This window comes from Halobacillus litoralis, assembly GCF_020171725.1.
GTDB classification, from domain to species: Bacteria; Bacillota; Bacilli; order Bacillales; family Halobacillaceae; genus Halobacillus; species Halobacillus litoralis_F.
On record NZ_JAIVAJ010000005.1, the window covers coordinates 288,358 to 403,700 of the forward strand.

Genomic DNA, 115,343 nt, shown 5'->3' on the forward strand with positions numbered 1-115,343 from the left:
ATCCGGAATGGAATGTTGCTTTTGTTCACGAATATGCAGAATGATTCTTGCATAAGACATGTATTGATCGATACATTCATCTATAAAGGACGTTAACGCTTCTTTAGAAAAAGTTTTCAAAAACCGCTTCTTCTCTTTAGACTGCTTCTGAACATACGTCAGTTGAACTTGAATCTCCTCCAGGTCTTCACGATCCGCATAGATAAAGGCGTAGCCCTTCGCCTGAGCCCAGTAGACTGGATCACTGTCCTCATCCAGTTCATCCAAATCCCTGGCCGTGGACTTGATTTCATCAATGACAGGTCCATGATCCGACTGAAGAAGGCCGTCACAGCGCCCTTGTAAGCGGAGTGTCAACTGTTCACGGGTAAAGGTATGTTCAAGTGCAACTTCTTTCTCATCGCCCTCTTCATACATTTTTTGTACGTCCTGATGAATGGCTGTCCCTTCGACTAAGGTTGTATTGGAACGAAACCGATTATCAATATGACCGGCTCGGTAGATGTAGCTCATCAAGTCTCGAACAGAAATCGTCATCGTGCTGTCCATCAACTGCCCCTCCTTCACAAAAAAAATTGACTGTTACCCTCAAGTTACCGTATCGATAAGCGTATGTCTATATAAGGAAAATGATAGAATAACGATAACACGTTTTTATTTTCCCAATGCGTGGAACCATCATATACTATTAGTAAGCGGAATTATAACAATCAGGGGTGACCCAAATGAAAGCATGGAGATGGATCGCTTCTGTCTTATTAACCATAACCATCGGATTCTTTATAACGGCGGCCTTTATCTATTCGCCTGATGATACAACTCAGCCTTCCTCTGAGAATCAGGAAGAGCCGGAGCCACTTTTCCCTGCTGAGGAGTCTGAGGAAACCCGGGAACCTTCTGAGGACGAGACGGTTATAGATGGACCTCCTGAAGAAGGAGAACCCTCTATCGGGGACGGCATTCGTGATGTGTTTACAAGTGTGATTGAGAGCGCAAAGGACCTTTTCATCCGGGAAGACCTTCAAATTACAGCTCTCGGAGACTCTCTGACAGAAGGAATCGGTGATGGAACCGGACAAGGCGGTTATTTAGGTATTTTGCAACAAACGTTTGAGAGCAACCCAAACTCCGGTGATGTGGAAATCGATAACTTCGGTAAAAACGGACATCGAAGCGATCAATTGTTAAGAAGACTGAAAAATGAGGAAGAAATGACGGAATCGATTAAACAGGCGGACCTCGTCTTGATTACAATCGGAGCGAATGACGTCATGGAAGTGGTAGAGAACAATATAACGGACTTGAATTACCAAGCCTTTGTTAATGCCCAGCAAGGTTACGAGGAGCGTCTAAGAGAAATTCTTCAAATCGTAAATGAGACCAATCCAGACGCCTCCATCTATTTAATCGGCTTGTACAACCCTTTCGAGGATTATTTCCAGAACATTCCTGAACTCGGAAGGATTACAAGTGACTGGAACCAAATCAGCAGACGGGTGGTCGACGACTTCAACCGAACAAGTTTCATTCCCATCCGTGATGTATTCTCTAACAACGCAGAGGATTTACTCTGGCAACAGGATCGCTTTCATCCAAATGAGAGAGGGTATAAACGAATTGCCGAGCGCGTGTTACAATATATAAAAGAAGAGATTGAACGATAAGGCGGAATGCAGAAAATGAAACGACTCTTTTTGGAGAACAAATGGCGTACATCGTTTTTTATCCTGGCTTTAGTAAATCTGGGCATTGTAATCTGGCTGCTGACTCTTATTTTCCTCCCTTCCTCCTACACGTTAGTGAATGTTGATAAGGAGAAAAACACGTCGGACGCCGAGTTTACCATCGTCTCAACGAAAGAAAACTTAGAGCAACTGACAAACGAATATTTGAGAGAGCTCTCCAGTCAGACCATTTTCGATTATTCCATCACGCTCGAAAATAATGTCATGTTAACGGGAAACATCCGGGCATTCGATCAGGAAATTCCGATCAAAGTCGAGCTGAACCCTGTGGTACAGGACAATGGTGACTTGGTTCTTGAACAAGAGCGTATTTCGTTAGGTCAGCTGCCTTTACCGAATAAAAAGGTACTTGAATTCGTAGAAGATAATTATAATTTCCCGGAGTGGGTCATCGTGAACCCGAACGAAGAAACCATCTATGTCGCAGTCACTCAGATGGACACACCTAACCAGTTTGATGTCAGGGTCGATCGGTTCAACTTAAATGCCAACCAACTTGCCTTTAAAGTTTCCGTACCGAAAGACTCTTTCCACTTAGCTCAAAAAGTCGTACAGAAGAACTTCTAACTTTTAAAGAGGCTGGGACAGTAAAGTTTCAGCCTCTACAAAATCGAACGCGTGATGCGTTCGGTTTTTTTGTGTTCGTAATTATGCGTGAGCCTGATCAGTACCCCAATCACGCATTCCCTTCCTAAGCCCCTAAGGTGAAATAGGCAAGGCTGCTGTGATAAAATAACACTATGAATGAAAGTAAAGGATGTGAGATCATGCGTGTTGTCGATAACATTGCCGATCTAATCGGAGACACCCCACTTGTGAAATTGAACCGAATCGCCCCAGAAGGCGGAGCGGATATTTATATGAAATTGGAAAAATACAATCCAAGCGGTAGTGTGAAAGACCGAGCGGCCTATAATATGATGGTCCAGGCAGAAAAGGACGGAAAGCTGAAAGAAGGATCAACCATTATCGAGCCGACGAGCGGAAACACAGGAATTGGTATTGCCATGAATGCCGCAGCACGAGGCTATCGGGCGATTCTCGTCATGCCGGATACGATGACCCAAGAGCGAATCAATCTCCTAAAAGCCTATGGAGCTGAAATCGAATTGACACCAGGAGATGAGAAAATGCCTGGAGCAATCGCCAGAGCGAAAGAGCTCGTGAAGGAAATCGACGGCGCATTTATGCCGATGCAGTTTGAGAACGAGGCGAATCCTGACTCCCACCGGTACACGACAGCCACAGAAATCATCGAAGCTATGGATGAGATCGGTAAGCCCCTTTCCGCTTTTGTAGCCACTGCTGGAACAGGAGGAACCGTCACAGGTACGGGTGAAGAATTGAAGAAGCATTACAAAGACGTAACCGTACATGTCGCAGAGCCTGCAGGTTCTCCTGTCCTGTCCGGTGGAAAGCCTGGGAAGCACAAGCTTGTGGGAACGAGCCCGGGTTTCATTCCCGATATTTTGAATCAGGAAGTCTATGATGAGATTTTCCAAGTGACAGACGAAGATGCCTATGACATTACCCGCCGACTTGCGAGAGAAGAAGGTTTGCTGTTAGGTACATCCTGCGGCGCATCCTGCTGGGCAGCTATCCAAGTAGCCAAGCAGAAGAAGCCAGGTGAAGTTGTAGTATGCATCGCACCAGACACAGGAGAGCGTTATTTGTCCGGTGACTTGTTCAGATTCTAAAAAACATCCCTGCTCCTTTTGGAGCGGGATGTTTTTTTATAACCTGTACATATCTCGAAAACGCAAATGCCATCCTAAATGGTACGAAAGCACACGACATGCTACAATACCAACAAATAGGACATACGTTTGAATAACGTGATCAAGGTCAATGATACCAAGACCTGTAAGCAATCCTACGACGAGCGCCCATACTGCGTAAATTTCCTGATGCAATACCATCGGCCTTCTTTGCGCCAACACATCTCGGGTGACTCCGCCCCCAACGCCTGTAAGTATACTTGCAAAGATGATTCCACCTAATGGGAATTCACTATCAATCGCAAAAGCCGCTCCCTGAAGGGCAAATGCAGATAACCCAATCGCATCCAGATAAATGTTCCATCGATCCCAGGACATGACCCAGCTTTTCGGAAAAAAATAGACGATGCTGATTGTAATGAAAGCTACATAAAGTAGGTATCCTTGCTCCCAAACGTGCACAACTGGCACATCCAATGCAATATTTCGGATAATTCCTCCGGCAAAAGGAGTAGCTATCCCCAAAATAAATGTGCCAAATATATCATACCTCTCATTTAATGCGACAATAGCCCCACTAAATGCGAATGCACTGACAGCTAGTATATTTAATAGTTCCCATGCCACTCTCTATCACCTTCCATTCATTTTAAGCCCTTCAATTCCTTACTAAAAATATCAGACGTAACGATCATTGGGAAGACCTTTTCTTTTTTTCTCGATCTTTGATAGAATGCACCTGTCAGGAAGCCCACCATGGCAACGTTCAGACACTATATTGGAATAATAATAAACTTTTTATAATAAATGATGATAATGTTGCAATGTGCCACAAGGAATTGTTCGAACTAGGACGAATTTATTAATTTACAGCACTGTTTTTTTAGTCAAAACCGAAACACCATTAGTAGGAGATGTGAAGAAAGTTGAGAAGATGGCTCGTTAAACTACGAAAAGAACAAAATTACACACAACAGCAGATCGCAGCCGGGGCTCATATTGATCGAGCCTATTACGCCCAAATAGAAAATGGTACCAGGAATCCCAGTATGGCCGTCGCCACTCAGATTGCATCGTTCTTACACATTAATCCGTCTCTATTTTTTTCTGATCACTTGAGCGAACCGTTTGAATCCGCGTTGATGAATTCACCCATCGTCGTCGCTCATTGTGACATGAACTTGCGTTATACTTGGATGTTCAACCCTCATCCGGACTTCAAAATGGGTCCTGTAATCGGAAAAAGGGATGACGAGCTGGATGAAAACTCCGGTACTTTGGCATTAGTCGCCATTAAGAGAAAAGTCATCGAAGAAGAAATGATCCTAAGGGAATACATTTCCTTCCCCCTTTCTCAAGGACTCATTCAATATGATGTATTCGCTCAGCCTTTGTATGACCCGAACGGAAAAATTATAGGAGCGGCAACCGCTGCGACCCAGCTAAGAGATTAGCTTTCAAAGGAGGGCTTCCTGATGATCCTGCACGAGTTAAACGATAACCTTCTCGTGGTATCCCTGTATAGAGCACGAGAGTTGCAACTGGACTATGAATTTATTGAATTGCTGGAAAAGGAAATGATGAATAGAGAACAAAGAGAGCCCACTACAGCTCAAGACTAACCTCCTCACACCTACGCCACATCTCCCTGCATGTTTTCTTGAAAATATGGGTAGAACACTCTTATAAAGGAGTGTCACTATGAAGCCCGAGAAATGGATTATGCACCAGACATGGGAAGAACTCGTATTTATGCACTGGCCGGTTCCGGAAGAGATGTTACGCCCCCATATACCCAAAGCCTTCGAACTCGACCTTTACGATGGACAAGCGTGGATTGCGGTTGTTCCGTTCAGAATGAATCACATCCACTTCAAAGGAATGCCACCCGTTCAATTCGGAAATCATCTCCTTGAGTTAAATGTGCGGACGTATGTCACATTTAAAGGAGAACCTGGTGTCTATTTTGTAACGCTGGATGCCAACCACCCTCTTGGTGTCTTTCTAGCCCGCACACTGTTCGGACTCCCCTATGTACATGCAAGTATTCAGTTGAAACAAACTCCCAGTCGCTTTAGTTATGTAAGCAGGCGTACTCATAAAGGCTATCCTACTGCCCACTTCCATGCAAGCTTTCTTACAACCTCTCCCCCCATACCATCTGAGCCCGGCTCATTGATTTACTGGCTCACTGAGCGGTATTGCCTATGGGTGACCCGGGGGAATTCGGTCTATAAAGGCCCTATTTATCATAAGAACTGGTCCTTACAGAAAGCAGAGGCCGACATATATACCAATCAATTGATGGATTTCCTACCCTCCAGGCTATTTAAGAAGCCGCCCATGACTTACTACTCAAAGTCCTTAGAGACGTTTATTTTTCCATTCGAGAAAAAGGGAGAATGGGTGTAAAGCCAAGGAATTGACAATATGGTTCCAACACCATATAATTATCTTGAATTCAAGATAATATAACAGGAGGTAATAATGATGAACCTCAAAGGTATCCACCACGTATCTGCCATAACAGCTGATGCAGAACGAAATTATAAATTCTATACGGATTTTTTAGGTATGAGATTAGTAAAGAAAACCGTTAACCAGGACGCACCATCGATGTATCACCTTTTCTATGCAGATGAAAAGGGGAACCCGGGCACAGACTTGACCTTCTTTGAGATCGATCGCGCGGGTCATACGTATTATGGAAATCAGAGCATCTCTACGACTTCACTACGTGTCAAAGATGATCAAGCTCTGGATTATTGGAAGAAGCGTTTCGAAGACAATGACATTGCCCACGATTCCATTCAATTACGTATGGGTCGAAAAACGATTGCTTTCCGCGACCACGAAGAGCAGCGTCTGATGCTCGTATCCGATGAAACCAATTCCGGCGTAGCATCAGGAACTCCTTGGAATCGTTCCTCTGTTCCTGTTGAATACGGCATTCAGGGGCTGGGTCCTGTTTATTTATCTGTTCAGGATTTGCCTGCAACTGAGAAAGTGCTGACGGAGGTACTCGGTTTTTCCGAAGCTGGATCATATGATCAATTCAAAGTGTTCTCCACTGGAGAAGGCGGAACAGGAGCTGAAGTTCATCTCGAAGAGCTTCCTGATGCCCCTCGTGAAAAACCCGGTCGAGGCAGCGTCCACCATGTCGCTTTCAGGGTAGAGGATGAAGAAGAATTGAAGAAGTGGCACGAGAAGATTCAGGCAGCCGGATTCCCGAATTCCGGACTAGTCGATCGTTATTACTTCAAGTCCCTTTATTTCAGAGAATCCAACCACATTCTATTCGAACTTGCGACAGACGGCCCCGGGTTTGCAACCGATGAAGATGTCGAGAGTCTGGGAGAAACATTAGCTCTTCCCCCATTCCTTGAAGATAAAAGAGAAGAGATTGAACAGGACCTGAAACCATTAAATACGAAGAAATAAACAAAAGAACCGTCTCACAGCAGACGGTTCTTTTCTATGCTTCAGTCATTTAAACGGTTCTTGACCCAGTTAATCAAACCACCCATTTGCATAATTTCAATCTGACGCTCTGACATCGCATGTTCGAATGTCAATGTCTTGTCTTTCCCTTTCACTTCAGCTTTCACAGTATTGGACTGTTTAATGCTTTCTCTTAAGCCATGGAAGACAAGCACGTCTCCCTGCTCCAGCTGATCTAAATCAGATTCGTTCGTGAATGTTAATGGCAGTACGCCGAAGTTAGCGAGGTTCTGCCAGTGAATACGAGCGAAGTCTTTCACAATAGCCACACGCAGACCAAGGTATTTCGGAGCTAGAGCGGCGTGCTCACGACTCGATCCCTGCCCATAGTTGGTTCCCGCGACAACGGCGTGACCTCCTTCGTCACGAATATCCATGGCCCGATCATAGTACGTATCGTCAACAATTTCGAATGTGAATTTACTGATTTCAGGTAGATTACTTCGGTATGGAAGCACACGTGCACCACCGGCCAGAATTTCATCTGTCGATATGTCATCTCCCATTTTCAGCAAAATAGGGACTTCCAATTCATCAGGAAGCTCATCCATCTCAGGAATCGAGGCCACGTTCGGCCCTTTTACAAGATCAACCTGTTTCGCTTCCTCTTCTGGAAGAGGAGCATCCAACAGCTTCGTATCCACAGTCGGCTGATCTAATTCCTGCACCTCCGGATAATCGAAACCGGCTTTTCTCGGATCGGTGATTTTTCCGTGCAGCGCACTGACAGCCGCTGTTTCCGGACTGCATAGAAATACGCTGTCTTCTTTCGTTCCTGAACGACCCGGGAAGTTACGTGGAGTCGTACGCAGACTGTTCCGTCCGGTTGCCGGTGCCTGCCCCATTCCGATACATCCGTTACACCCTGCTTGGTGAAGCCTTCCTCCTGCCTGTAGGAAGTTCGCGATGTGTCCTTCCTGCGATAGGTCGATCAGCATCTGCCTGGATGTCGGGTTCAAGTCAAACGAGACTCCGTCCGCAATGTGTTGCCCCTCCACAATCTTCGATGCGATGGCAAAATCACGGTACCCTGGGTTTGCTGATGAGCCGATGTAAGACTGATAAATCGACTCGCCTTCCACTTCCTCCACTGGAACGACATTTCCCGGGCTGGAAGGCTTGGCGACCATTGGTCCTACAGTGGATAAGTCCAACTCATCATGTACATCGTACTGGGCACCATCATCTGCCTTCAATTCAATCCATTCATCTTCTCGCCCTTGCAACTTCATAAAACGCTTCGTCTCATCATCAGATGGGAAAACGGTCCCCGTTGCGCCAAGCTCAGCTCCCATGTTCGCAATGACGTGACGGTCCATGGCGGTTAAGTTGTCGAGACCTGGCCCGTAATATTCAAAGATGTGATTGACTCCACCTTTGACACCATGACGTTTCAACATCTCCAAAATGGCATCCTTGGCACTGACCCAGTCTGGAAGTTTGCCTGTTACTTTAACGCCCCAGACTTTCGGCATTTTCACATAAAAAGGCTCCCCTGCGATGGCCATGGCGACATCGATCCCACCTGCTCCCATCGCGAGCATTCCCATACACCCATTCGCACAGGTGTGACTATCTGAACCTAATAGTGTTTTGCCAGGTCTTGCAAGTCGCTGCATGTGTACAGGGTGGCTCACACCGTTCCCCGGGCGGCTGAAGTATAATCCGAATCGATTGGCGGCGCTTTCAAGAAACAGGTGATCATCTGGGTTTTTGCTGTCTTCCTGAATCAAGTTGTGGTCGACATACTGAGCAGAAGCTTCTGTCTTCGCACGAGAAATCCCCATCGCTTCCAACTCCAGCATCACCATCGTACCGGTCGCGTCCTGAGTGAGTGTCTGGTCAATCTTCAACCCAATCTCCGAGCCGGGCTTCATTTCCCCTTCTACTAAGTGATCTTTGATTAACTTTTGTGTGACGTTAAGACTCACACATAACTCCTCCTTCATAACCAATGTAAGATGCCAATCTTGGTAGTCGTAACTTTTCCTATACCTTTTATACCCTGAATTGTCATTCTTTACTCGGTTATGATTACAAAAAAAGAGAAGAGACCATTGTCTCTCCTCCCTGTTCAGCTTAATTAATAAACCCCAACGTTGTTCCACGCCTGTGTCACAGCACTTGCTGCAGAAGATCCGTAAAGGTCCTGCGCAGATTGCTCAAGCGCCGCTTTGGCACTTGTAAAGTTACTGCTAGGTGTTAGATAAACGGTTAAAGCACGGTAATAGATTTGTTCGGATTGAGCCATTCCAAGACTGTTGATCGTGTAGTATGCGGCTTTGTTAGGAATTCCACTGTTGATGTGAACCCCGCCCCAGTCACCAGCTTCAGTGTTCGGAAGGTTCTGGTACTCATCCATATGATCAGGTTGGTTGTAAGCATTTGGGTTGGATAGGGAGCGTAAGGCATCTCCACTCACTCCAGGAGTATAAACATCTTCGCCCATCAACCAGTCTTCAGAGTCGACAAAGTAGCCGAATACATCTGAGAACGATTCATTCAATGCACCAGACTGGTTCTCATAAATCAACTCAGCCGTCGTATCTGTTACAGCGTGCGTCAATTCATGGGCTACGATATCATCCGCTCCTGATAAGTAGGTGAATGTTGACCCATCGCCGTCTCCGTAAATCATCTGATTGCCTGTCCATGCTGCATTGTTGTAATTCGATCCATAGTGTACGGTCGAACGAATGTCGGCACCATTTCCGTCATAGCTTTCACGGCCAAACGTATCGTAGAAGTAATCAAACACTTCTCCTGCATAGTAATGGGCATCAACAGCCGCTTTTTGGCGCTCGCTGTAGAAGGTATTTCCTGTGTCGGTTACATAATATCCAGGTAGGCTGCTGTATTGACCACCGTAGTTATCGAATGTTTCGATGACACCACTCATCGGTTTTGTCGTATCAAATAAATAGTACGTATTGTTATAAGCATACGTATTTAAGGTTTTCGTATCACCTAAGACGCCTGTCCCTGTACCCGTCGCCTCATGAAGCACATTTGCTGCTTTCAGCACTTCGCCCGTTTCGGCGTTGATGTACAGCTGCCAGTTGGCTGGGTAAGGCTGTGAAAATTGGAGCTCTACGTGATATGCAAGTGTATATTCCCCGTCTTCATGATAAACGACGAGGTCCGAGTTCTCCGTCAATGTATGAAAGTCTTCTCCTAGTTCACTCTTCTGAACTTTATCAGCTTCTACTCTGTCGACATCAATATGATCCCAAGCGTAGTCAACCGCCTGATGTTTATTGAAGTCTTTCAACTGACGCACCTTCTCAGGAGCTTCACTATGGAACTCTCCATTGACTGCCGTAACATTTCCACTTTTATCTGTATGTACGACAATTTTTGAATTAGCGACCGGAACGTTTTGAATCACACGGTGGAATACATAGTGTGTCATTCCAAGTTCATCTGTTTCAGAACTTAATAGTTTAAGGTCTCTGCCATATTTAAGGTTAAGTAAGTCTTCGTTCGTTTTAAAGAACTGCTTAACCCCTTTTTCTGACATGACATTCTTCGCTTCAAGATGATTCTTAATAAAATGTGAAGTACCTTTGTCCAGGTCGACATTCAGCGAGGTATCCGCGCTCGCCGCTGTTCCACCTGATACTAGACTAGTTCCTAGTACAAAAGTCGCCACAACTGTTTTCCATTTCATCTAATCCCTCCCAATTTTTTAACGCATATTTAACGTATCACAATTTTCTGAATACGTGTCTGGGAAAGTTGGGGTTGAAAATGCCCCTTAAAGAGGAAAAAAAGAGGCAACTTGGGAAACCTGTCAATCTAGTTGAAATTTACTAGACGAACATGTATTCTAAAAATAGATTTGCTAGAGCAAGTCGCTGGCAATTCATAGTTGATCGACTAGGTGTGTTAAAAAATGGAATATGGCAAAGTACTTCGATTTCACCGGGTTAAGCAAGGTCTGACACAAAATCAGCTTGCCGATGGAATCATCTCACCCGCGTACCTTTCTAAGATCGAAAACGATCAAACGGTTCCAACGTTCGAGGTGCTTGAACTCCTTTATGAACGTCTTGGACTCGACTTTCATGACTCCTCCAACAGTCATCCTTCTAAGGAAAAGCTGAAGGAATGGTATGAAGCGATCGTTTTTAAAGACAAAGAAAAAGCCCGTACGTTAAAAGACGAGCTTCTTCAGCAGAAGGAAACGCACGATAATCATCATTTGTATATCTTTTTCGAGCTTTTCCGCATTCGCTACTTGCTTTTAGAAAGTGAGATAGAGGAGGCTTATAAGGCATGGAAAGATGTCAAGCAGTTTAGAGATACGTTCGATAATAAAATGGCTTTTTATTATCACTTATGTACTGGACTATTAAAGTATTATCGTGGGGATTTTGATGAGTCTTACCAAGAGCTGATGCAATCAAAGCACATCAGCAATTCTATTAACCCAGAAAACTGGGAATTTAGTGATTTGTATTACTTACTTGCCTTAAGCACTAGCCAGGCAAACCATATTTCAGCTTCAGTTTTCTATGTGAATCAAGCTTTAGAGATTTACCAATCTCATTATGATTTAGCCAAGAGTGCTGATTGTCACATCTTACAAGGAATCAACTATAGCAGGCTAAAAAACTATGCCAAAGCTCTTGAAAACTTACATTTAGCTAAAAAAATTGCTTTACAAACAAGAGACAAAAATCAATTAAGATTGGTATTTATAAACATTGGCACACTTGAATCGAGAATAGAGAATCACGAGGCTGCGATAGAAAACTACGAGAAAAGCCTAGAATACTATGATTCAAATTCAAAATATCAGAACCTTGATTTTCTAACTACCATCTTGGGGTTAATAGTAGAGCACTACAGGATGAAAGATACAACAGGTTGCCTTAAATGGATTAATGAGGGGAAGAATATATTATATGATTACCCTCATAAAGAATTTGAATTACACTTTGAAGTCTTTTCTAAACTTATCAGAAAAGATTCAGAACTTGAGAGTTACTTGGAAAATGAAGCTATTCCGTTTTTCCAAGATAAGAAAGAACATATATATGTGATAAGATACTCTATGTTTTTAGCCGACATTCTAGAAGAGCAAAGAATGTACAAGAAGTCATCTTTTTACCTAAGGTTAGCAATTGAATTATTGAATAAACATTCTCATTTAGGAGGGATCTTATTATGAAAAAGTTCTTAGCTATTATTGCAGTTGTTGCATTCTTATCATCAGTAGCTGCACCAGCTGTTCAGGATAATGCAGTTGATGCTTACCCTAGACCACTAATTGCACAAGACTTCTAAAATCAATTTTTCATTTGAATTTCTAAGCAATTCCCCTAATCCTATACTAATCCAAACTATTTACCTCTACCCAACCTGTGGTAGAGGTCTTTTTTTAATGAGGTGAATCTATGTATTTTATTGGAATCGATTTATCAGGACCGTCCAATCATAAAGATACCGTTGTGACTTCTCTTATCGAACAAAAGCAGAGCCTCTCCTGGGATGATTCTGTCGTCGGAGCTTCAGACGCGGATCTTCTATCATTTATTTCGGAACGGGCGGAAATAGGTCGAGTCGTAGTTGCGATGGATTCTCCTCTTTCCTATCAGGATGGTGGCGGTGACCGATCGTATGACCGGGCATTAAGAAGATACGCTAAGGACTTAGGGATGAAATCAGGGTCAATCATGCCTCCTACCCTCACGCGAATGATTTATCTTACGGCGAGAGGCATTCATCTGGCCCATGCCTTATCTAAGATAGACAACGTCTCTGTCCTTGAGGTCCACCCTGGTGCTGCACTGGCTTCCCGTGTACCTCAGGAACATTTCGGTCACGCTCTACACTACAAGAAAGAGGCTGACAGCTTAGCTTGGGTCAGAGGATGGTTGGCTCAGACTTTCATTGATGGGGACATTCCTGAGATGAGTTCTTCCCATGAAGTGGATGCTGTACTGGCTGCGATTACCGGCTGGCATTGGGGAAGTGAAAGCAGTCCGTCCCCTTTATGGACAATGGACGCTGCCCCTCCCCATCATCCTTTCCCCATCTCCATTTAATAAAAGCTCGACACCGTATGGGTGTCGAGCTTTGTTGCATCTTATTAAGGTCTTACGGGTTGGTATTCCTTTTGGTAAGCGTTGAATCCACCTGTTAAGTTCAAGACGTCTTTGAATCCGTGTGCCTGCAGAATGCTCGCCGCGATAGCGGAACGCTTTCCTGACTGGCAATGTACGATCGGCGTCTTGCCGGCAGGAACTTTATCCAGATTGTCCTGAAGTTCACCTAATAGAATCCGCTGTGCGTCTTCAATGTGCCCTTCATTCCACTCATTCTCATTTCTGACGTCGACAATGACATAATCGTCCTGGTCTCGATACTGGGCTTCGAGTTGACGTGGGGTGATGTTTTCGTACGTTTCCAAAGAAGTTTGTCGCTCTACTTCATCTGCATCTACTACAGCAATGACATCATCCAGCCCAATCGATTCCAGCATCTTCTTCACATCATGGACCTCTTCCATTCGGCTGATTAAGATGATGGACTGATCATACCCTATGACCCATCCTGCCCAGTTAGGCAATGATTTGTCATAAGAGATGTTGATGGTGCCCGGGATGTGCCCTTCTTTGAAAGCTTCTTTAGAACGAGTGTCCAGAATGACATAATCGTCAAGTTGATAGCCTTCAAGCTGCTCAGGTGATAGGTTCTCCAAGTCACGTTCTTTCTCTAGAGAAGGACCCTGCTTATTCAGCTTTTTCATCATCGCAAAATACTTAGGCGGTTCTGGCTGCCCGTCCAACAGCTCTGCTGTAAAGGCCTCTTCATCCTCATGTCGTAACGCCCAGTTGTTGATTTTTTCGTATCCGACTGTGGAGGATGGTACGGCTCCTAGCGCCTTTCCGCAGGCACTACCCGCTCCGTGCCCCGGCCAGACTTGGATATAATCGTCCAACTCCTTGAAGCGCTGAAGGGACGCAAACATCTGCTTCGCACCTTTGGCAGAGGTCCCTTCTTCTCCAGCCGCTTTTTCAAGAAGGTCTGGACGGCCTACATCTCCGACAAAAACAAAATCTCCAGTGAAGATGCCCATCGGAACATTGGAACCGCCTCCTTCATCTGTCAGAAGGAAAGATATACTCTCCGGCGTATGCCCCGGTGTGTGTAGAACGTCAAGACGAACATTGCCTACATAGAACTGGTCACCATCTTTTAAAAGTTGATGCTTCGTTTCATCGAGGTATTGGTATGACCAATCTTCTCCTCCTTCACCAGATACGAGCAGTTCGACCGGCTCACGCTGGGATAACTCACGAGCTCCGGAAAGGAAATCTGCATGGATGTGTGTCTCTGCTGCTTTCGTAATCGTAAAACCTTCTTTTTTCGCTGTCTCGATATACGGCGTCAGGTCGCGCGCCGGGTCGATGACCAGCGCCTCCCCTGTCCGTTGACACCCGACCATATAAGACATTTGTGCTAAATTTTCATCAAAGAACGATTTAAAAAACATATACAGACCCTCCATGAATTTGAATGTAACACGATTATAATACCCCTACAGGTATATGTAAAACATTTTGCTTTTCTTCTTTCAGTATAAACAAAAAAAGCAGCGCATGGTATTATGCGCTGCTTTCTTCAAAATATTTTACAAACGTTTCAGCCGGGTATGAGTGCTTAAGGGCGTTAAACAACATGGACTGGTTTAGAAATTGATTCAGTTCGACCGCATCAATCTCTTCATAGCTCAGATCTTCGGTTTTTGCCTCAATCATGAACTTCATTTCGTTCATCATTCCGAGTATTTGACGGCTGGTTGTTTTCGTATAATGAATCTCCGTAGACTGCTCTTCCATCTTCTTGATAATAGATGGGTCAACCTCAAGGGTTTGAAGCAGCTGTCTGAGTGAACCTTTGATGACACTGTCCAAGTGGTCAAACTGCTGTTTCCTGAGGCCAAGCAACGTCAAGTTGAGACCTGTCTCATTATTCATCAGTACCAGGCACTGTTTCCGTTTCAATGTAAAGAGGTTCGCATGCCATTGATAAATGGCGGGTACCTCTTTGTAGGACTCTGCATCCTGTATCTCATAATTCAATTTATCCTGAACTTTTTTTGTTGCACCGATTACGAACAAAACATTCACCTCGTGTTCATAGACTGACTTCATTATAACATTAACGACGTAAGTAAAAAAAAGAAAGCCTAAGGACTTGCCTTAAGCTTTCGTTCTTCTTGCGAAATCAACAAATTGGAATTTATCCGGTCGGTGTCTGGATTCTGTGAATTGGAACAAAGTAGCGTCTGCTAAATAGACATAACTGCGAATGACGACAACTTGTTCGTGACCAAGCAGATCCAAATACTGACGGTCCTCTTCCGTTACGTTCTCTACAACAATCTCTTTCTTGGCAAAGCTGATATCGAGACCGATTTCACCTTCGATATAGGCATAAATCGATTCCTCAGCAATGGATTTGGAGAGCTCTGGAACAAGGTCTTCACGGATAAAGTCCTTATCAAGAATGATCTTCTCTCCACCGATTTCCCTCGCACGCACGATTTTCCACAGCTTCTGATCCGCGCGGCATTGCAGATGCTGCTTCACCCCATCCTTCGGGTACTCGAGTGAAAGTTCGTGAACGATGGTTTTGAAGTCCTGTCCCAGCTGATCGGAGAGTTCTTTGAAACTCGTTAAGCCCGACACTGGGAACTCGAACTTCCCATGATCAAGGACGACAGACCCTTTCCCACGTACCTTTTGAATGTATCCATTCTGCGAAAGGAGATTCAAAGCTTTCCGCACGGTTTCGCGGGAGGTATCATATTCATTCGTCAAATCATGCTCTGAGGGCAGCGTTTCGCCTGGTTGGACTTTCCCTCGCTGAATTTGACGGACTAGTTCATTGTATATGAACAAAAATTTATTTTTCATGTCTATCACCAACTAAAGTATATCAGGAACGCGGAATAGAATAAACGACCGACTCATAAGGGCGGAGCGTCAGCTGCTTCTGTAGAGGCTGTTCCTCGTAGTTGCTGATCAGCACGTCAGCTGTGTTCTCTACATGGACATTGTCTGGAACGTTGAATGTTGCTTCTTCTCCGTAGAAGTTGTTGACGACAAGCAATTGTTCTTCTTCCGTTTCACGAAGATAAGCAAATACATGCTGGTCCTCAGGTGTGAGGTGCTGATAGTCCCCGAATGTGATGACGTCTTGCTCTTTACGAAGCTGAATCAGCTTTTGGTAGTGCGTAAAAACAGAGTCTTCTTCTTTCATGACTTTCTCTGCGTTCACTTCTTTATAATTATCTGCCACATCGATCCACGGTGTACCCTCTGTGAAACCGGCATGCTCAGAGTCGTTCCATTGAACAGGTGTACGGGAGTTATCGCGGGACTTCTGCTTCAGGATCGCAATGATTTCTTCCTCACTGTGCCCTTTTGCCTTGAACTCTTTGTACATATTCAGGGACTCTACGTCACGATAACGATCAATCGATTCGAAGCCCGGGTTCGTCATGCCGAATTCTTCACCTTGATAAATGTAAGGCGTGCCCTGCAGCATATGGACGGTTGTCGCAAGCATTTTTGCAGATTCCACCGGATAGTTCACGTCGTCTCCAAACCGCGAAAGAACGCGTGGCTGATCGTGGTTACACCAAAATAGAGCATTCCAGCCGCCGCCTTCGTTCATTTCCTTCTGCCAAGTAGACAGGATATTCTTCAATTCAATAAAGTCAAAGTCAGCAACGGTCCATTTCTGCCCATTCGGATAATCTACTTTAAGGTGATGGAAGTTAAAGGTCATGCTGAGCTCGTTGCGCTCTGGCGCCGTGTACTTAATGCAGTGGTCGATCGTCGTTGAAGACATCTCCCCTACTGTCATCAAGTCGTGGGGACCAAACACTTCATCGTGCATTTCCTTCATGAACTCGTGTACGCGCGGTCCGTCCGTATAGAACTTACGCCCGTCTCCTGGGGCTGTGCGTCCATCATCGTTCGGGAAGTCCTGATTTTTTGAAATCAAGTTAATGACGTCGAGACGGAATCCATCTACGCCTTTGTCAGCCCAGAAACGCATCATCTCATAAATATCAGAACGCATTTGTTCGTTTTCCCAGTTCAAATCCGCTTGTGTCACATCGAATAGGTGAAGGTAATATTGTCCTGTAGCTTCATCGTACTTCCATGCGTTTCCACCGAATTTAGACTGCCAGTTGGTCGGCTCTTCGCCATCAACCGGGTCTTTCCAAATATAATAATCACGGAATGGGTTGTCTTTCGACTTTTGCGCTTCTTGGAACCACTCATGCTCTGTAGAGGTATGGTTCACAACGATATCCATGATGAGTTTCATACCACGCTTGTGGGTTTCTTCCAAGAGGCGTTCAAAGTCCTTCATCGTTCCGTATTCATCATGAATGTCGTAATAGTCACTGATGTCATACCCGTTATCATTCTGCGGGGACTTGTACATCGGTGTCAGCCAAAGGACATCCACTCCTAATGCGTTCAAGTAATCTAGCTTCTCGATAATTCCTTGAATATCTCCGACGCCATTTCCAGTCGTGTCATTGAAGCTTTTCGGATAGATTTGATAGACCACCGCTTTTTTCCACCATGGTTGATTTGTCATGATCGCACCACCATTCTTAAAATTGATTGTTTTCTAAAAAAATTCTCTGATTACTGAAGATTCCGTGGGAAGCCCACGGAATCTGTTTGTTCTTATTACACGTCTTTTTTACGTTTTGCATATAGGAACGTACCGACTAATGGCAGGATGATGACAATAGCCATTCCGACTAAGAAATCAATCCAGAAGCCAGGTACAATGGAGAAGATGCCGGGTACGCCTCCTACACCAATCGAGCTTGCTACAACACCTTGTGAAGCAATATATAATCCTGCGATTGCAGAAGAAGCAATGGCAAATACGAATGGATATTTGAATCTAAGGTTCACACCGAACAGGGCCGGTTCTGTTACACCAAGCCATGCTGAAATACCAGTTGAGAACCCTAGCCCTTTCAGCTTGTCATCACGTGATGCCAGCCAGATGGCGAAAGCAGCAGAACCTTGAGCAATGTTAGAGAGTGCAAGCATTGGCCATAAGAACGTTGTAGCATTTTCAGCTTGTCCAAGTAATTGAATATCTACTGCCAGGAAGGTGTGGTGCATACCTGTAATAACAAGTAACCCATACACACCGCCGTAAATAAGCCCGCCTAGCCATGCAAATGACTCAAAAATAGATACAATGCCGTCTGTGATCCAGTTTCCGATTGCGAATGTTATAGGACCAAGAATAATAAAGGTCAGAATTCCAGTAACAAGCAAGGCAACAGGACCTACAACTAAAAGTTGGATGTTATCTGGAACTCGTTTACGCAGAAACAGTTCAATCTTCGTCAGTAAATAAGATGCTACAAGAACAGGTAGAACTTGTCCTTGGTAACCGATCTTTTCAACATCTAAACCGAATAAATTCCATGTTGGAACCGTGCCTTCTTCTACGGCATTTCCGTAGCTCCAGGCGCTCAACAATTCAGGGTGTACTAAGGCCAGTCCAATCACGATACCGAGAATCGGACTACCACCGAATTTCTTAACCGCAGACCAACCTATTAGACCTGGAAGGAATGCGAAGGCCGTATTGGCGATGATGAAGATCATGTTCGCAATACCGGACCACGATGGATAAACATCGATGATCGACTGCTCATCCCAGAAGATTCCGGTTGCTGTCAGAATGTTGTTGATACCAAGTAACAAACCAGCTGTTACGATAGCCGGTAGAATCGGGATAAAGATGTCAGCCAGCGTCTTGATGGCCCGTTGAAGCGGGTTCATCTTTTCTGCTGAAGCGTCTTTGACATCTTCCTTCGTCTGGTCCTCACTGATTCCTGCAAGAGGGGCAAACTCTTTAAATACTTTATCAACTGTCCCTTGTCCAATAACGACCTGGAACTGACCGTTCGTCGAATAAGAGCCTTTGACGGCATCGATATTGTTCAATCGTTCCTGGTCGACAATACCTTCATCCACCAATGCAAGTCTTAGGCGAGTGACACAGTGTGTGGCAGCTGAGATGTTCTCTTTACCTCCGACGGCTTCGAGAATTTCTTCAGCTGATTTTTTTAAATTCATATTTAATCCTCCTTGATGGAATTACTTCTGATTGACCGTCATCAAGTTCGAACTTCCTGCAGTCAACTGTTCATCAGCCGTCACGTTTACGTCATGCTCATCGCTGTTCGTTACGATGATTGGCGTAATTGTGCTTTTCGCTTTTTCTTTCACAAGGTCCATGTCGAATGTAATTAGCTTGTCTCCAACACTTACTTTATCTCCTTGGGAAACAAATGCTTCAAAGCCTTCACCTTCCATGCTTACCGTTTCAAGTCCGATGTGGATCAAGATTTCAGCTCCGCTGTTTGTCTTCAACCCTACAGCGTGTTTCGTCGGGAATACTTGAACGATTTCACCTTCCACTGGGCTTACGACAGTGCCTTCTGTTGGTTCAATCGCAATTCCCTCTCCCATCATCTTCTGAGCAAATACCGGATCCGGAACTTCCTCCAACGCTACTTTGTTACCTGTGACAGGTGCAAATACCTCTGCAGATGTTTCTTTCTTACCGAATAATTTTTTGAACATTCTTACTCCTCCTTAAACGCTTACATTTTTTATGTGACTCATTCATTAACATGTATATACATGATTCGCTTTAAATTATAATTTGTATATACATGTTTTGCAACCGTTAACACTCAGATCTTTTTATATCCGTTCACCGCGAAGAGCATTCAATCGTCCTTTTCTAAGTTTCTTCCCTGAAAGAGCCTAAAAATATCCATTTCCAGACCATTTTCTTTTCATCAATTGGAAATTGTGATATATAGTTAGAGTGTCGAAATAAATGAGGAAGAAGGGATTTCTATCCTTACGCAAGAGCAGAGAGCTCGAAAAAATCTATGGATTATGTGGTTTGCCAATTTCTTTATCGCAGGCAGTATTACAATGGTATTGCCTTTTTTGTCTTTATATATTGAAGGACTTGGGGACTTTTCATCGTCCTTTGTCCAAACCTGGTCAGGCTGGGTGTTCGGTATCACGTTTGTGACTGCCTTCATCTTTTCACCGATCTGGGGAAGAATCGGAGATCAATATGGAAGAAAGAAAATATTAATTTTCTCTGCGACAGGACTTGCCGTGTCCGTCCTACTCATGGGATTCGTAACGTCGGTCTGGCAGTTGTTCCTATTGCGTCTGTTCATGGGAATCTTCACCGGATTCATCCCGATGTCTCAAGCGCTCATTTCAACGCAGACACCGAAGCATATCGCGGGACAGGTCCTCGGAACGCTTCAGACCGGCAGCATCACCGGAAGTCTTCTCGGGCCGATGCTCGGTGGATTAATCGCAGACAGAATCGGCTATGCAACAACGTTCCAATTCGTTTCAATTACGGTAGCGGTGTCTGCTGTCATCGTCTACTTCGGTATTGCCGAACAACGGATTGAGAAAGAAGATCAGGAAGAGAAAACAAGCTACGAAACGAAGGAAGTTCTTCTTCATATCGTGAAGCACCCTGTTCTCTTAATGGTCATGTTCATTTCGTTAACCGTCCAGATTGCGCATTTCAGTATCCAGCCCATTCTTTCGTTATTCGTAGGAGAACTTCATGGCCCTGAGAACCTTGCGTTATTCTCAGGTATCGCCTTCTCTGCCGCTGGTCTCGGCAACCTTATGATGGCGAAGCAATGGGGAAAAATTGCGGACCGGAAAGGATACGTGAAGATTCTCGTATTCCTTCTGTTCATGGCCGGTGCCGTTTACCTTCCGGCCGCCTTTGTCACGGACATCTGGCAGTTAGTCATTCTTCGGTTCTTACTTGGGGTTTCAATTGGAGGCATTATTCCGGTCAGAACGGCCTTCATCCGTCAGGAAGCACCTGTCGCGATGCAGGGAGAAGTCCTCGGGTATAACACGAGCGTTCGTTTTCTCGGGAATATTATCGGACCTGCAATGGGCGGTATGATTTCCGGTGCGTTCGGATTCTCGGCTGTTTTCTTCATTACGAGTGGTATTCTCATTCTTTCAGGCTTCCTTTTACTGCTTACAATGCAGAAAACCTCTACTGAATTCAGACGAGAGCAGTCTTATTCCCATTAAGTTTCCTCTTTTTGTTAAGATAGATGTAAAGACACTTTGGAGGGGACTTATATGAAGCGTGCCTTGATCAATATTGATTACACGAATGATTTCGTTGCAGAGGATGGAGCGTTAACGTGCGGAGAGCCCGGTCAGGTCATCGAGCCTACTATCGTAGAATTGACGAACCAGTTTATAAAAAATGATGATGTCGTCGTATTCGCCGTTGATGTGCATGAAGAAAAAGATCCTTATCACCCAGAATCGAAGCTGTTCCCACCCCACAACATCCGCGGGACAGACGGCCGGACTCTATACGGCCATTTGCGCATGACCTACGAATCCAATGCAGATAAAGCGAATGTCCTCTTTATGGATAAAACTCGCTACAGCGCCTTTAGTGGAACGGACCTGGACATCAAACTTCGGGAACGAGGGATTACGGAATTGCACCTCGTCGGCGTCTGTACAGATATCTGCGTCCTGCATACAGCCATCGAGGCCTATAATCTAGGATATGACATCGTCGTTCACAAGGATGCCGTGGCGAGCTTCAATCAGGCTGGGCACGAGTGGGCCCTCGGACATTTTGAATCGGTGCTTGGCGCGATTGTAAAATAGTAGGTTTGCATGCATTACAAACATTTTTAACAACGCTCTGTTCTCTCAAAAGGGAACAGAGCGTTTACTGTTTAGGACCGGAATCATCATAATATACTGACAATTTCCGAATCATCAGGGGTATGATATAGTAACTCGGATGTCTCAAACTAAAGGGAGTGAATTCAAAAATGAATCAAATTCAACCTTCCATGAAGCATTTTAAGACGGTTTTCCTTTTAAGTGCTTCCATATTAATCGTTGTTATGAATACAACCATGTTCAACATCGCTTTACCCAATATATTACGAGAATTTTCGTTACAGCCATCTGAAGGAGCCTGGATTGTATCGGGCTATTCCATCGTCCTCGCCATCTTCACCATCACCTTTACCCGGCTGTCTGACTATCTCCCTATTCGGAATCTATTAACCATAGGTATTCTTATTTTTAGTATTTCTTCTATTCTAGGATTCTTTTCTTCCAGTTATATCGTTCTTCTCACGGCCCGTTTGTGCCAAGCAGCAGGAGCCGCAGCCATCCCAGGGCTTTCTATGGTCTTTGCAGGACGGTACATTCCGATGGAACGACGAGGGAGCGCCTATGCCTTAATTGCGTCTGCCACGTCACTCGGATTCGGTCTTGGCCCGGTTGTGGGCGGTTTGATTACAGACTACTTAGACTGGAATTTCCTGTTTATTGTGACGGTGCTTGTCATCATCGTGATTCCTATTCTATTCAAGTTCATGCCTGCGGAAGGCACGCAGAAAGGAACTTTTGATGTGATCGGCGCCCTGTTGTCAGGGACAAGCGTCACCTTGCTGCTGTTGTATGCCTCGACATTCAACAGCTGGTATTTGATGAGTGGCCTCATCACCGCTGCTCTTCTATGGTTAAGGATCAACCGTACCAAAACGCCGTTCATACAGCCAGAACTGATTCGTAACAAGCATTACCGACGGATTGTATTCATGAGCTATATCGGCTTTACGCTGCATTTCGCTGTGCTTTTCCTCATGCCGATTATGCTTGAGCAGGTGTATGATCGCGGAGCAGCAGCCATTGGGTTCATCATCTTTCCAGGTGCCATGTTGTCTGCTGTCGCCGCCATTTATGTAGGAAGGCTGATTGACGGATACGGGAACATCCGGATACTGATGCTTTCTCAAATCCTTCTTATGATTTCAGCCCTGGTCTTCTTCTTCTTTGCAGGAATGAGCCCTTATGGCATTATGGTAGCTTACATGTTTACGAGTTTCGGATTTTCCAGCTTGTCTTCAAGCTCGACGAACGAAGTCTCCCGCATTTTACCAAGCGAGCTGATCGGTGCCGGGATTGGGCTGAAGCAGCAGACACAATTTATCGGAAGTGCATCAGGGTCTGTACTTGCTGGCATATTGCTGGAGATTTATTCTCAGCCTTATACAGCAGCAAACTTCAAACTGCCATTCGGTGTATTGATTGGATTAATGCTTGCATCAAGTGCTGTCTTGTACTTGTACACGCTCGGGCTGAGGGAGCGCAAACGAAATCGAGCCGAGGTCAGTTGAATTTTTTTCGAAAATCGATTATGATGGAGTATGGTTCAATTGTTGATGTTATAAAGGATATAGATATAAATATAGGAGGAATCACCCATGAGCTCACAAGATTATCGAGTTCTGTTGTACTACAAGTATGTTGACCTTCCTGACTATGAAGAATACTGTGCTAACCACCTGAAGTTCTGTAAGGAGTTAGGTCTGAAAGGGCGCATCATTGTGTCCCATGAAGGCATTAACGGTACAGTTTCAGGTACAGTGGAGCAAGTCGAGGAGTATATGGATTATGTACGTTCCGATGAGCGTTTCGCTGATATTCACTTCAAGATTGATGAGAACGATGGTCACGCATTCAAAAAAATGCACTGCCGCGTGAAGCCGGAGCTTGTGAACTGGAGTCTCGATGAAGATGACATCGATCCAAAAACTTTCGGCGGACAGCACTTGAAGCCGAAGCAATTCAACGAAATGCTGAAAGACGACGACACAATCGTCATCGACGGACGTAACGAATACGAGTACCGTATCGGTCACTTCCGCAACGCCATCCGCCCAGATGTCGACACGTCCCGTGAATTCCCGGATTGGATTGCTGAGAACGCACACAAGTGGAAAGATAAGAAAGTTCTCACGTACTGCACAGGCGGGATCCGTTGCGAGAAGTTAACAGGTATTCTTAAGAAAAACGGTGTAGAAGACGTTTATCAACTGGAAGGCGGCATTACCACTTACGGAAAAGACCCTGAAGTGAAGGGTGAACTGTTTGATGGTAAAATGTACGTTTTCGATGAGCGTATTTCTGTACCTGTCAATCAGGTTGAAGAAAAGGTCATTGCTAAATGTGAACACTGTGGAAAAGCAGAAGATCGTATGATCAACTGCTCCAACCCGGTATGTAACCGTCAGTATGTTTGCTGTGAAGATTGTGAACAGGAACAGCACGCTGCTTGTACAGCAGAATGTAAAGAACACCCGGAAAACCGCTGGGATGTTGAACGCAACAAACAGGTCGACAAATACGACCGCATTCACCAATAATAATTATTGGGTTCTGGATGAAGTGAATGCTTCGTGGGGAGGAAAATAATTCGCTTTCCGCGGCGGACGGTGAGCTACCTCAAGCTGCGCTTTCGGGGATCTCACCGTTGTCCGTTTAATCCCGCAGGAGTCTCATCATTTTCCTCCCCACTCTACGATAACAGTGGGTCCAGAACCACTTTATAATCAGTTTCTGAATGCCGTCATTTATAAGAAGAGCGATCATTTGATTGACTTCATGAATGGTCATACAGTTTGTTGAATCAATTCAAATTTTCTCAACAACAATAAAAAAGCACCCGCCTGGGTGCTTTTTTATTGTTGCTTTGCTGGATTAAGTACGAATTGTACATATCCTTCCGACACAGCAAGCTGGTTGTTGTGAAGGTAGATGCCGGAGTCTTCTGCGATACCGTAACCAATGGAAACGTCGAGCTTTGTGACGGCGGTCTTGAGGTTTCTTTGTTCCTGCCACTCTAAGTAATGGGCTGCGATCACAGCGTCGTCCAGTAACCCCAGCCCCTTCTCAAACAGCTGCTTTCCTTGAACGTTGTCTTGGTCTGAAATGACACAGTGTTTCGGCGAAATTAGGGCACCTGCTGAGAAGCCTGCTACCGGTACTCCAGATTGAAACCGCTCCTTGATGACGGAAGCGAGGGCAGAGTCGACAATATAATGTCGGTAAGCAGAGGTATCTCCCCCTCCAATAATAATTCCACCGCATCCTTTCAATTTCTCAAGTTCCTGATTATGATATGTATCTTTTAAAGCTAAAGGATACATGTTCACCTCTCCTGGTAGCGCTTGAGTGTATTTCGAAAGGTAAGCCTCTGAGCCTTCTCGTTCTATGTAAAGAACGGCGACTTCTGAAGATTGCATCAGGTCGTAAAATGCCGCTCCAAGGTTTTCGTTAAAGGGTGGTGAAGAACCGAACATGAACAAATGAGTATCCACCGTTACCATTCCTTACGATGGGCCGCATGGTAGGTGGAGCCTACTCCTCTATCAAAGGAAAGTGCATGCTGAATCGCTGTCGTGACGAAGGATTTCGCTCTTCTTACAGCCTCATCAACCGACTTCCCTTTCGCTAATTCAGCTGTGATGGCAGCAGAATAGGTACACCCTGCTCCACTTGTATGGATGGTATTCACCCGCTGTGTTTCAAGCTCTGTAATCGAGTTCCCGTCATACAGCATGTCTACAGCCGGATAATCTTGAAGGGCTCCGCCTTTGACCAACACATAATCGGCCCCAAGCTGATGTAAATCCCTCGCCATCCATTTCATGTCCTCTGGGGTATCCGGGACGTCCATTTTCAGCATCCTTGCTGCTTCATGTAAATTTGGCGTAATGACGGTAGCCAGTGGCACAATATGATGGATCAAGGCATCAATCGCTTCATCCTTCAGCAACTGGGAGCCCATTTTCCCGATCATGACTGGATCTACGACGACTGCTGGCACCTCAGACTCTTCAATCAACTCCGCTACGCGATGAATAATGTCTTCCGTGAACAACATCCCCGTCTTCAATGCATCCACACCGACGTGCTCGAGGGAGGCGTACACCTGCGCTTCGATCGCCTCAATCGGCTGTGTGAAAATTCCTTCTTCTGTCGTACGATTGTTGGCTACAATAGCTGTGACTGCGCTCATTCCATAGACATCGAATTCCTGGAAGGTCTTAAGGTCTGCCTGAATCCCCGCACTCCCCTGCGCAGCTGATCCTGCAATTGATAAAACTCGTGAAATCGTCATTCTATCCGCTCCTCTCCTATTTAGACTATTGTATCACTTCTATTTATTCGATTGTGATATGAGGTAGAATAGAGTCAGGAGGTTATAAGATTGCAGCCTTTTACGAAAAATGTACTGGAAATCATTCAACATATACCTGAAGGAAAAGTGATGACCTATGGCCAGGTTGCGCGGCTTGCCGGGAACCCACGAGCCGCAAGACAGGTCTCACGTGCCTTACACTCTATGAGCGACAAATACAATCTTCCCTGGCACAGAGTCATCAACGCGCAGGGAAAAGTAGCAATCCGAGATGAAGAGGGGTATGAGATTCAGAGGATGTCCCTCGAAAGCGAAGGAATACCGGTCATCAATGGCCGAGTGAATCTGGCAGACTATCAAGTAAGGGAGGATGAATAGATGTTTGAGATTAAACCCTATCCCGAACTGTCGTGGTCGATTTCACGGCACAAAACAATGCTTACCTGTCTCAGGAAATATGCTTATGACTATTACACCTCCCACAACGGGTGGCTTTCAAGCGCGGACTCCCTCGCAAAGCAGGCATACAGACTGAAGAAAGTAACAAACCTTGAGATGCATTTCGGTAGTGTTGTGCACGACTTGATCTATCAAATCATCCAAGACGTATTGAAAGATAAAGAACTTCCTTCCGAAGAAAAAATCGTCGATGAGATCCGACACCACTTGAATCGTGGATTCATCGAGTCGACTCGGAAAGAGCACCTTTGGCGTAACCGTCCGAAGCACTATACTATGCTTCACGAAATCTACTACAGTCAGACGAATACCCTGCCTCAAGCAAAGGTCAAGAAGATTACGGACCGTCTGAACACGACGGTGAAAAACTTCTTTGCGAGCCAGTCATTCGCCGATGTCCTGAACAAGCGGGATATGCAGTTCATCGATTCGGAAAAATTCCGTTTTATGAAGACAGATGGAGTAAAAGTCTTTATCGTTATGGACTTAGTTTATAAAAACCTGGCGGAAGATAAATGGGTGATTGTCGATTGGAAAACCGGGAAAAAGTCCGAAGAAGACCGCAACCAGCTTGCTTTGTATGCCCTATACCTACAACAGAAGTATAAGATCGAGTCCATCGATCAAATCGTAATCCGAAATGAATACTTACTCGAGGGTGGGCATGTGGATCATAAGTTGACGAAGCAGGATTTGATCAACGTCCAGCACCTGTATCAAGCGAGCATTGAACGGATGAAGGACTATTTAAACGACCCGGTTAAAAATGAGCCCCTCCCCCTTCATCAGTTCCCACTTCAGGACGACCCACGCGTCTGTTCGAGGTGCAATTACCAGGAGCTCTGCTTTCCTGAAATGTACAACTCTGAGTCCGATGATGTTTAATTCTTAACAGAAACGGATAATTAATTACGGAGTTACACATAAATTGGAAGGAGTGCTTAACGTCTATGAAAGTACTAGTAGCAGGAGCAAACGGTCACACAGGTCGTCTGCTTGTTCAATATTTACATGAAGCTGGCCACGAGCCATTCGGATTAATAAGAAAAGAAGAACAGAAAGCAAAGATTGAAGAGCTGGGAGGGACTCCTGTGCTCGCTGACGTCACACATAGTGATGTCGGGTATGCAGTGAAAGGCATGGATGCCGTGATTTTTGCTGCAGGGTCTGGAGGAAGCACTGGTGCTGACCAGACTGAAGCGGTTGACCGCGATGGAGCCATCAACCTAGTAAAAGCGACAGAAAGCCTCGGCATCAAAAAATTCGTCATGCTGAGCAGTATGGCGGCGGGAGAACCCGAACGCGGTCCGGAATCTCTTCAACATTACATGAAGATGAAAGGCGAAGCGGACGATTACTTGAAATCAACAGAGCTCGATTATACCATCGTGCGCCCCGGCGGACTGACACACGATGAAAGCACGAGCCAAATCCAAGTCGGTGAAAAAGTTGATCAAGGAACCATTTCCCGGGCCGATGTTGCGAAAACAATGATCGCCTGCCTGCAAGAACCGAACGCTTATCACAAAACATTTGAAATGATTCAAGGCGACACTCAAATTGAAGACGCCCTGAAATCTCTATAAATGCATGACACACCCACCCTGGTTTCAGGGTGGGTTTTTTCATTTGATTTGCCAGATAGTTTTTCCTATTCCAAATCCACCCCTCCCCTTTCCGTATTTTGATATACTGTTACCAGCACGCTTTAAAGGGGTGAGGGTATGAAGGGAACATTGATTAAGCAGCATCGTAAATTAAATAAGATGACGTTGGAGGAGCTCTCTGAAGGAATCTGTTCTGTCTCGTATCTAAGTAAAATTGAACACAACAGCATCAGTGCAAGTGATGAGATCTATTCTTTACTAGAGAAGCGCTTAAATATAAAACTGATAGATATAAACGAAGAATTTGATGAGGGTGTTTACCAGGACCTTTTAGATTGGCACGAAGCAGCCCAATTACAAAATGAAGATTTAATGAAGCAGTACGATAATCAATATAAAAACGGTATAAGCAATAATCAAAACAACGAATTGAATAATCTTTATAAAATTATTAAAGCACGACATGACATGAGAATCGATTTTAAGCCTCTTTCTGAACCATTACTTCATGACTTAACCAACATTTATGATTTCTCGAATAAAGAGTACAAATTTTTCTTCCACAAGACACTAGGGATCCATTACCTATTATGTAACGACCTCCAGGCCGCTTTAGATCACTTTAAGAAAACTTTATCTTTTTTGAAGTTCATTCACTTCAGAGATACGGAAACATATTTTCATTTGTGTATGGCTTACTCCAGACTGGTAACACACGCGGTTGAATCCAACTATTATGGTCAACTGGCTCTGGAAGGCTACTTTAAAGACTTAAATTACTCCAGGATAATAGACACCTACTTGATTATTGCAATCAATTACGAGTATTTGAGAAGCTACGACATTGCCGAGGAATATTACCTTAAGATCTTAAAAGTTTCTGACGAACAGGAAGATCCCGAGTCGAAGAGGAGAATTCTTGAGAACATAGGCTTCGGCTGTTTGAAAAAGAAAGAATACGAAAAAAGCAAATACTATTTAGAACAAGCTCATGAAATACCGACGCCGGATGTAGACTTTGAAGTGAACACCATTTATTTACTCGCCTCCTCTCATTATCGACTTGAGAATATGAAAGAATGTTGGGAGCTTATTCACAAAGGGGAAAGTCTTGCTGAAAAAAATGAATTAACATTCCACCTCCATAAATTTTATGTACTGAGAAATGTAATCGAAAATACAACATCCACTGATGCGTTTCTTAAGAAATTTGAACAAGAAGTTCTACCCCATATCAAAAAAATCGAAAATCACAGGCGTTACAGAGAATATCTAGAAATGTTAGGTGACATCTATTACGATAAGCGGATGTATAAGAAAGCCTCTTCTTGTTATAAAGAAGCGAACCGATTCAGCGAATCACGCCAAGAAGATTTACTATAATGCAAAAAAGGGACCCCATCAGGGCTCCCTTTTTGTTTACATCCTCACAATATTCTTCTCCCAATTCCTAAACTCCAGCTCATCAAACTTCGCCGCCATCTTATCCTGGTTGATGTAGAACAGCGCATCCTCCAATGAACAATCGACATCTGCTTCACAGTGAATCCGTGCAAGCTTTCTGGATAGATGAAGCATCTCGAGGTTCTCTTCTATTTTGTTCTTCTGCCCTTTTGTGAGCTGGTCGATATTTTCGAGGATGCCTTCGATCGTTTCATATTGAAGAAGCAGTTTCAGGGCGGTTTTCTCACCGATTCCTTTTACACCCGGGTAGTTGTCACTCGTATCTCCCATCAAGGCTTTCAAGTCGATCATCTGTTCAGGTGTGATGCCCTTTTCTTCGACGAAAGCATCTTCATGGTATTCCGCATAGTTGCCATATCCTTTTTTCAATAGAACGACATTGACGTTGGGTCTTAGCAGCTGCAGCAAATCCTGGTCTCCTGTCAGTAGAAAAACTTGAGAGTCTTCACTGTAGACACGGCTTAGCGTACCCATGCAGTCATCCGCTTCATACCCTACTTGGCCAATGTTCGGGATATCGAGCGATGCCACGACCTCTTTTGCAAGGTCGAATTGAGGAATCAACTCTTCAGGTGGCCCTCCCCGGTTGGCTTTATATTCTGAGAAAAGCTCATTACGGAACGTCTTGCTTCCCATATCCCAGCAGCAGATGACGTGGGTCGGCTGATACGTCTCGATCGCTGTGAACAAGTGCTTCATCATGCCATATACGGCATTGGTCGGAATTCCTTTACTGTTGATCATATAATAATTGCTCATAGCCGTAGCATAGAAAGCACGGAACAAGAGTGCCATTCCATCCACGAGCATGACTCGGTTTGTAGTGGTCATCGATCAGGCTCCTTCATAGTAAGAGATACTCGTATTATACCAAATCTATTAGAAAACGAAAAAACCGATCTTTTGTCTGATTATTGAAAAATTTACGATTAAATGGTAGATTTAACTAGAAAGCTTACTCTTACATAAACTTTTTTGTAAGCGTTTGCAATTAAAAGGAGGAATGAACTATGGTATATGCATTTCCAAATGCAGAAGGATCGATTGTTCAGTATAAGGAACGCTACGATAATTTCATCGGCGGAAAATGGACCCCACCCGTCAATGGAGAGTACTTCGATAATGTGACTCCTGTAACAGGAAAAGTATTTTGTCAGGTACCCCGCTCCACTGAAGATGACATTGAGCTTGCGGTTGATGCGGCCTATGAAGCGAAGGACGCGTGGGGACGTACGTCGGTCACAGACCGTTCTCTGATTCTGAACCGAATTGCCGATCGCATGGAAGAGAACCTGGAGAAGCTTGCCGTAGCGGAAACATGGGAGAACGGAAAAGCGGTACGTGAAACATTGAATGCCGACATCCCTCTTGCCATCGACCACTTCCGTTATTTTGCCGGAGTCATCCGTTCTCAAGAAGGTTCAATTGGTGAAATTGACAACGATACAATTGCGTATCACTTTAACGAGCCATTAGGCGTCGTCGGTCAGATTATCCCTTGGAACTTCCCGATTCTGATGGCCACTTGGAAAATTGCACCTGCCTTAGCTGCAGGAAACTGTATCGTGTTGAAGCCTGCAGAGCAGACGCCTGCCTCCATTCTCCTTTTACTCGAGATGATTGAAGATCTCCTTCCTGCCGGCGTTCTGAACGTTGTGAATGGATTCGGGCTTGAAGCGGGTAAACCGCTGGCACAGAACCCTAGAATTCAGAAGGTTGCCTTTACGGGTGAGACGACGACCGGCCGGATGATTATGCAATACGCTTCACAAAATATCATACCTGTCACACTGGAGCTCGGAGGAAAGTCTCCGAATATATTCTTCGAAGATGTCATGAGGGAAGACGATGACTTCCTCGATAAGACGATTGAAGGAATGGTCATGTTTGCGCTCAACCAAGGCGAAGTCTGTACCTGTCCTTCCCGTGCCCTCATCCAGGAATCCATTTATGATGAGTTCATGGAGCGCGCCATCGAACGCGTGAAATCAATTAAAGTCGGAAACCCGCTTGATCCTGAGGTCATGATGGGTGCTCAAGCTTCTTCGGAACAGCTTGAGAAGATCCTTTCCTATCTAGAAGTAGGGAAAGAAGAAGGAGCAGAATGCCTGACTGGTGGTGCTCAGAACAAAATGGAAGGCGACCTTGAAGGTGGCTATTATGTTCAGCCGACAATGTTCAAAGGAAACAATGACATGCGAATCTTCCAGGAGGAGATTTTCGGACCTGTGCTATCCGTCACGACGTTCAAAGACCATGAAGAAGCGATGAGGATTGCGAATGATACGCTTTACGGTCTGGGTGCCGGCGTTTGGACACGCGACATGAACACGGCATACCGCTTCGGCCGCGGCATCGAAGCCGGACGTGTATGGACAAACTGTTACCACGCCTACCCTGCCCATGCGGCATTCGGCGGCTACAAGATGTCTGGTGTCGGCCGTGAGAACCATAAGATGATGCTGAGTCATTACCAACAGACGAAGAACATGCTTGTCAGCTACAGCCCGCAGAAATTAGGATTCTTCTAAACCGAAGGAGGTTTTACAAGTGGTTGAACGGGTGACAGCAACCGACGCGACCATCGAACTGCTTGAGAAGCTGAAGACAAAACACGGCCCGCTGATTTTCCATCAATCCGGCGGCTGTTGTGACGGCAGCTCCCCGATGTGCTACCCTGAGGGCGACTTGATTCTTGGCACACAGGATGTCCATCTAGGCTCTATCGGCGAGACTCCGTTTTATATCAACAAAAAGCAATATGATTATTGGAAGCATACACAGCTGATCATTGATGTCGTGGATGGAAGAGGCGGCATGTTTTCCGTAGAGGGTGTGGAAGGGAAACGATTCTTGACCCGCTCACGTGCCTTCTCCGAAGACGAACGGGAATGGCTGCAAACTCATACGTAGACAAAGGAGCAGGGACAATGCAGTCTCTGCTCCTTTTCTTCTTGGTTTCAAACGAACGGTCGATCGAACCTCTCTACCGTTTCAGGACCCCTTCCTCTTTTTATAAACTTTGACCCGATGAGTAACTTCACATCCACAAGTCGCAAACACCTGCTGCATCGCTTTGTTATTCACACTCGTCGCGCCAATACTGTACGTTGCACCAAAGTCTTCCTTCAAAGCCTTCAATCCCTGCCAGTAAAGAGGTGCGGCTTTTTTTCTGCCTCGCTCATCCGGTAAGAGCCCGAAGAAGAAGAAGCGTCCTTCGTCTTCTGTACCAGGTTCGATGTGCGGGAGAACAACGCCAATGGCTTTGTCTCCTTCATAAGCGATGTTGCACGTATCTACATAGGTAGGTCCGAGCTCTTTTTCAACGCTTCGCATCTGCTCATCCATTTGCAAGTAAGATGGAGCATTAGATGAACCCTGCATGGACCGTTCCCAAACGGATTGAAACGTCGATGTGGAAACATCGAGCAATGACCGGAGCTCAAATCGGTCGTTCACTTCGGGTAGCGTCGTCAGGTCCCGCCTGACAAATACAGATTCATCATGCAGGACAAAACCATGCGCCTGCAGTTCTTTTTCAATATCCGCTGAAAAGGATTCATCTAGAAGAATCGAGAGATGATCGACTTCGTTCATACGCTCATCATTCGTGAATCTGGAAATGAACGCTCTCATTTCCGCTTCTGTTAAAGCCGCTGTGTCCTCCACCGTTATGAAGTTCTCCCCTTCTACGAATTTTACTTTTTCATAGACCATGTTGATCCCCCCTACCTCCTAAGCTACCTTTCTGCACACTTGCAATCAATATATTTCCTTTTTTCTATCGAATCGCGTTAAAATGAATTAGAATTCACATTAAGGAGTGATCGAACGATGAATAAAGAAATTCACCTGGTAAAACGACCGGAAGGGACACCGACCGATGAACATATTCAAATCGTAAATGGGGAGAAACCAAGCCCTGCTGAAGGGGAAGTGCTTGTTCAACTGCTGTATGTTTCGGTTGACCCTTATATGCGCGGTAGAATGAACGATACGAAATCTTACATTCCTCCTTTTGCCTTGAATGAACCGATGGCAGGAGGCGTTGTAGCTGAAATCGTCGAATCAAAATATGATGGTCTGAACGAAGGGGACATTGTTACGGGCATGCTGCCTTGGAAAGAATTCAGCACGGCTCAAGGGGACCAACTTCGTAAAGTGGATCCAGCCCTTGGACCGATCACGTATTCACTCGGCATCCTTGGAATGCCTGGTCTGACGGCCTACTTCGGCTTAATGGACATTGGACAACCTAAAGAAGGGGAAACAATCGTTGTTTCCGGTGCAGCCGGCGCTGTCGGAACTGTCGTAGCTCAAATCGGGAAAATTGTCGGATGCCGAGTCGTAGGCATCGCAGGTACAGACGACAAGATCGACTACTTGAAGAATACGCTGCAGGTAGACGAAGCGATCAACTACAAGACTGAAAACGTGGCAGATGCGCTGGAGAAAGCATGTCCAGACGGCGTGGACGTTTACTTCGATAACGTCGGCGGAGATATCTCGGATGCGGTCTACCCTCTACTCAATAAATTCGCGCGGATCGCACAGTGCGGAGCGATCGCTTCTTACAACGTACCGAACGATCAAGGTCCACGCATGCAGATGCACCTGATTAAGTCCAGTGCCCTCATCAAAGGGTTCACAGTCGGGGATTATCAGGATCGTTTCCAGGAAGGGTTCCAACACCTTTCCAAATGGGTACAGGAAGGCAAACTGACTTACGAGGAAACCATTCAGGAAGGGTTTGAAAATATCCCGAATGCCTTCTTCGGCTTATTTACCGGTGAGAACCTTGGTAAACAACTTGTAAAAGTAAACGAACCTAGCCAGAAATAATAACAGTGGGGCGCCGCAACAGCGCCCCCTTCTTACATAAAAAAGGAGAGAACGATTGATGGAGAAACCTGTGATTGGCCTTGTAGGCACCGGAGTTATGGGAAAAAGTATGGCACGCAACTTGATGCAGGCCGGTTATACGTTGAACATTTTTACAAGAACGAAGGAGAAAGCTGAGGAACTGCTGAAGGAAGGCGCAAACTGGCAGTCTTCTGTGCGTACTCTAGCAGAACAATCGGATGTAATCCTTACCATTGTAGGCTATCCGGAAGATGTAGAGTCCGTCTACTTCGATGATGAAGGAATCCTGCAACATGCCCGCCCTGGAACATACCTCATCGATATGACCACCTCCTCTCCAAAGCTTGCCGAAAGAATTAGTATGGCTGCCCAAGAAAAAAGCCTCCATGCCTTGGATGCCCCTGTCTCAGGTGGAGATGTTGGAGCAAAAAACGGTACACTCAGCATTATGGTTGGAGGAGATGACGCTGACTTCGCCAGTGTCCTGCCTGTCTTTGAGGTGATGGGAGGCAACATCGTACTCCAAGGACCTGCCGGCGCCGGACAGCATACAAAGCTGTGTAACCAAATTGCCATTGCAGCCGGAATGATGGGCGTAGTCGAAGCCGTTCTCTATGCCGAACAAGCAGGGCTCGATCCACACCGCGTCCTTCAAAGCATTGAATCCGGAGCAGCCGGGAGCTGGTCGCTATCCAACCTTGCGCCACGGATGATTGCAGGGAATTTCGCCCCTGGATTCTATGTGAAACACTTTATCAAAGATATGAAGCTAGCGATTGAATCCGCTGAACAACTGAACGTTCCTGTTCCGGGTCTCACACTTGCAAAACAGCTGTACGATAAACTGAGTGAAAACGGCGGAGATAACGACGGAACGCAGGCACTCTATAAATACTATAAAATGACGATGTCACCCAATCATTAAAGCAGAAAATACGGGCGGTGCATCCCATGCACCGCCCGTATCAAATAAGAATTGTCACGCTTATTTCTTTTCGAAGCCGATGCTGCTTAAGGCTTGCTGAACACTCGCCTTCGTCTTGACGGAAGTGAATTCAATTCCCATATCTACGACTGCTTTTGCAATTTCCGCCCGCATTCCGGTTAAGGTCGTATCTACCCCGACTAGTTCCATCGCCTGAATCACCTGGAAGAGATGGGAAGCGACAACCGTATCAATGACAGGCACGCCGGATACATCAATCAATAGATGATTCAAATCCATAGATGCTACTTGGCTCAAGGAGCTTTCCATCAGGTATTGGGCACGGTCCCCGTCGATTTCTCCTACCACGGTTAAAACGGCAACGCCCTCTGTCACCGGGACCATTGGGGCTGACAGCTTCGCAATTGTGGCCTGCGTCCTTTTCCAATCTTCTTTATGGTGCTTTAAATAAACTTTTGTAATATAGTAGATGGATGTATCTAATAAGGGCATGGTCTGTCTGTTTACTTCTAAGATAGTGGAGGGACTGAAGTGGTTTTCTTCTATCTCATCTTCGAAAATGGACCAGATCGCTTTACGAGTTAAGCTGAAGGTATGAAGAAGGTGATTCAATTCGATGTCTACTTCTATTGCTAGATTTCCGATCTCCACAGACCATCTTTTAATCTTCTTTTCGGCTTCATCCACCTCCATATCTCCTGAAATAATCGAACCCAGGTAAGTAAATAAGTGTTCTCTCTTTGCTATGAATTCCTGACTGGACCAATGCTCGCCTTCCAGCTCCTCCATCTGTTCGACGCGCTCAGCCAACAAACGATGATTGGTCATAATTTTCTCGCCTATGTACAACAGCTCTTCACTCATACTCGCTCTCCTCACCGATTCTTATATTATACTTGTATAATATACGCTAATGCCGCTTTTGTAAAATCATACCTCCCTGAGTAAAACATCGAAAGTCATGGTATGCGCAAAGGGATTTCGTTTAGAATGGTAGTAGACATTCATAGAACGGAGGAACGACATGAATAAAGGAACACTGATTCTATTCACTCTCCTTTGCCTTGCCTTCATCGCCAACGGACTTTACCGAGGGCTGGTTCAGGATCAATGGTTTTCCATGATCTTAGCGGTCGTCGTCATTGTATTCGGTGGATATCGTCTCATGAAAAAAAATAAAAAGTAGAATTGATTTAATAACCTTTTTTCTACAATACAAGCCAGTAGGTTATCGGCTATCGCTTCTCACTGGATACAATGGCACCAACATGTTCGTTGTCAAAAATGATCGTTCGATAACCTCATGTCATAAGGTTTTGAAGTCCCTTTTATCGCAAAGTGGGATGGAAAATGATGAGACTCCTGCGGGATCAGCGGTTGTGGCGAGACCCCACAGGACGATAGTCCGAGGAGACTCGGCGCCGCCCGCGGAAAGCGAGTTATTTTCCACCCCACTTACCTCTCAATTTGATTCAAAACCTTCTTTTCTCATGCATACCGAGGCAGATCATAGCGTCCGAACCATCGGTGCCGGTTGGCGGACACCCATCTGTATAAAGGAGGGCCCACTCGGTCAACGCCCGGAAGATAAAGCAGGAGAGCGAGTAAAGCAAAAGGCGGCAGCGCAAGAAGCAGTCTGCGGATCGTGTAGAACCCTTGCTTGATTTCTCCTTCTTTCGTCAGCATATGAATCTCATCGAGCGTATCCCGTCCCTCTAAGTATGGATACGTACCATTCTGACGGGTTTCCTGAACGGCCACCCATTTAATTTGGTCCGTCCAATCGAATAGACGAAGTGTCTTTTTGAAATAAAAGCAGAACGGGCACTGGGCATCATAAAATACGATATGTTTGATTAAGCTCATCTCCCTTCCATCAAAAAGTCCGCTTTCAACCAACCTCTGAGTCCATTGATGAACCAAATCTCTTCAAACTCACCCCATTCATCGATATACAAAACCTTTTCCCTGATTACGCCGTCCTCTAACAACTGCTGTCTGAAGGTACCCGCAAGCAGTCCGGAAGAAACTGGAGGCGTGTAATAGTCACCGTCTTTTTTTACGACAACGTTCCCAATCGTAAATTCTGTCAGTTCCCGCTTCTGATTCCATAATAAAACCGTGGAAACCCGAGGATCGACATGCTGTTCATACACTTTACGATGGGTTGTTTTATGAAAAAGGAACGGATTTTCTACATCCACTGGTTCTGCTGCACGTTTACAGGAGATCGACTCCTTCTCGTCTGTCACAGGTGTAACCTCTGTTTCCGGTGTTCCGCTCTCATCGACGAGCATACGCACTTTGAATGTGCCGACAGGGTTTTCACCTGCGATGGAACGCAGCTGATTCTTCACTTCCTCTATATGACACTTCCGCTGAAAATAAAGAGCTGAATCCTGAACGCGTCTCAAGTGGAAATCAAGCAGTGGATACGCCCCATCTTTCAGCTTCATCGTCTCCAACAGCGAAAACTCCGGCCTTGATTCCTTCAGAAAACGCGCTTTCGTCATAATCTCCTCGTATTCTCCGTGTGAAGTGGAGTCCCACGTGACACCACCACCTGTCCCGTAGACAGCTCGTCCTTTTGCTTTATCGATCATCACGGTCCGGATCGGAACATTAAAGACGGCCTCATGATTCGGCGTCATAAATCCGATCGCTCCGCAGTACACGTCACGTGGTGAGGATTCAAGCTTCTTAATGTATTCCATTGTACGGACTTTTGGTGCACCTGTAATCGATCCACACGGAAAGAGGGCGCGGAATACATCGAGGAACGTGTAGGATTCAGGCAGCTCGCCTTGTACAGTAGAAGTCATCTGATGAACCGTCGGATACGTCTCCACTTCAAACAGCTTCGGAACTCGGATTGTACCGGGCTTGGCAATGCGCCCAAGGTCGTTTCGCAATAGATCCACAATCATCAGGTTTTCTGCCTGCTCTTTTTCAGACGTCAACAAATGATCGACCTGATCCTGATCTTCTTCGATAAACCGCCCTCGCTTTGCTGTGCCCTTCATCGGCTTCGTTGTAACGAGCCCGTCATCGATTCTGAAAAACAGTTCGGGGGAAGCAGACAACAGGCTCTTGTCCCCCATTTGAAGATAAGCACTGTAGGAGGACTGCTGGTTCCTTACGAGTTGACGATAGAAGCTGTAATCATCCCCTGTAAAATCCGCCTCGAGTCTCGTCGTGTAATTGACCTGATATGTGTCGCCACGCTCAATCGCCGCTTTGATTCGACCGATCCCTGCTTGGTACTGATCAAAATCCCCCTTCATCTTCCAGTTCGACGCATCATAACCAGAGGATTCTTCAGTTTCCTTTTGAAAAGGCTGTTCAAATATGCCGAACCAAAGAAGCGGCCAGCCCGGTTGATGATGGACGGCAAGGTTCTCGTTAAAGGCAGGTGCTGCTTCATAGGATACGTACCCCGCAGCATAATACCCGTCTTCCAGCCACGCTTCGATTTCGCGGAAGGCGTCTGTCACTTCGTTCGTGTCAGAGGCCGTCAGCACGTGTACAGGTCGAAGAAAAGCAAACGGACGGACGTCGCCGTTCTTATCTGCAAATTCGAATATCAGCTTCACGTCTTCTTGGTTCATCGGACCTTCTCCTTTCTATAGAGAAGAGCCGCTTCGTAGGCTTTCTCCAGCATGTCATAACCATATTCGGTCATAATCGATTCAGGATGGAACTGAATGCCTTCAATCGGGAGCGACTGATGTCTGACTGCCATGACGACGCCTTCTTCTGATCTTGCACTGACTTCGAGACAGGCAGCCATTTTTTCTTCAGGCGTAATGAGCGAATGGTATCTTGTCACACGGAGTGTTTCAGGAAGCCCGCTGAAGATTGTATTTCCGTCATGCGTCACCCGCGTGACTTTCCCCTGCATAGGCTTCTCTCCCTTCTCGACCGATCCACCGAAGAAATCGACAATCAGCTGATGACCGAGACAAATACCAAGAATGGGGACACGTCCACTGAAGGCAGTCAGCACTTCTCGACTGATTCCTGTTTCATCAGGGTTCCCGGGGCCTGGTGACAGCACGATCAAATCCGGGTCGTGCTGTTCGACATCGTGAATGGTGAGTTGGTCATTCGGGTAAACCCGCACCTCTTCCGTCATTTGTTGAAAGTATTGAAATAAGTTATACGTAAACGAATCGTAATTATCTATGATGATGATCATGGTACGCACCTTTTCTATAATTTGAACTTAAGTCGTGACGTTAATAAATCCTTCTCTTTCTTATTTTACACAAAGAAACGGGTGCGTTCATTTGTTAAATGTTTGATTTCTCACCTTTCGTTTTAGTACGTTCACGCAAAAAAGAATCGAAAAATTCCCTCAACTGTATTAAAATAAGAGAAAGCTTCAAGGCGTTAGGATGATGGAAAAGATGACCAAACAACTGATTCGACAAAAAAGCATATGGATCAAGGTAGGACTCATCGCCATAGGAGCCACCATGCCCTTATGGTTGAACGTAGAAAGCTCGGGTCTTGCTACCTTACTGGAACAGTTGCGTGAAGATCCATCAGGTCACACGTTAATGCTCGTCGCCTTCGCGCTCGTCATGCTCAATACCATTCGTGCCCTCCCCCATTACCTTGGCGCATTATTACTAGGTGATGAACTAGGAACCAGGTTGAATAAATCATGGTTAAAAGTGGTCGTCCCTTTAACTGTCATTCCTCTTGTGTATCTCATCATCAATGGATACCACTCATTGAGTTACCACTTCGGAGGCCCTGCCCTCCTGCTGCTGATTTCGATCAGTATTCTGCATATGCTAGATAAAGGACGGCTCAGGCCAGTATTCAAGTCAGTTGTGATTGGACAAGTGCTTCTAGGCATCCAGTGGCTGGACATGGTGCTGTTCCTGAGTGCTTTCGGCTTCGGAGGTGGTCCGATTTCCACAGAAGTGAAGCAAATGGCTGAACAACTCGACTTCGGCTTCACTCTATCTTTTTATAGTCTTGTCTTCTGTGCTGTATTTATCATCAACGCCCTCGTTCTCGCCGTCTACTTGACTGTATCCGAGCAAAAATGGAGAATCAGACAGGATTTACACCGTGCCCGTCATCAAGTGGCCGAGTCCCGTTCTGGACGTGAAGCGCTGCATCTCGTTCATGACTTGAAAACGCCGCTCTCGTTAATGGAAGGATTGAACTCTTTAATTCAATTGAAGACCAGTGACCCTGAGATCCTACGATACACCAACAAAATCGCTTCTTCTATTCAATCAACCAGTGACATGGTGTCTGAGATTCTCTATCACGAGAAAAAGAATTGGTGCACGATGAAGACGTTCATTGAATACGTCAGGGCCAATAAACTTTCTGAATCGGCCACGATCTATCAATTTGAATTAGAGGCAGACGAAGAAATCGAGATCCACATCAACAAGATCCGGATGACCCGTGCTTTAGTGAACCTGATCGATAATGCGAGTGATGCTGTCGAAGGTAAGGAACAGGCCACCGTCACCATCCGCTCAAAAGTATCGGACGGGAAAGTCGCCATAGGAGTAGAGGATAACGGCGAAGGCATCAGCGAGGAGAACAAGGAGAAAATCTGGAACGCTGGATTCAGTACGAAGTCTCACCCTGGTGTGGGATTGACGTTTGTTCAAAATGTCGTGAAAGAACATGACGCACACCTATCGATCCATAGTGAGCCTGGACAGGGTACGACATTCTGGATTCAATTACCGAAGGAGAGAGTACGCTATGAAGATTCTGATCATCGATAACGACGAGTCACTAAGGTATATGCTGACCGAATTTTGCAAGCATGCCGGATGGGAATCAGACACGGCAGAGAACGGCCGTCAAGGGGTCGAGAAATTCCTATCCGGTCAATACGATGTCTTACTTGTCGATTACCATATGCCTGAAATGGATGGGTTACAGACCGTCCGTGAAATTCGAAAACATAACGAAAACATTCCGATTCTCGTTTTGACGGTAGATGAACGGCAGGAAATCGCCGACAGGTTCATCGATGAAGGTGCAACAGACTTTGCCTTAAAGCCTGTGAAAGCCCCTGATTTGATTTCCCGTATCCGCCTTCACGTTCAAATCGCTAATATGAAGCATGTGAAGGAAGAAGATGAAGATGTCTTTACAGCCAAAGGCATCAGCAAAGGCACGCTGCAGTCGATTGCTGATTTTCTAAAGAAAAACCGAGATCCTTTCCCTGTCGATGCGATCTCTAAAGAAATCGGACTCGCCTACCCGACCGTCTATCGCTACTTAATGTATTTATTAGAACAAGGCAAAGTGAAGCAAGTCGTCAGCCACCAGAAAATCGGCCGGCCGAAAAAGCTCTACAAATGGTACACCAATTAGAAGAACCACGCATTTATAACCTTTATCTTATTCAAAACCCCCAAGCGATGCTGTGGCATCACTTGGGGGTTTTCAGAGTGTCGAAGAAAGCATGGGGAACGGTTCTGTTACAAATGAGTTTTACAGCAGGGTGGAAAATAGCTCACTTTCCGGCGGCGGACGCCCATGGAAAGCGAGTTGTTTCGCCAACACCGCTTCTCCAACTAAAAATTGAACCGATAGAACTTTCTCGACACCTTGACTCTAGTCATACTTTTGCATCACTTGTTTTTTCATTTAATCAGAATCTCCAGCAACTGAAATCGTCATCCTCCAAGTAGAATCGGGAGTCCGACGGCTAGAACGATGATGACGAGGAAGAACACCCATGCAAGTGGCCTTGCGAGGTTCACAGTCCAGCCGACGCCGAAGCGTTTTTCCAGGAAGACAGCCGGGTCATTTTGATTGAAATAGAACTGCCCGAGCTTCCAGTAACGGTCGTCATCACGGTCGATAACTTCACCGTTCTGATTTGATTGAACGCGTACCCGGCTCCCTCCCTGACCGGTTGTAAACGCAAGGATGATCGATGCAATCGTCAATCCACCTGCGAAAAGGAGCGGAACGTAAATTAACATCCACGATGGGACTTCAAACAGGAATGACCACTGAACGACGCCGAACAACAAAGCCATCGCTATGCTTCCTACGATAATGAACAAGGACCATCTTCTTCTAAAAATCACATTCTGCCGCTTCGATTCTTCCGGGTTCTCAGCACTCACCTGCTGCTTCGCTCTCGAAATGACGGTATTCACAAATAGGAATAAGAAGGTCATGAAAATCTGCATGACCGGCATTAGAATAGCGGTACGATACGATTTCTCCGCCCAGTTCGTCACTTCTCCTTCGAAGTTATACTGCATGGGAATCCGTTCAGGCATTTGATCGTAGAAGTTGAACGTCACGATAAACATAAATGCCGCAATTCCGAACGGAACGAGGAACCAGAAATTCGAATAGGTCAGCTTTTCCTGCCTGAAGGACGTATCAATAACAGTTCGCTGCGCTTGTTCCTTCTGCCACTGCTTCTCTGCCTTCATGGCTTTCATCCGCTTGTGATAGGACAAGTAGACGAAGAAGCTGGCAACAAGGTATAGAAGGACGGTCGCACCGAATACGAAGCTGAACGCTTGATCGCTCTCCATACCCATAAAGCCAAAAGCAACAAAGGCAGCCGTAAACACCCCGCTCAACACAGCGATGCGGACGGCATAGGACTTCCTGAACTCCTTCAACGGTGTGGTATGGTAGACCCTTTCAGGAATCGAGACTCCGAAACTCTCCGTTCTTCTTGTCCAGTAAGGCATGAACATCGAGATAAGAAATACGGGCACCATGACAACGAGAAAAATCAACAACATAAACGACGTATTCATTTCTTTTCCCCCTCTTTAAACCCTTTGAAAATGTCCTGACAGATCGACAAGTATTCCTCTTCTGATAACCCTCGGCATATGGATTCGGCAATGGAAGGTCGAAGCGTTTCTTTCAATTCAGCATAATAATCCTCGCCCGCTTCAGGCACTCCGTCCGGATGAATGACGACGCCTTTTTGTCTATGAATTAAAATAAACCCTTCCTGCTTCAGCTGTTGATACGCTTTATTTACCGTATGCAAGTTGATGCCGAGATCCGCAGCCAGTGAGCGTACAGACGGCAGCGCCTCCCCTGCAGACAAGTCTTTACGCGCGATTCCTGCGATGATTTCATGCTTCAGCTGTGTATAGATCGGCTTCTTTGATTCGAAATCCAACTGGATGAACAAGGTTTCAACCCCTTTCCGTTTGTCTGTTATACATATAATATAACAGTTACATCAAAAAGTACACGATTATTTATTTTATATTGTAAAAAAGGGGGTGTAAGGTCCTGCTGATATCTGGTTCCAAATGGAAGTCCCCCAATCTATCACACGCAATATCTATGATAAAATGACTAGGGAAGCTATTTTTCAGAAAGGGGTTGTGTACCGGATGGAGAACGTTTCATTTGAAAACGAAAACGGTCTTACACTGAGAGGTCTGTGGCAGGAAGGAAGTACGAAGAAAGGAATCATCATGTGCCACGGTTTCCGTTCGAACCGCTCCTCGAGAGGACGCTTTGACCGACTCGCATCAACATTTCAAGAAAAAGGATATTCTGTTCTTCGCTTTGATTTCGGAGGATGCGGCGAAAGTGATAACCGCCCCCTGACTTTAAGAGGAGAGGTGGAGGACCTGACGGCTGCCATCGAATATGTAACGGAGAAAGGCACAGAAGACCTGGCCCTTTTCGGACACAGCCTCGGAGCGCGCGTCTGTCTGGAAGCTTATCAGCGGGACAGGATTAAGACGATGATGTTCACAGGAGCCGGCACGGGACCTGTTCAATATGACTGGTCAGCAGAATTCACGACAGAACAGCTGGCTGAATTGGCGGATACAGGGTTCCTCACACAATCTGTAGAAGATCCATTCCGATCATCGATTATCATTCCAGAAGAGATGCTGCGTGACTTTGATGATTTTGATCAGGAAGAACTCCTTTCCCGCGTAGCGTGTCCTGTTTATTTGATCCACGGAGACCAGGGGGAGGAAGCCATTCTGATGCCTCTTACAAGAGAAGGCATGGTCTACCTGCCTAAGGAATCCCAACTCACCGTATTCAAAGGAGCCGCCCATGATTTGATGGATCAGATGAATGAAATCGAACATCTCGCCTGTCAGTGGATGAAGAATTTTTTATAAATGGACGTTTCTACATAGAATAAGACGACCAATGAATAATGGAGGCCTAACATGAAGCCGATCACAATCATCGTACTCAGTCTTACAGCAGGCGCAGTCCTTGTCAGCCTGTTGATCAACGCCCAAGTTGCTACAACGAGAACACCTGTACAAACAGAGGCTGCCAGCCATCTCAGTCATCAAGACTTACAGAAGGCGCCCCTCTATACGCTTGAAAAAGAAATCGAGAATAAAGTGGAACAGATGAGTCTCGAAGATAAAGCCGCTCAGCTGTTCATGGTGGGGTTTGAAGGCACATCGCTCAGTCCATCTGAAAGAAGCATGATCCAACAAGGTCATGTCGGCGGTGTGATTTTACTTGGTCGGAACGTTAGAAGCGACGATCAACTGCATCAACTTGTTACATCCATCAAGCAATCCAACTCCACTTCCACCCCTCTTTTTGTAGGAATCGATGAAGAAGGGGGACGTGTCAGTCGAATCCCCGCGTCCCTCTCTTCTCTCCCTTCCAGCAAGCAAATCGGAAACGCCGGAGACCCGGAGCTTTCGTATGACGTCGGGCAATCCTTGGCTGCGAAAGTGAAGCATTATGGAATCAACATGAACTTCGCACCTGTTTTGGACATTAACAATAATCCAGACAATGAGGTCATCGGTGATCGTTCGTTCGGGTCTGACCCCGAGACGGTTACACGGCTCGGCATCCCAACGATGAAGGGCATACGATCCGAAGGCGTCATCCCTGTCGTGAAGCATTTCCCTGGTCACGGAGACACGTCCGTGGACTCGCACGCCCAGCTGCCTATCATTAACAAAACAACCGAACAACTGAATGCATTTGAATGGGTTCCTTTCAAGAAGGCCATCCAATCAGGGGCCGACGCCGTCATGACCGCTCACATCTTATTCCCCGCACTCGATGAGCAGTACCCTGCTACCTTTTCCAAGAAAGTCGTGACAGGCGTGCTGAGAGAGCAGATGAATTATGACGGGCTCGTCATCACAGACGATATGGCCATGGGAGCGATCTCTGAGAATTACGGAACAGAAGAAGCTGTATTAAAGGCAATCGAGGCTGGTGTGGACATCGTGTTATTGACGGATACAAGGAACAATCAATTTGAACGTGTGCACCAGTCCTTGTTAGAAGCCGTCGAAAAAGGAGAGCTCTCTGAAGAGCAGATTGATGAGAGTGTGAAGCGGATTCTGAAAGTGAAACAAAAATATAAGCTCTCCTCCATTCAAGAAGATGTGAATGAAGAAGAGCTCAATCAATCGATTTCTGATATTCAGAAACGCGTGAACTAGTTATTCGATTTCTTTATATTTCGACCACCACGGTCGTGCTTGTTCCAGTTGAGCCGCTAACTGGAACAGCGTCGCTTCATCCCCGAACGGTGCGGTGAAATGAGATCCGATCGGTACATTTTCACTATTCCAGTACAACGGAACGCTCATAGACGGCTGTCCCGTTGCATTGGTGATCGGGGTCAGGTGGGCATATTCAGCTGATACGGCCAAAATCTCATCAATCGTATTCTTCTCTCCGTCATAGGAACCGAGCGGCAGCGCCTTCTTCATTGTCACCGGATGAAGAAGAATATCGTATTGATCGAAAAATTGATGCACCTTCCCACTTTCTGAAGCGAGGAAATTGCGCGCTTCTTCATATTCCATGGCTGAGAAGCTTTTTCCTTTTTCCACTAAAGTCGACAGCATCGTTCCCACGGTAGATGTCGTGACTTTTCTCCCGTTCGCTGCCGCTGCTTCCTGAACAGCGAGCGCTCCGCCTAACACCCATACCGTCACATAAGCATCCATAAACCGGTGCAGATCGAAGTCCGGAAAGGCGATTTCCACACTGTGCCCAAGGGATTCCAACAGGTGGGCTGTGCTTTCGACAGCATCCTGAACGTCACGGTCAATCTCCATCAACCCTTGAAAGTCAGCCAGATAGGCAATTCGAAGCGGCCTTACTTCCTCTTGGACCACTTCTGAAAAAGGCTTCCCTCTTGCTGGTGTCGCAAATAAGTCGCCTGTCTGCGGTCCCTCCAAAATATCAAGAAGCCAAGCGCTGTCTCTGACAGATCGTGTAATCGCATGACTGGCCGCAAAACTGTTCAGTCGAGTGGAGAAAGGCGTCCTTCCTCGCGTAGGCTTCAATCCAAACAGACCACAGTTGGAGGCAGGAATCCGAATCGATCCTCCCCCATCACTCCCGTGCGCAAACGGCACCATCCCTGTCGCAACGGCCGCAGCAGCCCCACCACTTGATCCTCCAGGAGAGTAACGGACGTCCCAGGGGTTTTTCGTGTAGCCTAAATAATTGGACTCTGTAGCCGGGGTAAAGCCGAATTCAGGCGTGTTACTTTTCCCTAAGATCGTCAGGCCTGCCTTTTTGTAGCGCGAAACGATCACATCATCTCCCGGCGCTACGAAGCCTTCCATCACTTTAGAGCCATATGAAAGAGGCTGTCCCTGCATCGCATTTAAATCTTTGATTAAAAAAGGCAGCCCGGCAAGAGGAGTGTTCACATCCGCCTTCGCTATTTCTTCATACGTTTTATGTACAACGGCGTTCAGCTCTGGATTTCTGCGCTCGATCACGGATCGAAAGTGACCTAGTACTTCCTCTAAGCTCAACTCCTCATTTCTCAACTTCTGTTTTAAATCGGTCCCATCCCAATTCCGAATTTCAGCTATTTCCATCTCCACTCTTCCTTTCGCCGTATTTGTATTCAATATACCAAAATACAGCAATAGAAAAAAAGCAGAGCGTTCCACCCTGCTTTTTTCTACTGCTTATAAGGGCTTTCAGATGGGTGTTGGTAAACCTCCACACACTTCCGCCCATTGTTTTTCGCTTCATATAAAGCCTGATCCGCACGTGTTAACAAGATATCTTTGGTTACCCCGTGGTCAGGGTAAATCGCAATCCCAATCGACACGCTGATCTGAAGCTCGTGCCCGTTGAGAACGATGGGCTGCTGAATGCGTTCAATCATCCGCTCCGCCACCTGTTCAGGCACAGAAGCCGCTTGAAAATCTGTAAGCAGCACGACGAACTCATCCCCACCAAGCCGCGAGAACGTATCGGTCTCTCTCAGCATCTGTTTGATCCGCTTCGTAAAGATGACGAGCACATCATCCCCAATTTTGTGACCATATTGGTCGTTAATATCCTTGAAGTTATCCAAATCTATGAACAACACAGACAGAAGAGAGTCGGTCTGGTCGATTTCCTGCAATTCCAGCTGAAGCTTTTTGAAAAAGTAGCGCCGGTTGGACACTTGTGTGAGCTGATCATAGTAAGCCATCTCTTCCAATCGGTTCTGCTTCCTCCGCCGTTCACTGATGACTCTGCATATCGTTTGTATGGCAGGTTTTCCGTCGAATATGACCTTGGAACCTGTCAGTTCAACTTCAATCACCCTTCCATCAAACCGCTTTATTTTCCGTTCAATCGGAGGGAGGATACTGAACTCACTTTCAAAAACCCGGTCGAGTCGATTCTGTACGTCACTTTGTGGTTCATCTTGAATAAACCCGTGCACACTCATCCCGATGCATTCTCCGCAGCTCTCAGCGCCTACTAACTGCACGCCGGCCGGGTTCACAAAAACAATCCGATCCTCTTCATCGTGGACGAAGATCGAGTCCGTATTTTGATCCACCATGGATTGATAGTTACCTGTCTGCGTTTCACTTGTACGAGGGTGGTTCCATTGCAGTAGATACGATGACGTAGAGGGAATGGCATACACCTGAAGCCAGCCCGGTCTTGAAATCGTAACCTCATGATGCCCGTTCTTCTCCGCCTGTTCCAAGGCAGTCAGCAAATATTCTTTTTCCTCTTTCCGGTACACTTCATCAATCGATTTTCCTACTGCGGTCGAGTGCGATTTCTTCAGCTTCTGGTTCACGTACGTATACGTGAAAGACCCTCCATTCTGTTCAACGATCCCAATGGCCAGATCTAATGAATTCAACCACTCCTCCAACATCGAAGGAGCATTAAGTAAATTTGCAATCCCTTGCATCCTGCAGCCACTTCTTTCTATATTGTTTCTTTTCATTTGCCCCATTTTCTAAACAAAAGTATAGCATTATATGATTCCATTATCCTATATAATTGTAATAAAATTTTATTTATTCGAATTTTTCAGCATGAACCGCTCGACAGCGTTTATTTTTTTGCGGGCAGGGAACGTTAAAGAAAACATCCTGAGAGTTGGTGAAAAGGTGTCCTTAAGAAACACTTATACTGCGGTTCTTGCCCTTACAGCCGTGCTTTCCGTTGTATTAGCCTTGATGGAGTACCTTTCAGCAGACATGTTTATCAGAAGCCTGATCACCTTTGTCGCTGCCCCTTCCTTTCTCGTGTATGCCAACCAAAAGCGTTTATGGTTCAGAAAAAGCTTCAGGTGGCTGATCAAATGCAGCCAAAGCCCTCCGATCAGTGGATCTTTCTTTATGGCAGGTGCCCTGATCAGCTATGACGGACTCACGACCATCCCTTATGGATTCTTCCTACATTTGATTCCTTTAACTATCGCATCCGTGCTCTACTGGTCACCGTTTCTCGTGAACTGTTCCTTCTCTAAACCTATATCCTATATGCATCAATTTGCTTATTTTACAATTACTTCTATAGTATTCTTCACCTACCATCAAATGACCTTTTATTTTTATGAAGCACAACCGACTTTCGGTTACATGGTCATCGGTACAGCCGTCATGATCGTGACGCTGCTTTCCTTAATCATGAACTGGGCAAAGGACGAATCCCACATCGACCGGATGACCGTAAAAGGCCTCGTACAGCCAATTAAAGAAGACCATAAATAAAAGGCCTTATCCATAAAAGGAAAAGGCCTCTTGTCATTACTTCTTGTTCACTAATTTACCTTTGTAGATCTCTACTTCTGTCAGAGGAAAATCAATGTCACGGGCGTATTTCTTCAAACGTTTTTCTTCGACTGGGTTCACAAGTGAGACGACCACACCGTCCGTCGCCCCAATTCTTGCTGTACGGCCGGCACGGTGAATGTAAGAGGATTCATCTTTCGGCACATCCATGTTGACGATGAACGTAATATCCAGAATATCCAGCCCACGTGCCGCAACATCTGTTGCCAGCAATAGATCGTATGCGCCCTGCCTGAATTCTTTCACCGCTTTTTGACGTTGTTCCTTCTTGGCATCACTGTGCAGCAACCCAAGATCGAGATTTCGGTAAGTCAACTTCTCAGCAAACACATTCAGTTTTGCAATGTCCTGCATGAAGGCAAGCCCTTTGAACCCCTCCACATAAGCAAGTTTCCGCAGCAGCTCCACCTTCTCACGGTCTGAACAACGAATGTAGACGTGGTCGACGTTCGGCTTCTTCTCTTCTGATTCGACTTGGATGACCTCTGCTTCCGGGTTCATGAACGTCTGTGCCACGTCGATGACTTCTTCCGGAAGGGTCGCAGAGAATAGTAAAATCTGACGCTCCTTCTGCATCGCGTCCAGAATCGATTCAACAGTAGGGAGATGCTCAGTGACAAGCAGCTGATCCGCTTCATCCATCACAATCGTTTGAATCTCATGGGCTTTCACTTTTTTGCGCTCCATCAGCTCATGGATACGTCCAGGTGTACCGACGATGACAGCGGGCTTTTTCTTCAGCTTCTCGATTTGACGCTTAATGTTTGCGCCACCGATTAATGGTGTGCTTACGATGCCGCTGCCCTGCGTCCATTTCAGTACTTCCTGGTGAATCTGCATCACAAGCTCATGGGAAGAAGCAAGAATCATCACCTGCGTTCTCTTGACTGAAGGATCTACTTTCTCCAATAGAGGAAGGAGATAGGCCAATGTCTTACCACTCCCGGTAGGAGCCTCACCCAGCACATCTCCCCCTTTATAAATGAACGGAATCGCTTTTTCCTGAACGGTTGTAAACGAACCGAACCCAGATTCCTCCCACGTTTTTTCAATAGAAGAAGACCATTGCGGCAAACCTTCTAATTTATCCATATTTATTCTCATCCTTTATTTTATGAAATAACCAAAACGAACTTTATTTAATCTCAAAGGCTCAAGGCGCCTTGAGATCTTCGAATAGTGGACGTTCGAATAAGGAATCAGGCGTCCTGTTGCAATATCGAACTAACCTGCCTCAGCAGGTCCAAGAAAAAAAGACCTCTAAACTCTAAGAGGCCTTTAAAAATGATCCATAGCTTGTTTTTATTATACCACTAGCTCGAGGATTCGATAAAGTTTTTCAGATGCTTCAAATGATTTTCGTCCTCTTTTTTTATGATTTTCTTAATAAGAGGCTGAGTGAGTTTGTTCCGCAGTCCTTCTGTGAAGAGTTCTCCACGGAAATCCACCTTCGTGCCCTCCGTCGTTTCGGTGAACGTGTAGTGATATCTGAGATCGAGCCCTTGCTGGACACTTCGAACGGAGAACGCTTTATTTTTTTCAAAATGAGTGACGTTAATCTTGGAAGGAACTCTTCTGCCGCGGATTTCTCTCGTTTCCTTGAACTGAAACCCTTCTCGGACAGGTCCTTCCGTGAGTAATTCGACATCCACGACAGCATCCATGATTTCCGGGCTGTTCTTAAAGTCAGTCGCTGCAGCAAACACTTCGTCGATTGGTTTCTGAATGGTTATGGTTTGTGTAAAAAAAGACATGCTTTTCCTCCCTGTTGAGTGCTTCCCTACTCTATTCGATACGGAACGGCGAATCCCTGTTTTCTAAAATCGAATAAGGAATTCAAAATAACCGCATGCTAAGTGAAGCTCACTAGAAACGGGGGAACGCACTATGGAATGGATCGCAGTCATTCCTTTTGTTGTCGTCATTATCGCAGCGATTTGGACGAAGCAGGTCATTCCAAGTCTTTTATTCGGCGTCATTGTGGCGGGTTACCTGGTCGATCCGCACTGGCTCAGCGGGATGATGACCGGTTTTTCTTTTATTTATGAAGGATTGATGGATGAAAATAATTTAAAAATCATCGTCTTCTTATACGGGTTCTCTGCCTTGATCGGCATTGTGAAGATGGCCGGCGGAATCAAAGGCTTTGTTCAAGAGGCTACTGAACGCATCAATGAAAAGAGAGGGGCGTTCATCTTAACATGGTTATCCTCTGTCGGGACGTTCACTGCACCTAGTTTCCGGATCGTCACCATCGGTCCAGTCATGAAAGCCATGCGGAAGAAAATCCCAATGACTAAGCAGGAGCTCGGATTCGTCATTGAAACGACGGCCTCTCCCCTCGTGGTACTGATACCCGTCGCTACAGCCTTCGTCGGATATATGACCTCCGTCATCGAACTTTCGCTGAACCAGGCAGGAACCACCGGCGATGCTTACTCTTTATACATCCAGAGCATCCCTTTCAACTTTTTCGCATTCGCGATGATTGCGATCGGCTTTTACTTAAGCTTTTTTCACCGCAACAAAAAGCCCGCAACCGACGTGCAGGAGAATAAAGAAGCGGACAAGCAGGATCACTGGGAGGACTGCCACCCTGCCGTCACCAAGGACCTGCCCGCTAAACCTTGGAGGCTGATCGTCCCATTGGTCAGCGTCATCGCCTTAACATTCTTTCTTATGTACCAAGTCGGTGTCCTGAATGGAGAGAGCGGTTTCCAAGCGTTGATCAACCCGAATGTACTGGACGCCATGGTACTCGCCGTCGTACTCACTTTAATCGGGTTCGTCGTGTATTTGACTGTTAAAAAAGAACCGCTCAAGAAGACGATGGATGCTTTAATTTTTGGTGGCAATGAAATCATGGGAGTCATTTTACTACTCGCAACCGTCTGGGGATTGAGTAAGGGCTCAGAAGCGTTGGAATTCGCACCGACCATCTCCTCTTCATTCGAGTGGGTTCCACCAGGTTTCGTAGCCGTCGTCATCTTTATCGTCGGCTGCGCGTTGTCCTATTTTATCGGATCCGCCTGGGGAACCTGGGGAATCTTAATGCCCGTCGGCGTCTCGATCGCCGTCGCCGCCGGCAGCTCTCTCCCTATTGTCATCGGGGCGGTATTTGCGAGCGGCACATTCGGCGCCTTCTCCTCTCCGCTCAGTGACGATACCAATACGACAGCAGGAATTCTGAATTTGAATGCTGTGCAATATGCGAGGTTCAAGTTGAAGCCCGCATTGATCGCTGCTGGGGTAGCCGCGGCTTTGTATTTTGGTATCTCCTTTTTGTGAACTACTCCCACCACTTACCATCCTTACGGGTTGCTTGAAGTGGGGGTTTCTTGGGTAATCGCCACTTTTATTAGCTGACGAAATGGACCAAGCTAACCCTCTTGTTCCAAAAGTTTATATTTTTTATTGGGCACTTGCTAATAAGCGAATGCCTTCTTTTTTGATATTGAGTGCTGAATTGTAATCTCGATCGAGGTTTAGACCACAAGTGCACTGATAAGTACGCTCTGACAGTTTGATTTCTTTTACCGAACCACAGTTCGAACAAGTTTTTGTGGATGGGAACCATTTATCGATTTTGATAAGTTGCTTCCCTTGTTCTTTTAGTTTGTACTGCAAGAAAGAGGTGAACATACCCCAACCATTGTCAGCGACACTTTTACCGAATTTGAGTGCTTGTGACATGCCTTTTATGTCTAGGTCTTCAATCACAACAGCATCATAATAGGTTACCAATTGTTTGGACTTGTGGTGGAGGAAATTCTTTCGTTGATTAGCGACTTTTTCTTGGATTTTGGCAACTCTGATGCGCTGCTTATTCCAATTCGAAGAGCCTTTCTTTTTTCGGGAAAGTTTGCGCTGTTCTTTTGCTAATTTATCAAGCATCTGTCGATAAAATTTCGGGTAATTGGCTTTCTCACCCTCACTATCAACAAACAATCCATTCATTGCAAAATCCAATCCAACTACTTCTTTGATTTCTTTGGTTTCAATTTTCTTATCATACTCTGTGAGGATAGAAATATAGTATTTTCCTGATGCGGTCATAGAAAGGGTGCAGGATTTGATTTTGTGCATGAAAGGGATTTCTCGATGTTGCTTGATTTTGACCTTTTTTAGTTTAGGTAATTTGATATGACCATCCAACAACTCGATATTACCGTTTACGACATTTGTTGTGTAGCTTTGTTTGTGTCGCTTGGTTTTGAATTTCGGAAACTTGGCATTTCCTTTGAAGAAGGCTTTATATGCTTTGTCTAAATTTAATTGTGCGTTCGCCAACGCTAGCGAGTCTACTTCCTTTAGCCATTCATACTCTTTTTTGTACTTGGCAGGAGTAGGAGGCTTTGCGTTTTTCAGAGCTTCTTTATCGTCTTTTAGGTTTTCATACGTTTCTTTTCGTTCTGCTAACATTTTGTTGTAGACAAAGCGAACACAACCAAAGGTTTTATGAATCATCAGAGACTGTTCATCTGTTGGATGAATTCTGAATTTGTAGGCTTTATTCAGTTTAGCCATATCACATCACCTCACTTTTCCCCTTGATTTTCGATGTATTTTTTAACCACCTCAATAGGCGAACCACAAGTGGTCAACAAACAAAAACTCCTTGACCAAAACATTTCTTTCCATAGTTTTTTTCGCACAAGAGGAAATTCTTTTTTGACAAGCCTTGAACTGGCACTTTTATAGGCATTGATGAACTTTGACAGTTCGGTATTAGGATGGGCTTTGAACAGAATATGAACATGGTCTAGATCATGATTCCATTCGACCAATGTAATGTTGTATTTCTCGCCCAATGATACAAACTTTTCTCTCGAATAGTCTGAAATGGTGTCATCAATGACTTCCCTTCTATATTTCACAACCAATACCAAATGGTAGTACATCAAGAACACCGAATGATTATTACTATCTAACTTCATTTTTATATCAGCCCTTATACGTTATAAGACTGATTATACCACATGGAGATAAATGGCAGGAACTTTTGGGCTCCCCGCCCAACCGAAATTCATCTCCCCCTTACCGTTGGGCTACGCCCTTCACACGCTTGAAGAGGGAGACTTCTTTCGGGAGTTCGTTAAAAAGAAGGAAGGCGGCTGATTGGGACAGTGCGCTGTCTTGATAGGTAGCTTCTTGTCTCGATTTTTTAGTATCGGGACTGGCTGATCGACTGAACCAGGATGGGCTGTCCCAATAATGCGATATCGGGACTAGCAGAACTGCTGAACCTACGCGCTCTGTCCCAATAAAAGAATATCGGGACTAGCAGAACCGCTGAACCGGCGGCCCTGTCCCAATCCACATTTTATAGAACTCACCGACCTGTAATGCATTATCGTCTGTCCCAATCCAAAATGACATCACCATTCCGACCACAATGTTTTTGCCTATAATGCCTCAACAAAAAAGAGCCCTCAAAGGAGCTCTTTTTCGTTACGACTTGATCGGCAGATATAACGTGTATTTTGTATTTTTTCCTGTGTACGGTTGGTATTCCTCGAATCCGAACCCTTCAACAGGCCGGTATCCTTGTTCTATAATCCAATCGTATAAGTAGGGATAAGGGTTAAAATCGTGCAGATCCGGATCATAGTCCATCACGGCATATCGGTGAGTCGGGATCGTTTTCGTAATCATATCAGGAGGAACCTTCTCATAGCTATCCACTTCGACGGCGGCCAACCAGTAAAACTTATCGGTCTCTTCATTCCAATGAGGCGGATCGACAAACATCCCAATTGAACACGGGGTGTTGATCCGGTTCTTCACTTTGTGCAGTTTGGATGTGTGAAAATCCTCCATCAACCTCGGAATTTTCACGTATCTTTCGTCCATCATCGTCTGGCAGTACGTACCGACCACTTTAAAATTCGCTTTCTTCACGACCTTAGGCTGGACAGCCGTTTGGATTTGCTCGCTCATGAAAGGGCCACTCCTTTTTAATAGTTTCGCTCTCCTCACTACTTCCACAAAAACGGACAAATCCCTTGTCACTTTTTTCCGTTCGACAAAATTAGAACAGATTCTTTTTTGAAAAGATACCCTTCACTATCCTACTTTTCAGATGGATAACATTATGCTGGTACTTTTTAACGATATCCGATCAGGGCCTGAAGAATGGCTTTCTGCACATGCATACGATTTTCTGCTTGTTGGAAAACGTAGGATTGCGGGCCGTCAATGACTTCGGCAGTGACCTCCTCCTCGCGGTGTGCGGGCAGGCAGTGTAGGAACATCGCATCATCTTTGGCTTGATTCATGACGCTTTGATTGACTTGGAAGCCTTGGAAAGCTTTCCTCCGTTCCTCCTGCTCTTCCTCCTGCCCCATCGATGCCCAGACATCTGTATAAATGACATCGGCTCCCTCTGCCGCCTTATGGGGGTCATGGCTGATGGTCACAGAACCTTCATACTGTAAAGCAAGCTTTTCGGCCTGGGCCACAACGTCCGGTGCGGGTTCATAGCCTTCCGGAGTGGCGACGACGACTTCCATCCCCATCATGGCACTTATAATCATTAAGGAGTGTGCCACATTGTTACCGTCACCGACATAAACGATTTTCAAGCCATGCAGACGTCCTTTCTGCTCTAGAATCGTAAAGACGTCGGCCAACGCCTGGCAAGGGTGGTACACATCACAAAGCCCGTTGATGACAGGGACCGAAGCATGTTCCGCGAGCTCTTGTAGTTTCTCATGAGAGGTCGTACGGAACATGATCGCATCGACATACCCAGATAAAACTTGAGCTGTATCTGAAATCGACTCGCCACGGCCGATTTGAATGTCCTTGGTGTTCAAGTAGAGCGCATGCCCTCCCATCTGGACCATGCCGGCTTCGAACGATACACGCGTACGGGTTGATGACTTTTCAAAGATCATAGCGAGCGTTTTTCCAGCTAAAAAGGAAGAGTGTGGATTCTCCTTCAAGTATTGCGCTTGAGCTAGTAGCTGGGAGACATCAGCTTGAGAATAATTCAACCAGCTTAATAGGTCTTTCCCTTGTAAATCTGTACTTGTGGACGTCATCTGTTCGAGCAGGTTCATACGCTTTCCACTCCTTGTAGGTTCGGTTTTGGCAGGACGACGGGCGAAGCTTTCTTATAAGCGATTGAATCTACATAAGCCTGGAACGTCGTCTTTTCACTGAATACGGTCATGCCATATTTCAACGCCTGTACGCGCTTTTCTTTTGCTTCCGGTGTCTTCTGGTCATTGACGTAAACACTTGCTTCCTTCGTCTGCACCCATTCTTTGAACGGCAGGGTCGAGCCTTTCGTATCGGACTCGATGTCGATGAAGGCCGCTTCTGGTTCTTCGTTCAAGTCAGGTAGGTGTGAGAATACTTTCGCAAGAGCCTCTCCTACCGTATTGCCGATACACATACCCTCACCCGTCGACTTCATATTCGCACCGAGTGTCTGATCGAGTTCCGGCAGCGCATGTGAGGAGAACAATGGATACTTCACCGCCACTTGTTCAATGACAGGCTGTTCGATCTCCTTCAGGTCGAGTCCTTCCGTTACGACTTGTACCGCTAGATCAACGAGAGCACTCGTCGACACTTTACTGACGATCGGTACCGTTCGGCTGGCACGTGGGTTCACCTCAAGCACGTAAACATCTTCGCCCTTCCAAAGGAATTGGATGTTCATGATGCCTTTATAGTTGAAGTTCTGGACGATCTGAGAGCTGTACTGCTTCACTTTAGCCTCGATGTCACTTGGAAGCTGTGCCGGGAAAACAGACATGCTGTCACCAGAGTGTACACCAGCTGGTTCAATGTGCTCCATCAATCCTGGAATGAAGACATTCTCTCCATCTCCAACGAGATCGACTTCGATTTCTTTTCCAACGACGAACGGATCCAGGATGACCGGATAATGGTGATCCTCCATGCCTTCCAGTGCCTGGAGCAATTCTGCCTTGTTGTTCACTTTCACCATGCCCTGTCCGCCAATGACATAGGAAGGACGGCATAACAGCGGATACTCATATTGATCCGCGACCTTCAACGCTTCTTGTTCACTTACACATGTCTGCCCCGCCACGTGAGGGATATGGAGCGCATCCAGAGATCCATAGAAACGGTCACGATCCTCAAGCGCATCCAGCACATCCGAGCTGACCCCGGCAATCGGAAGACCGGCCTGCTCCAATTTTTCAGCCATATTAATGGCCGTCTGACCTCCGAAGGCTGTAAACACGAGGTCCACGCTCTCATGCGTCACGATATCTTCAATAACCTCTTTCGTGATCGGCTCAAAATAAAGACGATCGGCTGTTTCATAATCTGTACTCACCGTCTCCGGGTTGTTGTTCAACATGATGGTCGTCCAGCCGAGTGCTTTCAAGCTCTCGATCGCTTTCACAGCACTGTAATCGAACTCGACACCCTGCCCGATCCGAATCGGGCCGGAACCGATGATGAGAGCTTTTTTATTTTCTTTCAAAGGAGCGACTTCATTGATTCCTGTATAAGTGCGGTACACATAGTTGGTCTCTGCTTCGAATTCTGCCGCGCACGTGTCCACGACCTTGAAGTTCGGCTTCACGTCATATTCGTCGCGCCATTCTTTCACTTCGGATTCTGGTTTTCCAGACAGCTTAGCAATCTGCAGGTCAGAGAAACCGAACCACTTCGCACGCTTAAGAAGCTCTTCATTCAGACACTCCGTTTGAAGCGATTGTTCAATATCGATGATTTGTTTGATCGCTTGTAAGAAAAATTCATCGACCTTCGTTTGTTCATGCAGCCATTCAAGCGTATAGCCTCTTCTGAAGGCTTCCATGATGGCAAAAAAGCGCAGGTCTGTCGGCTTCAATAAGTGCTCTTCAATATCGTTGATGACCGGCTGCTTCGTGTCGAGACACTGGATCGCCTTTTGGAAAGCGGCCTCCAGCATACGGTCGATTGCCATGACTTCTCCGGTCGCCTTCATCTTCGTCCCCAGTGTGCGGTCCGCTTCCGGAAACTTATCGAATGGCCAACGAGGGAATTTAACGACGACGTAATCAAGAGCGGGCTCAAAGCTTGCATACGTATGCCCCGTCAATGGATTAAGGAGCTCGTCGAGCGAGTACCCTAAAGCGATTTTCGTTGCCATCTTCGCAATCGGATAGCCCGTCGCTTTGGATGCAAGAGCAGAAGAACGACTGACTCTCGGGTTGACTTCAATGACGTAATACTGCTGACTGTCCGGGTCAAGAGCAAGCTGGACGTTACATCCACCGATGACTTCAAGAGCGGAAACGATTTTAAAGGAAGCCGATCTAAGCATTTGATACTCGCTGTCCGTCAGTGTTTGAGAAGGGGCTACGACGATCGAATCCCCTGTATGCACGCCGACAGGATCGACGTTCTCCATGTTACAAACCGAGATGCACGTCCCGTTTTGATCACGCATGATTTCATATTCGATCTCTTTGAATCCGGCTATGCTTTTTTCCATGATGACCTGCTGAATCGGGCTCGCCTTCAACCCGTTTTCCGTCAGCTCTTTCAAATCCGACTCATTATGGGCAATACCGCCGCCGCGTCCGCCAAGCGTATAGGCAGGACGGCTGATGACAGGAAAACCGACTTTCTTCGCGAAGGACACGGCACTATCCACTGTTGTAATCACTTCACTCTCAGGAACCGGCTCCCCCAGTTCGTCCATCAGCTCTCGGAACAGCTGGCGATCCTCCCCTTTTTGAATCGAATCGACAGTCGTACCTAACAGTTCGACCTCATATTGCTTCAATACACCCGCTCTCTCCAGTTCGACGGCGAGGTTCAAGGCCGTTTGTCCTCCTAGCCCGGCTAGAAGACCGTCAGGACGTTCTTTATTGATAATAGCTGTCACGCTCTCCAGTGTTAAAGGTTCACTGTACACCTCATCGGCAATGGTGTGGTCGGTCATGATGGTCGCGGGGTTCGGGTTGACCAGCACGACGTGATGTCCTTCCTCACGAAGGGCGAGACACCCTTGTGTTCCTGAGTAGTCAAACTCTGCTGCCTGCCCAATCACGATGGGTCCGGATCCAATTACGAGAATTTTCTTAGACATACACGCCCTCCTCCTTCTTGCTTTGTATCATTTTGAAAAAGTCATCGAATAACCATTCTGCATCGGCGGGTCCCGGGTGCGCCTCCGGGTGGAACTGTGCAGTCAGGATCGCATGCTCTTTATGCGTCAATCCTTCGACGGTTCCGTCATTCACGTTGTAAAAGCGCATCGCAAGCGGCGTTCCTTCGAGACTCGAACTCTTCACGACGTAATTGTGGTTTTGCGAAGACATGAAGACCTTCCCTGTCTCAACATCCTTCACAGGGTGGTTCGCCCCTCGGTGCCCGAACGGCAGCTTCTCCGTTTCAGCTCCATAGGCAAGTGCAATGACTTGGTGTCCCATGCAGATTCCGAAAGTCGGGTGCTTGTCGATCAGCTTCTTAATTTGCGGCAGGTACGGCTCGGCATCGGTCGGGTCCCCCGGTCCATTGGAAAGCACGACGGCGTGAACGTTCTTCGCCTGAAATTCGTTGAGCTTCGTAAACGGTATGACGGTTACTTTCGTGTTGTTGCCAAGCAGTGCATGGAGAATGGACTTTTTCCATCCGAAATCAATGAGTACGATATGCAGATCTCCAGTCCCGTAAGACTCGATTTCCTGCCCTTCCACCTTGTGCATCTGTCCGGATTCGCTCGGTAGGATCTCATTCTCTTTCTGCGAACTCAAAATCGCCTGATGCGATCCACCAGCACGGATCGCTTTCGTAATCTCCCTGGTATCGATCCCTGTTATGAAGGGCACTTCATGCTGATTTAAGTAATCTTTCAAAGAGCTTGTCGCTAAGTAGTGACTCGTGCTCTCGGAACAATGGAACATGACAACGCCGCTCACCTGGATTTCCTGACTCTCTCCATCTACTTCATTAATCCCATAATTTCCGATTAACGGATAAGTGAATACAACAATTTGATCCTTATATGAGGGATCGGTCAATACTTCCTGGTAACCGGTCATCCCTGTAAAAAAGACGATCTCGCCTTGAACAGGCTGTTCCCAATTCTGAGAGGCGTCGCCTTGAAACGTCTTACCATCTTGTAAACATAGATATCCTTTCACATCACCACTCCCTTTATGTGTGAATAATTATAATATATTATGAATTTTTATACAACCAGTTGCAAGTAAAAAAAGTGATGAATTTTCACCACTTTTTTTAGGTTGCCAGAATAATAGATAATATGGTTTTTATTCGGGCGTTGATAGAGGCTGTGATTGTGCTGCGTACTCTTTAGGAGAGGAAGAGGGGGGCTTTATCGACATTTCAGCTTCATAAAGCTTGCGAAACGGTGATTATATCCGTTTTATCGACGTTTCCAGCTTCAGCAAGCTCCAAAACGGCGATTATATCTGTTTGATCGACGTTTCCGCCTTCGATAAACTCCAAAACGGCGATTATACATGTTTTATCGACGTACCCAACTTCTTCAAGCTCCAGAACGGCGATTATAAAACAACTAAACTCTCTCCAAGTCTTAAAAGTATCGCTCACGAAAAAGAGAGCGGTGCCGGAACACCACTCTCAAGTCCTGTATATCATACAGTTTTTATACATTCTGCAAACGGCTCTGCTCGTGCAGGACGTGCTGCATGATCGATACCGCTTTATTCATTTCTTCTTCGCTGACATTCAATGGCGGAAGCAGGCGGAGAACCTTTGGACCTGCCACAACGGCAAGTAATCCGTTCTCACGAAGTTTATGCACTAGCGGAATCGCCTCTTCGTCTAGAACGATTCCCAGCATAAGCCCTTTTCCTCGTACTTCCTTCACCATCGGAAGGGAAAGGAGTTCGTCTTCGAGTTGGTTACGCAAGTATTCTCCCTTTTCTTTCACTCCCTCTAGGAAAGCTTCATCAAAGATCGTCTCAAGCGTTGCGCATACGGCTGCGGATGCAAGAGGATTCCCGCCGAATGTCGTACCGTGGGAGCCTGCAGAAAAGGCGTCTACCAGCTTTTCTTTCCCGAGCATGGCTCCTACAGGAAAGCCGCTCCCGAGCCCTTTGGCAGATGTCACGATATCTGGGTCGAGATCATAGAGCTGGTGGGCGAAAGGAGTGCCCGTTCGTCCGATTCCGGTCTGCACTTCGTCAATGATCATGAGGGCGCCGAGCTCTTTACACTTCTGCTCGACGGCTTTAAGAAAGGCTTCTGTTCCAGGAACAACGCCGCCTTCCCCTTGAACGACTTCTACCATGACAGCCGCCACGTCGTCGCCTTCCAGCTGTTCAACAGCCGCTTCATCATTGAATGGCAGGTATTCGAATGTCGGAAGCAGGGTTCCGAACCCTTGTTGAATTTTCTCTTGGCCTGTCGCGCTCATTGTTGCGAATGTACGACCGTGGAACGACTGCTTGAAGGTTACGATTTTTTCTTTCTGCGTATGCTTACGTGCCAGCTTGATCGCCGCTTCGTTGGCTTCCGCTCCGCTGTTACAGAAAAATACGTAATCGAGGTTCGTCGCTTCGGTTAGAAGCCCGGCCGCTCGTTCTTGTTCCGGGATTTCATACAAGTTTGAAACATGCCATACTTCATCGAGCTGTTTCTGAATAGCGGACTGCACTTCAGGCGGGCGGTGTCCAAGGTTGCACACCGCAATTCCTGAAACAAAGTCCAAATACTCTTTTCCTTGGTCGTCCTTCACTTTCGTTCCTTGTCCAGAAATGATGGTAAGGGGGAATCGGTTATATGTTGGAAATAAACTCATTCCACACCCTCCTTTCGTTTGATTACGATTTTCGTTCCAAGCATCTGTTCATTTTGTATAAGTGGACGCTCACCACTGACAATCATGACTTCCTGCATATGATCAGAGAGAACCTCCATGGCCGATTGGACTTTCGGAATCATTCCTCCGTAAATAACCCCGACATCGATAAGGGAATGAATCTCTTCAGGCGTCGTTTCTTCAATCAGCTCATCATCACGAAGAATCCCCGGAACATCCGTTACAAAAAGCAACTTCTCCGCTCCCACAGCTTTTGCGATTGCAGAAGCTGCGAGGTCGGCGTTAATGTTGACGGTCTGTCCCTCTCCGGTTTTCCCTAATGGTGCAATGACGGGGGTGTACCCGAATTGGAGGCACTGTTCGATGATGGTCGTATCGACGTGCTGCGTTTCGCCGACAAACCCGAATCGCTCTTCATCGAGCATCGTTGCGGTAATCAGGTTGGCATCCGACCCCTTGATTCCAATCGATGAGATGCCGACGGAGGATAACCGTGACGTAATTTGACTGTTCACTTTCCCTCCAAGGGTCATTTCCACGACTTCCAGCGTTTCGGCATTCGTTTTGCGAAGACCGTCATGGAACTCGCCTTTGATCTGCAGCTTCTCAAGCAGTCCGGTAATCGCCGGTCCACCACCGTGCACGATTAAACAATGATAATGCTTCTTTAATTCATGAAAGCTGTTATAAAATTCATCGGATAACTGCTCGACCATACTGCCACCTAATTTGATGACGATGGCCGGCTTATCAAGTCCGGTAGCTGGCGTTGATTTTGACATAGTCATACGTTAAGTCACACCCCCATGCGGTTCCTTCTCCGTCCCCTTCATGAAGGCGGATTTCAATGACGACTTTCTCTTTACTCATATCCTCTGTCGCCTGTTCCTCTGAAAAAGCGCAAGGCGTCCCTTCACTGAATACGAGTTGGCCTTCAATGAAGATGTCGCATCCTTCCGGGTCCACTTTGGCATCACTGTGTCCGATTGCACCGACAATTCGTCCCCAGTTCGCATCGTGACCGTACACGGCCGTCTTCACAAGGCTTGAACCGACGACTTTTTTCGCAATGATTCTGGCATCCTCATTCGAACCGGCGCCGGAAACGTTCACTTCGATCAGCTTCGTCGCGCCCTCTCCATCACGGGCGATCTGCTTCGCCAAGTCTTCACATACGAGTTGCAGACTGTATTTGAACTTCTCCCATTCCGGGTGATCCTCATTCAAAGGTTCGTGCTTGGCACTGCCGTTAGCTAAGGCAAGGACCATATCATTCGTCGATGTTTCACCATCCACGGTAATTTGGTTGAACGAGCGGTCAATCGACTGGCTTAAGGCAAGCTGAAGGGCAGACGAGTCGATGTTTGCATCGGTTGTAAGGAAACCAAGCATCGTTGCCATGTTCGGGTGAATCATACCTGAGCCCTTCGCTGCTCCACCAATTGAGACCGTCTCTCCATCGATCTGCAGCTGGTAGCAGGTGTGCTTTTGACACGTATCTGTCGTTAGAATGGCTTCTTGAAAATCTTCTGCTCCTGTAGCGGACACTTCTACTTCTTCGCACCCTAGTGTAATTTTGTCCATTGGGAGCTGTTCTCCGATTACTCCAGTAGAAGCAACCGCCACGTAGGATTCGGGGATCTGGTATCGATTCGCAATCATCCGTCTCGTTTCATAAGCATTTTCAAGTCCCTGTTTCCCAGTACAGGCATTAGCCACAGCACTGTTGATAACGACCCCTTGTATTTTGTTTTCCTGACGAATACTCTCCTGGGTAACTTTCAAAGGCGGTGCCTGGAAGTGGCTTTGCGTGTACACGGCCGCAACTGATGCCGGCTCGTCACTCATCAACAATCCGAAATCACGTTTCTTGTAACGCAATCCACTATGCACACCTCCAGCTTTGAATCCTTTAGGGGTTAAGAGTGTTCCTCCATCCACTTTTTCCACTTGAAATTGCTTTATTGTTTGAATCAATCCAACTCTCCCTTTCTTAAGTTATGGGTAAACAGGTCGCTCAGGCAGACCTGCTGTTTCTTCTATACCGAAAACTAGATTCATATTTTGAACCGCTTGACTGGCGGCTCCTTTCATTAAATTATCAATGACTGACACGACCGTTACACGCTTTGTTCGTCGGTCGATGGTCAGGCCGATATCACAGTAATTCGACTGATACACATCTTTTGTGCACGGGAATTGCCCTGCTTCTCTGATCCTGACAAAAGGATGCGCTGCATAATGGTCGCGGTAACGCGCCAATAACTCCTCCGTGCTTAAATCTTCCTTCAGTGTAAAGTAAATCGTAGCCATGATGCCCCTTGTCATAGGTACGAGATGTGTGGAAAATGTGACGGGTTCCGTAGAGCCATCCCACTGCTCCAGCTGTTGTTCAATCTCAGGAATATGCTGGTGCTGATTCACTTTATAAATTTGAAAATTTTCCTGTGCATGCGCAAAGTGCGTAAGGGGATTCGGGTTCTTACCTGCCCCGGAAACACCGGATTTCGCGTCAATGATGACCGAACTCCGCTCCGCAAGCTGCCCCTGAATCACAGGTCCGAGCCCAAGCAGCGTAGCCGTTGGATAACAGCCGGGATTCGCGATGACGTCTGTCTGCTTGATTGCTTCCTGATTCCACTCCGGCAAGCCATATACAGCCGTCTCGAGAACGCCAGTCGGGGCTGCGTCCTTTTTGTACCATTCTTTGTATTCATCAGGGTTTTTCAAGCGCAAATCACCGGATAAATCGATAACTTTCGCTTTTCCACCTTGGAGATCCGGAGTCAAACGGCTCGAGACACCCGCTGGTGTAGCGAGGAAAATCACGTCGCACTCCTCTTTCATCACTTCCGCTTCTAAATCACGAAGCGTGTGCCTCTTGTTGGACTCCAGCTGAGGATAAATCGTTTCAAAATCTTCTCCTGCTTGAGAAGAAGAATATAATTGGATGTTTTTAATTTGTGGATGGGTCGACAGAAGCCGAAACAGTTCCATTCCGCCATACCCGGTTGCACCTACAATTCCTGCTATCAATCTACGTTCACCTCTATGTATATTTATGATTTTAGTTGTATATTTACAATATTATTAACCTTATAGTGGAAGATGTCAACCGATATCCGCTCTTTTCGGGCAATGTTTACACAATCCCATTCGATTCGACAGAAAGCTCAAAAAACATCGTTTATATATAGAAACAAAAATATCATAACGAGGAATTTTAAGGGAAAAATCTCAACAAAAAAAGAGCGGCCGAAGCCACCCTTTTTTTTATGCATCAAACGATTGGAATATTGTTTTTTCGCTCATCGGATAAACTTCACGTCCGGCAAGGTGGTTGATGATCACTTTGTTTCGATGAACAGAAAGCCCGAGATTCGTCGATCCTACTCCGTGCGTATGCGAGATGCCGCTGTGCACGTAAATTTCTCCAGCTTTCTCTTCCTGTTTCTTCAGACGGTAATCTGCGGTGACTTTGTAACGACCATGCTCGTCCCACTCAAGAAAATCGGACAAGTCGTGGACAAAGTCCGGTACGTGCGGCTTATAGCCTGTTGCTGCAATGACCATATCCGTCTCATGGACGAACGTCTCATGCTTCTGCCAGTGGTAGCACTCGACTTCATAACGTCCGTCTGCTTTTTTCCTGAGGTCACGGACTTCACTTAGAACCTGAAGACCCACATTCAATTCTTCCCTGGCAACCGAATACTCATAGAGAAGGTTGTAGATATCATTGACCGTATGGTTGCTGATGCCTTTGTAATACAGACCCTGTGTCGCGAAAATCTCATCCTTCCTTGCTTGAGGGAGCTGATAGAAGTAATTCACATAGTCCGGTGAGAAGTGCTCAAGACTCAGCTTCGACTCCTCCATCGACTCAAAGCTTGCAGAGCGCGTAATCCAATCCAGTCGGAACTCCCCGTCGCGCTGTTCCTTCATTAACTCCCGGAAGGTTTCGGCAGCACTTTGACCGGAGCCGACGACTGTGACAGAACCGGCATTGCGGCACTTGTCCTGATTGGCTAAGAAGTCTGCGGTATGGAGCACTTCATCTTCAGGAAATCCTTGGAAGGACTTCGGCATGACCGGCTTGCTTCCTGTTCCCATCACCAAATTCTTGGCCCGGTACTCCTTCACTTCTTCTGTTTCCACATCCATAACCGTCACTTCATAATATTGTTCGTTATCTCGAACAGGACGAATGCCGGTTACACGCGTTCCGAACTGACAACTATCCAACTGTCTTGAGACCCACTGGCAGTAATCATTGTACTCCCGGCGCGGAATATCCAGTCTTTGTAGGAAATAGAATTGATACATTCGGTCATTCTTACTAATATAATTCAAAAAACTATACTTATTAGTCGGATCTGCCATAGTAACTAAATCCGCAATGAATGGAACCTGCATTTTCGTTCCTTCAATCAGCATGCCTGGGTGCCAGTCGAACTTCGTATTCTGTTCGAAGAATAAAGACTCGACATCTTCCACTTCATCCAATAATGCAGCAAGACCTAAATTGAAAGGTCCGATTCCTACACCAATTAAGTCGTACACGTTCTCGTGTTGTTCCATTTTGTTCACGTCTCCTTTTTTTCTGAAAAAACGACCATTTCAGAAATCATCACACTACGTCTATGGTACCATATTCACGTTGAATCTATAATAGCCTTCTAAATAGGAGTGACATTCATTGGCACATTCAGTAACGATCCACCCCATCGACAACCGGGAAGATTACCTGGAGCTCTTTCTCATGGCGGATGAGAGTGAAGCAGTTGTACGTTCCTACCTTCATCAAGGAGACGCCTTCGCCTTTCATGATGAAGGAAACGTAGTAGGCGCTTGCTTAATCACGTACCCTCACCCTGATGAGGCCGAAATTAAAAACATTGCGCTGAAGGAGAACGCTCGCGGCAAGGGACTAGGAAAACAAGCGATTCATAAACTGACCGGCTGCCTCCAAAGTACTGAAGCATCTAAACTCATTGTTGGAACAGCGAATTGCAGCATAGAGAATATCATTTTTTATCAAAAGGCAGGCTTTCGGTTCTCATTCATTCGAAAAGGATTTTTCGACTCTTATCCTCACCCTTTTTATGAGAACGGGATTCAAGGAAGAGATCTCGTCTATTTTGAAAAACCGCTTTAGAAAGAGCGGTTTTTTTGCTTAAAGATTCACGACTTTTTACTTACCAACTTATACCGACAATATATACACTCGAAATTCATCATCAAATCCAAAAGATCATGTAGGTATATAGGTTCATTTTTTTGCGTTGTAACGTGTATATACAAAAAGTTTTCAGAATTTTATCAAATCCCCATTGATATTTGACTCTTCATACCCTATACTTTTACTTAAGTTATTGAAAACGTTTTCATCAAACGTCATTACGTCTCTTCACGATTCAGCACTTTTTTATTTCATCATTTTTGAAAACGATTTCAATAGTGGAATGAAGAGAGAGGAGGTTTGATAGTGGTAACCATTGATGATGTAGCCGAATTGGCCGGGTTATCGAAGTCGACCGTGTCACGTGTAATCAATCATTACCCCCATGTTTCGAAAGAAAAGAAGCAGCGCGTTTACGAAGCCATGGAAACGCTTGGGTATGTTCCGAACTCCTCAGCGAGAAGCCTTCGGAACAAAAAAACAAAGATGATTGCCGTCATTGTCCCGAGATTGATGAACCCATTCTTCGGCCAACTGGTGGAATCCATGGAAGTAGCGGCCAATCAACAGGGATACCAGCTGTTGATCTGCCAGACGATGTACTCCAAAGAAACAGAACTTGGGCACTTGGAATTATTGAAGACGAAGCAGGTGGATGGCATCATTCTCGCTTCGCTCGAAAACGAATGGGAAGACATTGCAGAATACTTAGCTTACGGTCCATTGATCATGTGTAACGAATTTGATGAATCGGCGGAAATTCCGATCATCAAGCTCGACCAAATTCATGGTGGATACATCGCAACGAAACATTTATTGCGCCTGGGTCATACCAAACTTGCCTACTGTTCAGGTGGTTATAAGAGTATGGTGGCGAACCATAGGAAAGTTGGCTTCGAAAAAGCTTTAGCTGAACGGGGCTTAACTTTCCAGGAATCTTGCGGATTTTACCAAGCCTATACGATTGAGAACGGCATGGAAGTGTTCAAAGAGATTCATAAAATGAAAGACCCACCGACCGCTGTGTTCACAGGAAGTGACGAAGTGGCAGCCGGCATCATCACCGGGGCCCGTGAATACGGCGTAAAGGTACCTGAAGAGTTGTCTGTCATCGGCTTTGATAACCAAGTGATCTCAAGGATTATGGATCCTACGATCTCTACAGTCGAACAGCCCATTGAACAAATGGCTCAGAAAGCTGTTCATGTCCTATTGGAAAAGATCCATTCTCAAAAAGCTCTGTCCAAAGAACGTTATGAACTTCCACTTGAGCTCATCATCCGTGAGTCCACTGTCGGGGGTCCGTTACGCGCTGTTGAATGATTTATAAAATATGGGAGGTTTTTTAATGAAAACGAAGTATTGGTTACTGTCCTTGATGTTGTTGGTTGTTGTAGCCCTCGCTGCATGCAGCGGTGGAGGCGAAGGTGATGGAGAAGCAACAGATAGCACAGATTCCGGCGAAGATACTGAAGATACTTCCGGTGATTCTGGTGAATCAGCCAGCGAAGGCGATTCATCTGGTGAAGTCGTTGAAATCGTTTATGCACGTGGACAAGACTCTACAAGCGCAACAGACGAATTGATCAAAGCCTTTAACGAGTCTCACCCGAACATTAATGTAACATTCCGCGAAATGCCTTCTGACACAGGTCAGCAGCATGACCAGTACGTCACGATGCTGAACGCTGAGTCTGCTGAAATCGACGTCATGGACTTGGACGTTGTATGGCCGGCTGAATTCGCGCAGGCAGGTTACGTTCTTGAACTGGACCGTTTCCTACAACGTGATGGCATTGAAACAGGCGACTATAACGAAGGCGCACTATCTGCTGCACAGTTCAACGGTAAACAGTGGGCGATGCCTAAATTCATCGATGCGGGTATGCTTTTCTACCGTACAGATCTAGTTGGTGAAGATGAAGTTCCTCAAACGTGGGACGACCTTATGACATCGGCTTCTGCGATCCAAGGTGAAGGATCTACAGAATTCGGTTACTTGATGCAAGCGAAGCAATATGAAGGTCTAGTATGTAACGCAGTTGAGTTCATCGCTTCTTACGGTGGACAAATCCTTGATGAAAACGGGGAAGTTGCTGTAAACAGCCCTGAAACCGTTGCAGGTATCTCTAAACTTGTTGAAATCGCGAACTCTGATTTCGTACCTGGAAACATCAACACGTTCACTGAAGTTGAGTCTCACACAGCATTCATTGAAGGTCAATCTCCATACATCCGTAACTGGCCTTACCAATGGAACCTTGCTAACGATGAAGAGCAATCTGAAATCGTAGGCAACGTAGGTGTCGCTCCACTTCCTTCCGGTGACGCTGGAAGCGCTGCTACACTTGGTGGTTGGATGACAGCCATCAACCGTTACTCTGAAAACAAAGAAGAAGCTTGGGAATTCCTGAAGTTCATGACAGGTCCTGAAGGTCAGAAGATCTCTGCGATTCACGGTGGTCTTGCTCCGACTCTTCCAGCTCTATTTGAAGATGAAGAAATCCTTGAAGCGAACCCGTTCTTCCAACAGGAAGGTTTCCAGAACGCCCTTTCTAACGCTGTATCCCGTCCAGTTGCACCGAACTACCCAGAAGTTTCTGAAGTCATCCAAATCAACGTATCCAAAGCGATCGCTGGTGAATTGACTCCAGAAGAGGCAGTCGCTGCGATGGAAGAAGAACTGAATGCAGTTATGCAATAACCTGTACTCCCTGATAAACCCCTCAGGACTTGTACCTGAGGGGTTTATCCCCTTTTGGCATAAAGGAGGAACTATTCTTGGCTAAGAAGAAAACCTTAAGCGATTCATTGAAAAAAGAGAGACGGCTTGGATACCTACTCGTTGCCCCTTCTTTGATCTTAATCCTTGCCATCGCCATATGGCCGGTCATCCAATCTTTTTACTTCAGTCTGTTCGATTACCAATTGAATGAGCCACAAAAATCAAGCATTCATCTCGATTATAATTTAGATTTGGAAAAATACTTAAACAACCAGCCATTCCTTGTGACAGCACTCGAAAATGAAATCGATGAAGCACCGAGTGAAGTGGATGAAGAACTGAATGAAATCCTCACAACAGTTCAGGATTTTGACGAAGAGCTCGTGGCAGAACAGGGAATTGAAGAGCAATACAATGAAGTCAATGACATTCTGTTTAACTTCGAGGTACCTAGTGATGAGCTGAAATTCGTGAGTATCGATCGATCCTTTGGTCAGGAGTTTGATGAGACTTTCGGAGCGGTGGAAGAACGACTCGTTGAATTAGAATCACAAGATGCATTACAAGATGCTCGTCGCCTAACCGGACTTGCCAGCGGACTGAATGAAAGTATCATCAGACCGAACTTCATCGGCTTAGAGCATTATACGAACAACTTGACCGACGTGCGACTGTGGCGATCCCTCGGGAATACCTTTGTATTCACCTTCGTCTCTGTCGGATTTGAGCTCGTATTAGGTATGTCAATTGCTTTGCTGATCAACAAGGCATTCTTCGGACGCGGACTAGTCCGTGCAGCCATCCTGATTCCGTGGGCGATTCCAACTGCGGTATCTGCGATGATGTGGAAATACTTATACGATGGTCAAAATGGTATTATAGCCAAATTCTTTGCAGACATCGGGCTGATCGAGAATATGAGCTACTTATTGACCACTCCTGTCGGCGCGATGGCATCGACGATCTTGACAGACGTATGGAAAACGACGCCGTACATGGCCCTTCTCTTACTTGCGGGTCTGCAAACGATCCCAAGTTCGTTGTATGAAGCGGCATCCATGGACGGAGCGAACAAATGGAAGCAGTTCTTTAAGATCACCCTTCCACTTATAAAATCGAGTATCTTAGTTGCACTATTATTCCGTACACTTGATGCGTTCCGCGTATTTGACTTGATTTACGTTCTTACAGGTGGAGGACCAGCCAACTCGACGGAAGTGATATCGTTGCTGGCCTACAAAGTGATGTTCCAACAGACGAACTTCGGGGAAGGTTCCGCCCTTGCCGTCATCGTGTTCATCTGTGTAGCCATCATCTCTGCCATTTTCATTAAATTCCTCGGATCCGATCTACTCGGTGATGAAGCAAAAGATTAAAGGAGTGAGAGAATAGATGCAGAAAAAAGCAGGCGTAGGATTTTATATATTCTTGGTCATCTTTGTATTCGTCATCATGTTTCCGTTTCTTTGGATTCTCTTGAGCTCCATTAAGCCTCTATCCGAGTTATTTGGTTCTGAAGCGTTCACATGGTTCACAAGCAATCCGACGATTCAAAGTTATATTTCCGTCTTCACGATTCGACCGTTCCACTTGTATCTATGGAACAGTTTAGTCGTCGCGACCATCACAACCGTTTACACTGTTTTTGTCGCAGCCTTTGCCGCCTATGCCATTGCGCGTTTGCGTTTCAGAGGAAAACCGATCATTCTGGGTGTCGTACTTTCTGTATCAATGTTCCCACAGATTGCAACGATTTCCCCGATCTATATTTTCTTAAGAAACATCGGGCTGACAAACAGTCACTTAGGTTTGATCATCCCTTATACAACATTTGCACTGCCGCTGTCCATTTGGTTACTCGTTACGTTCTTCCGCAAAATCCCATTCGACCTGGAAGAATCCGCGAAAATGGACGGGGCTTCGATGATGCAGACGTACTTCCGCATCATCCTTCCACTGGCTGTACCGGGAATCTTTACGACAGCGATTCTCGTGTTCATCGCAGCGTGGAACGAATTCCTATTCGCCCTTGTTATCAACACGTCCGAATCTCATAAAACCGTTCCGGTCGGGATCGGAATGTTCCAGGGTCAATATACGATCCCTTGGGGTGAGATTTCAGCGGCAACTGTTATTGTAACGGTTCCGCTCGTCATCATGGTTCTCCTCTTCCAGCGCCGAATCGTATCTGGTTTGACGTCCGGAGCTGTTAAAGAGTAGCGTTTGAACAAAGTGAATACGATATCTACAAGAAAAGGAACCCGATTATGGGTTCCTTTTCTTGTGCAGTTAAATGACAAACTGGAGCGCTTCACGGTCGGGAAGCCCGGAGCGTAAATTTATATTCGTCACTCTTGAAGTGATTTTCACTGTATTCAAATACAGTCCCATCCTCTAGTACACTGTACGACCGGATCTTCAAGACCGGTGTTCCTCCATCGACGGTTAAGGCTTCTGCTATATCCTCATCCGGCAGTACCGGAATCACTTCTTGAAAGCTGTCTTTTATCTTTTTCCCAAGTTCGTGTTCGATATAATCATATTTTGACCCGGTCATGATTCCATATGAAAGATTCGGGAAGAGATCGACCGGCAGATACGTATCTTCGACCACATACGGAATGTCATCTACAAGTCTTTGACGGCGCACATAGAAAACCTTCTTTTCCACCTGAAGGTTAAGCATCCGCTTCACGTGATCATTCGGCTCGAGAAGCTGGAAGTCCAACACTTTGTTCACAGGCTCTTTGTTCAAACTCCGCATTTCCTCCGTGAAGCTGATCAGCTCGAAGATATTGTGCTCGATCTTCTGCTCCTTCACGTATGTACCGCTCCCTTGCACCTTTTCAAGCAGTCCTTCCTCAACCAATAACTTAATCGCCTGCCTCACGGTCACTCGAGAGGCACCGAACTGTTCAGACAAGTGCAGCTCTGTCGGGATCGATTCCCCTTCCCTCCACTGGCCTGATTCGATTTCCTCTCTGATTTGTTGTGCAATCCTTCTATATAACGGAGATCCCATCTCGCATCCTCCTAGGTGTGTCGGTAGTCTTAGTATAACAAAAATATCAAACTATATGTTGACGCTTTCATTTAAATGTATTATATTTGTATCAACAAATAATTAATACAAATACAATACCTTTAATGGAGGTTTTTTAAATGAAGAAGCAGAATCTTGTTGTTGTTGGTGGCGGAAGCACTTATACCATCGGAATGATCATGAGCTTAGTCGCTGAAAAAGAACAATTTCCTTTGAAATCGATTACCTTCTATGACACCGATCACGAACGTCAGGAGAAAATCGCGAAAGCATCTGAAATCATCCTTAGAGAAAAATATCCTGAACTGGAGCGTTTCTCTTATACAACGGATAAAGCAGAAGCGTTATCTGATGCGGATTTTGTTTTTGTTCAGATTCGTACGGGTGGACTGGCCATGCGCGAGAAGGATGAGCAGATTCCATTACAGCACGGAGCTGTCGGTCAGGAAACCTGCGGCCCAGGTGGAATGGCTTACGGACTTCGCTCCATCGGTGATATGATCGAGCTTGTGAATGATATCCGCCATTATGCTCCAGATGCCTGGATTCTAAACTATACAAACCCAGCTGCCATTGTTGCAGAAGCCCTTCGCCGGGAATTCCCTGAGGACAAAAAACTCCTGAATATTTGTGACATGCCAGCGGCGATCATGGTATCCTACGCTGGAATCTTAGGGAAGGACGTATTTGACCTCGTACCAGAATATTTCGGATTAAATCACTTCGGCTGGTTTACGAAGATCCTTGATAAAGACGGCAATGACCACACATCTACGATTAAGAGAGCGATTACGGAAGATGGCTTTATTCCAGAAGATGCCGAGATCGCAAACGACCCATCTTGGATCAAGACATTCAAACAGGTCGAGCAGATGGTCACCGACTTCCCAGAGTACTTGCCGAACACGTACCTGCAGTATTACCTGTACCCTTCCCAAATGGTTGAAAAAGAGGACCCGCAAAACACACGTGCCCGTCAAGTCATCAATGGCCGCGAAGCTCGTGTTCACAATCTTGCTGATCAAATCATTTCAGACGATACAACAGCGAATGTGGAATTGGAAGTCGACATCCACGGTCGCTACATGATTCGTGTGGCCGCTTCTATGGCTTATAACAACGGAGACATCTTCATCGTCATGGTTGAAAACAATGGGACGATCGCTAACCTGCCGGACGATGCTATGGTTGAAGTACCTGCCATGATGACGAACCGTGGTCCGAAACCGTTCTCTGTAGGAAACATTTCAACATTCTACAAAGGATTAATCGAAGGCCAGCTCGCCTATGAAAAACTCGTTGTCGATGCATACTTCGAAAACAGTTATGAAAAAGCATTGCAGGCTCTCACACTCAACCGAACGGTAGTCGATGCACCTCGCGCCAGAAAAATCCTTGACGATATGATTGATGCCAACAAAGAATTCTGGCCGGCCCTTTACGAAAATAAAAAAGCAACGGTTAAAGCTTAAGTCTATCCTTGATCCCGGGCTCTGCCCGGGAATCTTCTTACATCAACACGAAAGCGTTTCCTTATAAAGGAGGATATTAAAGTGAAGAAATATTTCGGGAGCTTACAAAAGTTCGGTAAATCGCTCATGGTTCCTGTTGCCCTGCTTCCTGCGGCCGGTATTCTACTCGGTTTAGGAGCAGCCCTGACAGGTCCACTAGCGGATACCCTCACCTTTTTACAAAATGATGTGATTCAACTGATCGGTAACGGCATGTCCGATATCGGAATCAGTATCTTCAACAACCTTGCTGTCATCTTCGCGATCGGTGTGGCGATCGGACTGACGGGAGGTTCGGGTATTGCTGCTTTAGCTGCCCTGCTTGGTTATATCATTATGAACAAAACGATTTCCTTCGCACTTAGTATTACGCCTGAGATGGTCGCAGAGAGCGGCGAATATGGGATGGCACTTGGAATTCCTACTCTTGAGACGGGGGTACTTGGTGGAATTGTCGTCGGTTTACTAGCCGTCTGGATTTATAATAAGTTCCACGAGTTCGATCCACCTGAAGTATTAGGGTTCTTCGCTGGTGACCGCTCTGTAGGAATTGCGATGGTCTTTTCTTCTATTTTCCTTGCGTTATTGATGATGGTTGTCTGGCCACCCATTCAAAGTGGCATTGACTCCGTTGCGAACGTCATCGCTAACGGAGCGACGAATCCGTTATACGTCGGTCTTTATGGATTCCTTGAACGTGCATTGATCCCGACGGGGCTTCACCACATTTGGTATGCACCATTCTTGTGGACCTCTCTCGGAGGTACGACTGAAGTTGCTGGAAGCATGGTGTCTGGTGACCAATATATCTTCCTTGCCCAAGTCGCAGAAGGTGTAGAAGTAACAGCTGGACGCTTCATGGCCGGTAAATTCCCTGTCATCATGTTCGGGCTTCTTGGAGCCGCTCTTGCTATGTACCGCCGCGCTGATAAAAAGAACCAGCCTGTCGTTAAAGGAATGCTGATTGCCGCAGCAGGTACTGCCTTTTTAACAGGGATTACGGAACCGATCGAGTTCACATTCCTATTCGTAGCTCCTTTACTGTTCGTATTCCATGCTCTTTTAGCAGGTGTATCCTTTGCTGTCATGTACATGCTCGATGTGCACTTAGGATGGGCTGGAGGATCCGGACTGATTGACTTCATCCTCGTGAACGCCATACCGGGTACCGGAAACTGGTGGATGAACCTTGTCATCGGTGCGATCTTCTTCGTCATCTACTACTTCTCCTTCTCATTTGCGATTAAGAAGTGGGACCTTGCCACTCCAGGACGCGGAGGACAGGAGAACAAACTTTACACTCGTAAAGATTTCAATGAGAAGAAAGATGGCAAATCCAATCCGACCAAAGAAACAGCTGTCGCCATCATGGGTGCCCTTGGTGGTGAAGAGAACTTGAAACACGTAGACGCGTGCTTCACTCGATTAAGAGTAGAAGTTTCAGATGTTAACCAAATCGACGAAGACCAACTGAAAGCTTTAGGCGCTGCGGGCGTTGTGAAAGTCGACCAAAACATCCAGGCGATCTTCGGTGGACGATCTGACCTTTATAAAAATGAAATCAACCGTCTGATCAAAGAAAATCATGCTTCTTAATAGAATGAAAAGCCTCCATTCATTTTTTGAATGGAGGCTTTTTTTAATAGAGGGAAGGTTCAGGACAACGACGACCTGCTTGGAGTTCAGTCAGTCCCATTAAAAGATTTATGGGACTATGAGTCGATCGTTTGGTGCGATGTCTGTCCCATTAAAAGTTTTATCGGACTATGAGTCGATCGTTTGGTGCGATGCCTGTCCCATTAAAAGTTTTATCGGACTATGAGTCGATCGTTTGGTGCGTTGCCTGTCCCATTAAGAGATTTATCGGACAGATCCTCTCCAGTCGGCACACCTTCTGTCCCAATCCTCCAAACACAACCGGAAACAGTCCGTATCCATCAACCACTAGACAAATTGGATAAGCAACTGAACGCCCTGCCACCCCATTCTTCCCCCGAAACCGATCAAGATCAGGCTTGCACCTATATGAATAAAACGCAGGACAAAAGGCGACGCCAGAAAACGTCCAAAATGCGTCATAAAAGCCATGTTCAGGTTCCACAACCCGATTCCAACAAAGACGAGCATACTGATTAAAAAGGAATACAGAAGGTTTTCCTTTTCAAAAGCACTGCTCAGTACAGAGCCATAGATGCTGATCCAGAACAAAAGGTTCATGGGATTGGTACTGGCAATCAAGAAGCCTTTCAGAAACGACCCTCTATAAATGGAGGATGGAACCGTACTGTTTTCCGTCCGTTGATCCATCATAAGATGAGGGGACTTCATACTGACCAGCCCGCTATGTATCAGAACGAGTGCCCCCATCATCAATAGTAGAATCTTAACCCAGACCACAGATAAGAAAGCGGCCATGCCGAGGAACATGGCTCCCATCAGCAACAAATCAGATGACATCCCCCCAAGACCTACGAACAATGCCGAGAGAAAACCATAGGTCAGCCCCCGCTTCACAATTTCAATATTAATCGGACCTACTGGTGCCGCAATGGATAGGCCCAGGAAGATGTGTGCCGCAACCATTCCAATCATGGCAGCGTTAATCTACGACGATGTAAGCAATCATCGGTCCGTTTGTGGAAGTATCTGCGTGGGTCGTACAGATCAAACGGTAGATTCCTTCTTTATCAAAATTCAGGTCAACGACGGTTTCTTCCCCTTGCTTCACGGTACCTTTTATATCCGTTCCTTCAATGTAAAACGGGTGTTCGTGGCCGTTGACACCGAATATGTTCAATTGAACCGCTTCTCCTTTTTCCACAAAAATCGTGCCAGGGTCCCATCGGTACGCCTCGATCTCTTTGCCATCTTTCGTCTCTGCTTTGAATTCTCCGGTGACAAGGTTGATTACTCTAGGGCTTTTCTTATCCATCAAGGACGTCGGAACCGCTCCCTTCCATACCGAGCTTCCAATAAAATAAGCTGCAAAGGCAATGACAAGTGCTCCCGCTATGAGACCGATTTTCTTTGCGGATAAAATAAGGGCATCCATCAACATTCCTCCTAAGGGTTTGTTGATTCATGTATATGCGTACAAGCCTCGGAAACTTGTCTACTTTTTTCAAAAAGCTGCATTCACACACTGCATAAAAAATGCTCCCTGCCACCATAGGGTGATCGGAAGCATTTTTTGTTAGAAGAATAAGCGTGGGTCCGGCCATTCACTCGATGAAGATTCCTCTTCATCACTAAGCAGCAGCGAGTTACAGCTTTGATCATACTCGAAAGGAATCACCTGCTCATAATCGACCGGCAGAATATCAGCATCCCGGTAGGAGCGGAACGGGTGATCGAGCGGCACTCCGTTCACTTCGTCTTTCTGCAGCTCCTCGACAACGATACGACCGATTTGTCTTCCGAGACGGAGCCCCTGCTCGTTATCTGCTGGGTAATGAACCCCTGCGTACAGCCTTGACACCGCATTTTCTTCCGCGATTTGGTGCAATTTCCTTCGCTCTCCCGGGAAGAAGTAACTCAAGATCACTTCGGCAGCACCGGAAACGGTCGCGTGACCAGAAGGATAGGATGGGTGGTTCGGTGTACATACAACGGTCGCAAGGTTCTGATCCAACTGGTTCGGTCTAGGTACGAGCCATTTGTATTTCAGTGACCAGCAGACGACGAACGCATCGTTCATACCGCTGAACAAAGCTCCAAGGATACGTGCAGCCCTCGGTGCCTCTACGCTGTATGTGTCAATCAAGCGGTCCACAACCGGAATCCACTGCTTGGACGGTGGGCCGCTTCCCCAATATTCCGCTATTTTGACTTGTTCTTCTGTTAAGTTAGCCAAGGCTTCCTTCACTTCCTGGAGCTGCTTATAAAAGTCAATTTTGTCTGGTGACTTGATGGCTAAGCGGATCGGTCTTCCATCAAGCTTTTTGAAGCCGTGCCTTCTGCTATGTTCAATAAAATAAGTCTTCCACTCCCCCGCTTCAGGCTCTACGCCTCCGCGAACGGTCGGTGGATGTGAAGCTCCTGCATAAGGGACTTCAGTCCACAAAGGTAATCGATCATGTCGATTGCTCATCATACATACCCCTTTTTACTATACGGTATGTCCTTTGTGGGAAGGTGTGCCGTCAAAACCTAAGATAGGGCTTGCCCTTCTGCCATTTGGGTGCGAACCAAGTCTGCGTAGAACCCTTTCTGTTTCAACAGCTCACGGTGAGAACCTTTTTCGATGATCTGACCGTCCTGAAGTACAAGGATGAGGTCTGCCGACCGGATGGTATTTAAGCGGTGTGCAATGACAAAGCTCGTCCGGCCTTTCATCAGTTTAGCCAGAGCGTCATTGATTTTCATTTCCGTTACCGTATCGATACTGCTCGTCGCTTCATCGAGGATGAGCAAAGACGGATTGGCAATCATCGCACGGGCAATCGATAACAACTGCCGCTGTCCGTGGCTGACTCCATGTCCGTCTGAATCCAGCCACGTATCATATCCATCCGGCAGCTGTCGGATGAACTCGTCGGCATGGGCCGCACGCGCAGCTTGTTCGACCTCTTCATCCGTCGCATCCAGCCTTCCATAGCGGATGTTCTCACGAATGGTTGTATGGAACATCGTAGAATCCTGCAGCACGACCCCCATCTGCTGGCGCAGGCTTCGGCGTGTCATTTCGTTCAGAGGCTTCCCGTCCATCAAGATGATTCCGTCACTCGGTTCATAAAAACGAGAGAGCAAAGAGATGATTGTCGTCTTCCCTGCCCCTGTTGGACCGACAAGGGCGACCGTCTCACCCTGCTTGGCGTGGAAGGATATATCTTTTAATGTAGACTGGTCGTCGTCATAAGAGAAATCAACTTGTTCAAAGCGAACATCCCCTTCTAACGCTGGAACATCTTCCGCCTTTGTCTCGTCCTTCTCTTCGACCTTCTTGTCTATGATATCGAAGACCCGCTCCGCTCCTGCTACCGCAGAAAGAATCATGTTAAACTGGTTCGCCAAATCATTCAGCGGCCTCGTAAACTGCCTCGAATACGTTGTAAACGTCACGATGACACCGATTGAAATCGAGCCGTTCAACGCAAGCAGTCCCCCGCCCCCTACAATGATGGCGAAACTCACATTGTTCAGCATGTTCATGAGCTTCGGAATGAACCCGGTGTACACTTGTGCCCAGTACCCCGAATCCCTGAGCGCTTCATTTTTCCCCTTAAACTCTTCAATCACCTGTTCTTCACGGGAAAACATCGATACGATCGTCTGCCCGGAGAACATTTCCTCGACGTAGCCGTTCACTTCACCGAGGTGATGCTGCTGTTCTTTGAAATACTTCTCCGTCCGCTTCGTAATCCACTTCATTCCGAAATACATCACAGGTACAATCGTAATCGTCAACAGCGTGAGGAGAGGACTGAGCCATAGCATCATGACAAGCGTTCCCGTGATCGTCAACACACTCGTTACAAACTGGACAATCGCCGTATTCAACGTCCGACTCACGTTCTCCATATCATTGGTCAGTCGACTCATCAGCTCTCCCTGTTGATACTCTTGGAAAAAGAGAATTGGAAGACGCTGCAGGTGTGAGAATAAATGATTTCTCATTTTGTACACCGCATTCTGTGCGATGCCGATCATCCAGTAATTCTGCAGCCAGAGAAAGGCCGATTGAAAGCCGTAGATGAACAAAAGGGTTGTAAGCATGGTCAGAAGAACGCTGAGATCCGGCTCTGCGATGACGAGATCTACCGTACGGCCGAGAAGATATGGTCCGGCAAGCGACAACCCCGAACTTGCCAGGATGAGAAGCAGCACGGTGTAAAAACGCTTCTTCTCTTCTTTCATATACGAGAAAATTCTGCGAGTCGTCGCCTTGATATCATTGACCTTCGGCGGAGCTGTGCCGATCCCCTGATGCCTTCGGACATTCGTTCGCTGAGCCATCTACTGCACCTCCTCCAACTGAGATTGATACACTTCCCGGTAATAGTCGCTTTCCTTCAGCAATTGTTCGTGCGGCCCCTCTGCTATCAACTTTCCTTTGTGCAGGACGAGAATATCATGAGCCGCCTTCAAGGAACTGATTTTCTGCGCGACCATAAACACGGTGCAGGACTGTTCCCTGAGTGCCTCCATCAACCGATGTTCGGTATGGGCATCGAGGGCACTGGTACTGTCATCTAAAATAAGGATCTTCGGCTTCCGGACGAGTGCACGCGCAATCGAAAGACGCTGTTTCTGCCCCCCAGAGAACGTCACCCCTTTCTGCCCGAGCCTCGTTTCATATCCGTTCGGTAAAGTCGTTATAAATTCGTGAATCTGCGCCTGTTCCGCTGCTTCACGAATCTCAGCATCCGAAGCCTCTTCTTTTCCCCAGGCAATGTTCTCTTTCACGGTTCCTGAGAATAAGTGAATTTCCTGAGGCACAAGGCTGATCTGCTGTCGCAGGCTTTTCACATCGAGCGCTTCAATGGGATGATGATCCAAATAGATCGCACCACTCGTCTTTTCATAAAGACGCGGAATAAGGTGAAGCAGCGATGTTTTGCCCGAACCTGTTTCTCCAAGAATGCCGATCGTCCGCCCAGCTTCTGCCTGAAAGGAGATGGAATCGAGGGTTGTCATCTCTCCGTGACGGAATGAAACATCCTCAAATGAGACCTTTCCTTTTAACACAGGAGACTCCCCTTTCTTTTCATGAAGGTAAGAAGGCGTCTCCTCATCCAGGACGTCAGTAATACGGTTCGCTGAGGCGTTCCCTCGAGAAAACACCATAATCAGAAATGTGAAAATCGAGAAGGTGAACATGATCCGCGTCGCATAATTGACGATCGCAACGACTTCACCAGGCTGTATGCTGTTCGCCGCCAGCCGGTCCACACTCATCCACAGAACGACCAGGATGATGATATTCATCCCGAGCATGACAACAGGCATGGCCACTTCCATCAGCCACAGCGCCCTTTTGTTTTTATCCATCAAGTCATCATTCACACCGCGGAACCGCTCTTCCTCATGCTTCCCACGGTTGAATCCCTTGATTAACCGGATGCCCGTCAAGTTTTCACGAATGACCGTGTTCACTCTGTCCACCTTTTGTTGAACGCGACTGAACAACCGTACCCCTTTGGATAAAATAAAGAAGAGGAAGGCTAAAAACAATGGAACAGCGACGATTAGAATAAGCGAAAGCTGCACATCAATCGTAAACGCCATAAAGAGTGCAAAAACGATGAACAGCGGTGCCCTGAGAGCAATCCGGACAAACATGAACAGCAGATTCTGTATTTGTACGACATCGTTTGTAATGCGCGTAATCAACCCGGGTGTCGAGTAGGATTGAAAGTTCCGACTCGTAAAGGACTGGACCTTCTCAAATAGATCCCGCCTTAAGTCATATCCAACCCCCTGACTCAAACGGGCGGCGAAGAAGGAATTCGTCACCCCTGCTGCAAAGGCAAGAAGCGATAACCCAACCAGAACCGCTCCCCAACCAGAGACCACTGAAAAGTCCCCTGCCACAATCCCTTCGTCGACGATTTTAGCCATCAGCAGTGGCTGAACAAGCTCGACAACCAACTCAATACCCATGAGGGCGAGTGCAATGATAGCCGACCATTTATAGGATAAAGAATAAGTAAATAAGCGTCTCACACGGTCGTCCTCCGTTATGTCTGAAAGTTCCTATAATTATACAGGATGATTTGAACAGATAGAAGCAAGACTGTTCAGTCATTATATAGTTCATTTCACCCTAATTTTCTTAGTATAACGTTTGTATAACAAATGCATGGAACATTCATATGGTTAAGATTACAAAAAGGTGTACATAGCCATTGAAAAAGAATGATTTTAAAGTGATAATAATAAGTGTCTATTTTTTTAAGGACAAACCGACGGTCTCAAGATCAGATTCCAAAATATTATATTACTATCATACCCCCGGATGATATCAGGAAGGTGATGTACATGAAGGACAACATCAAGCCGATTTTCCCAGTAACTGACGAACTGTTGGAATTAGTTGACCTCCTAAATCAAGTGTCCGATACCTCTGATGACCATATCATTCCTCAAACCATGACCGTATTAAACAAGGTGTATGCACAAGGAATTATGGAAGGGTATCAAAAAGCCATGGAAAAGAAAGAGCAGAATGTATAACTTCCGTTAACTGAATCGCCAACCTAATTAAATAAAAGCATGACCGATTAGAAAAAGCACTCTCCTTTGTACAAGGCAGGGTGCTTTTTCATGTGATTCGATTATGGGAGAGCACGCAGCCCAAGATCAGCCAATGCTCTGTGACCGATGATTGTAGGGTGGACATCTCTAGTCATCATGTATTCAGGACGCTTGTGGAAAACGCTGTAAGCATCCACAACCTGCACATCCATTACGTACTGATAAAATTGAGACAACGTCTTATACTGTTCATTGATATACCGGAGAGGGACATCCACCTCTGGACCAGCTTTGGGATAGGGGTTGTAGAGGTTGTACACTAAGACTTTTGCGTCAGACTTTTTATTGAGCTCAATTAGTATCCTGCCTACATGATCCAGCAAATCCGTAATGACCCCCTTCACTTCTCCTACATCCAGCTGATCGAGGTCTTTATTCTCTTTCAAAAGATTAAGCAAGTCATTTCCACCAATATAAAGGATGATATAATCCGCCTCTTGAACACTGTGAATAACCTGTGGATCGTTATTCAATTTGGCTAGAAGCTCCTCTGAAGTAATACCTGGTTTACTTAAGTTTGTAAGGTGCCACCCTTTGTCTTTGGAAATGAGAGCAGGAAAAGACTGCTGTTCAGGATCAGGAAGATGATAACCGTAAGGTATTGAATCACCGATGGCAACGAGCTTCTTTTCTTCCGCTTGAACGAGCATCGGTTGAATAATCATGAAAATAATAGCAAGCAATAGAATATTTCTCATTCTCATCGTCTCCAATGAAAGGGCGAGCTGCCCCTAAAAATTAAAGAAGAAAACGCCCGTCGAAACGGGCGTTTGGTTACGACTTATTTTCCAATGAACATTTGTGTCCAATATTGACCGTCCTGCGCAAATCCAACGCCGATGTGCGTCAAGTTTTGGTTCATGATGTTCTTACGGTGTCCACTGCTGTTCAACCAAGCATCCACCACTTGCTTCGGTGTCTGCTGACCGGCTGCGATGTTCTCGGCAGCTGTACGATAATCAACACCGAATTGCTTCAGCATATCAAATGGAGATCCGTACGTCGGTGAAGTATGGGAGAAGTAATCCTTCTCGGCCATATCTTCAGACTTTGTCTGTGCCACTTCGTTCACGGCCGGACTCATTTTGAGCGGTTTCAATCCATTTTTCTCTCGAGCTTCATTCGTAAGGCGGACAACTTCATCTTTAAAAGAGCCGTCTACTTGGTCGATACGCTCTTTGTTCGAGCCCATCTTGTCATCGCCTTGTGCATAGCGATCCGCTTCTTCATATGAGTTCATATCTCCACTATTGGAATACGTCCCATTCGGGTTAAGCCCTTCAAATGGAATATTGGCATCGAAGCGGTGCTGCTGGATCGATTTGTCCGTGCGTTCGCCCTGATGAGGCTGAATGCCTTGGTCTTCAGGTCCGAAGCTGACTTGACGCATGTTATTCTGCTGATTTTCACGTGCGCCTTCTTCTGTATTACAAGCTGCTAATGCAAACAGCATAGCAGTCATAACGATCAGGATATATATCGTCTTTTTCATGCTGATCCTCCTTATTAGGAATTCTTCACCTTTACTATGCTCATGATGGAGTGAATTATCCTATTTGGAGGCTTCCATATCCCACTAAAAAAACCGCTTTGTAGTAAGAATAGTCGTTTTCTTTTTCTCCAAAAATAATTCGGACTGGTTACAGTGCTTTCGATCTTCTTGATGTCCCATTACTCGCTTATTCGGACTCAACTCCTTGCTTCAAAGCCACTCGCTGTCCCGATAAAGAACAAACAGCTGTACTGTATCAACGTAGGTGGCTTCAGAAGAGCGGCGACCTATTTTTCCACCCCCGCTTCGACCAAACCTTTACCAACAAATTAAAAACCCAGCTATGCATGAGCACAGCTGGGTTCCAGAATGTTGAGAATGTACGCCTGATGTTGATTCTTTCATCTTTCAAGTATAGTAACTCCTGTCGATATACGCTGTTGGAGTGTTTAAGTGTTGATTGTTCGCACAGATGACCGCTTCATACTCTGTTATGGTTAGGTTCTGGACCCACTGTTATAGCAAAGTGGGGTGGAAAATGGCGAGACTCCAGCGGGATGCACGGACAACGGCGAGACCCCACAGGACGTTAGTCCGAGGAGATAAGTGAACAAGGATGTTCGAACTAAAACCGCCACGTCCTGTGGCAACGTCGAACGACCCAACGTCCTGTTGGGCCGCCGGAAAGCGAGTTATTTTCCACCCCACGACTCACTCAATCTTATCCAGAACCTTTTCAACACCCTGAAACCCAGCTATGCATGAGCATAGCTAGGTTCATTCTACTTCGTATCGCAGTCCGGACAACATATGTTGCAGCCGTTCACTTGGTCGTAAGTATTTCTCGCAACCTCCACCGCACTCGCACAGTCGGTATGTCCGCCAAGCTCCAGCAGATTTTTTTCAAAAGGCATGAACTTGCATCCTTCCACGTGTACCTCATGATCACCATTCGTCTGTTGATTCTGGTTTACGTAATATTGAGCCATGCTACTCCTCCTTTATAGGATGGAGAAGTACCCTATTCCAATATTAGTAAAACAAAGATTCTTCCCCGGGAAATATTGCAGTCATCATCCTGGGTTGCTCAAATTCTCCAGCTTCGAGGTGACGGACTCAAAAGCCTGAGCTAAGTCGGCTTTGAGGTCTTCAATATCCTCAATACCAGCTGAATACCGAATCAACCCTTCCGGAATTCCCATGGCCGCCCGCTCGGCAGGCGTACATTCAACGTGGCTTGTCGTCCGGGAAGGGCCTACGACGGTTTCGACAGAACCTAGATTAGCTGCGCGGTTCGCAAACTGCAGCCTCGGAAGGAGATCTCTTACTGTATCCACTCCGCCTTTTACCGAAAAGCTCAACATTCCGCCAAAGCCGGTCATCTGTTTTTTGGCAATATCGTGATGAGGGTGATCAGGTAAGCCCGGGTAATAGACACCCTCAACCAAATCAAATGTCTGCAAGTACTCGGCGACCTCCTGTGCGTTGCGATTCTGTTGATCAATTCTAAGCTTCAACGTTTTCATTCCTCTAAGTAATAAATAGGCGGCCATAGGATCGAGTGTGGCTCCGTTAATTTCGCGATAATGATAAATGTCTTCTACGAGTGCTTTCCGTCCGCATACGACACCACCTAGAGCATCCGCATGCCCTCCCAGGAATTTCGTCGCGCTGTGAATCACTAAGTCCACACCTAAGGATAAAGGCTGTTGATTGATTGGAGTGGCAAAGGTATTATCCACAATGACAACTGCTCCGACGGCTTTACCGGCTTTCGCCATCCGTTCGATGTCCGTGATTTTGACTGTCGGATTGGTAGGGCTCTCTAAATAAAGCACTTTGCACCCTTTAGCGATTTCCTCTTCAAGGGCTTCGTGATCCCCTGTATCACAAAGGGCTACCTCCACTTGCTGCTTGGGTAGGAACTCCGTGAAAATTTTGTTCGTCCCTCCATACGTGTCTTTAATGGACACGATCCGGTCGCCCGGGAATAGCAAGGTCCCGAGCGTATTGCTGATGGCAGCCATCCCTGTCGAGAAGCTCGTTGCGGCTTCTGCATTTTCTAAAACGCGGACTTTCTCTTCAAAAGCCTGAACCGTCGGATTCGTGTTTCGGCCATAGATATGACCTTCCCGGTGACCAATGGCAACCTCATACCACTCATCCATATCTTCATATCCAAATGACACACTGTGTACGACTGGTACTTGAGTAGCGCCAAAGGCTAACTGCTCTTTTTCCCCAGCCCAAATTGATTTTGTCCCCATCTTCGCTTTTTCCATGCTATTCTCTCCTTTCAGGTTATCCACACATCATTCAGCTGATTTGACCTCCAAGATTCAAGGAGTCTCGAACAATCAACTCCTGTGGATAGGCTGTGAATCGTTCACTACCTTTCTCTGTCACGCGGAAGGTTTCACTGATCTCAATGCCATCCGTATGAAACCAAAGGGCCGGAATGAGGTGAAACGTCATATTCGGTTGAAGGACCGTGTGATCGCCTTTTCGAATACTTGCGGTATGCTCACCCCAGTCCGGTGGATAGTTGAGGCCGACTGAATAGCCGAGCCGGGCTTCTTTTTCATAACCGTGAGCTTGAATCGACTTCCTCCACGTCTCCTCAAGCTCACCGCATGTTACGCCGGGCTTCGCTTTCTCAAGCACGGCCTGAATGCCTTCCAACACGACAGGCGCGACCTGTTTCAAACGTTCATTCGGCTGGCCGACAGACACGGTGCGGGCAAGTGGAACGTGATAACGCTTATAGCAGCCTGCCAGTTCAATGATGACGGCACTCCCTTCTGAAAATGGCCGATCTGTCCACGTCAGGTGAGGAATCGATGTCCGGTCTCCTGTCGGAAGCAAAGGAACGATGGCGGGATACTCTCCCCCGAATTCCGGCGTACCTTTTACGATGTGATAATAAATTTCGGCAGCGGTATCACACTCCCTCACGCCAGGATAAATGCTCTCGACTCCTTTCGTCATCGCTAAGTCCGCGATTTGGGCTGCTTTTCTCATGTATTCAATCTCTTGATTCGACTTGATCATTCTCACAAGGTTCACCATCGACGTCGCGTCAAGGAAGGACGCATCCGGCAGACTACGCTTCAACCGCTCCAATGCTTTGGCTGTGAAATAGTAGTGGTCCATTTCCACCCCTATCCGACGGTTTCCCTGTCCAATCTGTTTCAAAATGGTGCCGATAAAGTCCATCGGATGGTGGGTTTCAGACTGTACATATTGATCTGGATACGCAATGACATTCTCGTCATACAACCACGTCGTTACACGGGCTCCGTTCGAATCCTGGTAACGCCCAATCCAAAGCGGCTGCGGTTCATCAATGATGATTACGAGCATTTGATGTACATAGAACGACCAAGCGTCATAGCCAGACAAATAATTCATATTGGCAGGATCTGTAATCAGAAGCACATCGATTCCGTTATCCATCATCCTCTTTTTCGTATTCATCAGTCGCTGCTGATACTCCACCATGTCAAAAGGAAGCAACGCCAACCCCTCCCCTGTTTATAATCTAAATTTTCTGATTAGTTCAAGTGTATGTTCCAATCTGCTTTTATGTAATGTAAAAAGTGTATGAAATTCTGTTCACACTCTTCAGACAAAATGACCATTTACTCACAGGATATTCACATATTCACGTAGAAAAGGTAACGATAGACAAGTACATGAAGTTATTCACATGTGGATATGAACCGAAAGGAGTTTTTTATAATGAAGTACAGTTATGTATCGCACCTGTATTGTCCTAAGTGTTCGGAGACTTACTCGACCGACGCCGAGCACCATTTATGTAGATGTGGGAGCCCGCTCCTTGTTCAGTATGATTTGGACAGCTTGAAGCATCATTTGAAAAAAGAGCAGCTTCAAGCCCGTAATCCAGACCTTTGGCGTTACCATGAGCTTCTTCCCGTACAAGACGAGCAATATAAGGTAACCTTAGGAGAGGGGATGAGTCCGCTGCTTCCGATGCCTGAGCTCGGTGAAGATATGAACATTCCGAAGCTACATATGAAAGATGAAGGCACGATTCCGACCGGCTCCTTCAAAGCACGAGGAGCTGCGGTCGGAGTTTCTAAAGCGAAGGAACTCGGCGTGGGTGAACTTGCGATGCCGACGAACGGAAATGCCGGAGCGGCTTGGTCCCTTTATGCTGCCCGTGCCTCGATTGGTTCTACCATCGTCATGCCTATTGATGCGCCGAAGATTACGCGTAATGAGTGTGCGGTTTCTGGCGCCAACCTTTATTTAGTAAACGGTTTGATCAGTGACGCTGGAAAGATTGTCGCCCGAGCCGTTGAAAGGGACAACCTTTACGATGTGTCGACATTGAAAGAACCATACCGCATCGAAGGAAAGAAAACGATGGGCATTGAAATTGCAGAACAACTCGGTTGGGAAGTTCCCGATGTGATCCTTTACCCTACAGGGGGCGGCGTCGGGCTGATTGGGATTCACAAAGCATTAAAGGAACTTCAAGCACTCGGCTGGATCGACGAAAATCGAATGCCCCGTCTCGTAGCCGTTCAATCGGAAGGCTGTGCTCCAATCGTCGAAGCTTGGAGAAAAGGCGATCGAGAAGCACCGTTCTGGGAGAACTCTTCAACCGTCGCTTTTGGCATCAATGTGCCGAAAGCATTGGGAGACTTCCTCGTTCTCGATGCTCTATATGATACAGATGGCTGTGCCATTGCGGTCTCAGAAGACGCACTTCTCGAGGAACAAAAGACAGCCGCTTCCTTAGAAGGTACATTCGTCTGTCCAGAAGGAGCGGCAGCCTTTTCTGCAGCCCGGACCTTACGCAATAAAGGGTGGATCCAAGAAAGCGACCGAGTCGTCGTTTTGAATACAGGCGCCGGCATCAAATACCCGGACACTGTTCAAATCGACGTCCCTACTTTACAACCCCATGAAAATTTATACGATACGAAGGAGAATGAACATGCAACGAATTGAAATGACGAATGATTTATCCTACTCCCGCCTTGTCCACGGACTATGGCGTTTATCAGACTGGAATCAGTCGAAAGAAGATACGCTAAGCCTGATCGAACACAACCTTGAACGTGGGATTACGACATTCGACCACGCGGATATATACGGCAGTTACACGTGCGAAGCCCTTTTCGGAGAAGCGCTGGAGCTTAAACCCTCCTTACGTGACAAAATGGAGATTGTGACGAAGTGCGGTATCGTGCTCCCATCTGAGAACCGTCCACAGCACAAGACGCACCACTACAACACAAGCCGGGAGCACATTGTGCAATCTGTGGAAAACTCTCTGGACAACTTGAAAACGGATTACATCGATACACTGCTCATCCACAGACCCGATCCGTTCATGGACGGTGAAGAAGTGGCAGAGGCTTTCACGCAACTCAAGAAAGATGGCAAAGTCCGCTACTTCGGAGTCTCGAATTTCAAGGACCATCAATGGGACATGCTGCAATCTTACCTGCCGTTTGATTTGATCACGAACCAAATTGAACTGTCTGCCTATCATCTAGAGAACTTTGAGGATGGCACACTTAATTTGTGTCAGGAAAAACGAATCTCACCGATGGCCTGGTCACCGCTTGCTGGCGGACAGGTGTTCCATGCAGAAGATGAGAAAGCGGCACGTCTTCGCGATACGCTTGAAAAAGTCCAACAGGAAACCGGGGCTGACGGCATCGATCAAGTTTTGTATGCATGGCTGTTGAATCACCCGGCGAACATTATACCGATCATTGGATCAGGCAAAACGGAACGAATCGATCGGGCCATTGCTTCACTCGACATCAAACTGAACCACGACCAGTGGTTTGAGATTCTACAAAGCTCAATGGGGCATGACGTTCCATAATGGCACTGTAGAATACAGACCGATCAAGAATGAATCAAGAGCTTGGACTGCAAGGTTCAAGCTCTCTCCCTAAACAGAGATATTTCTTTAAAGGAGAGGAACAAATTGAAAAAAATAACGTTGGTCCTGCTTACCGTATTCCTGCTGATTCCCTGGCACACAGCTTTTGCCGATGATGCAGAGGTTTCTTACGTATCCTTAGGAGACTCGCTGGCATTCGGCCTGACGCCAGACTATGAAGAAGGAACCATCCCTGAGAGCGGCTATTCCGATCTATTAGCCCACCACTTCACTCAACTCGGTCTGTTAAATCGTTATGATAAGAGCTTCGCTTATCCTGGGTACACCACAGAGGACGTTCTGACAGATATCCGCAGCAATAAGCTGAACCTTGATGGAGACGCCATCCAGCCTCTGCTAACGGATGCGGATATCGTGACGATAAGCGCAGGTGCCAATGACGTCCTGCAGAACCTTGATATTAACCCAGAGAGTCAAGAAGCTGAGGTGGATATCGAACAGTTCACGAAAATCATTCAGCAGGTCGAGTCGAATCTAACCTCGATTGTGACCGAAATCGAAGAGCTGAATCAAGAAGCAGATATTTATCTGATGGGCTACTACAACCCATTCCCGCGACTTCCTGAAGAGGAACAGTTGAAGCTGAACCTGGCCCTCCTTCAGTTCAACCGGGTCATTAAAAAAGTAGCGGATACGAACGATGCGACATTCGTTCCTGTCCAACAAGCCATCGAGAAAAAAGCGCTGGATTACCTGCCTGACGAGACGGATGTCCATCCGAATGAGGAAGGATACGAGGCGATTGCAAATGCGTACTGGCGTGTCCTGTCTCCACAGGAACCTGTAAGCTTCACAGATGTTTCAGACAGCCATTTTGCTAAGGATGCCATCGACGCTTTAACTTCTAAAACGATTCTTCGAGGATACGGGGACGGAAGCTTTGGCGCTGATCGCAACGTAACACGTGGCGAAGCAAGCCTGATGCTCAACCGCAGTATTGTTTTTTCAAAAGACACTCCACCCGCCCCTGACTTTGACGATGTAAAGCCCGGCATGAGCACCTATGATGCCATCGCACGTCTGAAGGAGGAAAAGGTGATCGATGGTTTCGGTGACGGATTCTTTTACCCGAACCAAACGCTGACACGTGCTCAGATGGCCAAAATTCTAGTAGGAGCCTTCGACCTTGAATCCTCTTCTACCGAAATGGCGTTTTCTGATGTTTCCCCTGATTCATGGGCAGCACCTTACATCCAAACCTTAGCCGACAATGAAATTACCCTCGGGTACGGGGATGGCACGTTTCGACCAGACGCCTCTGTAACCAGAGAACAACTAGCCGCCTTCCTCTTCCGAAGCATGCAGCCATAAAGTATGGAGAATGGTTCTGTTACAAGTTGAGGTGGACAGCGGGGTGGAAAATAAGGAGACTCCTGCGGGATCAGTGGTTGTGGCGAGACCCCACAGGACGTTAGTCCGATGAGGCTCGGCGCCACCCTTCGGAAAGCGAGTTATTTTCAACCCCACTGACCACCACGTTCATAACAGAACCGTTCTGCATACTTACAGTCTTGAAGCAGAAAGACCCTATTTCGGTCTTTCTGCTTTTTTGTATTCGCATTTGATAGAAAGGCATATCCTTCCGATAGTAGAAATAGAGAATGCGCTCTATACAACTAGAAAAGGGGTTTTTTTATGAAACAATTTTGGAAGCGCAATCAATCGGTCAGGACGAAAATCTTTATCGTTACATTCATTCTACTTGCTGTCCCGTCGATTGTTGTTGGCGTACTAGGGTTTCAATCCAGTCAGAGTCACTTGAACGAGTTAGGAAAGACGAACTTGGAAAACAGTGTTCATCAGGCTGTGGATATGATCGAAGTCGTTCAGGATTCGGTTGAAGAAGGTAGAATCACGGAGCAGGATGCACAAGAAATGATTAAAGTAAAGCTCCTAGGAGAAATGAAGGAAGATGGCACAAGACCCATCAACTCAGAGATCGACCTTGGCGAGAACGGATACTTTTTCGTATTGGATAACGAAGGGAACGAGCTTGCCCACCCCCTTTTAGAGGGAGAAAACATCTGGGATTCTCAGGATACAAACGGTGTGAAGGTCGCTCAGGAACTGATTCAACAAGCTCAGAACGGTGGAGGCTTCACGTATTTCGAATGGCCGCTTCCGAATGACCCGGAATCTGAAGCAGCGAAAGTATCGTATTCTTACCATTACCCGGAATGGGGTTGGAACGTAGTCGCTGGTACATATATGATGGACTTCAACAGCGGCGCCGACCAAATCTTGAATACGATGCTGATCACGCTCGGATTAGCACTCATAATTGGTGCTGTCTTGATTTGGTGGTTCACACAAAGACTGACAAAGCCTCTGAAGCAATTGGCTGAACACTCCACCCACATTGCAGAAGGTGACTTTACCTCTGAAGACCTTGAAGTTCAGACGAAAGATGAAATCGGTCAGCTCGTCTTAAACTTCAATCAGATGAAACACAGTTTAAAGAATCTCGTTCAATCCGTTGCAGCATCCTCAGAACAAGTCGCCGCAGCTTCTGAGCAGATGAACGCAAATGCTGAAGAAAGTGCGAAGGCTTCCGAGCAAGTCACGACAGCTATACAGGAAGTAGCCGCCGGATCCGAGAAGCAATCATACGGATCGACAGAAGCGACAGACGCTGTGCAGCATCTATCCGCAGACATGTCATCCGTGTCGAAACAGGTGAACAAATTCGCGGACCAAACCAACGAGACGGCAGCCACTTCAAAATCCGGGGAGGAGTTGATACAATCCGCCCTGAAGCAGATGCATACAATAAATGCCAATACCGAAACTACGAATGAAACGATTAAAGTACTCGAAGCGAAGAGCACAGAAATCGGCAAGATCATCTCCATGATTACAGATATATCCGAACAAACGAACTTGCTTGCGCTGAACGCCGCCATCGAAGCCGCAAGGGCCGGTGAGCACGGCAAAGGGTTTGCTGTTGTGGCCGATGAAGTGCGGAAGCTTGCGGAAGAGTCCAACCAGTCAGCCAACAGCATTATGAACCTGATCCAGGATGTTCAAGTCAAAACGACAGAAGCCGTGGATTACATGAATCAGAATGACCAGGCTGTAAAATCAGGCGTCGAAATTGTAGAGGAAGCGGAAACGTCCTTCCAGCGAATTACTCAGGAAGTCCTTCAGCTCTCAGGCGGAATGAAGGATATCAACGACTCGATTCAAAGGATGACAGGGCAGACCGAAGATCTCGTCGGTTCCTTCCAGACGATGAATATGATCTCGTCCCAAGCGGCTGAGCATTCCGAACAAGTTGCCGCTGCAACCGAAGAGCAGAACGCCTCCATCGAAGAAATCTCCTCCACGAGTGAAGTGCTCGCTCGTGAAGCGAGTAAACTGCAGGAACAGATCAGCCACTTCAAACATTAGAAAAAAAAATAGCGGTACACACCACAACCCCCGGTCACATCATTCGACCGGGGGTTGTTCTCATATCTGCTTCAGCTTCCAAAGCCTCACACACAACTCCAACAAAAATAAATCATCTGCATTCAGAAGCGAAAGCCCCGTTAACTGCTCAATGTTCCGCAGCCGGTGAAGCAGCGATTGACGATGCAGGTTCAGCTCTCTCGCCGCTTTGCTGACGTTACTGTTGTGCTTGTTATACACCATGAACGTGTGAATCAAATCAGTCTGTCTTTTCGTATCATAATCCACTAACCGGCTTAGCGTCTCCTCCACAATCTGATCGATTTCACCCTCCATCGAAAGAGCCATAAGCACCCGGTTCATTTTTGTATGATAAAAAAACGTGCGGGAAGCCTCCGTCTGCTGCCTGCCGATTCTCCACGCCGCCGATGCTTCTTTATATCGCTGATGAAAAGGTGTGCTGCGTTCATCAAGTGACGAGACCCCCCAGGTGATCGAATGGTCCGCCAGCAGGTCATGAAGCCTGCGCTCGACGAGGTCCAGAAACTGATTGGCCTTTTCCTCCTGAGAGTCCGGACTGCCTTCGAGGAAAACAATCACTTCTTGATCATCAAACGTTGCCATCACTTTATTCTTCAGCACATCCCCTGCTCGAGTCAGCTCTTTCTGTACATAATAATTCCGGCTGTGCATAGAGGAGGTCTGCCCTTCATCCGATGAACTGAACCCCGGTGATTCAACGGTCGGATGGATGTGCCCGACGAGACACATGTATGAGCGGTCCAAGTCGTACCCTAACAACCTCGCTTTGGACGCATCGACCGGTTGATCGGTTCTCGCTAGATCCAGCAGAAAGTTATCCTTTAAACGGATTTCCGTCATTTCAATCGCATTCTCTTTTACGAAATAGAGCGCACAGGCTGTTAACCCATGCTCAAGGACAGTGAGCGTGAACCATGTCAGCTCGCCCTCCGTTTCAGGTTGGAACAATAAGTACCCCTGCTTTTTATAATTGGACGTAATCGTAAGTTGATAGCAGGAAGACGAATCCACCATGTACTTCTCAATAAAGTGGAACAGTGGGTGTTCACTGAAAGGGTGGACGGTCGTGGTCGAGACGACCCCCGATTCTTTCCCGTTCAAGACGTCGATTAAGAAACGGTCGAATGCGTGATTGGCACGGACCCTCTTATGCTGATCACTGATGGCAACCGGAATGCCCGTCTCCTTGTAGAGAATGGATGTGATTTCGTTTAGCCCTTCCCCGTTCAGCACGCAGTTTATCAGTGTCTGTCTGATTTGATCGGTACGCTTCTGCTCACTTTCCTTTGATTTTGTAATCATCTGGAGTACTTCCTGCAGGACATCTCCGAATCTGATTTCCCACGGCAATTCGAGCAGCACCATCCCCCGGGAATCAGCAAGCTGAATAATCGGTTCAGGGATTTGGTAAAGGTATCTTCCTGTAGCAAAAGCAAGCGCAGAGGCACCGGACTCAATGACGTCCCGGACATATTCCTCCAGTGCCTGTGGATCCTCTCCACACCCCATGCCCGTGCTTAACACGAACTCTTGATTGCGGACGTAATGCTCTACTGGCGCTTCCATTACCGAGACCCACTGGATTTCATTGTTATAGGCCTCTGTTAACCGCTTGGCTTTTTGCAGAACGGGCAGATCCATCACATCGTTCACCCTTACAGCCATCCACGTCTCCCCCTTTTTCAGAGTGTATGACTCAACCATTCTGATTTTTCTGATATTCACCATTATAATGGATGGATTTGCAGGATGGAAAGGGATTCCTTTTTTTCAGCACTGAATTCAAAAAGACACTTCTGCTCGTTTTAGCAGAAGTGCCTTATCTTTTCATCAAGGATTGTTCAATCACCCGCTTCAGTGGTTCCGGGTGACGAACCGATTGAACACTAGCTTGAAAAATCGTTTCCTTCGGTACAATGGACCAATCCAGGTGACAGCCTGCTTCAAGAGCCAGACATCTTATAAACTCCCGCAGACTCCTCCCATTTCCTTCACGGAACGGGTGGAGAACGTTCAGCTCGGCCATGTAGTACGTCAATCGTTCAGCCAGCTGTTCGACAGCCATCGTTTCCCAACTCTCGCTCATCAAGGATGAAAAAATCGGTTCCGAGGCATCACGGAGAAATCTGGCTTGCGCGAAAGAAAAACCATCTTTCGTAATATTCTCTGTCCGCAATTCTCCGGCAAATGGGTACAAGTCTTTGAAGATATATTCATGGATCCGTAATAGATGGCGTAAATCGAAATCACCCTGCACCGGCTTTTCCTGAAGTTCAGACAGCCGCTGGGTTGAAAGAATCGTCTCCATCGACTGCAGCTGCCTATCATCCATGATGTCATAGTGGTTGATCAATACGTCGGTGCCGGCATAACAATAGCGGGAGGATCCACTCCCATACCTGGATTCAGGCATGGCGAGAAAGTTCCAGCGCCCGCTTAATGAATTCTTTATGCGTAATGGCTCCGGTCAGGCACATTTTCACAAGGGATTCCTGCTTTTGATTAAGGCTTAATCCTTCAATTGCGATCGATGCTTTGGCTGAGGCCATTAAATGTTCAGCTTGCTCTTCCGTTCGTAAGCTCATACATGCTACCCTCCGACCCGTAGGTTTCTATCCTAATTATACTACAAAACCCATCCTAAATACAGGAATTGCATCCGACAAAAACTGGGACGAACCTTATCATTATGAGGTTTTTTTCTTCTTCCCTGATGCAGTTGTTTTCCTTTTGGTCGTTTTCTTCTTCGTTTCCTTCGTATTGGCCAGGGACTTTTCCAAAGCATCCATGAGATTGGTGACATTGTCCGGCTTTTTCGGATCCTTCGCTGTTTTGACTTCTTCATTGTTCCGCTTCGCTTCAATCAATTCAAGCAAGGCTGTTCGATAGTCATCATTGTATTTCTCAGGATCGAATGCCTCGGTCAACTGCTCAATCAGCGTGACAGCTGTACTGAGTTCCTTCTTGCTTAATTCCGATTCCTCTGGAACATTCGGTACATCCTGCACGTTTCTCACTTCATCAGGAAAATGAATGGTCTCCATTATTAGTGTATTCTCATATACTCGTACAATCGCCAATTGTTCCTTGGACCGGATGATAATTTTTGCGACTCCGATTTTTCCTGTATCAGCTAGCGCCTGCCTTAGAAGTCCGTAGGCTTTCGTCCCTCCTTCATTAGGGGACATGAAATAGCTGCGCTCAAAGTAGATCGGATCGATTTCTTCAAGCTTGACGAAGTCGATGATCTCGACGGCTTTGTCTTCCTGTTCTTTCTTCAACTGCTCCAAATCTTCCTCATCCAATACCACGAACTTATTTTTGGCATATTCATATGCCTTCACAATCTCAGTAGACTCCACTTCACGATCGCAAACCGGACATCTCTTTTTATACTCGACCGGTGAATGGCATTCTTCATGAAGCTGACGAAGCTTAATATCCTTATTCTCTGTAGCAGCATGGAGCTTGATTGGAATGTTCACGAGACCGAAGCTGATGCTTCCCTTCCACATCGTATGCATGGCGGCAACCTCCTTTTGGCCTTAGTTTGGTCTTCCAATTCGGACTTTATCCTATCTGAGCGTTTAAGAACCACCATTTGTCTCAAACTAAAAACAAAGGAGGAGATCTATAGTGGACAAGCCAATGAAATTGACGATGACGACAGAAGCTCCTACAGGAGTGGATTGGAATTATGAAGTGAAGTACGATGGCTTCCGGGCTTTGCTGCACTGGACTTCTTCAAGGATTCAGCTCATGAGCCGAAACGGCAAGGACTTATCCAAGCAGTTCCCCGAAATTACAAAGCTGCATGAAACGATTAAACCGTCTACCCTCCCTTTTACGCTGGACGGAGAACTTGTCATCCTGAACACACCATATCAGGCCAATTTCGAAGCCATCCAGCAGCGGGGGCGTCTTAGAAGTGATGACAAAATCACGGACAAAGCCGAGGAGCGGCCCGCTACTTTCATGGCGTTCGACCTGTTGAAAAACCCTGAAGCTCCATATACGAAACGAAGAAAAGCGTTAACGCATGCTGTTCAAGAGCTCAAGACGGACCGGATTCAGCTCGTCGAATCCTTTGCACAACTCGAGCAGATCGATGAACTTGTCATACGACACCGCGGGGAAGGGATGGTCGCCAAGCAGACGAACAGCACCTATCAGTACGGGCGCCGTTCAAAACAATGGCAGAAGGTGAAAAACTGGCGTACGGTCACTGTTTTCCTAACGAGATACGATCCCTCAAACGACTACTACAGTTGTGGACTTTATGACGGAGACGAAATCGTTCCAACCGGGAAATTCAAGCATGGTCTTGATGATGATCAAAGCGAGACGTTAAAAGCTTTTTTCAAGCAAAAAGGGGAAGAAATCGATCGCGTTTGGCACCTCCCACCGAGTGTTTGTGTCGATGTTCACTGCCTCGGCATTCATGACGGAGAGTTTCGAGAGCCGTTATTTAAAGACTTCCGGTTTGATTTAAAGCCCGCGGCCTGCACGAAGGAACAGTTGGAATGGGATTTAGCCATGGTTCCACCTGACGTGCCCGTTTCCAATGAAGACAAACGATTGTGGCCGAACCAGACAAAGCGGGACTACTTGATCTACCTGAGGGAAATCGCTCCTTACATGCTACCTTTTCTTGAAGATAAAAAACTGACCGTCATCCGCTATCCTGACGGGATCGAGGCAGAGTCTTTCTTCCAGAAGCACCTTCCCGACCATGCGCCGGACTATATCGGTGCGTGGGTAGAGGCAGGGAAAACCTATATGACGTGTACGACTGTCGAAGCGCTGCTTTGGTTCGGGAATCAGGCGGCTATCGAATGGCATATCCCTTTTCAAAAAGCCGGTGGCACGGATCCTGATGAGATCGTGTTCGATTTGGATCCGCCAGACCGTGATGCATTCTCTACAGCTGTACTAGCTGCCAGACTCCTGCATCACCTGCTCAACGAAATGGGCGTGCACAGTTTTGTCAAAACCTCCGGAAGCAAAGGAATACAGGTTCACATCCCTATTGAAGAGGGATCGATGTCATACGATGAAACACGCCGGTTTACCGAATCTCTAGCCTCTCTGATCATAAAGGAAAAGCCTGATTTGTTCACGATGGAAAGATTAAAGAAAAATCGAGGGAAAAGGTTATATTTGGATTATGTACAGCACGCAAAGGGAAAGACAATCGTAGCGCCTTACTCTCCACGTGCCAAGCAGGAAGCTTCGACGGCTGTTCCGTTGTATTGGCATGAACTCACTGAAGAGCTGCGCCCTGAACATTTTCCATTCACCGATGTCGTCGAACGCGTTCAGAAACTCGGTTGCCCATTCGCCCACTACAACGATGTGCGCGGCCTTCAACCGATTGAAACAATGAAATCCTTGTAAAAGCTCGTTTCTCATAGAAGGAAAAAGGGGAAGGTGATTCCTCCCCTTTTTGAAACTTTTTGTCAGTTCATATCGTATACATTATTGAGTCCACAAAAAAGGAGATCATCACATGCTAAGAATCAGCCGGCTTATTTTTTCCGTTCTTGTCATCGTTTCATCGTTATACATAGTCATCACCCGGAACTTCGACTCGATTCCTCTCATGTTGATGGCTCTTGCGGCTTCAACTTTTCTCATCGGCATCTCGGAAATCCGCTCTGATAAACGGAACTACTGGGGATATGTAAGCCTTGCTGCGACGCTACTTGTCCTGTACACGCTGATTGACCTTCTTGCTAATACGAACCTTTCTTTATAAATGAACGATTAAAACACGAAAAGCCCGAACCACGCCACCTTCATGCGTCGTTCGGGCTTTTTCACGTGTTAATCGGGGATGACTTGAGTCTGTTCCCTCAGCTTGAACTTCTGAAGCTTCCCACTCGCATTTCTCGGGAGTTCGTCTACAAATTCGTACCTTCTCGGACGCTTGTATCTGGCCAAACGGTTTCCGGAGATGCAGAACTCATCCAACTCTTTCTCAGAGAGCTCTCCTCCTTTTCGAACAATGAAGGCGACCACCCGCTCTCCCCATACCTCATCAGGCTCACCGACAACGGCAGCGTCTAAGACATCTGGATGGTCGAACAGGGCATCCTCCACTTCTCTTGAGTAAATATTCTCGCCGCCGGATAGAATCATATCTTTCACACGATCACTCACCCATAAGTAACCGTCTTCATCAAACGAGCCGACATCCCCTGAATGATACCATCCTCCGTACAGGGCTTCCTCTGTGGCCTCTGGGCGCTTATAGTACCCTTCCATCGTACTGGGTCCCCGTACGATGATTTCTCCAAGTTCACCAGGCTCACAGACGTCATCAGGCTCTGCCGGGCCGTCCTCTTTCGTTCGAACGACTCGGACTTCATGATTCAAAAGTGCTCTACCAGCCGAACCCGCTTTACTCAACTGCTCATCCTCCATCAGTGCCGTGATCGCCGGTCCCATCTCTGTCATGCCGTAAGCCTGGATTAACGCTACGCCAATGGAAGAATGAAGCCGTGTCGTTAAGGACGGAGCCATCGGGGCGCCACCGTACAGTGCTTGTCTAAGCGTCTGGAAGTCTTCCTTCGTAAACTCTTCCTGTAGCACCATATTCCACATCGTCGGAGCAGCGAACATCGTTGTGATCTGTTCCTGCTTCACCGTTTCAATCAACCCGGCCGGATCGAAGTGGTGCATCAACACATTCGAAGCTCCGATCATCACACGCGGGAAAAAGGCACAGTGCAACTCAGCACAGTGGAAGATCGGAGCAACCGTCAGTCCACGGTCATCATCTGTCAGCCTCAAGCAGGCTACCATGATCATCGCCTGATCCATCATATCCCGGTGGCTGTGTACAACACCTTTCGGCAGCCCTGTCGTACCCGAAGTGTACATGATAGCGTAGGGGTCATCTTCCTCCACTTCCTCCTTGACGGGTTCACTCGAGACAGCTGCTGTCTGGTCGTAAAAATAATCTCCATAAGAGACCTCCGGATCATCCACCGACCAGAAACGTACCTCCTCCATTGATTCTGCTACAGCTTGTATAGCTCCGGCAGTCGCCCGTTCAAATACAACCACTTTCGGTTCCGCATCCGTCAAAATAAACTCGATTTCTTTTTCTGTCAGTCTGAAATTGATTGGATTGAAGATGGCTCCTATTTTCGTGCAGGCAAACAACGTCGTCGTGAACTCAGCTGTATTAAACAATACGGTGGAAACTTTGTCGCCCTTCTCGACGCCTGCCGTCTTCAATGCGTTTGCGACCCGGTTCACTTCAAGATCCCACTCCCTGTAAGTCCACCTCGTTCCTAACCGGACGTCCACCAATCCCTCTTTTTCCCCGAACTTCCGTACCGTTTGTTCAAACATACTCTTTAACGTTGGTGCCATGATCATCGTCTCCTTTTTCATTAAAGTAGCTCACACCATGATCCAAGGACAAGGGGTACGACGGCTTATTTGGGCTGCATTCTAATGGCGCCGTCCAGGCGGATCACCTCCCCATTCAGCATCGTATTCTCCACAATGCTTACGACGAGCTGGGCAAATTCTGAAGGTTTCCCAAGCCGCTTTGGAAACGGGGTCTGCTTGCCCACGGCTTCACGAGCGGATTCCGGGATCTTCTCAGACATCGGGGTCTCGAACAAACCAGGTGCAATCGACATGACCCGGATCCCATGACGGGCCAGCTCGCGGGCTAAGGGAAGCGTCATCGCTGCGACCGCTCCTTTAGATGCACTGTAAGCAGCCTGGCCGATTTGCCCATCAAACGCTGCAATCGATGAAGTATTGATGATCAGCCCACGCTCGCCTTGCTCGTCCACATCGTTTCGTTCCATCCGCTCAGCTGCCAGGCGAATCATATTGAACGTCCCCATCACATTCACTTTCATCACGTTTTGAAAGCTTTCATACTGATGGATATTGTCTCGCCCGATCACTTTTTCCCCAATGGCGATACCGGCGCAGTTTACAAGAACGTGAATGGATCCGAATTGTTCCGACACTTGATCAAGCATTGAGGTTACTGAATGTTCAGACGTGACGTCCGTTTCGATAAAACAAGCCTTTGTGCCAATCTCATCGGCGAGCTTCTGTCCCTTCTCTCTGTTCCGATCTGCAATCACGACCGTCGCCCCAAGTTGAGCAAGCATGACCGCGGTCGCTTCACCGAGACCCGAGGCACCGCCGGTTACAACAGCCACTAAACCTTTCACTTTCATACGCTAGACCTCCAATCGTTCTATGATGGTCGCATTCGCCATCCCTAAGCCCTCACATACGGCTTGAAGACCGTAACGACTCCCCGTTCTCTCCAGCTCATGAAGAAGCGTTGTCATCAACTTTGCCCCGGTGGCTCCTAGAGGGTGTCCAAGCGCGATCGCTCCACCGTTCACGTTGAGCCTGGCATGATCGACGCCTGTTTCTTTCATCCAAAATAACGGGACAGGGGCAAACGCTTCGTTGACCTCGAATAAGTCGATATCCTCAAGACTCAGTCCAGCTTTTTGTAAAGCTTTATACGTTGCTGGTACAGGCCCTGTAAGCATGAGTGTCGGATCCGAACCGACCACAGCTCTTGCAATAATCCGGGCTCGAGGTTTCAACCCAAGCGCGTCAGCTTTCGAGCGCGACATTAATAGAAGGGCAGAAGCACCGTCACTCATTTGACTGGCATTACCTGCTGTAATCTTGCCGTTTTCTTTGAAGGGCGGTTTTAACTGGGCCAATCCCTCCATTGAGGTTCCAGGACGGGGCCCTTCATCCACTTCCATAAATTTGCCCGGCTCCACTTCAACAGGCATGATTTCCTTCTCGAATCGCCCTTCTTCCATGGCTCTCAGCGCGCGATTGTGACTCTCTACAGCATATCGATCCAAATCTTCCTTTGCTAAGCTCCACTTGTCCGCAATTCTCTCAGCTGATAATCCTTGATGAATCATTTCATGTTGGCCCGTCAATTTTTCACTATCCACAGCATCCTGTCGATTTGAAAACATCGGGACTCTCGTCATGCTTTCCACACCCCCAGCCATGACGATATCCATGTCTCCACAGGCAATCGCCTGCGCGGCAAAATGGACGGCTTGCTGACTCGATCCGCACTGGCGGTCAATGGTCACACCCGGCACCTCAATCGGCAGTCCGGCTATTAAGGCGGCCGTGCGTGCCACGTCGCCTGATTGTTCGCCGGACTGCGTGACACACCCAGCAATGACATCGTCTACTGTGGAAGGTTCCACACCACTACGGTTCAATAACTCCCTTAATACGTGCGCAAACAATTCATCAGGGCGAATCCCCCCGAGCCTTCCTTTTCTTTTCCCGACAGGCGTCCGTACAGCTTCAATAATGACAACCTCTTCCATCGTCCTACCTCCTACGTGAGTCCAAGTTTTTTGGCAATAATCGATTTCATGATTTCGTTTGATCCTGCGTAAATGGCGGTAACCGGGGCATCTCTGAACCGCCTCGCCATTTCGTACTCTTCCATATATCCATATCCACCGTGCAGCTGCATGCACTCCATGGCGACCTTCTTCACGAGATCGGTCGTCCACCATTTCGACATCGACACCTCTTTCACGACGTCCTCTCCGTCCATGTGCGCTTGGATCGTCCGGTCAAGAAAAGCGCGCCCCACTTCGATTTCAGTCGCGAGTTCCGCGAGTTTGAACTGTGTATTTTGAAAAGAAGCGATCGACTGACCGAATGCCTGCCGTTCCTTTACGTAAGCAATCGTCAGCTCCAACATACGCTCACATGACGCAATGGCACCGATTCCGACGATGAGCCGTTCCTGTTGAAGCTGATTCATCAGATAATAAAAGCCCTGCCCTTCTTCTCCAATCAGGTGACCCACCGGCACTTTTGCGTCTTCGAAAATCAGCTCTGCCGTATCCTGGCTGTGTAGCCCGACCTTCTCTAACTTCCTGCCTCTTGAAAAACCCGGCGTGTCCTTTTCTACCAGCAGCAAGCTGATCCCTTTATGCGCGGGCTGTGCTTTCGGATTCGTCTTACACACGACAACTACAGCATCTGCATGTACCCCATTTGTAATAAAGGTCTTCTCACCGTTCAAAATATAGGAGTCCCCTTCTTTACGAGCCGACGTCCGAATGGCTGAAAGGTCAGAACCCGCTCCAGGCTCGGTCATGGCGACAGCGGTGATCCACTCTCCAGTCGTACATTTCGGAAGCCACTTTTTCCGTTGCTCTTCCGTGCCATACTCCGCCAGGTACGGAACGACAATATCATTGTGAAGACCAATTCCGATTGTGCCGGTTCCCACCTTTTCCAGCTCTTCATTCAGCACGACCGAATATCCGAAATCGGCTCCAACCCCTCCGTATTCCTCCTCCAACCAAGGACACAAATAACCCTGGTCTCCGAGCTTCTTCCAAAAAGATCTTGGAATTTCCCCCTTCTCCTCCCACTCTTTAAAATGTGGGTAAGCTTCCTTCTCGAGAAACTTCTTCAACGACTTCCGCAGTATTTCATGCTCTTCGGTTATGTAGGATGCTCTCATCACAACCTCCTAATATTTGATATTTTTGAAACGATAATAATAGTATTCTCGGTTCATCAACTGAATCCTGCCAAAATTGAGCAAACGCTTACATTTTACCAGTTCTCAAAAAGCGCACAAAAAAAGAGCCAGGTCCTCCTGGCTCTTTATCACTAATTAAAAAACTCCGTATTAAGATTCCAGTACTTTGTGGATGACTTGAGCGACACCGTCTTCTTTGTTTGTGCCCGTCACATAATCCGCTTCCTCTTTGATCAGGTCCTGTGCATTGCCCATGGCTACACCGAATCCCGCTTCACGGATCATTGCTAAATCATTCACGCTGTCCCCGACAGCCATAATGTCATCCATCGATAGGTCCAACCACCTGCATACTTTTTTCAAGGCAGCTGCTTTATTGACACCGACAGGGTTCACCTCAATGTTCGTAGGGCTGGAGTTCGTCACTTCAAGGTGCTCGTTCTCATTCAGCTCCTGAAGGATGACGTCTCTTACATCCTGGTCTTCAATATCGAAACCGAACTTCAGCCAATCGTAGTCTTCTACTTCATCCTCGAATGGATCGACCTCATTGAATAACCCTTGAACCGTTGAAGACCAGAAGTAAAGTCCGTGTTCTTTCTTCAACTCCCATAGTCGTTTGACGTGTTCGTGGGCCAATTGGTTCTGTTCGACAAGGTTAAACTCGTGGTCGTAAATTTCTCCACCGTTAATGGTTACGATATAAGAAGAGCGACCGAGCGATTCTGCAATATCACGGCAGCGTGATAAAGAACGACCCGTGCTCAACACAACATGAATGCCTGCTTCTTTCGCCTTTTTCACAGCCTCTTCATTGGCTTTTGATACTTCTCCCTCATGGCTGACGAGTGTTCCGTCCAAATCGAGGGCTATCAATTTAATCTCTTTTTCCATTCTCCTCACGTCCTCTCATCTACTTTCTCTATTTTAATACATATCGTTCAAAGTTAAAATGATTTGGCACCTGAGGCAAATGGAATTTCAGTGGAAAAGGATGATTGATTGGATACCATTAAGGGTATGGTAAAATCGAAACCATTCTGAAGGAGGATCTACATGTTCCATTATACGGTTGAAACAGACAAAAACTTGGACGAGGCAGTACAGAGCCTGGAATCAAGCTTGCAGGAAGAGAAATTCGGCATGCTTTGGAACTTTGACTTGAGAGGAAAGCTTAATGAAAAAGGATTGGAATTTGAAAAAGATTTTAGAATCCTTGAAGTATGTAATCCGAAAGAAGCCCAGCGCGTTCTTACAGAAAATACTCTGGCTGGATACTTCCTCCCCTGCAAAATCGTCGTTTATGAAGAAGGAACGAAAACAAAGATCGGCATGCCTAAGCCGACTGCGCTCATCTCTATGGTTGAAGACGATACGATGACAGCCATCGCACAAGATATCGAAAAACGCCTCATTTCCTGTATGGAAAACAGCCGATAAAGTCAGGCACCTGCCTGGCTTTTCCTAATGTTGAATAGGCGGGAAGCTGTCTATGATCCTTCCTTTGATTGTAACGGAGATCTGCCCTTGATCGGTAATGGCTGCATAGAAGACCTGCTGAGTATCATGCACACCTAAATGGTGCAGAGACTGCCTCAGCCACTCTTCGGTATGATTCAGCTCTACTAAAGCCTTTGACTCGATCACGCCATCAAGGATCACAGGGACTTCATAACCCCCACCCCTATATTGGACGCCTTCATCCATGCGCGTCACAGGCTCTTGGCCCGCGTTTTTCTTTACGGATAACATCCCATTTGCTTCAACAATGGCAAGTTCGACATCCGATACTAGAAATGCCCCCTTCTCCCTCATCATTCCTAATATATTATCGATCGAATAGTTGATATTCGAAATGTTCTTCTCGATAAGCTCTCCTTGATAGATCACGACTGTCGGTTCAAACGTCAACAGTTTACCTGCCTTCCTGTTTTTCAACTTGATCCAGATGATGATCTTCTGCAGGAAAACAATCATCAACATGGCGACGACTGTATGAACATGATCGATATCTGGGTCGGCGATATCCGCTCCGACAACTGAGCCCAGCACAAGTAAAACAAGCAAGTCGAATACAGGCAGCTCCCCGATTGAACGTTTTCCCATATATAATGTCAGCACTAATAACAGTGGTAGAATGGTGACAATGCGTCCAAGAACCTTCAACATATCCTCGGCTATTTCCATGTTCGTGCCTCCTTTTATCTCCATCCTTTCCTTAAACGCGTGTACGTATAACTCTCACAGCAGCCTTTAGCACGGGATGATAATCAATCAATCTTAGGTGTTGACATTATACCTACAGGGGTATATGATAATACATGTGCTGATCACAGCAACCAAAAAAACACCACTTCACCAAAGGGAGGTCTAACGATGGAATACAATGATGCAATGAAAAATCGTGTGAAGCGACTCGAGGGACAGCTTCGTGGGGTTCTGAAGATGATGGAAGAAGGAAAAGACTGCAAAGACGTCATTACGCAGCTTTCCGCATCCAGAAGCGCGATTGATCGAACAATGGGTCTTATCGTAAGCTCCAACCTTGTGGAGTGCATACGAGAAGCAGATGAAGAGGAAAGCACAGAAGAATCCATTAATGAAGCTGTGCAACTATTAGTGAAAAGCAGATAAAAAATTTTATGTTTATAAATACCCTAACACGTATATGTATATTCAATGAGGAGGAACAAACATGTCGGAAACAAAGAAAACCAATATCATTCTGTTCAGTGGAGATTACGATAAAGCGATGGCTGCTTATATCATCGCAAACGGAGCAGCTGCTTACGATCACGAGGTGACCATCTTCCACACATTCTGGGGGTTGAACGCCCTCCGTAAAGATGAACCAATCAAAGCAGACAAGAACTTCCTTGAAAAGATGTTCGGCAAGATGATGCCGCGAGGTGCTGATAAGATGGGCATTTCTAAAATGAACTATGCAGGCTTCGGTCCAAAAATGATTAAAAATGTAATGAAAAAGCACAACGCTATGCCACTTCCTGATCTCATTGATATGGCACAGGAACAAGACGTGAATCTGGTGGCCTGCACGATGACGATGGACTTACTCGGCTTGCAAAAAGCGGAACTGCTCGATGAAATCGAGTATGCTGGTGTCGCTGCCTACCTCGGTGATGCCGAAGACGGTAATGTAAACCTATTTATCTAAGGAGGAACTTTAACAATGAAAACAATCCAACCGAAAGAAGTCGAACAAAAGCTGAATCAAGGCGAGAACTTGAACATCATCGACGTACGTGAAGATGATGAAGTAGCAGAAGGAATGATTCCTGGCGCCAAGCACATTAAGCTCGGTACCATCGATGAACGCGCAGGTGAACTTGATTCATCCAAGTCATATATTATGGTTTGTCGTTCAGGCGGCAGAAGTGGAAAAGCCACTCAAATCCTGGAACAAAAAGGCCTTGATGTGACAAACATGGAAGGCGGAATGATGAGCTGGGAAGGTCCAACGAAGTAATCGTATCACCAAATGAATACCCATAGGGGTTATAGGAGGATGACAAATGGACATTAAAACGGATTTTTCTCTAGATGCTAAGGGACTTGCATGCCCGATGCCGATCGTAAGAACGAAGAAAACGATGAAGGACATTGAAGCGGGTCAAGTACTTGAAGTGCTTGCAACAGATCAAGGCTCAAAAGCCGACCTCGCCGCCTGGGCGAAGAGTGCGGGGCACCAGTTCCTCGGTACTATCGAAGAAGGTGACGTACTGAAGCATTATGTTCGTAAATCAAGTGATGAAGACTCGCAGGAAAAGAAACACCCAAATGTCGTAAGCAATGATGACCTGAAAGAAGCTCTTAACCACGAAGACACACTAGTCTTAGACGTACGTGAATCTGCTGAGTACGCCTTTGAACACATTCCTGGTGCCACATCGATTCCACTTGGTGAACTCGATGAACGCGCAGGGGAAGTAGACGAAAACAAACAAGTCTATGTTGTCTGCCGGACAGGGAACCGCAGTGACATGGCTGCACAGAAATTAACGGAAAAAGGGTTCAAAACGGTCTATAACGTCGTTCCTGGAATGAGCGAATGGTCGTTTGATACCACTTCCAATCAGTAAATTTTTTTCGACAAAAATATACCTAAGGGGGTAAAAGGAATTGACTATTAAAGAAATGACTGTTAAAGAAGTAGCGAAGAAAGTACTGAATAAAGAAAACTTGTTCATTCTTGATGTGCGCACGGAAGACGCATTCCAAGACTGGAAGATTGAAAGCGACAGCTTCGACTATATGAACGTACCCTATTTCGATCTACTGGATGGTGTAGAAGAAATCATCGATGATTTACCAAAGGATAAGGATGTACTGGTCGTTTGTGCTAAAGGCGGTTCTTCCCAGATGGTAGGAGAAATGCTTGAAGAAGAAGGACTTCCCAACATCTATTCACTCGAAGGCGGTATGAAAGCTTGGAGCGAACACCTGGAGCCGGTCAAAGTGAGCGACTTGAAAGACGGGGGAGAGCTTTACCAGTTTGTTCGTATCGGGAAAGGATGCCTTTCCTACATGGTCGTGTCAAACGGCGAAGCAGCTGTCATTGATGCAACACGCATGACCGATATCTATATCGACTTCGCCAAACAGCTGGGTGTCGAGATCAAGCACATCTTTGACACACACTTACACGCTGACCACATTTCCGGAGGTCGTGCACTAGCCGAGCAAACAGGAGGCACGTATTGGCTTCCACCGAAAGACGCAGCAGACGTCACGTTCGATTATGCAAAACTGGAAGACGGAGAGCATGTCACGATTGGAAGCACCCAAATCGATATCAATGCACTCTATTCTCCCGGTCACACAATCGGATCGACATCCTTTGTTGTGGATGACCAGTATTTAATGACGGGTGACATCCTGTTCATCGATTCAATCGGCCGCCCTGACCTCGCCGGCAAAGCAGAAGACTGGGTCATGGACCTTCGTGAAACGCTTTATACACGCTATCAGGAGCTTTCTGATGACCTTATCGTGCTTCCTGCTCACTTCATGATCATGGATGAGTTGAACGAAGACGGTACTGTAGCAGAGAAGCTGGGGGTTCTTTTCGAGAAGAACCACGGGTTGAACATTGATGACCAAGACGAATTCAGAAAAATGGTGACAGAGAACCTGCCACCACAACCAAACGCTTATCAAGAAATCCGCGAAACGAACATGGGTAAAATCAACCCAGAAGATGAAAAGCAGCGAGAAATGGAAATCGGACCAAACCGCTGTGCTGTACGTTAAGTAGCAGCTTAAGAATCGCTCGTAAAAAAAGAAGAATACAACAACAACCATTATGGAGGTATTGACAATGAACGTATCAAAAGTATTAGACGCAAAAGGATTAGCCTGCCCAATGCCCATCGTAAAAACAAAGAAAGCCATGAAAGAAGTGGAATCTGGTGAAGTACTTGAAATCCAAGCAACAGATGCAGGTGCTAAAAGTGACCTTACTGCCTGGGCAAAATCAGGCGGCCATGAACTTCTAGATCACCAAGAAGAGAACGGCGTATTCAAGTTCTGGATCAAAAAAGGCTGAATCGATATCGAAGAGACGTCCTGATGGTCCCTGACCTATCACGTCCGTCTCTGTAATCAACAAAAAGGGAACCCTGCACGGTTCCCTTTTTTCAAGGAGGTTATCAACATGGAGTTCGGATTAATCATCACAATCTTTCTCATTGGCTTTGCAGGTTCTTACCTTTCCGGAATGCTCGGTATAGGTGGATCCATTATCAAGTATCCTATGCTTTTATATATACCCCCTATGGTAGGGTTTACGGCTTTTACAGCTCACGAAGTATCAGGCATCAGCGCCGTTCAAGTATTCTTTGCTACGATTGGGGGCGTTTGGGCGTACCGGAAAGGCGGTTACCTGAATAAACCGCTTATTTTATATATGGGTGTCAGCATTCTAATCGGGAGCTTCATCGGTGGGTATGGCTCACGTTTCATGAGTGAAGGCGGCATTAACTTTGTGTACGGTCTCTTGGCACTGATCGCAACCGTCATGATGTTTATCCCGAAAAAAGGATTAGACGACCAAGACATGGATAGTATTACCTTTAATAAAGGACTGGCAGCCTCACTTGCTCTGATTGTCGGGATTGGAGCCGGAATCGTCGGGGCAGCGGGTGCCTTCCTACTCGTTCCGATTATGCTGGTCGTATTGAAGATTCCGACTCGAATGACCATCGCTTCTTCACTCGCGATTACACTCATTTCATCGATCGGAGCAACCATCGGTAAAGTGACAACAGGTCAAGTGGAGTACTTCCCGGCTGCCATCATGGTGGTTGCGAGCTTAATCGCTTCACCTCTCGGGGCGATGGCTGGCAAGAAAGTGAATACGAAGGTTCTACAAACCGTTCTTGCCCTGCTTATTTTAGCCACAACCATCAAAGTATGGGCAGACTTCTTCTAATAATCGGGAATACCGTTTAAAAAACGCTCAGGAGCGCTCCTGAGCGTTTTTTATGGTTTTTGGTGGTAGGTTACTCCACTGATAAGAAAAGCTGCCCTCAGCGATCTGAGGGCAGCTTTTCTGTACTATTCTTCTTTTGTCGTTTCTTTTTCAATCATTTCGGTTTCATCCAAGTAGCGCAGCAGGTCTCCGTAGATGACATCATCAGACATTTGAAGCTCTTCCTGTGCTTTTTCAAATCCTTCTGAACATGCATCCGACTCTACTTTCTCACCTGTCTCGCGGTCGTAACAGACCCCTTGAATTCCAACGTATTCTTCACTAGCGAAGTCACCGTCACGAGTGATCATGAATTGACGACGGTCTTCATCAAGCAGGTCGCGTCCGAACTGGACAGGGTTTGGATCTTCAATTCCAAGTAAATTCGTGATGGTAGGACGAAGGTCAATTTGTCCACCTACCGTATGGTTCTTCTCAGCTTCAATGCCTTCACCGTAAATCAGCATCGGCACTCGCTGCAGCTGGAACTGTTCAAAATCGTTGATCTCTTTATCCAAGTACTGACCCATCGCCTTCTGGTGGTTCTCAGAAATACCGAAGTGGTCACCGTAGATTACGAGAATCGTATTGTCATAGAGTTCGGACTGCTTGAACTCCTCGATAAACTGCTTCAGCGCTTCGTCTTGGTAACGAATCGTCTGGAAGTAGCGGTTCAATGTTCCACTGTTTGTCTCTCCCTCTTCGATCAGCTTCTTGTCTTCAGGAAGATCGAATGGGTAGTGGTTCGTTAACGTGATGAGCTTCGAATAGAACGGTTTATCCATCTGCTTCATCTTTTCAAGGGAATCCGAGAAGAAGTATTCATCCAGGTATCCCCACCCGAAGGATTCTTCAGGTGTAATCGTGTAATCTTCTTTCGAGAAGAAATCGTCATACCCTAAAGATTCATACGTGACATTCCGGTTCCAGAACGTCTTATCGTTCGCGTGCATCACATTCGTGAAGTATCCATTGTCACTAAGCAGACCCGGCATTCCTTTGTACTCATTTTCAGAGTGCGTAAAGAATACAGCTCCGCGGTTCAAAGGATACATCGAGTTCGCTAGTAAGAACTCAGAGTCTGACGTACGTCCCTGTTTTACCTGGTGATAGAAGTTATCGAAGTAGATTCCTTCTTCTTTCAGGTCGTTGAAGTATGGAGTCAACTCTTCACCGTGCAATGTATTGTCTACAACAAACGTCTGTGTACTCTCAAGAGAGATGGCGATGACGTTCTTACCTTCTGCCACGCCTTCCAGACGATCGCTGTCCGGTGTTTTATTTTCATTCAGATAGTTGATGACTGGCACCAATTCGTTACTGTCTGCCAGTGTCTTCGTCATTTCCGTCTTACCTTGAAGTACAGCATCGTACACATGATAGTTAATCAGACCGATATACTTCACAAGCATATTGCGGTCGAATGTACGCTCAAGAAGATCTGTACGCTCTGTTTCAGCCCAAGCCAGATTCGCAAGGAATAATGGGATTGCAATTACAGCAAGAATGAATCCTTCACGGCGCTTAGGCATGAAGCGCGTCAATCGATCCGGCTTCAAATAGAATAAAAGGAATGCGGCAATCAATACATCAACGAATAGGAAAACATCCGTTGGAGAAAGTATGGTTGTAATACTGCCACCGAGATCAGCCAGGTTCGCTACCTGGTTCAGCATCGGGATCGTAATGAAGTCATTGTACTCTCTATAGAAGAGAATGTTGACATATAACAAGATAGAACCAAGAATGTAGGACACGAACATCCCTTTACGTCCAGCGAGTAAAATCCCTAATCCGAAGATCAGAAGAATACTGCTGAGCGGGTTGAAGGCCAAGATAAAGGCTTCATTCGTATTCTCTACTTTCAGTGAAAAGATATTGGACTGTATATAGGACATCTTCATCCAGAAGATGCCGATGACAACGGCATAGATCGCTAATTTAGAAAATGTGTTCTTGTTCATATATTTTTTGAATGTAAACATTGTAAAACCTCCGTAAATTTACATTACCCAATTCTAACGCATACGAAGACATTTTTGTACAAAAAAACTATAGTTTAAATAATCTGACACAATTGTTACTGTTTTATCAATGGTTTGTAACATTAAAATCCATCCATAGCACTATCGCAGCCATTTTTTTCTAGTCTATACAGCTTATTGAAGGAATTCCCATTAGTCCATATAGAAGTCACCTTATAAAAGAAAGCAATAGCTGACAAAATAAGCTATTGCTTTCTTTCATATTCTTTTTGGTAGTGACGTTTCAAATGAAATTGGTGAACCAAACGTATCGTGGGTCGAATCAGCATCTGGAAACTGCCTACGACAAATAACGTCACGCCCCACGTCTTCAGGTGTTCAAAGTAAAACAACACACTTCCGATTAAGAACCAGATTCCTAATAGAAAGTCATTGATGGTGTACAGGATCTCATAGCTCTTTTTGAAAAAGACCCCGTGATGCCCCATTTTGATTTCGACATATTGGTCCTTGGAATGGGTTTTGGCATCCGCTTGTTCCGCCATCCAACCACCTCCATATGATTGGATTACCCCGATCCACGACTCTTTATGTACATTCGTCAGAAAAGGAACGTCAAAACCAGAAGAGACCTCACTTTTTGCCGAATTCTTCATAAAGAACCGTTCATCGGGCATAACTACCCTAAAGGAGGTGGTAGATATGCCAGCCTATCTATGTCCAAGCTGCAAAACAAACCGCTCGCGTTTCAATATCATTGAACAGCATCCTAAAGCTGTGAAAATGGATCCGAGAAGCGGTGATGTCGTTCAGGAATACGGACCTGGAGAGCAGGACGCCTTTCACGCCGCCTATCAAGGACCGGCCCTTCGAGTTCAATGTGGAGCCTGCGGTCTCGTCGAGGACGAGAAAACATTCGCAGCCTTCGCCGAACACAACCAATTGAATTGAAAAGAAGCCCTTTGTCACAAAAGGGCCTTTTTCATTGATTCATCCTGGAGAGGAAATCACCCAGCGGATCATCATCTTCGTCGTCATCCTCAATGGACGCTTCCTGCTCGGTCTGAAGATCCTCTTGCAGGGAATCGAGACTCATATCATCCAAATCCTCGTCATCGATCTTAAACTCGTACTCCTCCACCTGATCTTCTACTACCGATAGGGGAGGGGGTTCTTCCGTCGCGGCCTCTTCCTGCAGGTACAGGGCTTCATCAATGTCTGTCGAACGACTGTTAAGCGAAGCGAGCAGTGTAGTGGCACGTACGGGATCCATTAACAATTGGTATAAGATACTACCAATCAGAGCTTCGGAATGTTCATGTTTAATCCAATTCCGTTGTTCTTTAGAGAGGGATTTCGGGAGGGGGACAGTTATCGTCTCTTTCTCTCTCGACAACGATTGATTCACCCCTTCCAAAACAAAATGGGCAATCTTACTTGAAAAATTCCGCCTCTCTGTCTCTTTCAAATGAGTAAGCTGCTTCAGCAAATGGTCTGGTGTGTCGGATGGCAGCCGAAATGTAATCGACTGCCCTCTTTCCACACGCTTTCTAGAGTGACTCATAGGTGATCACCTTACTTCGAGGAAGCGGCTTTCTGTTTTTCTTTCTTCGATTGGACCTCAGTTTTGCGTATGAAGTCCGCTACTAATTTATAATAAGCATTCGCCATCATCCAAATGCTCTCATTCTCATCTTCAAAGAACTCTATGTTGTAACCATCCAGTTTATTATTCAGCGTTTTGATATAGTCCTTCAATACCGCTGAACCACCTCCGACAAAGTAGCAGATCTCAGACTGGGAGTTCTTCTGCCAGACATTTCTCAGGTAACGGTATTGCTTCTTCGCAAGCTCGAGAAGAATACGGTCTGTGATGTCATGGACGTTCGTACGGCTTCCACGAACCATGATATGATGTCGATCATTTTTACGTGTAATGATATCGACGACATCCCGGCGGCTGTCCAATTCCACACCATGCTTGGTCAAAATTTCATCACGGATCATCTCAAGTGACTCAGAAACTCCTAAGTTGAAGCCCTGCGCTTTATCATCATCTACATTTCGGTTGCGGATGACGGCGATATCCGTTGAGAGACCTCCGATATCCTGTATGAGGATCTGTTTGTCTATCAAATCCTTGTTGATCACATTCAAATCATTATCCATAACCAGGTTGACATATGCTGCAAACCCTTCTGGGTATACCTTCACTTCATCAAATTTCAGATTCACTTTAATGCCTTGGTATTTAGGCGTCACAAGAAATTCTACCTGGTGAACAGACCCTAATAGTTGTGAGCGGTAGCCTACGTCTTTTCCTTCTTTCACTTCCCGTAAAGGGAGACCTGTTCCAAGTGTGTAGCTCGACTCGATCACATTGCCTTTAGAAGGTGGTGTTTCTCTACCGGATACGGCATCCAAAGCGAGTGAAGCGAATAACATAATTAATGTCTGATCTT

112 protein-coding genes (2 of these 112 only partly in view) are annotated in these 115,343 nt (G+C 46.4%); 51 read left to right on the plus strand and 61 right to left on the minus strand.

Annotated elements, in window-relative coordinates; all coding sequences use genetic code 11:
* On the minus strand, positions 1 to 549 hold the 5' portion of the coding sequence (locus LCM20_RS11280) for an ATP-dependent DNA helicase (RefSeq protein WP_225195557.1). 1,725 nt of this gene lie to the left of the window's left edge; 549 of the gene's 2,274 nt are visible here — the first part of the coding sequence; the start codon lies at positions 547 to 549; the stop codon falls past the left edge of the window.
* A 176-nt stretch (positions 550 to 725) separates the two neighbouring features.
* Between LCM20_RS11280 and LCM20_RS11285 the strand changes: the two genes are divergently transcribed.
* From LCM20_RS11285 to cysK, 3 genes are all read left to right on the plus strand, one after another.
* Positions 726 to 1,664: a GDSL-type esterase/lipase family protein gene (locus LCM20_RS11285; protein WP_225195558.1), complete on the plus strand. Its 939-nt coding sequence runs from the start codon at positions 726 to 728 to the stop codon at positions 1,662 to 1,664.
* Between the two features lie 15 nt (positions 1,665 to 1,679).
* Positions 1,680 to 2,312, plus strand: coding sequence for a YpmS family protein (locus LCM20_RS11290; RefSeq protein ID WP_225195559.1), 633 nt, complete (start codon positions 1,680 to 1,682; stop codon positions 2,310 to 2,312).
* Between the two features lie 200 nt (positions 2,313 to 2,512).
* Entirely contained in the window at positions 2,513 to 3,442 is a 930-nt protein-coding gene (cysK, locus tag LCM20_RS11295) for a cysteine synthase A (RefSeq protein WP_225195560.1), read from the plus strand.
* 36 nt (positions 3,443 to 3,478) lie between these two features.
* Here cysK and LCM20_RS11300 read toward each other — a convergent pair whose 3' ends face one another.
* Positions 3,479 to 4,090: a trimeric intracellular cation channel family protein gene (locus LCM20_RS11300; RefSeq protein WP_225195561.1), complete on the minus strand. Its 612-nt coding sequence runs from the start codon at positions 4,088 to 4,090 to the stop codon at positions 3,479 to 3,481.
* Between the two features lie 299 nt (positions 4,091 to 4,389).
* Between LCM20_RS11300 and LCM20_RS11305 the strand changes: the two genes are divergently transcribed.
* The 4 genes from LCM20_RS11305 to LCM20_RS11320 all read left to right on the plus strand — a co-directional run bounded on the left by LCM20_RS11305 (position 4,390) and on the right by LCM20_RS11320 (position 6,904).
* Positions 4,390 to 4,917 carry a helix-turn-helix domain-containing protein gene (locus tag LCM20_RS11305; RefSeq protein WP_225195562.1) on the plus strand — a complete coding sequence of 176 codons (528 nt, stop codon included), beginning with the start codon at positions 4,390 to 4,392 and terminating at the stop codon, positions 4,915 to 4,917.
* A 21-nt stretch (positions 4,918 to 4,938) separates the two neighbouring features.
* Positions 4,939 to 5,085 carry a sporulation histidine kinase inhibitor Sda gene (gene sda / locus LCM20_RS11310; RefSeq protein ID WP_412097998.1) on the plus strand — a complete coding sequence of 49 codons (147 nt, stop codon included), beginning with the start codon at positions 4,939 to 4,941 and terminating at the stop codon, positions 5,083 to 5,085.
* Positions 5,086 to 5,164: 79 nt separating this feature from the next.
* Positions 5,165 to 5,875 carry a YqjF family protein gene (locus LCM20_RS11315; protein WP_225195563.1) on the plus strand — a complete coding sequence of 237 codons (711 nt, stop codon included), beginning with the start codon at positions 5,165 to 5,167 and terminating at the stop codon, positions 5,873 to 5,875.
* Between the two features lie 78 nt (positions 5,876 to 5,953).
* Positions 5,954 to 6,904, plus strand: coding sequence for a ring-cleaving dioxygenase (locus LCM20_RS11320; protein WP_225195564.1), 951 nt, complete (start codon positions 5,954 to 5,956; stop codon positions 6,902 to 6,904).
* Positions 6,905 to 6,945: 41 nt separating this feature from the next.
* Here the strand turns inward: LCM20_RS11320 and LCM20_RS11325 are convergent, their stop codons facing one another.
* Together LCM20_RS11325 and LCM20_RS11330 are read right to left on the minus strand one after the other, a co-directional pair.
* A complete protein-coding gene (locus LCM20_RS11325; protein WP_225195565.1) occupies positions 6,946 to 8,895 on the minus strand; it encodes an aconitate hydratase in 1,950 nt (649 codons plus the stop codon).
* Between the two features lie 152 nt (positions 8,896 to 9,047).
* Positions 9,048 to 10,634 carry a M4 family metallopeptidase gene (locus LCM20_RS11330; RefSeq protein WP_225195566.1) on the minus strand — a complete coding sequence of 529 codons (1,587 nt, stop codon included), beginning with the start codon at positions 10,632 to 10,634 and terminating at the stop codon, positions 9,048 to 9,050.
* A gap of 225 nt (positions 10,635 to 10,859) precedes the next feature.
* Here LCM20_RS11330 and LCM20_RS11335 point away from each other — a divergent pair, with 225 nt between their 5' ends.
* A complete protein-coding gene (locus LCM20_RS11335) occupies positions 10,860 to 12,140 on the plus strand; it encodes a helix-turn-helix transcriptional regulator (RefSeq protein ID WP_225195567.1) in 1,281 nt (426 codons plus the stop codon).
* A 226-nt stretch (positions 12,141 to 12,366) separates the two neighbouring features.
* Entirely contained in the window at positions 12,367 to 13,017 is a 651-nt protein-coding gene (locus tag LCM20_RS11340; protein WP_225195568.1) for a DUF429 domain-containing protein, read from the plus strand.
* A 44-nt stretch (positions 13,018 to 13,061) separates the two neighbouring features.
* On the opposite strand, the gene LCM20_RS11345 is transcribed toward LCM20_RS11340, so the two are convergent.
* The 6 genes from LCM20_RS11345 to LCM20_RS11370 all read right to left on the minus strand — a co-directional run bounded on the left by LCM20_RS11345 (position 13,062) and on the right by LCM20_RS11370 (position 19,623).
* On the minus strand, positions 13,062 to 14,468 hold the full coding sequence (locus tag LCM20_RS11345; protein ID WP_225195569.1) for an MBL fold metallo-hydrolase: 1,407 nt from the start codon (positions 14,466 to 14,468) through the stop codon (positions 13,062 to 13,064).
* A 112-nt stretch (positions 14,469 to 14,580) separates the two neighbouring features.
* Positions 14,581 to 15,096, minus strand: coding sequence for a DUF6933 domain-containing protein (locus LCM20_RS11350; protein WP_225195570.1), 516 nt, complete (start codon positions 15,094 to 15,096; stop codon positions 14,581 to 14,583).
* A gap of 81 nt (positions 15,097 to 15,177) precedes the next feature.
* Complete coding sequence (gene treR, locus LCM20_RS11355; protein ID WP_225195571.1) at positions 15,178 to 15,894, minus strand: trehalose operon repressor; 717 nt, start codon at positions 15,892 to 15,894, stop codon at positions 15,178 to 15,180.
* Between the two features lie 22 nt (positions 15,895 to 15,916).
* Positions 15,917 to 17,599, minus strand: coding sequence for an alpha,alpha-phosphotrehalase (gene treC, locus LCM20_RS11360; protein WP_225195572.1), 1,683 nt, complete (start codon positions 17,597 to 17,599; stop codon positions 15,917 to 15,919).
* Positions 17,600 to 17,694: 95 nt separating this feature from the next.
* Positions 17,695 to 19,113, minus strand: a complete 1,419-nt coding sequence (gene treP / locus LCM20_RS11365) for a PTS system trehalose-specific EIIBC component (protein WP_225195573.1) — start codon at positions 19,111 to 19,113, stop codon at positions 17,695 to 17,697.
* 21 nt (positions 19,114 to 19,134) lie between these two features.
* Complete coding sequence (locus tag LCM20_RS11370; RefSeq protein WP_225195574.1) at positions 19,135 to 19,623, minus strand: PTS glucose transporter subunit IIA; 489 nt, start codon at positions 19,621 to 19,623, stop codon at positions 19,135 to 19,137.
* Between the two features lie 324 nt (positions 19,624 to 19,947).
* Here LCM20_RS11370 and LCM20_RS11375 point away from each other — a divergent pair, with 324 nt between their 5' ends.
* The 4 genes from LCM20_RS11375 (at position 19,948) to LCM20_RS11390 (ending at position 24,299) form a co-directional block, all read left to right on the plus strand.
* Positions 19,948 to 21,141: an MFS transporter gene (locus LCM20_RS11375; RefSeq protein WP_225195575.1), complete on the plus strand. Its 1,194-nt coding sequence runs from the start codon at positions 19,948 to 19,950 to the stop codon at positions 21,139 to 21,141.
* A 51-nt stretch (positions 21,142 to 21,192) separates the two neighbouring features.
* Complete coding sequence (locus LCM20_RS11380; RefSeq protein ID WP_225195576.1) at positions 21,193 to 21,741, plus strand: cysteine hydrolase family protein; 549 nt, start codon at positions 21,193 to 21,195, stop codon at positions 21,739 to 21,741.
* 170 nt (positions 21,742 to 21,911) lie between these two features.
* On the plus strand, positions 21,912 to 23,270 hold the full coding sequence (locus LCM20_RS11385) for an MFS transporter (RefSeq protein WP_225195577.1): 1,359 nt from the start codon (positions 21,912 to 21,914) through the stop codon (positions 23,268 to 23,270).
* Between the two features lie 87 nt (positions 23,271 to 23,357).
* A complete protein-coding gene (locus tag LCM20_RS11390) occupies positions 23,358 to 24,299 on the plus strand; it encodes a rhodanese-related sulfurtransferase (protein ID WP_225195578.1) in 942 nt (313 codons plus the stop codon).
* 315 nt (positions 24,300 to 24,614) lie between these two features.
* On the opposite strand, the gene LCM20_RS11395 is transcribed toward LCM20_RS11390, so the two are convergent.
* Together LCM20_RS11395 and thiD are read right to left on the minus strand one after the other, a co-directional pair.
* Complete coding sequence (locus tag LCM20_RS11395) at positions 24,615 to 25,253, minus strand: Type 1 glutamine amidotransferase-like domain-containing protein (RefSeq protein WP_225195579.1); 639 nt, start codon at positions 25,251 to 25,253, stop codon at positions 24,615 to 24,617.
* Positions 25,254 to 25,255: 2 nt separating this feature from the next.
* Positions 25,256 to 26,056: a bifunctional hydroxymethylpyrimidine kinase/phosphomethylpyrimidine kinase gene (gene thiD, locus LCM20_RS11400; protein ID WP_225195580.1), complete on the minus strand. Its 801-nt coding sequence runs from the start codon at positions 26,054 to 26,056 to the stop codon at positions 25,256 to 25,258.
* A 90-nt stretch (positions 26,057 to 26,146) separates the two neighbouring features.
* On the opposite strand from thiD, the gene LCM20_RS11405 reads away from it, so the two are divergent.
* The 4 genes from LCM20_RS11405 (at position 26,147) to LCM20_RS11420 (ending at position 29,526) form a co-directional block, all read left to right on the plus strand.
* Positions 26,147 to 26,455, plus strand: a complete 309-nt coding sequence (locus LCM20_RS11405) for an MGMT family protein (protein ID WP_225195581.1) — start codon at positions 26,147 to 26,149, stop codon at positions 26,453 to 26,455.
* Complete coding sequence (locus LCM20_RS11410) at positions 26,456 to 27,421, plus strand: PD-(D/E)XK nuclease family protein (RefSeq protein ID WP_225195582.1); 966 nt, start codon at positions 26,456 to 26,458, stop codon at positions 27,419 to 27,421. It begins immediately after the preceding gene.
* Positions 27,422 to 27,486: 65 nt separating this feature from the next.
* A complete protein-coding gene (locus tag LCM20_RS11415) occupies positions 27,487 to 28,122 on the plus strand; it encodes an SDR family oxidoreductase (RefSeq protein WP_225195583.1) in 636 nt (211 codons plus the stop codon).
* A gap of 138 nt (positions 28,123 to 28,260) precedes the next feature.
* Positions 28,261 to 29,526: a helix-turn-helix domain-containing protein gene (locus tag LCM20_RS11420; protein ID WP_225195584.1), complete on the plus strand. Its 1,266-nt coding sequence runs from the start codon at positions 28,261 to 28,263 to the stop codon at positions 29,524 to 29,526.
* Between the two features lie 36 nt (positions 29,527 to 29,562).
* Here the strand turns inward: LCM20_RS11420 and LCM20_RS11425 are convergent, their stop codons facing one another.
* On the minus strand, positions 29,563 to 30,438 hold the full coding sequence (locus LCM20_RS11425; protein WP_225195585.1) for a 5'-3' exonuclease: 876 nt from the start codon (positions 30,436 to 30,438) through the stop codon (positions 29,563 to 29,565).
* Positions 30,439 to 30,617: 179 nt separating this feature from the next.
* Between LCM20_RS11425 and LCM20_RS11430 the strand changes: the two genes are divergently transcribed.
* Together LCM20_RS11430 and LCM20_RS11435 are read left to right on the plus strand one after the other, a co-directional pair.
* Positions 30,618 to 32,138, plus strand: coding sequence for an aldehyde dehydrogenase family protein (locus LCM20_RS11430; RefSeq protein ID WP_225195586.1), 1,521 nt, complete (start codon positions 30,618 to 30,620; stop codon positions 32,136 to 32,138).
* A gap of 19 nt (positions 32,139 to 32,157) precedes the next feature.
* Positions 32,158 to 32,520 (plus strand): DUF779 domain-containing protein, encoded by a 363-nt coding sequence (locus LCM20_RS11435; RefSeq protein ID WP_225195587.1) that lies wholly within the window; start codon positions 32,158 to 32,160, stop codon positions 32,518 to 32,520.
* Between the two features lie 81 nt (positions 32,521 to 32,601).
* On the opposite strand, the gene LCM20_RS11440 is transcribed toward LCM20_RS11435, so the two are convergent.
* A complete protein-coding gene (locus LCM20_RS11440) occupies positions 32,602 to 33,324 on the minus strand; it encodes a GNAT family N-acetyltransferase (RefSeq protein ID WP_225195588.1) in 723 nt (240 codons plus the stop codon).
* A gap of 117 nt (positions 33,325 to 33,441) precedes the next feature.
* Between LCM20_RS11440 and LCM20_RS11445 the strand changes: the two genes are divergently transcribed.
* Positions 33,442 to 34,449 (plus strand): NADP-dependent oxidoreductase, encoded by a 1,008-nt coding sequence (locus tag LCM20_RS11445; RefSeq protein WP_225195589.1) that lies wholly within the window; start codon positions 33,442 to 33,444, stop codon positions 34,447 to 34,449.
* A 58-nt stretch (positions 34,450 to 34,507) separates the two neighbouring features.
* Positions 34,508 to 35,395 (plus strand): NAD(P)-dependent oxidoreductase, encoded by an 888-nt coding sequence (locus LCM20_RS11450; RefSeq protein WP_225195590.1) that lies wholly within the window; start codon positions 34,508 to 34,510, stop codon positions 35,393 to 35,395.
* Between the two features lie 60 nt (positions 35,396 to 35,455).
* On the opposite strand, the gene LCM20_RS11455 is transcribed toward LCM20_RS11450, so the two are convergent.
* Positions 35,456 to 36,280 carry an STAS domain-containing protein gene (locus LCM20_RS11455; protein ID WP_225195591.1) on the minus strand — a complete coding sequence of 275 codons (825 nt, stop codon included), beginning with the start codon at positions 36,278 to 36,280 and terminating at the stop codon, positions 35,456 to 35,458.
* Between the two features lie 160 nt (positions 36,281 to 36,440).
* Between LCM20_RS11455 and LCM20_RS11460 the strand changes: the two genes are divergently transcribed.
* Complete coding sequence (locus LCM20_RS11460) at positions 36,441 to 36,602, plus strand: hypothetical protein (protein WP_225195592.1); 162 nt, start codon at positions 36,441 to 36,443, stop codon at positions 36,600 to 36,602.
* 302 nt (positions 36,603 to 36,904) lie between these two features.
* On the opposite strand, the gene LCM20_RS11465 is transcribed toward LCM20_RS11460, so the two are convergent.
* The 3 genes from LCM20_RS11465 to LCM20_RS11475 are packed head-to-tail and all read right to left on the minus strand — an operon-like array spanning position 36,905 to position 39,614.
* Entirely contained in the window at positions 36,905 to 37,282 is a 378-nt protein-coding gene (locus LCM20_RS11465) for a thiol-disulfide oxidoreductase DCC family protein (RefSeq protein ID WP_225195593.1), read from the minus strand.
* Positions 37,279 to 39,024 carry an aminodeoxychorismate synthase component I gene (gene pabB, locus LCM20_RS11470; protein ID WP_225195594.1) on the minus strand — a complete coding sequence of 582 codons (1,746 nt, stop codon included), beginning with the start codon at positions 39,022 to 39,024 and terminating at the stop codon, positions 37,279 to 37,281. The genes LCM20_RS11465 and pabB overlap by 4 nt, the downstream gene beginning before the upstream one ends.
* Entirely contained in the window at positions 39,021 to 39,614 is a 594-nt protein-coding gene (locus tag LCM20_RS11475) for an anthranilate synthase component II (protein ID WP_225195595.1), read from the minus strand. Before LCM20_RS11475 ends, pabB begins: the two co-directional genes overlap by 4 nt.
* 211 nt (positions 39,615 to 39,825) lie before the next feature.
* Between LCM20_RS11475 and LCM20_RS11480 the strand changes: the two genes are divergently transcribed.
* Positions 39,826 to 41,181 (plus strand): sensor histidine kinase, encoded by a 1,356-nt coding sequence (locus LCM20_RS11480; RefSeq protein ID WP_225195596.1) that lies wholly within the window; start codon positions 39,826 to 39,828, stop codon positions 41,179 to 41,181.
* Positions 41,159 to 41,779, plus strand: coding sequence for a response regulator (locus LCM20_RS11485; protein ID WP_225195597.1), 621 nt, complete (start codon positions 41,159 to 41,161; stop codon positions 41,777 to 41,779). Before LCM20_RS11480 ends, LCM20_RS11485 begins: the two co-directional genes overlap by 23 nt.
* 305 nt (positions 41,780 to 42,084) lie before the next feature.
* Here the strand turns inward: LCM20_RS11485 and LCM20_RS11490 are convergent, their stop codons facing one another.
* Together LCM20_RS11490 and LCM20_RS11495 are read right to left on the minus strand one after the other, a co-directional pair.
* Positions 42,085 to 43,197 (minus strand): DUF1648 domain-containing protein, encoded by a 1,113-nt coding sequence (locus tag LCM20_RS11490; RefSeq protein ID WP_225195598.1) that lies wholly within the window; start codon positions 43,195 to 43,197, stop codon positions 42,085 to 42,087.
* Positions 43,194 to 43,586: a GntR family transcriptional regulator gene (locus tag LCM20_RS11495; RefSeq protein WP_225195599.1), complete on the minus strand. Its 393-nt coding sequence runs from the start codon at positions 43,584 to 43,586 to the stop codon at positions 43,194 to 43,196. The genes LCM20_RS11490 and LCM20_RS11495 overlap by 4 nt, the downstream gene beginning before the upstream one ends.
* Positions 43,587 to 43,794: 208 nt before the next feature.
* Here LCM20_RS11495 and LCM20_RS11500 point away from each other — a divergent pair, with 208 nt between their 5' ends.
* Both LCM20_RS11500 and nagZ read left to right on the plus strand, forming a co-directional pair.
* Positions 43,795 to 44,547, plus strand: coding sequence for an alpha/beta hydrolase (locus tag LCM20_RS11500; RefSeq protein WP_225195600.1), 753 nt, complete (start codon positions 43,795 to 43,797; stop codon positions 44,545 to 44,547).
* Between the two features lie 51 nt (positions 44,548 to 44,598).
* Positions 44,599 to 45,855 carry a beta-N-acetylhexosaminidase gene (gene nagZ, locus LCM20_RS11505; protein WP_225195601.1) on the plus strand — a complete coding sequence of 419 codons (1,257 nt, stop codon included), beginning with the start codon at positions 44,599 to 44,601 and terminating at the stop codon, positions 45,853 to 45,855.
* On the opposite strand, the gene LCM20_RS11510 is transcribed toward nagZ, so the two are convergent.
* Together LCM20_RS11510 and LCM20_RS11515 are read right to left on the minus strand one after the other, a co-directional pair.
* Positions 45,856 to 47,256, minus strand: coding sequence for an amidase (locus tag LCM20_RS11510; RefSeq protein WP_225195602.1), 1,401 nt, complete (start codon positions 47,254 to 47,256; stop codon positions 45,856 to 45,858).
* 86 nt (positions 47,257 to 47,342) lie between these two features.
* On the minus strand, positions 47,343 to 48,587 hold the full coding sequence (locus tag LCM20_RS11515) for a sensor domain-containing diguanylate cyclase (RefSeq protein ID WP_225195603.1): 1,245 nt from the start codon (positions 48,585 to 48,587) through the stop codon (positions 47,343 to 47,345).
* Positions 48,588 to 48,714: 127 nt separating this feature from the next.
* Between LCM20_RS11515 and LCM20_RS11520 the strand changes: the two genes are divergently transcribed.
* On the plus strand, positions 48,715 to 49,395 hold the full coding sequence (locus tag LCM20_RS11520) for a hypothetical protein (protein ID WP_225195604.1): 681 nt from the start codon (positions 48,715 to 48,717) through the stop codon (positions 49,393 to 49,395).
* Between the two features lie 36 nt (positions 49,396 to 49,431).
* On the opposite strand, the gene LCM20_RS11525 is transcribed toward LCM20_RS11520, so the two are convergent.
* Together LCM20_RS11525 and LCM20_RS11530 are read right to left on the minus strand one after the other, a co-directional pair.
* Positions 49,432 to 50,568 (minus strand): DEAD/DEAH box helicase, encoded by a 1,137-nt coding sequence (locus LCM20_RS11525; protein WP_225195605.1) that lies wholly within the window; start codon positions 50,566 to 50,568, stop codon positions 49,432 to 49,434.
* A 221-nt stretch (positions 50,569 to 50,789) separates the two neighbouring features.
* Positions 50,790 to 51,230 carry an SRPBCC family protein gene (locus LCM20_RS11530; protein WP_225195606.1) on the minus strand — a complete coding sequence of 147 codons (441 nt, stop codon included), beginning with the start codon at positions 51,228 to 51,230 and terminating at the stop codon, positions 50,790 to 50,792.
* Positions 51,231 to 51,363: 133 nt separating this feature from the next.
* Here LCM20_RS11530 and LCM20_RS11535 point away from each other — a divergent pair, with 133 nt between their 5' ends.
* Positions 51,364 to 52,764: a Na+/H+ antiporter NhaC family protein gene (locus LCM20_RS11535; protein ID WP_225195607.1), complete on the plus strand. Its 1,401-nt coding sequence runs from the start codon at positions 51,364 to 51,366 to the stop codon at positions 52,762 to 52,764.
* A 123-nt stretch (positions 52,765 to 52,887) separates the two neighbouring features.
* Here LCM20_RS11535 and LCM20_RS11540 read toward each other — a convergent pair whose 3' ends face one another.
* The 12 genes from LCM20_RS11540 to LCM20_RS11595 form a co-directional block, all read right to left on the minus strand.
* Positions 52,888 to 54,003 (minus strand): RNA-guided endonuclease TnpB family protein, encoded by a 1,116-nt coding sequence (locus LCM20_RS11540; RefSeq protein WP_225195608.1) that lies wholly within the window; start codon positions 54,001 to 54,003, stop codon positions 52,888 to 52,890.
* Positions 54,004 to 54,014: 11 nt separating this feature from the next.
* Positions 54,015 to 54,413: an IS200/IS605 family transposase gene (gene tnpA / locus LCM20_RS11545; RefSeq protein ID WP_225195609.1), complete on the minus strand. Its 399-nt coding sequence runs from the start codon at positions 54,411 to 54,413 to the stop codon at positions 54,015 to 54,017.
* A gap of 514 nt (positions 54,414 to 54,927) precedes the next feature.
* Positions 54,928 to 55,416 (minus strand): GyrI-like domain-containing protein, encoded by a 489-nt coding sequence (locus LCM20_RS11550; RefSeq protein ID WP_225195610.1) that lies wholly within the window; start codon positions 55,414 to 55,416, stop codon positions 54,928 to 54,930.
* Positions 55,417 to 55,583: 167 nt separating this feature from the next.
* A complete protein-coding gene (gene argF, locus LCM20_RS11555; RefSeq protein WP_225195611.1) occupies positions 55,584 to 56,540 on the minus strand; it encodes an ornithine carbamoyltransferase in 957 nt (318 codons plus the stop codon).
* Positions 56,537 to 59,545 (minus strand): carbamoyl-phosphate synthase (glutamine-hydrolyzing) large subunit, encoded by a 3,009-nt coding sequence (carB, locus tag LCM20_RS11560; protein WP_225195612.1) that lies wholly within the window; start codon positions 59,543 to 59,545, stop codon positions 56,537 to 56,539. Before carB ends, argF begins: the two co-directional genes overlap by 4 nt.
* On the minus strand, positions 59,538 to 60,602 hold the full coding sequence (locus LCM20_RS11565; protein WP_225195613.1) for a carbamoyl phosphate synthase small subunit: 1,065 nt from the start codon (positions 60,600 to 60,602) through the stop codon (positions 59,538 to 59,540). Before LCM20_RS11565 ends, carB begins: the two co-directional genes overlap by 8 nt.
* 211 nt (positions 60,603 to 60,813) lie before the next feature.
* On the minus strand, positions 60,814 to 61,035 hold the full coding sequence (locus LCM20_RS11570; protein WP_225195614.1) for a hypothetical protein: 222 nt from the start codon (positions 61,033 to 61,035) through the stop codon (positions 60,814 to 60,816).
* 55 nt (positions 61,036 to 61,090) lie between these two features.
* On the minus strand, positions 61,091 to 62,248 hold the full coding sequence (locus tag LCM20_RS11575) for an acetylornithine transaminase (RefSeq protein WP_225195615.1): 1,158 nt from the start codon (positions 62,246 to 62,248) through the stop codon (positions 61,091 to 61,093).
* Positions 62,245 to 63,051 carry an acetylglutamate kinase gene (gene argB / locus LCM20_RS11580; protein ID WP_225195616.1) on the minus strand — a complete coding sequence of 269 codons (807 nt, stop codon included), beginning with the start codon at positions 63,049 to 63,051 and terminating at the stop codon, positions 62,245 to 62,247. Before argB ends, LCM20_RS11575 begins: the two co-directional genes overlap by 4 nt.
* A complete protein-coding gene (argJ, locus tag LCM20_RS11585; protein WP_225195617.1) occupies positions 63,020 to 64,246 on the minus strand; it encodes a bifunctional ornithine acetyltransferase/N-acetylglutamate synthase in 1,227 nt (408 codons plus the stop codon). The genes argB and argJ overlap by 32 nt, the downstream gene beginning before the upstream one ends.
* A gap of 21 nt (positions 64,247 to 64,267) precedes the next feature.
* Complete coding sequence (gene argC / locus LCM20_RS11590) at positions 64,268 to 65,305, minus strand: N-acetyl-gamma-glutamyl-phosphate reductase (RefSeq protein WP_225195618.1); 1,038 nt, start codon at positions 65,303 to 65,305, stop codon at positions 64,268 to 64,270.
* Between the two features lie 237 nt (positions 65,306 to 65,542).
* Positions 65,543 to 66,850 (minus strand): lysine N(6)-hydroxylase/L-ornithine N(5)-oxygenase family protein, encoded by a 1,308-nt coding sequence (locus LCM20_RS11595; RefSeq protein WP_225195619.1) that lies wholly within the window; start codon positions 66,848 to 66,850, stop codon positions 65,543 to 65,545.
* A 118-nt stretch (positions 66,851 to 66,968) separates the two neighbouring features.
* On the opposite strand from LCM20_RS11595, the gene LCM20_RS11600 reads away from it, so the two are divergent.
* The 5 genes from LCM20_RS11600 (at position 66,969) to LCM20_RS11620 (ending at position 72,396) form a co-directional block, all read left to right on the plus strand.
* Positions 66,969 to 67,427, plus strand: a complete 459-nt coding sequence (locus LCM20_RS11600; RefSeq protein ID WP_225195620.1) for a GNAT family N-acetyltransferase — start codon at positions 66,969 to 66,971, stop codon at positions 67,425 to 67,427.
* Positions 67,428 to 67,757: 330 nt separating this feature from the next.
* Complete coding sequence (locus LCM20_RS11605) at positions 67,758 to 68,774, plus strand: LacI family DNA-binding transcriptional regulator (protein WP_225195621.1); 1,017 nt, start codon at positions 67,758 to 67,760, stop codon at positions 68,772 to 68,774.
* Between the two features lie 25 nt (positions 68,775 to 68,799).
* On the plus strand, positions 68,800 to 70,155 hold the full coding sequence (locus LCM20_RS11610; protein ID WP_225195622.1) for an ABC transporter substrate-binding protein: 1,356 nt from the start codon (positions 68,800 to 68,802) through the stop codon (positions 70,153 to 70,155).
* Positions 70,156 to 70,232: 77 nt separating this feature from the next.
* On the plus strand, positions 70,233 to 71,552 hold the full coding sequence (locus tag LCM20_RS11615) for a carbohydrate ABC transporter permease (RefSeq protein ID WP_225195623.1): 1,320 nt from the start codon (positions 70,233 to 70,235) through the stop codon (positions 71,550 to 71,552).
* A 16-nt stretch (positions 71,553 to 71,568) separates the two neighbouring features.
* On the plus strand, positions 71,569 to 72,396 hold the full coding sequence (locus LCM20_RS11620) for a carbohydrate ABC transporter permease (protein ID WP_225195624.1): 828 nt from the start codon (positions 71,569 to 71,571) through the stop codon (positions 72,394 to 72,396).
* A 91-nt stretch (positions 72,397 to 72,487) separates the two neighbouring features.
* Here the strand turns inward: LCM20_RS11620 and LCM20_RS11625 are convergent, their stop codons facing one another.
* Positions 72,488 to 73,198 carry a GntR family transcriptional regulator gene (locus LCM20_RS11625; RefSeq protein ID WP_225195625.1) on the minus strand — a complete coding sequence of 237 codons (711 nt, stop codon included), beginning with the start codon at positions 73,196 to 73,198 and terminating at the stop codon, positions 72,488 to 72,490.
* A gap of 140 nt (positions 73,199 to 73,338) precedes the next feature.
* Between LCM20_RS11625 and LCM20_RS11630 the strand changes: the two genes are divergently transcribed.
* Positions 73,339 to 74,691 (plus strand): 6-phospho-alpha-glucosidase, encoded by a 1,353-nt coding sequence (locus tag LCM20_RS11630; protein ID WP_225195626.1) that lies wholly within the window; start codon positions 73,339 to 73,341, stop codon positions 74,689 to 74,691.
* A gap of 81 nt (positions 74,692 to 74,772) precedes the next feature.
* A complete protein-coding gene (locus LCM20_RS11635) occupies positions 74,773 to 76,326 on the plus strand; it encodes a PTS transporter subunit EIIC (RefSeq protein ID WP_225195627.1) in 1,554 nt (517 codons plus the stop codon).
* A gap of 348 nt (positions 76,327 to 76,674) precedes the next feature.
* Here LCM20_RS11635 and LCM20_RS11640 read toward each other — a convergent pair whose 3' ends face one another.
* From LCM20_RS11640 to LCM20_RS11660, 5 genes are all read right to left on the minus strand, one after another.
* Complete coding sequence (locus LCM20_RS11640; RefSeq protein WP_225195628.1) at positions 76,675 to 77,322, minus strand: LysE family translocator; 648 nt, start codon at positions 77,320 to 77,322, stop codon at positions 76,675 to 76,677.
* Between the two features lie 7 nt (positions 77,323 to 77,329).
* Entirely contained in the window at positions 77,330 to 77,782 is a 453-nt protein-coding gene (locus LCM20_RS11645) for a cupredoxin domain-containing protein (protein WP_225195629.1), read from the minus strand.
* A 141-nt stretch (positions 77,783 to 77,923) separates the two neighbouring features.
* Entirely contained in the window at positions 77,924 to 78,820 is an 897-nt protein-coding gene (locus LCM20_RS11650; RefSeq protein ID WP_225195630.1) for a vanadium-dependent haloperoxidase, read from the minus strand.
* Positions 78,821 to 78,879: 59 nt separating this feature from the next.
* Complete coding sequence (locus LCM20_RS11655) at positions 78,880 to 80,685, minus strand: ABC transporter ATP-binding protein (RefSeq protein WP_225195631.1); 1,806 nt, start codon at positions 80,683 to 80,685, stop codon at positions 78,880 to 78,882.
* Positions 80,686 to 82,395, minus strand: a complete 1,710-nt coding sequence (locus LCM20_RS11660; RefSeq protein WP_225195632.1) for an ABC transporter ATP-binding protein — start codon at positions 82,393 to 82,395, stop codon at positions 80,686 to 80,688.
* Between the two features lie 315 nt (positions 82,396 to 82,710).
* On the opposite strand from LCM20_RS11660, the gene LCM20_RS11665 reads away from it, so the two are divergent.
* Entirely contained in the window at positions 82,711 to 82,905 is a 195-nt protein-coding gene (locus LCM20_RS11665) for a hypothetical protein (protein ID WP_225195633.1), read from the plus strand.
* Positions 82,906 to 83,006: 101 nt separating this feature from the next.
* Here the strand turns inward: LCM20_RS11665 and LCM20_RS11670 are convergent, their stop codons facing one another.
* From LCM20_RS11670 to LCM20_RS11690, 5 genes are all read right to left on the minus strand, one after another.
* Complete coding sequence (locus tag LCM20_RS11670) at positions 83,007 to 83,684, minus strand: GDSL-type esterase/lipase family protein (protein ID WP_225195634.1); 678 nt, start codon at positions 83,682 to 83,684, stop codon at positions 83,007 to 83,009.
* A gap of 83 nt (positions 83,685 to 83,767) precedes the next feature.
* Positions 83,768 to 84,478 carry a CAP domain-containing protein gene (locus LCM20_RS11675; protein ID WP_225195635.1) on the minus strand — a complete coding sequence of 237 codons (711 nt, stop codon included), beginning with the start codon at positions 84,476 to 84,478 and terminating at the stop codon, positions 83,768 to 83,770.
* A gap of 782 nt (positions 84,479 to 85,260) precedes the next feature.
* Positions 85,261 to 85,467 (minus strand): hypothetical protein, encoded by a 207-nt coding sequence (locus tag LCM20_RS11680; RefSeq protein ID WP_225195636.1) that lies wholly within the window; start codon positions 85,465 to 85,467, stop codon positions 85,261 to 85,263.
* Positions 85,468 to 85,551: 84 nt separating this feature from the next.
* Positions 85,552 to 86,760, minus strand: coding sequence for a cystathionine gamma-synthase family protein (locus tag LCM20_RS11685; protein ID WP_225195637.1), 1,209 nt, complete (start codon positions 86,758 to 86,760; stop codon positions 85,552 to 85,554).
* Between the two features lie 34 nt (positions 86,761 to 86,794).
* Positions 86,795 to 87,979 carry a M24 family metallopeptidase gene (locus LCM20_RS11690; RefSeq protein WP_225195738.1) on the minus strand — a complete coding sequence of 395 codons (1,185 nt, stop codon included), beginning with the start codon at positions 87,977 to 87,979 and terminating at the stop codon, positions 86,795 to 86,797.
* Between the two features lie 240 nt (positions 87,980 to 88,219).
* Here LCM20_RS11690 and LCM20_RS11695 point away from each other — a divergent pair, with 240 nt between their 5' ends.
* From LCM20_RS11695 to LCM20_RS11710, 4 genes are all read left to right on the plus strand, one after another.
* Positions 88,220 to 89,461, plus strand: a complete 1,242-nt coding sequence (locus tag LCM20_RS11695; protein ID WP_225195638.1) for a threonine synthase — start codon at positions 88,220 to 88,222, stop codon at positions 89,459 to 89,461.
* Positions 89,448 to 90,350 carry an aldo/keto reductase gene (locus LCM20_RS11700; protein WP_225195639.1) on the plus strand — a complete coding sequence of 301 codons (903 nt, stop codon included), beginning with the start codon at positions 89,448 to 89,450 and terminating at the stop codon, positions 90,348 to 90,350. Before LCM20_RS11695 ends, LCM20_RS11700 begins: the two co-directional genes overlap by 14 nt.
* A gap of 105 nt (positions 90,351 to 90,455) precedes the next feature.
* On the plus strand, positions 90,456 to 91,742 hold the full coding sequence (locus LCM20_RS11705) for an S-layer homology domain-containing protein (protein WP_225195640.1): 1,287 nt from the start codon (positions 90,456 to 90,458) through the stop codon (positions 91,740 to 91,742).
* A gap of 324 nt (positions 91,743 to 92,066) precedes the next feature.
* Positions 92,067 to 93,821 carry a methyl-accepting chemotaxis protein gene (locus LCM20_RS11710; RefSeq protein ID WP_225195641.1) on the plus strand — a complete coding sequence of 585 codons (1,755 nt, stop codon included), beginning with the start codon at positions 92,067 to 92,069 and terminating at the stop codon, positions 93,819 to 93,821.
* A 60-nt stretch (positions 93,822 to 93,881) separates the two neighbouring features.
* Here LCM20_RS11710 and LCM20_RS11715 read toward each other — a convergent pair whose 3' ends face one another.
* From LCM20_RS11715 to LCM20_RS11730, 4 genes are all read right to left on the minus strand, one after another.
* Positions 93,882 to 95,528, minus strand: a complete 1,647-nt coding sequence (locus LCM20_RS11715; protein ID WP_225195642.1) for a PucR family transcriptional regulator — start codon at positions 95,526 to 95,528, stop codon at positions 93,882 to 93,884.
* A gap of 154 nt (positions 95,529 to 95,682) precedes the next feature.
* Positions 95,683 to 96,276: a Fic/DOC family protein gene (locus LCM20_RS11720; RefSeq protein WP_225195643.1), complete on the minus strand. Its 594-nt coding sequence runs from the start codon at positions 96,274 to 96,276 to the stop codon at positions 95,683 to 95,685.
* Positions 96,269 to 96,448, minus strand: a complete 180-nt coding sequence (locus LCM20_RS11725; RefSeq protein ID WP_225195644.1) for a hypothetical protein — start codon at positions 96,446 to 96,448, stop codon at positions 96,269 to 96,271. The genes LCM20_RS11720 and LCM20_RS11725 overlap by 8 nt, the downstream gene beginning before the upstream one ends.
* Positions 96,449 to 96,550: 102 nt before the next feature.
* Positions 96,551 to 97,387, minus strand: a complete 837-nt coding sequence (locus tag LCM20_RS11730; RefSeq protein WP_225195645.1) for a Ku protein — start codon at positions 97,385 to 97,387, stop codon at positions 96,551 to 96,553.
* A gap of 112 nt (positions 97,388 to 97,499) precedes the next feature.
* Between LCM20_RS11730 and ligD the strand changes: the two genes are divergently transcribed.
* Both ligD and LCM20_RS11740 read left to right on the plus strand, forming a co-directional pair.
* The gene (ligD, locus tag LCM20_RS11735) at positions 97,500 to 99,260 is read left to right on the plus strand and encodes a DNA ligase D (RefSeq protein WP_225195646.1); all 1,761 of its coding nucleotides are present in this window, start codon (positions 97,500 to 97,502) and stop codon (positions 99,258 to 99,260) included.
* A gap of 112 nt (positions 99,261 to 99,372) precedes the next feature.
* The gene (locus LCM20_RS11740; RefSeq protein ID WP_225195647.1) at positions 99,373 to 99,621 is read left to right on the plus strand and encodes a hypothetical protein; all 249 of its coding nucleotides are present in this window, start codon (positions 99,373 to 99,375) and stop codon (positions 99,619 to 99,621) included.
* Positions 99,622 to 99,689: 68 nt separating this feature from the next.
* Here LCM20_RS11740 and LCM20_RS11745 read toward each other — a convergent pair whose 3' ends face one another.
* The 5 genes from LCM20_RS11745 to LCM20_RS11765 all read right to left on the minus strand — a co-directional run bounded on the left by LCM20_RS11745 (position 99,690) and on the right by LCM20_RS11765 (position 105,300).
* The gene (locus LCM20_RS11745; RefSeq protein WP_225195648.1) at positions 99,690 to 101,246 is read right to left on the minus strand and encodes a fatty acid--CoA ligase; all 1,557 of its coding nucleotides are present in this window, start codon (positions 101,244 to 101,246) and stop codon (positions 99,690 to 99,692) included.
* A 65-nt stretch (positions 101,247 to 101,311) separates the two neighbouring features.
* The gene (locus LCM20_RS11750; RefSeq protein WP_225195649.1) at positions 101,312 to 102,079 is read right to left on the minus strand and encodes a 3-hydroxyacyl-CoA dehydrogenase; all 768 of its coding nucleotides are present in this window, start codon (positions 102,077 to 102,079) and stop codon (positions 101,312 to 101,314) included.
* A 3-nt stretch (positions 102,080 to 102,082) separates the two neighbouring features.
* Positions 102,083 to 103,225, minus strand: a complete 1,143-nt coding sequence (locus LCM20_RS11755; protein WP_225195650.1) for a thiolase family protein — start codon at positions 103,223 to 103,225, stop codon at positions 102,083 to 102,085.
* Positions 103,226 to 103,236: 11 nt separating this feature from the next.
* Positions 103,237 to 104,385 (minus strand): acyl-CoA dehydrogenase family protein, encoded by a 1,149-nt coding sequence (locus LCM20_RS11760; RefSeq protein WP_225195651.1) that lies wholly within the window; start codon positions 104,383 to 104,385, stop codon positions 103,237 to 103,239.
* A 171-nt stretch (positions 104,386 to 104,556) separates the two neighbouring features.
* Positions 104,557 to 105,300 (minus strand): Cof-type HAD-IIB family hydrolase, encoded by a 744-nt coding sequence (locus LCM20_RS11765; protein WP_225195652.1) that lies wholly within the window; start codon positions 105,298 to 105,300, stop codon positions 104,557 to 104,559.
* Between the two features lie 162 nt (positions 105,301 to 105,462).
* Between LCM20_RS11765 and LCM20_RS11770 the strand changes: the two genes are divergently transcribed.
* Positions 105,463 to 105,846 carry a DUF302 domain-containing protein gene (locus LCM20_RS11770; protein WP_225195653.1) on the plus strand — a complete coding sequence of 128 codons (384 nt, stop codon included), beginning with the start codon at positions 105,463 to 105,465 and terminating at the stop codon, positions 105,844 to 105,846.
* 24 nt (positions 105,847 to 105,870) lie between these two features.
* Here the strand turns inward: LCM20_RS11770 and LCM20_RS11775 are convergent, their stop codons facing one another.
* Complete coding sequence (locus tag LCM20_RS11775) at positions 105,871 to 106,593, minus strand: DUF421 domain-containing protein (protein ID WP_225195654.1); 723 nt, start codon at positions 106,591 to 106,593, stop codon at positions 105,871 to 105,873.
* 189 nt (positions 106,594 to 106,782) lie between these two features.
* On the opposite strand from LCM20_RS11775, the gene LCM20_RS11780 reads away from it, so the two are divergent.
* The 7 genes from LCM20_RS11780 (at position 106,783) to LCM20_RS11810 (ending at position 110,857) form a co-directional block, all read left to right on the plus strand.
* Positions 106,783 to 107,040: a metal-sensitive transcriptional regulator gene (locus LCM20_RS11780; protein WP_225195655.1), complete on the plus strand. Its 258-nt coding sequence runs from the start codon at positions 106,783 to 106,785 to the stop codon at positions 107,038 to 107,040.
* Between the two features lie 61 nt (positions 107,041 to 107,101).
* On the plus strand, positions 107,102 to 107,581 hold the full coding sequence (locus tag LCM20_RS11785) for a DsrE/DsrF/DrsH-like family protein (RefSeq protein WP_225195656.1): 480 nt from the start codon (positions 107,102 to 107,104) through the stop codon (positions 107,579 to 107,581).
* Between the two features lie 15 nt (positions 107,582 to 107,596).
* Positions 107,597 to 107,893, plus strand: a complete 297-nt coding sequence (locus LCM20_RS11790) for a rhodanese-like domain-containing protein (RefSeq protein WP_225195657.1) — start codon at positions 107,597 to 107,599, stop codon at positions 107,891 to 107,893.
* A 46-nt stretch (positions 107,894 to 107,939) separates the two neighbouring features.
* The gene (locus LCM20_RS11795; protein ID WP_225195658.1) at positions 107,940 to 108,506 is read left to right on the plus strand and encodes a sulfurtransferase TusA family protein; all 567 of its coding nucleotides are present in this window, start codon (positions 107,940 to 107,942) and stop codon (positions 108,504 to 108,506) included.
* 40 nt (positions 108,507 to 108,546) lie between these two features.
* Complete coding sequence (locus LCM20_RS11800) at positions 108,547 to 109,677, plus strand: MBL fold metallo-hydrolase (RefSeq protein ID WP_225195659.1); 1,131 nt, start codon at positions 108,547 to 108,549, stop codon at positions 109,675 to 109,677.
* A gap of 67 nt (positions 109,678 to 109,744) precedes the next feature.
* Positions 109,745 to 109,972, plus strand: coding sequence for a sulfurtransferase TusA family protein (locus LCM20_RS11805; RefSeq protein WP_225195660.1), 228 nt, complete (start codon positions 109,745 to 109,747; stop codon positions 109,970 to 109,972).
* A gap of 108 nt (positions 109,973 to 110,080) precedes the next feature.
* Entirely contained in the window at positions 110,081 to 110,857 is a 777-nt protein-coding gene (locus LCM20_RS11810; RefSeq protein ID WP_225195661.1) for a sulfite exporter TauE/SafE family protein, read from the plus strand.
* A gap of 125 nt (positions 110,858 to 110,982) precedes the next feature.
* On the opposite strand, the gene LCM20_RS11815 is transcribed toward LCM20_RS11810, so the two are convergent.
* Together LCM20_RS11815 and LCM20_RS11820 are read right to left on the minus strand one after the other, a co-directional pair.
* Positions 110,983 to 112,881 (minus strand): LTA synthase family protein, encoded by a 1,899-nt coding sequence (locus LCM20_RS11815; RefSeq protein WP_225195662.1) that lies wholly within the window; start codon positions 112,879 to 112,881, stop codon positions 110,983 to 110,985.
* A gap of 245 nt (positions 112,882 to 113,126) precedes the next feature.
* Positions 113,127 to 113,426: a YrhK family protein gene (locus LCM20_RS11820; protein ID WP_225195663.1), complete on the minus strand. Its 300-nt coding sequence runs from the start codon at positions 113,424 to 113,426 to the stop codon at positions 113,127 to 113,129.
* 157 nt (positions 113,427 to 113,583) lie between these two features.
* Here LCM20_RS11820 and LCM20_RS11825 point away from each other — a divergent pair, with 157 nt between their 5' ends.
* Positions 113,584 to 113,832 (plus strand): DNA alkylation repair protein, encoded by a 249-nt coding sequence (locus LCM20_RS11825; protein ID WP_225195664.1) that lies wholly within the window; start codon positions 113,584 to 113,586, stop codon positions 113,830 to 113,832.
* A gap of 31 nt (positions 113,833 to 113,863) precedes the next feature.
* Here the strand turns inward: LCM20_RS11825 and LCM20_RS11830 are convergent, their stop codons facing one another.
* Entirely contained in the window at positions 113,864 to 114,445 is a 582-nt protein-coding gene (locus LCM20_RS11830; protein WP_225195665.1) for a hypothetical protein, read from the minus strand.
* Positions 114,446 to 114,456: 11 nt separating this feature from the next.
* A protein-coding gene (locus LCM20_RS11835) for a ParM/StbA family protein (protein ID WP_225195666.1) crosses the window boundary here: on the minus strand, positions 114,457 to 115,343 show its 3' portion. The gene runs 289 nt beyond the window's last position; the window shows 887 of its 1,176 coding nt (coding positions 290-1,176); its start codon lies off the right edge, out of view; it ends in the stop codon at positions 114,457 to 114,459.

What these genes read in the sequence shown, in the direction of transcription:
- LCM20_RS11285 (WP_225195558.1), top strand. Translation starts at nt 726, where the DNA reads ATGAAAGCATGGAGATGGATCGCTTCTGTCTTATTAACCATAACCATC.
- LCM20_RS11290 (WP_225195559.1), top strand. Translation starts at nt 1,680, where the DNA reads ATGAAACGACTCTTTTTGGAGAACAAATGGCGTACATCGTTTTTTATC.
- cysK (WP_225195560.1), top strand. Translation starts at nt 2,513, where the DNA reads ATGCGTGTTGTCGATAACATTGCCGATCTAATCGGAGACACCCCACTT.
- sda (WP_412097998.1), top strand. Translation starts at nt 4,939, where the DNA reads ATGATCCTGCACGAGTTAAACGATAACCTTCTCGTGGTATCCCTGTAT.
- LCM20_RS11315 (WP_225195563.1), top strand. Translation starts at nt 5,165, where the DNA reads ATGAAGCCCGAGAAATGGATTATGCACCAGACATGGGAAGAACTCGTA.
- LCM20_RS11320 (WP_225195564.1), top strand. Translation starts at nt 5,954, where the DNA reads ATGAACCTCAAAGGTATCCACCACGTATCTGCCATAACAGCTGATGCA.
- LCM20_RS11330 (WP_225195566.1), bottom strand. Translation starts at nt 10,634, where the DNA reads ATGAAATGGAAAACAGTTGTGGCGACTTTTGTACTAGGAACTAGTCTA.
- LCM20_RS11335 (WP_225195567.1), top strand. Translation starts at nt 10,860, where the DNA reads ATGGAATATGGCAAAGTACTTCGATTTCACCGGGTTAAGCAAGGTCTG.
- LCM20_RS11340 (WP_225195568.1), top strand. Translation starts at nt 12,367, where the DNA reads ATGTATTTTATTGGAATCGATTTATCAGGACCGTCCAATCATAAAGAT.
- LCM20_RS11345 (WP_225195569.1), bottom strand. Translation starts at nt 14,468, where the DNA reads ATGTTTTTTAAATCGTTCTTTGATGAAAATTTAGCACAAATGTCTTAT.
- treR (WP_225195571.1), bottom strand. Translation starts at nt 15,894, where the DNA reads ATGAAAAATAAATTTTTGTTCATATACAATGAACTAGTCCGTCAAATT.
- treC (WP_225195572.1), bottom strand. Translation starts at nt 17,599, where the DNA reads ATGACAAATCAACCATGGTGGAAAAAAGCGGTGGTCTATCAAATCTAT.
- treP (WP_225195573.1), bottom strand. Translation starts at nt 19,113, where the DNA reads ATGAATTTAAAAAAATCAGCTGAAGAAATTCTCGAAGCCGTCGGAGGT.
- LCM20_RS11370 (WP_225195574.1), bottom strand. Translation starts at nt 19,623, where the DNA reads ATGTTCAAAAAATTATTCGGTAAGAAAGAAACATCTGCAGAGGTATTT.
- LCM20_RS11375 (WP_225195575.1), top strand. Translation starts at nt 19,948, where the DNA reads ATGTGGTTTGCCAATTTCTTTATCGCAGGCAGTATTACAATGGTATTG.
- LCM20_RS11380 (WP_225195576.1), top strand. Translation starts at nt 21,193, where the DNA reads ATGAAGCGTGCCTTGATCAATATTGATTACACGAATGATTTCGTTGCA.
- LCM20_RS11385 (WP_225195577.1), top strand. Translation starts at nt 21,912, where the DNA reads ATGAATCAAATTCAACCTTCCATGAAGCATTTTAAGACGGTTTTCCTT.
- LCM20_RS11390 (WP_225195578.1), top strand. Translation starts at nt 23,358, where the DNA reads ATGAGCTCACAAGATTATCGAGTTCTGTTGTACTACAAGTATGTTGAC.
- thiD (WP_225195580.1), bottom strand. Translation starts at nt 26,056, where the DNA reads ATGACGATTTCACGAGTTTTATCAATTGCAGGATCAGCTGCGCAGGGG.
- LCM20_RS11410 (WP_225195582.1), top strand. Translation starts at nt 26,456, where the DNA reads ATGTTTGAGATTAAACCCTATCCCGAACTGTCGTGGTCGATTTCACGG.
- LCM20_RS11415 (WP_225195583.1), top strand. Translation starts at nt 27,487, where the DNA reads ATGAAAGTACTAGTAGCAGGAGCAAACGGTCACACAGGTCGTCTGCTT.
- LCM20_RS11420 (WP_225195584.1), top strand. Translation starts at nt 28,261, where the DNA reads ATGAAGGGAACATTGATTAAGCAGCATCGTAAATTAAATAAGATGACG.
- LCM20_RS11425 (WP_225195585.1), bottom strand. Translation starts at nt 30,438, where the DNA reads ATGACCACTACAAACCGAGTCATGCTCGTGGATGGAATGGCACTCTTG.
- LCM20_RS11430 (WP_225195586.1), top strand. Translation starts at nt 30,618, where the DNA reads ATGGTATATGCATTTCCAAATGCAGAAGGATCGATTGTTCAGTATAAG.
- LCM20_RS11440 (WP_225195588.1), bottom strand. Translation starts at nt 33,324, where the DNA reads ATGGTCTATGAAAAAGTAAAATTCGTAGAAGGGGAGAACTTCATAACG.
- LCM20_RS11445 (WP_225195589.1), top strand. Translation starts at nt 33,442, where the DNA reads ATGAATAAAGAAATTCACCTGGTAAAACGACCGGAAGGGACACCGACC.
- LCM20_RS11450 (WP_225195590.1), top strand. Translation starts at nt 34,508, where the DNA reads ATGGAGAAACCTGTGATTGGCCTTGTAGGCACCGGAGTTATGGGAAAA.
- LCM20_RS11455 (WP_225195591.1), bottom strand. Translation starts at nt 36,280, where the DNA reads ATGAGTGAAGAGCTGTTGTACATAGGCGAGAAAATTATGACCAATCAT.
- LCM20_RS11460 (WP_225195592.1), top strand. Translation starts at nt 36,441, where the DNA reads ATGAATAAAGGAACACTGATTCTATTCACTCTCCTTTGCCTTGCCTTC.
- LCM20_RS11465 (WP_225195593.1), bottom strand. Translation starts at nt 37,282, where the DNA reads ATGAGCTTAATCAAACATATCGTATTTTATGATGCCCAGTGCCCGTTC.
- pabB (WP_225195594.1), bottom strand. Translation starts at nt 39,024, where the DNA reads ATGAACCAAGAAGACGTGAAGCTGATATTCGAATTTGCAGATAAGAAC.
- LCM20_RS11475 (WP_225195595.1), bottom strand. Translation starts at nt 39,614, where the DNA reads ATGATCATCATCATAGATAATTACGATTCGTTTACGTATAACTTATTT.
- LCM20_RS11480 (WP_225195596.1), top strand. Translation starts at nt 39,826, where the DNA reads ATGACCAAACAACTGATTCGACAAAAAAGCATATGGATCAAGGTAGGA.
- LCM20_RS11485 (WP_225195597.1), top strand. Translation starts at nt 41,159, where the DNA reads ATGAAGATTCTGATCATCGATAACGACGAGTCACTAAGGTATATGCTG.
- LCM20_RS11490 (WP_225195598.1), bottom strand. Translation starts at nt 43,197, where the DNA reads ATGAATACGTCGTTTATGTTGTTGATTTTTCTCGTTGTCATGGTGCCC.
- LCM20_RS11500 (WP_225195600.1), top strand. Translation starts at nt 43,795, where the DNA reads ATGGAGAACGTTTCATTTGAAAACGAAAACGGTCTTACACTGAGAGGT.
- nagZ (WP_225195601.1), top strand. Translation starts at nt 44,599, where the DNA reads ATGAAGCCGATCACAATCATCGTACTCAGTCTTACAGCAGGCGCAGTC.
- LCM20_RS11510 (WP_225195602.1), bottom strand. Translation starts at nt 47,256, where the DNA reads ATGGAAATAGCTGAAATTCGGAATTGGGATGGGACCGATTTAAAACAG.
- LCM20_RS11515 (WP_225195603.1), bottom strand. Translation starts at nt 48,587, where the DNA reads ATGCAAGGGATTGCAAATTTACTTAATGCTCCTTCGATGTTGGAGGAG.
- LCM20_RS11520 (WP_225195604.1), top strand. Translation starts at nt 48,715, where the DNA reads ATGAACCGCTCGACAGCGTTTATTTTTTTGCGGGCAGGGAACGTTAAA.
- LCM20_RS11525 (WP_225195605.1), bottom strand. Translation starts at nt 50,568, where the DNA reads ATGGATAAATTAGAAGGTTTGCCGCAATGGTCTTCTTCTATTGAAAAA.
- LCM20_RS11530 (WP_225195606.1), bottom strand. Translation starts at nt 51,230, where the DNA reads ATGTCTTTTTTTACACAAACCATAACCATTCAGAAACCAATCGACGAA.
- LCM20_RS11535 (WP_225195607.1), top strand. Translation starts at nt 51,364, where the DNA reads ATGGAATGGATCGCAGTCATTCCTTTTGTTGTCGTCATTATCGCAGCG.
- LCM20_RS11540 (WP_225195608.1), bottom strand. Translation starts at nt 54,003, where the DNA reads ATGGCTAAACTGAATAAAGCCTACAAATTCAGAATTCATCCAACAGAT.
- tnpA (WP_225195609.1), bottom strand. Translation starts at nt 54,413, where the DNA reads ATGAAGTTAGATAGTAATAATCATTCGGTGTTCTTGATGTACTACCAT.
- LCM20_RS11550 (WP_225195610.1), bottom strand. Translation starts at nt 55,416, where the DNA reads ATGAGCGAGCAAATCCAAACGGCTGTCCAGCCTAAGGTCGTGAAGAAA.
- argF (WP_225195611.1), bottom strand. Translation starts at nt 56,540, where the DNA reads ATGAACCTGCTCGAACAGATGACGTCCACAAGTACAGATTTACAAGGG.
- carB (WP_225195612.1), bottom strand. Translation starts at nt 59,545, where the DNA reads ATGTCTAAGAAAATTCTCGTAATTGGATCCGGACCCATCGTGATTGGG.
- LCM20_RS11575 (WP_225195615.1), bottom strand. Translation starts at nt 62,248, where the DNA reads ATGAGTTTATTTCCAACATATAACCGATTCCCCCTTACCATCATTTCT.
- argB (WP_225195616.1), bottom strand. Translation starts at nt 63,051, where the DNA reads ATGTCAAAATCAACGCCAGCTACCGGACTTGATAAGCCGGCCATCGTC.
- LCM20_RS11595 (WP_225195619.1), bottom strand. Translation starts at nt 66,850, where the DNA reads ATGGAACAACACGAGAACGTGTACGACTTAATTGGTGTAGGAATCGGA.
- LCM20_RS11610 (WP_225195622.1), top strand. Translation starts at nt 68,800, where the DNA reads ATGAAAACGAAGTATTGGTTACTGTCCTTGATGTTGTTGGTTGTTGTA.
- LCM20_RS11620 (WP_225195624.1), top strand. Translation starts at nt 71,569, where the DNA reads ATGCAGAAAAAAGCAGGCGTAGGATTTTATATATTCTTGGTCATCTTT.
- LCM20_RS11625 (WP_225195625.1), bottom strand. Translation starts at nt 73,198, where the DNA reads ATGGGATCTCCGTTATATAGAAGGATTGCACAACAAATCAGAGAGGAA.
- LCM20_RS11630 (WP_225195626.1), top strand. Translation starts at nt 73,339, where the DNA reads ATGAAGAAGCAGAATCTTGTTGTTGTTGGTGGCGGAAGCACTTATACC.
- LCM20_RS11640 (WP_225195628.1), bottom strand. Translation starts at nt 77,322, where the DNA reads ATGATTGGAATGGTTGCGGCACACATCTTCCTGGGCCTATCCATTGCG.
- LCM20_RS11645 (WP_225195629.1), bottom strand. Translation starts at nt 77,782, where the DNA reads ATGGATGCCCTTATTTTATCCGCAAAGAAAATCGGTCTCATAGCGGGA.
- LCM20_RS11650 (WP_225195630.1), bottom strand. Translation starts at nt 78,820, where the DNA reads ATGAGCAATCGACATGATCGATTACCTTTGTGGACTGAAGTCCCTTAT.
- LCM20_RS11655 (WP_225195631.1), bottom strand. Translation starts at nt 80,685, where the DNA reads ATGGCTCAGCGAACGAATGTCCGAAGGCATCAGGGGATCGGCACAGCT.
- LCM20_RS11665 (WP_225195633.1), top strand. Translation starts at nt 82,711, where the DNA reads ATGAAGGACAACATCAAGCCGATTTTCCCAGTAACTGACGAACTGTTG.
- LCM20_RS11670 (WP_225195634.1), bottom strand. Translation starts at nt 83,684, where the DNA reads ATGAGAAATATTCTATTGCTTGCTATTATTTTCATGATTATTCAACCG.
- LCM20_RS11675 (WP_225195635.1), bottom strand. Translation starts at nt 84,478, where the DNA reads ATGAAAAAGACGATATATATCCTGATCGTTATGACTGCTATGCTGTTT.
- LCM20_RS11680 (WP_225195636.1), bottom strand. Translation starts at nt 85,467, where the DNA reads ATGGCTCAATATTACGTAAACCAGAATCAACAGACGAATGGTGATCAT.
- LCM20_RS11685 (WP_225195637.1), bottom strand. Translation starts at nt 86,760, where the DNA reads ATGGAAAAAGCGAAGATGGGGACAAAATCAATTTGGGCTGGGGAAAAA.
- LCM20_RS11690 (WP_225195738.1), bottom strand. Translation starts at nt 87,979, where the DNA reads ATGGTGGAGTATCAGCAGCGACTGATGAATACGAAAAAGAGGATGATG.
- LCM20_RS11695 (WP_225195638.1), top strand. Translation starts at nt 88,220, where the DNA reads ATGAAGTACAGTTATGTATCGCACCTGTATTGTCCTAAGTGTTCGGAG.
- LCM20_RS11700 (WP_225195639.1), top strand. Translation starts at nt 89,448, where the DNA reads ATGCAACGAATTGAAATGACGAATGATTTATCCTACTCCCGCCTTGTC.
- LCM20_RS11710 (WP_225195641.1), top strand. Translation starts at nt 92,067, where the DNA reads ATGAAACAATTTTGGAAGCGCAATCAATCGGTCAGGACGAAAATCTTT.
- LCM20_RS11715 (WP_225195642.1), bottom strand. Translation starts at nt 95,528, where the DNA reads ATGGCTGTAAGGGTGAACGATGTGATGGATCTGCCCGTTCTGCAAAAA.
- LCM20_RS11720 (WP_225195643.1), bottom strand. Translation starts at nt 96,276, where the DNA reads ATGCCTGAATCCAGGTATGGGAGTGGATCCTCCCGCTATTGTTATGCC.
- LCM20_RS11725 (WP_225195644.1), bottom strand. Translation starts at nt 96,448, where the DNA reads ATGAGCTTACGAACGGAAGAGCAAGCTGAACATTTAATGGCCTCAGCC.
- LCM20_RS11730 (WP_225195645.1), bottom strand. Translation starts at nt 97,387, where the DNA reads ATGCATACGATGTGGAAGGGAAGCATCAGCTTCGGTCTCGTGAACATT.
- LCM20_RS11740 (WP_225195647.1), top strand. Translation starts at nt 99,373, where the DNA reads ATGCTAAGAATCAGCCGGCTTATTTTTTCCGTTCTTGTCATCGTTTCA.
- LCM20_RS11745 (WP_225195648.1), bottom strand. Translation starts at nt 101,246, where the DNA reads ATGGCACCAACGTTAAAGAGTATGTTTGAACAAACGGTACGGAAGTTC.
- LCM20_RS11750 (WP_225195649.1), bottom strand. Translation starts at nt 102,079, where the DNA reads ATGAAAGTGAAAGGTTTAGTGGCTGTTGTAACCGGCGGTGCCTCGGGT.
- LCM20_RS11755 (WP_225195650.1), bottom strand. Translation starts at nt 103,225, where the DNA reads ATGGAAGAGGTTGTCATTATTGAAGCTGTACGGACGCCTGTCGGGAAA.
- LCM20_RS11760 (WP_225195651.1), bottom strand. Translation starts at nt 104,385, where the DNA reads ATGAGAGCATCCTACATAACCGAAGAGCATGAAATACTGCGGAAGTCG.
- LCM20_RS11765 (WP_225195652.1), bottom strand. Translation starts at nt 105,300, where the DNA reads ATGGAAAAAGAGATTAAATTGATAGCCCTCGATTTGGACGGAACACTC.
- LCM20_RS11770 (WP_225195653.1), top strand. Translation starts at nt 105,463, where the DNA reads ATGTTCCATTATACGGTTGAAACAGACAAAAACTTGGACGAGGCAGTA.
- LCM20_RS11775 (WP_225195654.1), bottom strand. Translation starts at nt 106,593, where the DNA reads ATGGAAATAGCCGAGGATATGTTGAAGGTTCTTGGACGCATTGTCACC.
- LCM20_RS11780 (WP_225195655.1), top strand. Translation starts at nt 106,783, where the DNA reads ATGGAATACAATGATGCAATGAAAAATCGTGTGAAGCGACTCGAGGGA.
- LCM20_RS11785 (WP_225195656.1), top strand. Translation starts at nt 107,102, where the DNA reads ATGTCGGAAACAAAGAAAACCAATATCATTCTGTTCAGTGGAGATTAC.
- LCM20_RS11790 (WP_225195657.1), top strand. Translation starts at nt 107,597, where the DNA reads ATGAAAACAATCCAACCGAAAGAAGTCGAACAAAAGCTGAATCAAGGC.
- LCM20_RS11795 (WP_225195658.1), top strand. Translation starts at nt 107,940, where the DNA reads ATGGACATTAAAACGGATTTTTCTCTAGATGCTAAGGGACTTGCATGC.
- LCM20_RS11805 (WP_225195660.1), top strand. Translation starts at nt 109,745, where the DNA reads ATGAACGTATCAAAAGTATTAGACGCAAAAGGATTAGCCTGCCCAATG.
- LCM20_RS11810 (WP_225195661.1), top strand. Translation starts at nt 110,081, where the DNA reads ATGGAGTTCGGATTAATCATCACAATCTTTCTCATTGGCTTTGCAGGT.
- LCM20_RS11815 (WP_225195662.1), bottom strand. Translation starts at nt 112,881, where the DNA reads ATGTTTACATTCAAAAAATATATGAACAAGAACACATTTTCTAAATTA.
- LCM20_RS11820 (WP_225195663.1), bottom strand. Translation starts at nt 113,426, where the DNA reads ATGGCGGAACAAGCGGATGCCAAAACCCATTCCAAGGACCAATATGTC.
- LCM20_RS11825 (WP_225195664.1), top strand. Translation starts at nt 113,584, where the DNA reads ATGCCAGCCTATCTATGTCCAAGCTGCAAAACAAACCGCTCGCGTTTC.
- LCM20_RS11830 (WP_225195665.1), bottom strand. Translation starts at nt 114,445, where the DNA reads ATGAGTCACTCTAGAAAGCGTGTGGAAAGAGGGCAGTCGATTACATTT.